This is a genomic window from Neobacillus niacini (assembly GCF_000759675.1).
GTDB lineage: Bacteria > Bacillota > Bacilli > Bacillales > Cytobacillaceae > Neobacillus > Neobacillus niacini_A.
Window position 1 is genome coordinate 1 of record NZ_BAWM01000016.1, and the last position, 87,701, is coordinate 87,701.

Sequence of the window (87,701 nt, forward strand, 5' to 3'; positions counted from 1 at the left end):
GCGTTAATTGCGCAAGCACGGTTCTGGGAGGGGGGAGAACACAATCTACCGTAAGGTAGAGAGGTTCTCTTCTACTCGACTAGTTTAATAATAGATAGCGTTATTACTTATTCAAAATTTAATCTGCTTCCTTAGATGTTTTTAGAATTTAGTTTAATTTTTTCTCTTGACTTGAAATGCATTTCATAAATTAGATTGAAAGTAAGCTAATTTCAACGAAGGGAGAAGAAATATGAACAGAAAAATTAACCTTCAACAAGATGAACATGTACTATCTACCCTTACAGGGTTATTGGAAATCTTTGATGGAACACAATAATGATATTCTTTTGTTTTCTTGGTTACCTTAGTTAACAATGGTTAACCCATTGATATATCTAAATTGGGTATTTTTGCATATACCGAAATGGTTTAATATGAAAATCCCTCCTGAGACGTATAAGCTTCAGGAGAGATTTCGTAGTGATAGTCCCACTGTCTTTAAAATTTTGATCATTATTCTCTATGATTCTCTTCCGTAATCGCGGCCTATTCTGGAATATCATTTTTGTTATAATGTACTATAAAAACGGATTCAGTGAGCAAACTGAGTTAAGAAATGAATACATTCTGATAGTACAAAAAACCGGCAGGCGCCGGCTTTTTGCATCATGACGATCTCAGTTCTTTTGAGCATTCATTGCTTCCCATTCTTCTTTGCTAGGACTATATACACCAGGAACTTTCAATTCAGCTTTATTCTTCCGACCAATCGTTAATTAGAATTTGTGTGTCATGATTTAGTAGTCTCTTAGATTGCTCAGACACAAATTTATCCAAAGCATTATTATTCAAGTGTGCTATGAAATCTTTCAAATGTTTAACAGCTTGCTCTTCTTGACCATTATTTTTGAATTGCTCTGCCTGTTCTAATTTATTACTCAATTGTTTATAAAGTGGAGTTTCCACTTCACCTGTCTCCAGGTAATAGTCCAGCAAATCGCGTATCACTGTAATGCTTACTGCTTGTCCACCATATGAGCCACGGTTTTGACTAATAGGAGATAACGGAGTACCCCAGAAGTCCTGACTCCCACTATTATTTATCAAAGTTCCGCTGCCAATTGCTGGAGAGTCTGCTTGCAACTTATAACCATCTAGAGTGCCGATTCCGTTATCGCCACTCCCCGGATTAACAAATAAAGGATCAGAGGTCATCATATTCTGATCAGGGATGACACTAGTTGTAGGAACATTATTTCCAAAGAACAAATTATGGTCGTAAGTCCAACTTGATTTTTTCGTATATCGGCCAGATCCTAAGTTATAGAAGATATTGTTGCGCAGGGCAACTTCTGTCGCTCCACCTTGCGAAACAAGCATATTAGTCTTCATTCCCTGTGCTACGTAAAATACGTTGTTATAAATTTGTACGTTGTGGACATTACTCCCCCCACAAATAGTAAATGTCTGATATTTATCATTTTGACTGATATTATAACGGAAAACTCCGTCGTAAACTCCCCCCGTTTTTGCACTTCCATCAGCACATACAAGTAACGTACCACCATCATTATCGTGACTATAATTGTATTGGTAAATAATCCCACGTGAGCCATGATCAAAATCAAAAGCATTTCCGTCTCTCGTTGAATATCCGCCCGACACTTCATTGTATTGATAGAGAGTATTATCACCATCCCAAGTCCACATTCCGACATTATAACCGGCGGATGTTTTGTTAAAACCATCAACAACATTTTTTTCAACCAATGCCCCATCTGTCATATGAGGAACGATTCCATCGCCGCCAATGTCCGTAAGTTTGTTACCCCGAATGACAACATTAGTAAGGGGCGTCCAAGGTTTAGACTCGTTATTTCCATAGCCCAGCTGCTCACGGTATTTCCAATCATTCCAAGTGATGATTCCTGACCGTGATACCCGTTCCACTACATTGTTCTCAATCAAAATATCATCAAATGTCGTTCTGCGTTGAACTGACCCCTCGGGGATTGTAACACTGACTTGAATCCCTGCACTTCCAGCAGCATCTTTTTTATCTTCACCGTTTACATCATGCACATACAAGTCGTGGATATAAATGTGGTGCAGTGTTGAAACCTTGCTCAAATCGTTAGCTCCGCCAGCCTCAAAGTTCTCAGCCGCAACATGAACACCTCGCCGGGGAGTTTTGGCAGGAACAGATGAATGGTTGGTAACCTCTAGATACCCAATTTCCCAGTATTGTTGGTTGTATAAATAAACGGTACTCTCGACAGTACCCTCCCCTTGAATTAGAGGTTTCTCCCCATTTCCATACATTCCGATAGTGATCGGCCGATCTTCAGCTCCGGAACCTTTCGGGTGTAGTTGTCCAGACCATTTTCCACCCGCTTTAAATAAAATCTTGTCTCCTGGTAAAAATTTTGTACCGTTAACTTTGTCTAATGATTTCCAAGCTGATTGAGAACTTTCACCATTGTTATCATCGTCTCCATTAACACTATCAATATAATAAGTTGTACTGTCTGCTGACAGAGTGTTTGCCCCAGCAGGTTGGGCTTGTTCTATAAGAAATAGCGGCACCACAAGCCAAATTATTAAACAATTAATTAGGAATCGTTTCAAGTCGTTCACCTCATATATATAATTAGTACTTTCATTTGCAAAAGGCTGTTGGTTTTACAGCCGATTTCTCTTTTTCCAATTCCACTAAGAATAATTGAAATTACTCACATCTTCTTTTCTATTACTACCTTACTTCTGTAATTGTGTAGAACATGTCATGGAAACTTTTTATTAAGAGGTAATGTTGATATGACCAGTTAATGCCTGAAGTGAGAATCTATTAAGCTCTTCATCCCCAGGTTGTAATTTATTTCCATACAAAGCATGTCTTATAAGATTAATAATTTTCCACCTAGATTTCATTTTTGTACTTAGTACAATTTACACATCGGCTGCCTGTTTGTGATGACATTGAGATTGTTCGAATTCACCATTTAAGTTTACATTTTACGGAGTGCGGCGTACGTTAAACGGTAATAATTCCTTACTGTTCACCTCCTTTATAAAAAGCACCATCTTATTTTAAAAATTGTAACTGTATTCATTACTTGTCAAAAATAGAAACCACTCATTAAAAAAATAATGTACTAATCGAAAGAATAAATTATCCTTAGACTCATATTGGTTTAAAACATCGCTTGGATTAATATTTCTTTCAGAAAATTCCTTTAAAAGATTTATCATTAGTTTACTATACAGCTTGTATTAAATTAATAGAGTTTCTTGCTCATTATTAGTACAATATTGCTCTCAATATCCATTCTATATTTGTAACATAATTATTTGATCATATAGAATCATTCACATGGTATTCTTTTAATTCCTCCTATTTACCTATTCTACTTTTTCACAAATAAAGCTCCATTATCGACGTGTTATAATGAAATTGCTCAATGGAATATAGTTGGTTAAATGGGAACATTTAGAGGTGATAGAGTGATTGAAGAAAGATTTTTTTACAAAACGTATACCCATTCTTCGAGTGAAATTGCAAAAAAACTCTGGTTTTTTGTACATTCTGTTGGTTGGTTTGTATGCGAACCAACGTATGATGTACAAAGGGATAGATTATTTGATTTTCAATTAAAGTATGTGGTAAGTGGAAAGGGGAAGATTGAATGGCACGGCCGGACTTTTAACGTAGGCCCTGGCGATATTTTCTTTCTGGATTTAAATCAGCCACATCGCTATTATGCTGACCCTAACGATCCGTTTGAGGTTTTCTGGGTTCACTTCGGCGGTTCACAGGTGGAGGATTACTTTCATTTACTTGACGGCAATAATACACCTGTCTATCAAGTTCATAATCCGGAGGAAACTCAGGAATTATTTTATCAACTTTTTGAAATGTTTAATTTACGGCAAGTTGGCCATGAGGCCAAGGCTTCCGCTGTTATTACACATATACTAACAAATATGATAGTGATGAGAATGAAGGGCGGTTCGTCTCAACCTTCTCTTGAAACACCTGCATATCCGGATTCAATCCAACAAGTGATTTATTATATGGAAAACCATTTTATTGAGCCTTTAAAGCTTGAAGAAATTGCGAATGAAATAATGTTAAGCCCTTACCATTTTTCCCGCTTGTTCAAACGGACGACGGGTTATTCGGTGATGGAGTACCTTCAAAAATTTCGTATTAAGCAGGCAAAATATCTTTTAACAAAAACGGAGAATTCCATCAGCGAAATTGCTGAAAAAACTGGATTCTCGGATCAAAGTTATTTTGGAAAGCTTTTCAAACGCTTTGAAAAACAAACACCGAAGGAATACAGGTTAGCCCATAAAGCGATTACATACCACCCCGAACATATCCCAGCAAAAACTGACAGTAATGCATTTGCACAATCCAAGGATCTTTACTAGAAATTGTAATGTCTACTTTGGAGAGTTGTATTTAACCAATAAAAGAATATATGTAGTAAGCAATAGACTAATAAATGTGGAAGAATCATCTTTCTGGTTTGAAGGAGAAATGAGGGATATTGAACACTCTACACTCATTGTAGGAGAACACAGGATTGCGGTAAGATGGGCATACAATGGAAACCTCCTTTACTTTATAAAAGCTTTTCAGAAATTGAATGTAAATGCGTAGGTTTCCTTGACATCAAGTATATGTGGGAGATATGTGATGACAAATATTAACGATATTGCAAGTATTTGAGTTAACACCATTACCAATCCTTGTAAGTCTTTTAATGCTTGTTTGGTTTATTATGTTAGTGGTTCCATGTGTACTTCTTTTTAAACAGAGGAGAGTTGCTCTTATGAAAGAAAATCGTTTTCCTATATCTTAAGGCAATGTCTAGTTTTTATAAAAAGAACCTTGGGTAATAAGAAATAAAATTACCCAAGGTTCCATTTTTTTAAAACTGAGTAGTAAAAATAAGATAAAATAAATGCTATGGGTTCTATTATTCTCCATTTAGACTTTCCTTAAGATATCTGAAACCGGTTACAAATTTAGGTGTGGGGTTCGAGGGAAAGAAAGCGGTTTTTTACGGAGGTTTTTTTGTGCAAACTCAACGTTTTAAATTTAAATTAAGTACGATTATCACCTTCTTCGTTTGTTTAGTTGTCCTTGTATCATTAATGATTACAGACTTATTAATAAGTAACACAGTCAGTGAAAATATTAGAAAACATCAGGAAGAGAAAGCGAGTATGGTTTCGAGGTCGATTGCAACCTCTCATGTAATTATCGAAGCATTGGAGGACGAACGTAAGACAAACGAGATTCAGGATTATACGATGGATATTCAATCTGCCACCGACATGTTGTTTATTGTCGTCATGGATATGAACGGGATACGGAAGTCGCACCCTAATCCAGACCAAATTGGAAAACACTTTGTGGGTGGGGATGAAAAGGAAGCGCTTAAGGGAAAAGAGTATGTATCAAGCTCCCGTGGGACATTAGGTGAATCTTTAAGAGCCTTTACACCCATCTACAATATGACCGGGGACCAGATTGGTGTCGTTGCTGTCGGCATTTCGCTAGAAAGTGTAGAAGCAGCACTAGGCAAAAGCCATAGAGGTATTCTAACTGTTACAGTATTAGGTTTACTTGTTGGTATCATTGGTGCTGTCTTATTAGCGAGGTATATTAAAAGAATCCTATTTGGACTTGAACCCTTTGCGATTGCCAAGATTTTTGTGGAACGTAGTACCATGCTTCAGTCTGTACATGAGGGGATCATTGCAGTTGATAATGAACAAACCATTACGCTGGTTAATCGATCAGCAAGGCAGATTTTTCAAAAAGCTGGGCTTTCCGAGGATCCGGTTGGGATGAAAATTAATGATTATTTGTCATCAACTAGACTAGACCAAGTTTTGGAAAAAGGAAAACCTGAGCTGGATGAAGAACAAACTATTAACGGTATTTCCATCCTTGTCAATCGAGTTCCGCTTTTTGTAAATGGCGAGGTGGTGGGTGCGATTTCAACCTTTAGGGACAAGACCGAAATTAATCAATTGGCAGAGCAATTAACAGGGGTGAAAACCTATGCGGAAGCACTCCGTGCCCAGTCCCATGAGTTTATGAATCGCCTGCATGTGATCCTTGGGATGGTTCAAATGAAATATTACGATGACCTAACTGATTACATCCGAGCATTAGTGGGTCACCAAAATCAAGAGCTCGGAAACATCGCTCAACATATTAAAGACCCTGCACTGGCTGGATTTCTTATGGGGAAATTAAGCTATGCCAGGGAAGAAAATGTGGAGTTAATGATTGAGGTAAATACTGTGATTCCTGAGCCGGCGAACCCTAAGATTACCCATGAGTTAATCACCATTCTTGGGAATTTAATAGATAATGCCATTGAAGCCATGGCTAATTCTAGCGATAAAACACTAGATGTTACACTGCAATATTCGGAAAACTTTTTAACAATTGAGGTTTTGGATTCAGGACCCGGAATTCCTGATGAGATTCAAAGGAACGTACTTGAAAAAGGATATTCCACAAAAGGGGAAAATCGTGGATATGGCCTTTATCTCGTTACAAAAAGCATTGAAAACTTAGGTGGAGAATGGACCATTGATTCTAAATTATTGTTAGGAACGGAGATTCATATACAAATTCCTTATGAAGTAAAAGGGGGGTAACATGATTAAGGTTCTGATAGTCGAAGATGACCCGATGGTAGCCGAATTTAATAAACGTTATCTTAAAGAAGTCAAAGGATTTAGTTTGTCTGGCATTGTCCATAACGTAAAGGATGCTAGGGAGTTTCTTGAAAGGGAACAGGTTAACCTCATTTTACTTGATGTCTATATGCCAGGAAAGAATGGTCTCAAACTGCTTCATTTTATTAGAGAACAAAATATAGCAGTCGATGTTATTCTCATTACAGCCGCTGCAGACACGGAAAAAATACAAACAGCCCTACGGCTTGGAGCAGTTGATTATTTGATTAAACCTTTTGAGTTTGAAAGGTTTAACCAGGCTTTGGTGCAATATAAAGAAAAATATGCTTTTTTTGAAAAAAAACAAGTTTTTAACCAGGAAGATTTAGATGATCGGATTCTTCATGGTGATCAGAGAACATCGTCAGAGGAAGTAATAAATGCATTGCCTAAAGGTTTGACCAATAGCACCTTGCAGAATATCATACAGGTGATTATTGCAAAAGAAGGCGGGCTTTTTTCAACCGATGATATCGCTGAGAGTACATATATATCTAGAGTGTCAGTCCGAAAATACTTGAAATACCTAACCCATCTCGGAGTACTTGAAGAGTCATTAACTTATGGGATTGGCAGGCCCGTTTACTATTACACGTTAAAAAAGGACAGGCTAAGTCAAGTGTCGATGTATCTTTGAAAAAGTGGCGATTGCCACTTTTTTTAGTTAAATAGATTTTTCAAGAATAGAGGGCTATCCCCACCAATCCAGAAAGTGCAATAACATAGACTGGATTCCAACGGAGTTTAAATAAGGCAAATAAGGATAGGCCAAAGATGATGACTAAGCTAATAGAACGGAACGATATATCTAATGTAATCAGATTATTGGCTAGTGCAAATTTAATGGCAGCATAGATAATTAAACTAGTGACTAAAGGCTTTAAACCATAAAACATTCTTTCAACCACAGGATTATGGTGCAGTTTAATAAAAAAGGCTGCAACCGTGATAACTAAAATTAGGGAGGGAAGTAAAATAGCCATGGCCGATACAACTGCCCCGCTAATGCCTGCGGCAGAATATCCTATTAGAATGGCACTATTGGCCGCGACGGGTCCTGGAGACATTCCAGCAATCGCAATCATATTCGTCATGTGTTCTGCAGACATCCATCCGTATTCCGTTACAGCCTTTTCAATTATGGGCAACATCGCGTAGCCCCCTCCAAAGGAGACAAAGCCCATTAAAAAAAATGTCTGAAAAAGTTCCCACAATATCATTTGGCACACCCCCTAATTCTAAATACCAGCACCCATGTAATAATCAGGGTCAATGGTTGGATCTACTTCCTTATCTTTCTTCAAGTCAATTTGATAGCCTAATTTTGTCTTAATAGATGTTACAACTAATCCTGTAATTGCCCCGAGCAGGATGGCAACAATCGGATGGATGAAAAATAGTACAGGTACTCCAACAACCATAATGAAAAATGTAGTCTTGTCAAAAATGGCTGTTTTTGCAATTTTAATTCCCGCAAACACAATAATTGCTACAATGGTGGCTCTTATTGATATAAAAGCAGCTTCTAACTTTGGATTATCTTGAACATAATAATAGGAAGCTCCTAAAGCAAGAACAATTAAAAAGGTAGGCAGCGAAACACCAATCATAGCAGCTAGAGCTCCGCGTATCCCGCCAATTCTTTGGCCAATAAATGTAGCTGAATTCACCGCAACAGCTCCTGGAACCGTTTGAGATAATGCTATCACATCGGTAATATCATCATTTGTTAACCATTTTCGCTTTTCTACTATTTCTTTTATGATTAAAGGGATCATCGCAAAACCCCCGCCAAACGTTACAGGACTAATCTTAAAAAACGACCAAAAAATTTGAAACAATAATCTATTATGCGCCTTCACCTTCATAAAAATCCTTCTTTCCACAAGATCAAAAGAAAGCAAGCTCTCCATCAACCTATGAATCTAACATCATATATAAAGGTACCAAAAGAGAGAGAATGGGTAAATAGCAACAATTGTAAATTATAATAATTATAGTTTGGTGACAGGCACCACTCGTGGACACTGTCCGCCTGAGGTGGACAGTGTATGATGGAGGAGAGGAATGAAAAAATGTGAGCCGGAGGGGCTCACATTTTTTAGGTTTAGGCTGTGATTTGTTTTTTGTCAGGTACTTCCTGTACTGGGTTGAATTCGCCTTCTGTTTTGGATATGACGACGGTTGCTACGCCGTTTCCGATGAGGTTTGTGATGGCACGTGCTTCTGACATGAATCGGTCAACCCCAAGAATAAGAGCCATTCCTTCCACTGGGATGGAAGGGAAAACTGCTAGAGTCGCTGCGAGTGTAACAAATCCTGATCCTGTTACGCCGGCTGCACCTTTTGATGTAAACATCAATACAGCAAGCAGAGTGATTTGCTGCCAAATACTGAGGTCTACTCCGTATGCCTGCGCGATGAATAATGCAGCCATAGAAAGGTAAATGGAAGTTCCATCAAGGTTAAAGGAATATCCTGTTGGAAGAACCAACCCTACAACGGGCTTAGAACAACCGTACTTTTCAAGCTTTTCCATCATCTTAGGCAGTGCAGCCTCAGAGGATGAAGTTCCGACGACCAAAAGGATCTCTTCTTTTATATAAGCAATGAATTTGAAGATACTGAAACCGAACATCTTAGCAATACCGCCAAGAACTAAAACAATGAATAATGCCATTGTAATATAAACAGAGCCCATTAATTTTCCTAGATACAATAATGATTCAATTCCAAATTCCCCGATTGTGTAAGCCATAGCTCCAAATGCTGCAAATGGAGAGACCTTCATAATGATATTAACGATTCCGAAGAACACCTCAGCTGTTTTTTCAAAAAACTCAATAATAGGTTTTCCCTTTTTACCTAAGTGAGCCAAAGAAATTCCGAATAATACAGCTAAGAGGAGTACTGGTAATAGTTCACCATTAGCAAAGGCACCGATAAAGCTATCAGGAATGATCGATAAGATAAAATCCATAAACCCGTGACTAGTTTCAGCAGCTTTTTCTGTGTATTGGGAGATATCTCCTTTTCCAGCTTCCGCATCAATCCCTTTTCCTGCCTTAATAACATTTGCCACAATAATTCCGATGGCTAGAGCGATGGTGGAGACGATTTCAAAATAGAGCAACGCCTTCCCGCCGATTTTACCAACTTTCTTTAAATCTCCCATACCAGCGATTCCAATTACGATTGTCAGGAATATAATTGGAGCAATCACCATTTTTACTAGTTTGATAAAAATATCTGCAATGACCTTTAGCTGTGAGCCAATCTCAGGAAAAACTAAACCGACTGAAATACCGAGGAGAATACCCAGAATTACTTGGGTAGTGAGACTCTTAAAATTAATTTTCATGATCCATGCCTCCTATTCGAACATTGTTTTGAAAACGATTTCATTTTTATGAATTATTAATATATTACAATTTTGTGAACAACTAAAATAGTTTATATTACTTTATAAATCGTTTTGTAATTAAAGTAAGTGAGGGAAATGGTCAAATTGGTTTTATCTTTCAAAATATTGAGGATTCCATTAGAGGGTCAATTTTTATGTTAATTCCGATTGGATTTGCGAAAAGTGAGTCTGACTGCTTTTTTTGAAAAAGAGTGCGGAGGAGCCAAATGGCCGATAAATTCGATTAAATTTGCTCCGCCAGGGAGTTAGGTGATCAGTTTCATCCCGCTAATTAAAATTGGTCTGCTTACAACTAAATTAAAAATAAGGACAAGGTTGCAGCTTTCTTGAAGTGGGCTTATGATCTGGCTACAGTTGCAGCTGGAAAAACTTATGCTCAAGCCACAAAAATCTTGAATTACATTCAGGCAAACCCTGGTAAGATTGTTGATTGGTTCCTTAAGGGATATTCCGTTTACGACATTATTCGTATCATTCTAGGATAGTAAGTTAATAGCAGAGCTCTTTTGTTGAAAAAGAGTTCTGCTTTTTTTAATTTGCTAAATGAGTGAGTTATTTCGGAAAAGCGCAATTATAGTAAAACGATATTGAATCTACAAATTGGTAGAATTATGATGAATTCAACTAAAGATTTAATTGAAAATAATCCTATCTTTTTGGAATGAGACGATTAGCCTTTAGAAAGAAAAACCATTTGCAGCCTAGATATTCGAGGGGTTCTGTGTTATGATTCCATCCCTTGTTGAAACTAAATACCAATGGTATGATAAAAATTATTATATAAATTTTACCAGTTTTGTAAGGTAGGTGGATGATAAGTTGGAAATTTTATATATGAGAGATATTAAAAAGTATTATGATGGAGAATGTATTATTTCAATAGACTCTCTTTCGATAAAAAAAGGAACAATATGTGGTTATTTAGGGAAAAATGGAGCTGGTAAATCTACCACGATTAAAATGTTAATGGGAATTATCATACCTGATGAGGGTGAAGTTTTTTTTCAGGACGAGATAATAAATTATCACAATCCACATCATAAAGGGCATATTGGCTATTGTCCTGATTATCCTGCTGTGTTTGAAAAACTATCAGTAATCGAACATTTACATTTCATTGCTTTCTTATATGGGAAAACGAATGTTACAGAAATTGAGTCTAAAATAAATAAATATTTAAAGCATTTTGAAATAGAAAAATATAAGAAAACCTTAATTAAAAATCTTTCTAGAGGAAATAAACAAAAAATTGCCATTATTTCTTCCCTAATACATGACCCTTCTCTTTTACTATACGATGAACCTACGCTTGGATTGGATCCATTAAGTATTAAACAGTTCAAGACGTTGTTAAAAGAATATACTTCTAAGGGAGGAACCGTTTTTTTATCATCTCACTCCTTAAATACTATAGAAGAAATCGCGGATACGGTTTCCATTATTAATAATGGAGTGCTCTTAAAGAAGAATATATCTGTAAGCAAGATAAGAGAGACATTGACCAGTGTAGAAGATTACTTAATATCTGTTGTTGAGGGACGAGAATGAATAAAATGAATTTCATTAGGTATTTATCTTTTAAATATAAAATAACAAGGCATAAACCTAGAGGATCGAAAAAAGAGGTTATTGCGGAAGGAGCTGGAATTGTTTTCCTGTTTCTATGTCTTACTGCTATTTTATATTTTATTATTCAATTCCTGCCTCAAACCATCCAATCAAATATGCCTAAATATTTATTAGCTTTATTTGCTTTTTTGTGTTTGATCTCTATCTCCACCTCTATAAAAAAATTTTATAAAGAGTATTTTCATTCGGTTGAACGGGAAATATTACTTGTTGCGCCAATAAACAATTCGCAAGTTATTTTAGCGAGATTTTCCATTGTTGCTATAGAAGTTGCATTTGTTCATTTTATTTTCTTATTTCCGTTTACTTTAGCCAATTACTTTGCCAATCATATTTCGTTAGAAATTGTCCTTGTGACTATTCCTCAGATTGCAGCGGTTTCGATTTTTTTTAGTGTCATGGCCAATGTCCTATTTGGTCTTGCATTTATCCTTACGAAAGGAAAAGGATTAAAAACAGTAGCATATTCTCTTATGACACTTGGTTCTGTTGGGGTAATTGCCGTTATTATCTACTCTCAGAATTATAAGACGTATTTTTTAAATCAAAATGGAATCGTTGAAACCATGTTTTATCTGTTGCTTCAATACCCAAAATATTTATTGGGTGCTCCGATAGATGTAATAGAAGTTGTGTTATTTACTTTGTTTATTACTGTAAACTGTTTATGTTTTATTCCTATTGCTTACTTCATTACTGACTATTGTTATAAACGTGGGTTTTTAACCATATCTTTAAGAGACATAGAGAAGTCATTTTATTCCAATCAGATTTCAATAGTGATTAATAAGTACATAAAGAACTTTTTCATAAGGAAAGATTTATTATTTTTAATTAGATCACCAAAGCTTTTTTCGGTGTATCTCTCTCCCATATTGTTCACAAGTGTAATAGAATACAAAAATCAGTTTGCATCCGGTTATACTCTATCGTTACTAATCAACATATTTGCGTTGATGATTACAACGGTTACAACTAATAACCTTTTTTCAGATGATAAAGAGCATCAAGACCTCTTATTTTCAATTCCCTTTAACTTTCAGGAACTTTTAAAGAAAAGAAGTCTTTTAGTACATTGTCTGTCTTTTATAATTGCTGGGATTTATATAGTTACTATTTGTTTATTAGAATCGGTAGACATTGAATTAATCATGTATGCTCTAATCCAGATCTTCATCCTGACCTTTATAGCTTCCCGGGTATTAATATCACGGATTATGAAAAAGAGTATAAAAGATTCTACAGGATATAGATTTAAGGGTGAAATAGTAAAGCCCCTTTTTTACTTTATATTTGTGTGGAATATTCCACTTCTACTTGTTTTTAGTATCATGCATGTGTATTTTCGGCAATTAATAGACGGGAGTCATGTGTTTTTTGTGCAGGAAAATATTATTCTGATTTTAATTACCGCTATTATAATTGGAATGTTGTATAAAAGTACCAAAGTAAATTTAAATCATGGAGTGAAGAGGAAATGACAAACGAAAATAAAAATGAAAATAAGACAGCTATGCAAAAATTTAGTGCAGGGTTTACGGTTTTTTGTATTCTATTTCTTATTTTGAAATTCACTGGTCTTATTGACCCTATCGTTCAGTTCTTTAAAAACTAGTGATGCGAGAAAGCGGAGGAAGACACCTTTAGTGAATAAAAAACTAATCAAACGTTTGATTAAATCGTTAGAAGCGTTGGTATTTAAGGATTTGAACAACTAATCAAACGTTTGATTTAAAAAGTTTACTGGTTTCCTTTTCCGTTTGACTCCTGAATTGAAACATTCTTCGGCCGTTCAGGATAGGATGCCTTACCTGAATCATCGGGACCTGTTAGCTGATTCCTATGATTAAGCACCTTTCCAGTATATTCAATAGGATTATTTTTTGGCATTTTATACACCTCCAAGTTATAGTATGGTTGAATTACAAATAACAAATTCAAAAAGTATGATTTAAAGACAGAGGGGAGGAGAAAAAATGACAGCACCAAAACATATTGTTTCTGCAGCAGCCATTGTCTTAAATGACAAGAATGAACTATTACTGATTAAAGGTCCACGAAGAGGATGGGAAATGCCTGGCGGTCAGGTGGAAGAAGGGGAATCCTTAGCGGATGCCGTCATTAGGGAAACAAAAGAAGAATCAGGGATAGACATAGAAGTTATAAAGTTTTGTGGAATCTTTCAAAATATCGAGGGCTCTATTTGTAACACATTATTTTTAGGAAAACCAATCGGCGGGAAATTAACAACCAGCCCAGAGAGTCTAGAAGTAGGTTTTTACAAACTAGAAGAAGCATTAGAAATGGTAACCTGGAATAACTTTAGACAAAGAATTGAATATTGTTTAGATGAGAAACTCCATCCTTTTTATATTGGTTTTTAAATTTAGGAAAATACATAGAAAAAAGCGGCTTCCAGTTATGGAGTCGCTTTTTTGCTTAGCGTGGAAGCTATCTCGCCACATTTTCACGATGTATCACTTTATAGACTATCGATGCTAAAATATTGGCGAGGATGAAAAGCATATTCCCCTGCACATTAGCGTGCAATACTTGTTCTTCAAATTCCATATCTTCCATCATCTCACCTTGACTCTTACCCTTTTTCTCATTCTCTATACGCCTCTTTGCCATTTGCTCTACATATCGATATTGAAAAGGAACTAATATTAAAGATAATAGAATGTACCCGCCAACAAATATAATAAATACTTCACTCATCTGGAATTTCTCCTTTTTATTTTGTTTATTACCCACCGAAAAATAAATCAAGGATATTGGAAGCCTTAGATGATTTCTTATTATAAAATTCGGAATAACCACAGTTTTTACAGAAGATAACGATAAACGTGTTGTGTTGAACATCGAATATTTTTGATAATCCCGTTCCAGTCATGGCAACTTCTTTTTGACCTGTATCTCTAGAACCGCATTTCAAACATCCTTTTTCGCTCATTGCAATCCCTCCTGTTTTGAACCTTTCCATTTATTTACGTAATGGATTTCAAAATGTTTCATAATAATCACACATTTTAGCTTGTCGCCTTACGCGAAAAAAGGTAAAATGCAATAAAACTAGAAAAGAGGGATGAAAGTGCCATTTAATGTTTCAATGTTAGGTATGGGTTATTTTAGCCTAGAGGCTGCAGCAGTCGATAAGAGTCCAAGTGAAATGGTGATCACTGACAATAAAGAGGAAACCTACTACATCGTATCACGAGAAGTTTACGAAGATGGTCCCAAGCAAGAAGGATATAAAATCGTCGTTAACGAAGGGGAATAAGCAATTCTCCTATTTATAAAGAGCGTTTTCACAAGAAAATGTAAATAAATATGTACAAATAATTGCACTGCATTTGCGGTGCTTATTGTAAATAAAAAAGCTCAGTTCACATAACTGAGCTATTTCTTATATTTATTTTCAATGTCTTATTAATTCCGCTTTTTATTACATTTTATTATTTTAAAGTGTAAAGGTAGGATATAACTATACACAAAAAAGAATATAGGTAGGCTTAACAGATGGTTCCAATGGGTAAGTTTCATATATCCTACCTTAGCCACTACCCATTCAATTAAAAAAGAAATGACGGTAAATATAATTACTAATTTCCATTTGTTGGATATTTTTAAATAATTTAAATAAATAACTGAAAGTGATGAAGGAACAAAGTTGTAAGTTATAAATTCACCTAATCCTACAATTTTAGGATTACCAAAATCAACTAAATCTAAATATTTGGCAAATATGCTATCAGCAACCCAAGTTGCAAACCCAACTACTCCAATAGTAATATAAAGCTCTCTCCAACTTATCTCCTTCTTAGGCATGAAAAGAGCATACAATAATAATATTATTCCCAATGATACGGGCAGCCAAAGTCCTTTTGCGTTTAAATCTAAATTCTTAATAATCGACTCCATACATAGTCCCCTAACAAAGATTAATATTAATATGGTTTCCAAATTAAAGTAAATTACAAATAGAAAATTTGTCTTGTTGGCTTTATTCTAAAATAGTCTTATTCATATCCTTACAATTTAATATTCCTCCAAAGTAAGAACTAATCAAACGGTTGATTAAAATTTGTAATAAAAGAATAGTCCTCTAGGAAACCCTAAATATAGGGAGGGGATGCGCTGGTGATGTTTTCTTTAAAAGGGGATGCCCATAAAGTTTTTCTGCGTTTGAAAAGAACGTTGCGTAATGGCGATACCATTAAAGAGATGCAAGAATATAAAGAGATTGAAGAGATACAAACTCTTTATCGGTCGCTAGATAGCAGTACGTTGCAACTGATTCATTACCGAATGATAAAGGAATATAACGGATCGGGCATTATTCCAATTTTGGTATCCTCTGCCCCCTGGTTGTTATTGCTTTTTTCAAAGCAGTTATCTACTTTTTTGTTTAAAAACGGAAATTGGCTTTGGGCGGGCTTTTGTATTGTCTATCTACTCGGTCTTGCAATTAGTGTAATTATCCATTTTCGCGAAAAAGCCTGGGCTGCATTTCATATGGAAATTATTCAAGATATATTAAAGGAAAGATAAGGCGAAAATGACAAGGGACATTCCAATCCGTAAGCGCCCTTGTCATTTGCTTCCAGAATTAAACTTTTTTTAATCCTCGAATATCTGATATAGTAGTCTTTGAGAATGATAGGGAAGGATTGAAGACTACACGATGAAATGTTTTTCAATTGACTTAGACGGTACATTATTAAATTCTGAACATGATATATCTGAAGCAAACCTGCAAACCATCAATGAATTGCATGAACAAGGTCATGCAGTTATTTTGAACACTGGCCGGGCTTATGCAGATGTCATTAAAATAAAAGCATTACAAAATTTAGAGATTCCTATATTTTGTGTCAATGGATCTGTTTTATTCTCGGAAACAAGAGAGCTGTTATTTGAAGCGACTGTACCGATTGAAACGTATAAAAAACTTTTTCCGATATTAAAGGGACTAGGTGTTGGGATTTTAGTCTATACCAATTATGGAGGCTTCCCATCTACTTTACCTTCTTTGCATAAAATGAGTAAAGAAGAACTCAATGATCTTTTTGAAGAATTCAATTACAATGAAATTCTTGAAAAAGATCAGTTGAAAATCTATAAATTAATTGCTTTAACACATCATGACCAACTAGAAAAAGTTGAAGAAGTTAAAAAGACTCTTGGGGATAAGTTTGATATTTCAATGGCTTCTTCATTTCCTAATAATGTTGAAATCACTTCAAACGAAGCGCATAAAGGAAAAGCATTATTGCGTTATCAGGAAATGATGAATCTTGAGTTTGATGAAATTATTGCCTTTGGTGATGGCGGTAATGACCTTGCTATGTTCGAGGTAGCAACCACTTCTGTTGCGATGGCTAATGCACCTCTTCATGTACAGCAAAAAGCTGATATCATTACAAAATCTAACAATGAAGATGGATTTGCTCATGCAGTTCGTCATTTGCTAAATCCTCATAAAGAAACAATAGTAAAGTAATAAAAAGCCCAATTTCCAGTTAATAAGGGGAAATTGGGCTTTTAGTTTCTAGAAAGGTTGATGGTTGCTTTGGTTAATAGCTCTATAATTCTCATCATCATTCTCCTCTTTGTTTTGTCATTTCTATTTTTACTTGAGGGAGCAAACCTTCCATTTTTTCGCGTGTGCATAATCCGATTGAAAAGGCAGTTGCACTTCCGGCAGCCACACTAAAACGAAAAGCTTCTTCTTTTTCAATCCTCAGAGCCGTACTTAAATTTCCTAGTAAAACCAAAGCATATTTCATAGTTTAATAATACTAATTGGAAACCATTAGGGAGGTGAACGTATTTCGAACTTTTTAGATTCTTCGCACTTCTGAGAAATAAAACAGATTTAGTTAAAAATATAGATATATTTGAAACCTTATTGAGTATAATACGTATATGTAGAGGTAGCGGAATTGAAAAAAATTTATAGATAGGAAGAATAAATTTGGGCACAAATATTTTAGTAATAGCAAATTATATCTATAATATTTATTATTGGTTAATTTTAATAAATATTTTTGGTTCCTGGTTTCCGCAATTTCAATCAACCAAAATTGGAATGCTGATAGGTAAACTGGTTAACCCTTACTTGTCTGTCTTTAGGAAATTTATCCCGCCACTGGGTATGATTGATTTTTCACCAATCATTGCGATTTTTGCTTACAGCTATATAGGGAGATTTGCTTTAGAGGGTCTTCGCCAATTGTTAATCATGCTGGGTGCATTCTAATTAAAAACGTATTTTATATAGGGCTTTACTTACGTTTCATAGTAAGTAAAGCCCTATTACTGTTATTAAAAATTTTCTATCATGTAGCTAGTGTTGTGAGTATCACTTAATTGGTAAATTGAGGTATTCTAGAGAATAGGATGAATAAAAGGGGAGATTTTTATGAAATCTGCATTAATACTTGGGGGAACTCAATTTGTTGGCAAAAGGCTGGTACAATTGTTAGTAGATGAAGGGGTAGAAGTGACAATTGCTACAAGAGGGTTGACAGCTGATTCCTTTGGTAATCAAGTTACTAGATTGTTTATTAGCCGTGAAGATACAGAATCACTCGTACAAGCTTTTCAAGATAAGAAATGGGATGTTGTATTTGATCAAACCTGCTATTCCTCACAAGAAGCCCTTGATACGCTGAAAGCACTAAATGGAAAAGTTCAAAAGTATATATTTATATCGAGTCAGGCAGTTTATGATTTTGGGTCCAATCATATGGAAGAAAGCTTCAATCCATTAGATTTCGAGCCAATATTAAAAACCAGAAAAGATTACAAAGGCTATATTGGATATCAGGAAGCAAAACGAGCGGCTGAAGCCATCCTTTTTCAGAATGCAGACTTCCCAGTGGTTGCCGTACGCTTTCCGATTATTATTGGAAAAGACGATTATACCAATCGCTTAAAATTCCATGTGGAGCACATAAAAGAAGGTAAACCGATGTTCATTGAACATCCTAACTTTAGATATAGTTTTATCGACTCAGGGGAAGCTGCTTCGTTTTTATTAAGTATGGCGAAGTCCGACTATCATGGTCCGGTTAATCCAGGCTCTGAGGAAGATTGTAGTTTAAGTGAATTAAATACGTTAATTGAAGATCTTATTGGCTCTAAAGCTATTTTAAGTATTGATGGTGATCCATCTCCCTATAATTTGCCTGGAGCATGGTCTGTGAATACTAGTCTTGCTCAGTCAATGGGATTCAGTTTTACATCGTTAGATAGGCTTTTGAAAAATTTAATCCTTCACTATTCATCGTTTTTATAAAGGGGGAATACCATGAATATTCGGAAGGCTACATTAAATGATCTTAATTCTTTAACATCACTATTTGATTCCTACCGAGTGTTTTATCAGCAGGAATCTAATTTTGAAGGTGCAAGATCTTTTTTAAAAGAAAGATTAATAAACGAAGATTCGCTAGTTTTCATTGCCTATGATGAGAATAATCCGGTTGGCTTTGTTCAGCTATATCCAACCTTTTCGTCTGTCAGTATGAAACGCTCCTGGGTCCTTAACGATTTATTTGTAAATTCCTCTGCGCGCAAAAAGGGTATTGGGGAGAAGTTAATTAAAAAGGCGATTGGATTTGCAGGGGAAACAGGTGCAAAAGGGTTATTATTAGAAACAGGTCATGATAATGTAACAGCACAGAGACTATATGAAAAAATAGGCTTTAAAAAAGAGTCCAATTACTTTTACTATTTTTCATTATAAAGGATAGGGTTGTAAATATCGGAATTAACACAAACTACGTCTAGAGGGAAAAATAATCCATCGAAAATGGGAGGTAGTTATAATGAATAGTAATGAACAAAATGCAACCATTATATCTAATGATGCACTGCGCGGTAAACCTTATCTTGATATTGACCGTGTCATTACAGAAGGTAACTCGAATAGCTCCACTCATCATAGAAATGAGCAGGGCATGAAGGAAAAATAATTATTTGGTATTAGAGGCGCTCAGCCTCTTTTTATTTTTAGACGTTTTCTTAGCTATAGTCTATTGTTAAATAATTTAATTGACTTTTGGAAATTAATTGAATAATATAGTGTTAAATTTAATAACTAAAGGCAAAGAAGAGAAAAAGTAAAATGAAATGGTTTTTCCACAGAGAGCTTCGGAAGCTGAAAAGAAGCAAAAACACTCATTTGAACAATGGTCTCTGAGCTTCGTATTGAACATACCTAAGGGTATTAGTAGGCTGCGGCGAGTTTTGACACTCGTTATCAATGTCACGGTATAAGAGTAGATTAATAATACTCCGTACTTGCTAAGGCAAATGGTGTGAGCTATTTGTGAAATAAGGTGGTATCACGTGGAATTCAAACCTCGTCCTTAACTATTACAGTTAAGGGCGGGGTTTTTTTATTTTTAAAAAATAGGAGGATTTACAACATGAGTATTTTTATTGGAGGTGCATGGGCTTATGCGAACGGTTCATTGCATCTTGGTCATATTTCAAGTTTACTGCCAGGGGACATACTGGCGAGATACTACCGTTTAAAAGGGGAACAAGTGCTATATGTTTCAGGTAGCGATTGTAATGGAACTCCTATAACCATTCGCGCTAGACAGGAAGGAGTACCACCTCAAGTTATTACAGATAGATATCACCATGAATTCCTAGATTGTTTTTCAAAATTAGGATTTTCATATGATACCTACACCCGAACTGATACTGAGCATCATCACAAATTGGTTCAAGAGATTTTTTTAGAGCTTCTTGAGAAAGGCCATATCTATAAAAAAGAAATTGAACAAACCTATTGTGAGAACTGTGCCCAATTCTTGCCAGAACGATATGTGGAGGGAATCTGTCCTGTATGTAAAGAACCATCTCGCGGAGATCAATGTGATCATTGCTCCACTATTTTAGAACCTCTCGAATTATTGAATAGCAGGTGCAAAATATGCGGGCATCCACCAACAACAAGATTCACAGAGCATTTCTATTTTTCTTTAAGCTCTTTTCAAGCTCATTTAGAAAACTATGTACAAGAAGCAGAAAAGAATAAGCTTTGGAGGGAGAATGCTATAGCTCTTACCAAAAGGTACTTAAAGGAAGGTTTGCAGGATCGAGCTGTTTCTCGGGATTTGCCTGTAGGAGTAAGTGTGCCGGTAGCTGGGTATGAAGAAAAGAAGATTTATGTTTGGATTGAAGCTGTTTCAGGATACTATACTGCTAGTAAGCTTTGGGCGAAGGAAGCAGGTAAAGATGATTCATCGTTTTGGAAGTCTTCTGTTACATCCTATTACGTTCATGGGAAAGATAATATCCCTTTCCACTCGATTATTTGGCCGGGGATTCTCGCTGGACTCGGAAAAGAACCATTACCTACACATATCGTATCCAATGAGTATTTGACCTTGGAAAAGAAGAAATTGTCCACCAGCAGAAATTGGGCTGTATGGGTTCCTGATATTTTAGAAAGGTATGACCCTGATTCTATCCGATATTTTTTAATCATAAACGCACCGGAGAGCCGGGATGCTGATTTTTCCTGGAAGGAATTTATCTATAGTCACAATAGTGAATTATTAGGGGCATATGGTAACTTTGTAAATAGGACGTTGAAATTTATTAATAAATCATTTGATGGTGTTATTCCAGATAAGGCGATATCTTCTACTATTCAAGAAAAAGTCAATTCTTTGTATGAAGAAACAGGACGATTAATTGAAGAAGCATCCTTTAAACAGTGTTTGGAAAAAGTATTTGAACTGGTGAGGTATTCAAATAAATACTTTGATGAACAAAAACCGTGGAAGCAGATTCATGATAACGAAGAATCTTGCATGCAAACTCTTTCAAATTGCGTTTATTTAATTGCCAACTTAGCCCATATCTTAACACCGTTTCTGCCTTTTTCGAGTGAAAAAGTTAAGAAAATGCTAAATACCTTAGAGTCAAATTGGAAACCCTTTTTGGTTAAACCAACCGTATTATCAAATGTTGAGCCGTTATTTGAACGAATCGACCCAACAAGAATAGCAGAAGAGCTTGAAAGGTTACAAAAACAAACTGATTAAATCATGCCGTGAAGGGTCCATGGTGATCGTAAATCATTTAAAAAGAGAAAAGCAGTCACCATGAACGGTTTCTTAACGAATGACCTCAATATTAAACAATGAATGTTATCGATCATATTGATTAGCAGCCAGGGACAGACGCTATTTTTTATTTTCTATCTTTTTTGAATTTTAGTAATATATTAGATATACCATTTTAAAAGTAAAAGGAGGATGTCCCATGGAAATTAGACAACTAACCTCTTCGGATGCGGAAAAATACTGGGATCTAAGATTAGAAGCCCTAAAGCAAGCACCTGAAGCATTTTTAACTAGTTATGAAGACGCTAAAAAAAGAGAAAATCCGGTTGCTCAGGTTGTAAGTAATCTTAAGACAGAAGGTAATTTTACTTTTGGAGCGTTTGAAGGTGATGAGCTTATTGGTGTGGTAACGCTTGTCCAAGAAAAGGCTGAGAAAATACAGCACAGGGCGAACATTTTTGCGATGTATGTGGCTCCAAAGAAACAAGGAGCAGGTGTGGGAGAAGCATTGCTCACGGAAGCGATTAATAAAGCAAAATCAATAGAAGCAATTGAAAAAATTAATTTATCAGTCGTAGCAAGCAATGAACCAGCTAAGAAGCTATATACAAAACTTGGCTTTAAAGTATATGGACTTGAAGAAAAAGCAATGAAACTGAATGGTGTTTATTTGGATGACGAACATAGGGTGCTGCATTTAAAATGAACAAACTTACCATTAGACAGGCAACCATACATGATTTACCAAGCTTCCTCATGTAGACTGGGAATTTTCTTTGTATGAAGGCGGTGTAGACCCTGGCCTTGGTTTTGAACGATTACCACAATGCGACTTTGAACCAGCAGATGACGGAATCGTTGTAAAAGCATATCGACTAACCTTTGAACGAACCAATAGAAAAGAGAGTTTTTTCTAGTGAAATGCAGATTTTAATTGACAGAATATTAATTATACTACTATAATGTAAATTATATTAATTGAGAAATGAACTTCGTCATATAAATTGAATAATTGGGCTATGAAGGGAACACAAGTAGTGCTTATCTCAATGTTTTTAGAGAGCTGATGGTGGGTGAAAATCAGTACAAAGATAAGGATGAATTTCGGTCCCAGAGCATTTTTTTCGAAATAAAGGGCAGCCTTTATAGAGGAAAAGACGGTCAAAAATGATCGTTAACAAAGTTGAGAGGCAGGCTAAGTCTGCAACTAGGGTGGTACCGCGATATATTCGTCCCTACTGATACAATCAGTAGGGGCTTTTTTATTAGCATGAAACAAAATATAGGAAGTGCAATGAAAGGAATAAAGTAATGCTTATTTTTCTGTTTTTAGAGAGCTGATGGATGGTGCAAATCAGTACAGACTTAAGCGTGAATTTCAATCCCGGAGCAACTTTTTTCGAAATAGGGGGAACCTTTATTGAGGGAAAGTCGGTCGAGAGATCGTTAACAAATTCAAGAGGCAAACTTATGTTTGCAATTAGGGTGGTACCGCGGTGTAAATCGTCCCTGTCGTATATGACAGGGGCGATTTTTTTATTAGTATAGCACGCTTATTCATTCACATTAAAAAAAGGGGAAATTGATTATGGAATTACAAAAAAGTTTATTGCCGCGGCATATCCGTTTGATGGCACTCGGAGGAGCAATCGGCACAGGTATATTCAAAGGGACTTCTGAAACAGTATCAATTGCGGGGCCAGCGGTAATTTTTTCATATCTGTTCGCAGGACTGTTACTTCTTGTTGTGATGAGTGCAATTGCCGAGATGGCCATCGCTTTTCCAGGGGTGAATATGAAAGGGTTTATTCATAAAGCCTTTGGAACCAATGTGTCTTTTGTAATCGGATGGCTGTACTGTTTTATGTGGTTAGTTGTATGTGTAATAGAAGTGATCGCTGCGGGAAGCTTTTTGCAATATTGGTTTCCTTCTATGTCTTTATGGTCATTAAGTTTTATAAGTGCTATTTTCATTGTGGCTATTAATTTTATGAATGTGAAACGTTATGGTGAGTTTGAATTTTGGTTTGCCGGCATAAAAATTACCATGATTGTCTTATTTGTTGTTTTAGGTGCCGGTATTTTATTCGGAATCATCCCGAGTAATGAAACAGACTATTTACGAAATTATGTACAATACGATGGTTTCTTCCCGCATGGCTGGTCTGGTGTATTCTCTGCCTTATTAATCGTCATTTTCTCATACGGCGGTACCGAACTTATTGGATTGACTTTATCAGAAACGAAGGATGCAGAAAAGGTATTGCCTAAAGTGATAAAAGGGGTTATTTGGAGAATTGTAATATTCTATACACTTCCGATTCTTATCATTTGCGGATTAATTCCATGGAATGAAATCGGCAGCCAAGCAAGCCCGTTTGTGCAAGTGTTATCTGCAGTCGGTTTTGATGGATCGGCTCATATCATGAACTTTGTCCTTATTACGGCTGTTTTGTCTGCAGCTAATTCTGGGATATATGGATGTACACGGATGATGTATTCCTTAGCAGCAGAAGGTGAAGCACCGAAATTATTTTCATATGTTTCTAAGAATGGTGTTCCATTATACAGCGTTATCTTAAGCGCTATTATCCTTATTGGAGGGACATTTGTTGCGTATTTTTCACCTGACCGTGTTTTTGGATATTTGATGGCCATTCCGGGTTTTACGGTATCATTAGTGTGGATTAGCATCTGTTTAGCGCAACTGAAGCTTCGCAAAACCTATATAAACCAGCCAAGTTTTAAAGTTTGGGGATTTCCGTATGTTACCTCATTTACTGCGATAGCGTTAAGTGTTAGCTGTGTAGGATTTGCATTCAGCGAACAGAATCGTGCGAGCATGTTTGTTTGTTTAGGTATGCTGATTATCTTAATTGTATGTTCAGTTTTTAGAAAAAAAGCGTGATAGAAATTTATTTTAAAAAACCTTGTCATTTGTAAATGGCAAGGTTTTTGTCTATGTTTTTGAAGTTACTTCACGTACTGTTTTTATTTTATAGATGAAGTAATAATATTTATAAAAAACAATCAATACGAGAATGCCTCTGACCAAAAAGCTTTCTAGGATAAAGAAGGGAATGGCTATCATCACATCTGCAAACAACAATATCGTGAGTTTTTGTTTTAATGTCATTGCCCTCTTTTTTACAAAAGTCTCTAAATGACGTTTATAAAGAGATGTCCCCTTAAACCAGATCTCAAATCGTTCAGAACCTTTCACAAAACAGTAGGAGGCTAAAAGAAGTAAAGGAGTTGTCGGTAATACTGGTAAAATTAGACCCAAAACGCCTAAACCTAGTGCAATAAAACCGATAATAATATATAGAAATTTAATAATGTTTCTCATTTCGATTGCCACCTTGTGCCATGCCATAAGTCATTCATTCATCTTTATTATATCATTTAAAAAAAGGAAGTTTTATGACGAAATAAGTACTTAGAGACAGTTTCAACCTCCATTATGTTAAAATAGTGAAGTCTAGAGAATGGGGGTTGACTGATAATATGATTACATTCTATAAAATTATAGTAGTTTTACATATTTTCTCGGCGATCATGGGAATGGGACCAGGGTTTATCCTTACGACCGTTGTAAAGTCGGGAAAAACAATGACCGAATTAAGGCACTCCTATGCCATTAGGCATAAACTGCATATCTTTGTGATGGTGGGAGGTACGCTTTTACTCATTACAGGGTTAATGATGGGCTTTATGAATCCAAGTCTATTTCGAATGGGTTGGTATGTAACTAGTCTCGTTCTTTTTTTAGCAGCACTAGCAATCGGTCCGCTTGTCTTATCACCTAGATCTAAACCAGTTAAGGCTTTGTTAGCATCTCATAAGGGTGAGGAGATCCCTGATGAATATTTTCGTTTATCAAAAATTCTGTTCCGCTATGAACACTTAGAAAATGCTATATTCATCGTCATTATTGCATTAATGATATTAAAACCATTTTAATTTTTAGAAAAAGGTATGAACTTCATAAAAAGGCACTGAAAATCCTTGTTGATAAGTGATTTTAATAGGTTTAGGCCGTACATACTACTCTATTAGTGCAATAATAACAGGCTGGTGAGATCGATTTGTCTCACCAGCCTGCGGGATTTGTGATTATCCCTTTAAAGAATCAATTAACCCTACCATCTTCTACATCTTCTGTCGTCATCTCTTCTGTCGTCATCTCTTCTTCTGTCTTCATCGCCAACAATTCTTACTCTATCAGCACGGATAATAACTTCTTCTGCATCAATAAAGACTCTTCTGACTTCTCTGCGTTCATCATCACGACGTCTTCTTTCATTAGACATTCCATATCCCCCCTTTCAAGCTTGTACTATAAATTATGCTTATACAAATTTAAGTGATTGGACGAATTGATTTTTTCTGTAAAATTTATCCACATACATTGATAAGAAGGAGATTTGTTATATCATGTGGAAATAAGGTAAAAATAAAGGATTGTGAGATGTAAATGGATAGGAGGGTGATCAAAAATGGATGTAGTTGAAAAGGCACTGCAGACAGCAAGTAGAAGTCATGAAGGACAATATCGTAAGAACACTGATATTCCTTATATTATCCACCCTGTTGCTGTTGGGATGATGTTAATGAAAGCTGGGTACAGTGATGAAATCGTTGCAGCGGGCATCCTGCATGATACGGTTGAGGATACGCCACTTATACTTGAAGATATAAAAGAGGAATTCGGAGCAAAAATTGCTGAAATCGTCGAAGGCAGTTCTGAACCTGATAAAACTCTTCCATGGAAGGATAGGAAGGAGCATACCATTGAATTCTTAAAAACAGCTTCGGAGGAAATTCGTGCTGTTGTTTGTGCAGATAAACTACATAATATTCGTTCCATCATTAGAGATTATGAAGATGTTGGGGAGGAAGTTTGGAGTAGATTTAATGCAGGTAAAGAACAACAAAAGTGGTACTACACAAATGTTGTAGAAAGTTTAGGGATCCAATCTACTTTTGATTTACTAATAGAATTACGTTATGAAGTAGATAAACTTTTTGGGAGATGATATGGGATGAAGGATTTTAAGGTTGACACATATGATGAGGCGATAGATGTAATAAAAGAAATTGGATTTCTTCCATTGGCAAAGCTTATCCCTAATTACCCTTCGCTCGACAGTATTACTCCGAAAGAACATTGGTATACCGGTTCGGAGTTCGATCCATGGATGTGGCGTGCAAAATTTCCGGGGGATGGAGCAGCCGCATATGGGAAGTTTGTGAAAAAGAAATCAGTATTAATATCTACTGAACTCTTACCATTGGTTCGTGCTATTTTGGGGTCCTCTTTTTCCGTAAGAGATCGATTTCGGGATGGGCTAATGTCAAGAGAAGCTGTAGAGCTATATACGCTGATTAGTGAGAATGAAGGAATAGACACAAGGGTATTGAGAGTAGAAGCAGGAATGAAGGATAAAGAAAAGAAGAAGCCGTTTGATCATGCCTTGCTGGAATTACAAGGTTCCATGGACATTGTTGTTTCAGGGACGAAGGCGAAAACAAACGAAGCTGGGGAGAAAAATGGCTGGAGTAGTACCTCTTTTGAAACAATGAATTTTTGGGCAAAGAATCATAGAGTTGATGAAAGTTCGATTGAAAAGGAAGACGCGAAAATGATGTTAAGAGATCATTTTGCTTCGATTTGCAGTCCGGAGGCAATGAAAGCCTTCAATAAAATATTTGGGCTTTAGAGGAAATCGTGACGATTTCCTTTTTTTGTTGTGTCCATTTGAAAGGAACGTAAACCCTAGCACTCCATTATTTCAACTAGCCGTGATACTAGCATGTCCCCACTGTCCTACTACTTCATATTTTATATAAAAGGAGATGAAAAAATATGAGTTGTAGAAAAAATGTGTTTCCGCTCTGTATTTTTCCAGGGTATAGATGGTGCGGACCTGGTTGCAGCGGTCCTGGAGCACCTATCAATGATGTAGATTCCTGCTGTTACAAACATGACCTCTGTCTTGAGCGTGGAAACTCCCCATGTTACTGCGATAAACGATTTATGGAATGCCTTCATTTCAAAAGAAATCCACATACAAAAAAAGGAAGACAGGCAAATGTCATGTATAAATTCATGAAACTAAAAACCAGTTTCACATGTGGCCATCATAAAAGATGTTAGACAAATGCTAACTGCATTCCTTTTTACAAGCCTTTTTTTCCAAATTACAAATCCATTTATAGAATCCTAATAAGATAAGTAGAAGAAAGGGGTCAAGGATAGCCGCATGCCGCAGTTTCCACCAGCCATAATGAAAATATCCCCAAGGCTCAGGAAGCAGGGTAATAACTTCGTAGGATAAAATGGCAATAACAAAACAAGTTAAATAAATTAGTTTTTTGACACATCCCTTTTTATGAGGGTACCAATTTAAGAAAAACATATTTACTGGCGGAATTAGGAACACATGCGGGAGTATTCCTCGCAAATCTAAACCTGGGTCAAAGTACCAGTAAGCATGATATTTGAATTCAACAAAAATGTCGAAAAGCACTTGGAAGGCAATCGTAAATAACCAAATATGAACAATTTGATTCCCAGTTAGTAATTTATTTGTTTTAAAACCCAAAACATTAAAGATTACAATTGCGATCAAAAGCCCTATCATAAAATTTCCCTTTTTTATTTTTTAATGTGCCCAGCAATGAATGGACTATGCATAGGACTTGGTAATTCAAAAAATTGTAAACATAAATTTTTTACAAATAATACTAAATAGTTTTCCTAATAATATGTCTGATATAATAGTTGATAGAAGTAGTGTCCTTTGTAAGGCCACTGCTTTTTCGTAAATGTGAATATTTGTAGAAGCTTCATAAAAGTAAAGGCATAAAACGAAAGGGGATAAGCGCACAGCTGTGAATAAATCAGTCAGTTAACATGCATGGCTAATCGATTTAGATTAGTTGGGAGATGAAATAATCTTATGTTAAAGCGATTTGCATCACTTAATGAGCTTAAGATACGCATCTATTTATGGGGTGTACCTTGTATTGTCATTTCTCTCATTTCTAATACATTTTTACAAAATATTGATGGCGTAAATAAATTCAATTTTACCATTAATAACACTCTCTCAATTTGGTTTATTATTAGTTGGTTTTTATTATACAAAAGACTTTTTGTTCAATTTACAGAATACTCAAATTTGGCATTAGTCAGTTTTTATCATGTTACGACTTTTTTTGATGCTGTTCGTAACTATATGGTTGTAGATGGAGGGTCTCTTGGAGATTTTATCATCTGGATGCCGATTACTACCTTGTTCTTTTTTTTAACTCTAGGAACAAAGCGAGGGTTATACTACTCCATTGTCATATTTTTAACAACTTTTATAACGGGAATCATTTATATAAATAGTCTCTACTCTGAATCAATTGATTCGCTAGGTCAGTTTTATTTTGCTAATCTTGTTTACATCATTGTTCTCTACTATGCTCAGCATGTGTTTAAGACTTATGCTGATCTTGAAATGTTTAAAAAGCACGCCTACTATGATTCATTAACGAGAATTGCTAATCGTCTGCAGATTGATGAATGGCTTGAAAAGAAGCTCAAGTTGTTCGAGGAGAAGAAAGAAGGCTTCTCAATCATTTTCTTTGATATTGATCATTTTAAGTCAGTAAATGATAGCTATGGGCATAAAGTTGGTGATGAAGTCCTTGTAGAGTTAGCAGAACTCATCGAGCACCATATTTCCAATCGAGAGCTTTTTGGACGTTGGGGTGGGGAAGAGTTCATTATCATCTCTAGTAAAGTAAGTGAAGATACCGTAAAGCTTGCAGAACATCTAAGGAAAGTAGTTGCTGAACATCATTTTAAAGGGGCAGGTAACCTTACAGCGAGTTTCGGCGTTACCAATTCTAAAGCAGGTGACAGCATAGATTCTTTATTGAATCGGGCTGATAAGGGTTTATATCAGTGTAAGAACTGCGGAAGAAACCAAGTAAGTTATATTAAGTAAGGGTTAGTGACACAGGCACTAACCCTTTATTTAGAACCATCCTTTATTGTTTAAATGGAAATTCTACACTCTCTGTTATAATCCTTCCGTTTCTTACATCTAAATTGCCCTCTGTTTTTCCATCCTTAGAAATTACATGCACAATATAAATTCCTTCACCAGGATAGTAGGCAACGTTTGTAATCTTAAAAGATTCTTCAGGGTAGTTTTCCTTAAGATAGGTGGTCACGATCTCTCTGCTCTTACCCTTTTCGGCGGGGTTACCATTAAGGAAGAAATAAATAAAACCAGACATGAGCAGCACAAGTACAAGAATAGATAATAAAATAGCTTTTCCCTTCATCGAGTACATACACCCCTTTTATTAACTTAATACTATTGTATTTATATTTTAGTGTAAAATTATACTATTTGGTGCTATTTCGCTTTAACAATAAGAAAAAGGGCAAAAAAGGAGCTTGGTACATGTGTACCAAGCTAAATTATGGGAAGTTTAAGAATAAGGTTCCTTAAACCTTAAGACTCAATTAAGTTATCTTTATAATAAGATAAACATTTGTAGAAGTTATAGAGAAGTTATGTGGAAATTGTGAAGATGACAAGTTTAATAATAATAGGCAAAAAAAAGGATTGGTACACGGGTACCAATCAAATTATGGGAAGTTTTTAAGAATAAGGTTCCTAAAAACCTAAGTCTTAAATAAGTTATCTTTATAATAGGATAAACATTTGTAGAAGTTATAGAGAAGTTATGTGGAAATTATGAAGATGAAAAAATTATTTTTTCATTGAGTGAAAATGGACAAAAAATCTAATAATAAGTTTGCCAGATTCAATTTATTATTAGGAGATGATTTTTTGAACAAATTTTTACCCAAATTCATGCTGTTGTTTCTTTCCTTTGCATTAATATTCCCAGCATTCACAAATGCGGAAGAGACCAAACAGGTCGAGCGGCAAACACAGCCGTTAAGTCAGAAAGCTTGCCAACTTAGGGTTGATTTGAGGCATCTTTGGAATGAACACGCTTTTTGGACAGAAAAGTTTGTAGTAAGTTCCATTGCAGGGCTAGAGGACCAAAAACAGGTGCTGGCTAGATTATTGAAAAACCAGGACGATTTTGGGAATGCAATTAAGCCCTATTACGGAGAGGAAGCAGGCAACAAGCTTGCACAATTGTTAAGAGGGCATATTCTGATTGCCGGCAAGGTTGTGGCTGCAGCAAAAAGCGGGAATCAGGCTGACCTCAAAAAATACAATACTGAATGGTTTAAAAATGCAGATGATATTACAAACTTTTTAACTGCTGCAAATCCTAACTACAATAAAAAAGAATTAAATGAAATGATGTATACGCATTTAAAACTGATTACAGATGGTGTGGTTGCCAAACTTAAAAAGGATTGGAATGCGAATATTACGGCCTTAGACAATAATCAAGAACATCTAATGCATATGTCAGATTTCCTTACAGATGGAATTATCAAGCAGTTCCCTAATAAGGTTTAAAAAAAATGGAGCCCAACTTAGTGGTTGGGACTCCATTTTTTAATGTGGTAAGAATGCAAGCTGATAAAAGAACAATACTGCGAATACATAAAGAAGGGGGTGAACCTCACGCCATTTTCCTTTGGCTATCTTCAGAAGCGGATAGCTGATGAAACCAAGTGCAATTCCAGTGGCAATGCTGGATGTTAGTGGCATACTCAGAATCACAAGGAATGCCGGAAAAGCTTCATCTAATTCGTCCCATTTAATATTTGCAATGCTTCCCATCATCATACTGCCGACAATGATAAGAGCAGGAGCCGTAATCGCAGAAATCCCTGAAACGGCACTGACAAGAGGTCCAAAAAATGCGGACATAATAAACAAAGCCGCAACCGTAAGGGAAGTTAATCCTGTCCGTCCGCCAGCCGCAACCCCAGAAGTGGATTCAATATAAGCAGTTGTTGGGCTTGTACCAAACATCGCTCCGATGGATGTTGCAACAGAGTCGGAGAGCAATGCTTGACGGGCGCGTGGTAATTTTCCATTTTTCATTAAACCTGCCTGATTTGCAACACCAATCATAGTTCCGGTGGTGTCAAAGATTGTTACTAGAATGAATGAAAATACAACTGCATAAAGACTGTGCTGAATGACATCACTTAAAGCTGAAATAGGGTTTCCTATAATTAAGCCCTCAGGAAGAGAAGGAAGTGAAACAAATCCTTGATCAAAAGAAAGTTGGTTGGTAAAAAAGGCAATTAGCCCAGTAATGATCATTCCCAAAAATAATGCTCCATTGATTCGCAGCGCCATTAGAATTAATGTAATGGCTAGTCCCACTATTGCTAACAGGGCTGAAGGAGATTGCAGGTCACCCAATCCGACAAGATTGGTAGGATGAGCAGTAATGATGTGAGTAAGTCTCAAACCAATAAAAGCAATAAATAAACCAATACCTGCTGTAATCCCGTGTTTGAGGTTATCTGGAATTGCATCAATTAATTTTTCTCTAAAGGGTGTTAATGACAAGATAACAAAAATAATACCGGCAATAAAAACGGCTGCAAAGGCTGTTTCATAGTTAATATTTTGCCCGCCGCCAACGACTGAATAGGCGAAGTATGCGTTAAGCCCCATTCCAGGTGCAATGGCGATTGGATAATTTGCGAATAATGCCATCCAAAGTGTCCCAACAACTGCAGAGATAATAGTTGCTGTGAATACTTGTTCAAATGGTACACCTGCGTCTGCGAGAATGACAGGGTTCACAACAACGATGTAAACCATTGTAAAGAAGGTTGTAATTCCCGCAAGTAGTTCTGTTTTTGTATTTGTTTGATTTTCTTTAAGTTTAAACATAGACTTCCTCCAAAAAGCGAACATTTTTTAACAACCTTTATATAATATTCGTTTCCAATGAGGATTTCAATCTTTCTTATTTTATCCCCAAACTTCATCGAGAGTTTCTCGAAATAACTGATTTAAAAGTTCGGTGGGGTTAGTATTATCGATTGATAATTCCTTTACGTATTGTTCTAAATGCCCAATCTCCCTATCCAGGAATTGATTAATGTTCTCAGTTCTAGGATTAGGATCAAGAATTTCACCAGCTATTTTTTGTTTGATAATGTCGTCGATTATATTTCTTATCTCACCGGTTGGAAGGATATCATGGACGAGCTGAGTAAATTTAATAGGCGGAAATTCTTTATGCTTTTCAATCCATTTAGCCGCCAATAGCGGGCGAAATATGTTGAAGTATCTTTTAATTTTTACTTCCTCACGATTTAAATAATCACGGTAATTTCCTTTTGCCATTTTTAAATAGTGATGGATGCCAGATATGGGAGAAAAAATATGGCTTTCTAACATTATCATTTTATTGATGCCAGAATACTCCTGGTAATAAATAATATCGGAGTGGAGCCATTCTAGCAGAGGTGGATTCGATTTGCGAAATAATCGTAATGCTTTGGTTAGTTCCCAGCCATTTAGGTCTAGTAGTTTGTCCACTTGAATTGAAAGCTTATCATGCTTCGGAACCTCTAGCACGTCTCGCCTTTGATCAATTGAGAGATACCATTCCTTTTTATGAACATAAATAAAGCGAATATCGTAGTCACTTTCCTTCGAAGGGAAGCCCCATGCTCTGCTCCCCGATTCACAGGCATAAAGGATTTTAACATCATACTCTATTTCAATTTGCTTAAGTACCTCTAAAATGTGTTCTCTCAACCTTAAAACCCCATTTATCAAATTTCTTAATTAACTTGATTCGTAAGCATAAATAATTCATTTTTACCTAGATTATCATGATTAATGCCATTTTGCACTTTGGCAGCAATTCAACAACAGCAAACAAGGCTTTGGGAATAACGCACTTCTTGTTGAATATATAAACAATAGGGCATTATTCCTTATTTAAGTTATTGAACAGGGGGAGATGAGATGTTATCAAGACAATTAATTATCTATTTTCTGCTTTGTTTAATTGCAATTTTGATGGTGAAGGAATTTTCTTTTAGTCCTGAGTCCTTTTCTGGTAACGGTAATCCCGTCATTCTAATTTATCCATTTGTGCTGCTGACGTTTACACTTTTTGGGTATGAGTTATTTTTAAAACTAAAGGGTGCTTCATTTAAAGGTTCTACTTGGCGAAATGTGGTCGTTTGTTCCTTTATCATCCTACTTGCAGCAAGTGTGTTAGAATTTGCCTATATTAACGAGTTAATTCAGAAATTAGGCGGTCCGCCCACAAATGAAGAATCACGAATTTATCGATTTCCTTGGTTAAATCAATACACGAATACGATCTTCGTTAATTTTTATACGTTCCTCATTTATGCTTCTACATTGACTTTCTTCACATCATTATTTCGCTGGAGGAGAAATACCCCATAATTGTAACAGTTTTCAAACAAGCCTCTTGTTTTTAACAGTCATTCTGGATAAATAGTTTCTTCCTAATAACATAATGTTTTTTGTTGTTGTTTCCATAAAATTTGCAATATAATAGGATTATAGATGTTCACATAATTGACAAATATCTTCAAAATATTGGAAATAAGTTAAACATAATGGGTAGATATGGAGGGATCTGAAATGATTAGAATGGCTGTGGCGGGTGTGTTGGGTTTTGTTCTAATTTTTATAGAATCCATGATTGTGATGAAACTAAAGGGTTATCATGGAATTGAGTTTGGCGGTTTAACACCATTTATTAACGTGTGGGCGATGAATTTCTTTTTAGTATTTGCTATACTCACCCAAATAACAAATTGGTATCAAGATCGAGTAGGTTTTGAAAGTGGAGAAGAAGATAATATCTATTAATAAATAAACGCCTCAATCAAATGATTGAGGCGACTTTTTTGTTACGGTTACGCATGTTGTTTTGCTGTTTCTTTCCCTTTCAAAACAGTTTTACGGATGAATGGAACCACCCAGCGGTCAAGACCAATGCGGCCAGCATTGTAACCAGCTGTTAAGATGATGAAGCCTAAGAATATGTCAGTCGGATTATGAGATACAGTACCTGCTAGGAAGAAAGAGAAGTTCATTACTAAACCAAAGAACATTGCTGCTGTTGTGAAGCATCCTAATAGAAGTCCTAAACCGATTAATGTTTCGCCCCAAGGAACGATGAAGTTAAACACGTCAATGTTTGGTAAAGCAAAGCTTTCTAAGAAGTTAACGTACCAGCCGTAAACCATGTTGCCATCTGGACCTTTTACGGGATTCTTTACTGCATTTCCTAGAAATCCAGAAGCGTCGAAGCCGCCTCCTGTTAATTTTCCTAAACCAGCTGTGAACCATGAGTATCCAAGATATAAACGAATGACAGTTAAAATAGCTGCAGAGATTTTGTTTTCTCTTAAAAATTTGTTAAACATAAAGCATTCCGCCCTTCAAAAATTAGTTTGTATTTGATAGTTTCACTATATAAGATTTTTGTAGTTAACGACATGACCATAGTGATAAGTTCACACTTTGTTAAAATTGTTTTGTCAGAATCTTGAACAACTTAGTTTATAAAACTTTGTATTTGTTAGGCAGCTGCATTTGCTTTGTGTTTGTTGCCTTCTGTTTTCATTGTTTTACGAAGGAATGGAATTACCCAGCGATCAAGACCGAAACGACCAGCATTATATCCAGCTGTTAAGATGATGAAGCCTAAGAATATGTCTGTTGGGTTATGAGAAACTGTTCCTGCTAAGAAGAAAGAGAAGTTCATCACTAGACCAAAAACAATAGCTGCAGTTGTGAAGCATCCTAATAGAAGTCCTAAGCCGATTAATGTTTCGCCCCAAGGAACGATGAAGTTGAACACATCAATGTTTGGTAAAGCAAAGCTTTCTAAAAAGTTAACATACCAACCGTAAACCATGTTGCCATCTGGACCTTTGACTGGATTAGCAATTGCTCCTTTTAAGAAACCAGAAGCATCGAAGCCGCCGCTTGTTAATTTTCCTAAACCTGCTGTGAACCAAGAATATCCAAGATATAAACGTAAGACTGTCAATATTCCAGCCGCGATTTTGTTTTCTCTTAATAAGTTCATAAACATTTTAAAGCCATCTCCTTGTTAAATATGTTTTAAATATTTACTACACTACTAATATAACAAATTAATCTCGAATTAAGGGTAAAATGCTCACTAATTCACATATTTGTAAAAAAGATATGAACAAATTGTAAACTCCTAAGTTTCTGTTGAATCTTGAAGATATGATTTATTTCTGAGCGAGGCCAAAAGAATGCACAAAATGTCATTTTGTCATGTGTGTCTAGGGCTAAGTCTGAGAAATTGGTATTAATCATTTGATTGCAAAAAAGACTCCCCCTTATTAATCCTGTAAGGGGAGTCTTATTACGCTTAACCTAAATATTTTTCTAATGGGTTCCAATAGTTCTCGCTCCAGCCAGTTGCAAGGTGTTCTACATCACTTTCAGGAAAACCGATGTGGTCAAAAATAAGAAGTGTTTTTGAGTCTTGCTCTTTAAGCTCGAACTTGGCAATGGAATAAATACCCTCTTCCCAGTTAGCTACACGCCAAGCTTGTACGATTCTCTTACCTGGTACCAATTCAATGTTTCTTCCAAAAATCATTCCTCCAAAACAGGAAAATGAACCGCCAGCTTCAGAACTAATTTCAGTGGGAGCTCCACCGGTAACCTCGCCGAATTGTTTAGAATCTGTCAGTGCTTCATAAATACGTAATGGACTTGCATTAAAAACTACTTCTTGATGAATTGCTTTAGTCATTTTTTTTCCTCCAATATCTATTGAGCAGTAGATAACTGCTTGTCTTTATCTTTTAACCATTCCACCAGCAATTCCACTGTCATGCTTTTTAACATATCAGAATGATTGTGAATTGCATGGTGCCACATAGTAGCCTCTACTTTACAACTGTCAGCAATTATATTTTTATAAATTAATGCATTGCTGCCAATGACCAAGGATCTACACCTGGATCTTTGCCTTCTGCAAAATCCTTTATCCTTGGCATGTAATGTGACCACCCTTGTTGGTGTGACGGAATTTCTTCAACAGGTAAATCGTAATGGGTTAAAATTAAATTTGTTCCCTTTTCATTGGGAATCAGTTTGAACTCAACCTTACTTGAGCCAGGAGGGACAACCTTCGATTTTTCCCATCCCCACGTCATCAAAATCTTTTCATAAGGGACAATTTCAAGATACTCTCCCATTGCGATATCACTTCCATTGACATCGATTCGGTATTTACCACCAATCCTTGGCTCAAGTAGAATATGTCTGCCCATCCATTTAACCATTTTGTCAGGGTCGGTAAAGAACGAAAATAATGTTTCAGGACGACATTCAATAAAGATTTCTTTTATTATTTTTTCACTATTCATTTGATTCATTTTTTCTCCTTTCTTCTTCTTCTGCAGCTTCTTTCAATAGAAGTAAACTATCATCCCAAAAACGGTCAATATACTGTTTAATTTCTGAAAAACCTTCCCTTCTGATTGAATAATACCGTTTCGTTCCCGCTCTCCGTACAACCACTACACCGGATTCTTCAAGAACTTTGAGATGCTGTGAAATTGCAGGTGCTGATATTTCAAAATGCGAAGCAATGGCACTAGAGGTAAGTTCTTTGTCTCTAACAAGATTAAGAATTTCCCTCCTTCTAGGTTCTGCGATAGCATGAATAACTTTTTCAATCATGAGTTTAATTTAGCATGCACTTAATTAAGTGTCAACTTAATTAATGGAATTTAATACATAGATATCATTTGGAAAAATAAAAGAATATATCACTAAAGTTGAATTTGAGAAAAGAATTTATAAAAAGTGATTTTATCTCTTGATAAAACTAATATTATTAGTTAAAATAAAACTAATAATATTAGTTAAGGAGGTTGGGTATTGTGAGAATGCTCAAAAAGGGATTTTTATTTCAAGTAACATTTATGGCCAATGTGTTTCCGGTAAATTGTTATTTGGTTGAGGAAGAGGAGAGCTTAACATTGATTGATGCAGCATTGCCTTATAGTATGAAGGGGATATTAAAGGCAGCCGAAACGATAGGCAAGCCAATTACAAAAATTATTTTGACGCATGCGCATGAGGATCATGTCGGTGCGCTTGATAAGATAAAAGAGGCACTACCAGATGTGCCTGTGTATATTTCGGTAAGAGATAACAGAATAATGCATGGTGACACATCGCTTGACGAGCATGAGCACCAAACCCCGATTAAGGGCGGCGTACCGAAAAAGCTGAAGACGAGGGCGAATGTATTATTGAAAGAAGGAGATCTTGTAGGATCATTAGCGGCTATCGAAACCCCTGGACATACACCGGGCTCAATGTCTTTCATGGATACTCGCACGAAGGCACTGATCGCTGGGGACGCTTACCAAACAAGAGGCGGGATTGCCGTAGCGGGAGACATAATGCGATGGTTTCCATTTCCCGCCTTTGGTACATGGAGTAAAGAAACTTCATTAGCTAGTGCAAAGAAATTAGTGAGCTATGAACCTAAGCTTCTTGCAGTCGGACACGGTGAAATCTTGGAGAATCCGATTGGAGAAATGGAACAGGCAATTAAGCGTTTTGAGCAGAAATTGAACTAAAGGAGGTGTCATGATGTCACCAAGACCAAAGGTTGGACTTGAATTAACAGAGATTCTGGAAGCAGCAGCGGAGTTAGCTGACCAATTTGGGATGCAGGAAGTTACCCTGGCAAATCTAGCGAAAAAATTAGGAATCCGTCCTCCGTCTTTATATAACCATTTTGATGGGCTGGGCGGGTTAAGAAAGAAAATGGCGATTTATGGGATAGACCGGCTATATGAGGTATTAGCCCAAGCGGCTATTGGAGTGTCAGGAGATGAAGCCATGCTAACTATTAGTAAAGCCTATGTTGATTTTGCACGGAAGCATCCCGGGGTTTATGAGGCAACTTTGATGGCACCGGATATGGAAGATGAGGATGTTCAGCATGCAGGTTCTAAGGTTGTCGATCTCATTGTTCGTGTTTTACAGGCTTATCGATTAGAAGGTGACACCGCCATACATGCAGTAAGAGGACTCCGAAGCATATTGCACGGCTTTTCTTCCTTGGAGCAGAGTGGCGGATTTAAAATGGCGGTAGATCTAAATGAAAGCTTGGAAATCATTATAAAAGCATTTACTCATGGTATGCGCGAAAACTAGTTTTTGATGAGAAAATCATTATCGAGATATCGTGATATAGACAAATCTAAAATGGACCAAAAGTTACCAAAACTGCGAAAACCATTGAAAACAATACGTTTTCGCTAAACTCAACAGGCTTGCCAAATGGCAAGTCTTCTTTTTTAAATAAGATGTTATAATGTAGGTAATATCTTGATCAAAGGAATGAGAATTATGCGCAAACTTGAGAGGTTAGGTTTAGTAGTGGACGTTGAAACAACCGGGTTAGGACCGACTACGGATGAAGTAATAGAACTAGCATTGAAATTGTTTTCTTATCGCACAGATACAGGGGAGGTCCAAGAAATTATTGAAGAAGATTCCTTTTTAAGAGAACCGCTTTCCAATTCTGCTAGAAGGAACTATGACCGTGCTTACCAAATCCACGGGATTCCCTATGAATTAGTAGAAGGGAAGAGTTTCACTGATGTAAAGATTAAAACGTATTTTCATCGTGCCGACTCAGTCTTTGCTCACAATGCTTCCTTTGACCGAAGCTTTCTCTATCATATGTACCCAGAAGTAAATGATTTAAAATGGTATTGTACAATGCGGGGGGTTAAGTGGAAAAACTATGGCTTTCCCAATGGTAAACTCCTAACGTTATTACAAGCCCACCAAATTACAAACCACCAAACACATAGAGCACTCGATGATATTACATACCTCTTGGACCTGCTCAAAAAAACAAGTCCAAATGGAAATCTCTATCTTCAAGAAGTACTCGAAAATGGTCCAATGAGAAAATATCAGCCCGCAGCTACTCGTACGAAAATGGGATAACTGCACACAAAACCAAAAGCAACAGACCAAACCCACTAAGATTTGGTCTGTTTTTTTATGAACTTTTTTGACTGTCCGCCTGAGGTGGACAGTGTCCACGAGCGGTGACAGGCACCGTTGGTACTATTATAAATATCTTTCCTCTACGATTTTGCAGTGGTGGATTTGGTGGCCAGCGATGATGTAGGCGATGGCTCTGGTGGTGATTTCCATTCCGTTGGCGTTGCCTTTGTTTGCCCATGCTTCGGCAGGGATGTTTTGGATTAGGTTGATGGTGGCGTTTCTAGTTGCTGTGAAGTCTTGAAGGATGTTTTCCATTGGTAATCTGTTGATTTGTGCACCCTCCACGTAATCGTTTTCGTTAAATCCTGCTAAAGGTGTTTGATCGCCGCGGCCTACACGCAAAAGGCGGTAGCTCATGATTCTTTCGGTATCGGTTATGTGTCCAAGCACTTCTTTAATACTCCATTTACCTGAAGCATAACGATATAAACCGACTTCTTCAGAGATGCCTTCAAAAAGTGAAACTGTCTTTTGAAGATTCTCTTTCAACAGCTGTAGTAAATCGCCTTCAGGAACTAGGTCTAAATACGGTACATAATAATCTGGATACTCATTTTTTGCTGGACGCTGAATCATTTGATTCTCTCCTTCCATTTTTTAGTCCACTTAGCAAGCCTATCATACTATTCATAATTATTAAATAATGCAGTAGATCAGACCACAATTTAATTTATCTGATAGTTTCTAAAAAAGAAAATATTTATTTTATAACCGCTTACAAAATATTATTGACGAATATTGTCGAGGGTGATATTCTAAGTATACAGTTAATTTGTTAGTTCATTAAACAAATTAATCAGAAGGTTCATCCATTCTCGAGAAGTCAAAATTAGTACTTGTGTAATTATGTAAAGGCATTCATAAAATAAGCTTCAATGCATCATAGCAATAATTTAAAGGGTTTTCATTCATTATTTAGAACGTTTTAATAGGAGGGTTAATAATGGCTAGAGCAATGCAAAAGAAAGTTGAAACCCCACAAACAGAGGGTCAGGCAGTACGTCCATTCGGCATGAAAGATAAGTTAGGTTATTTATTCGGTGATTTTGGAAACGATTTCTTCTTTATTCTAGTTGCAGCATTCCTTATGGTTTTTTATACTGATGTATTCCATCTAAATCCGGCTGCAGTTGGTGGGCTATTCTTCCTTGCACGTGTGTGGGATGCAGTAGCTGACATTACATGGGGCCGCTTCATCGATACAAGAAAAGCAACTAAAAATGGAAAGTTCAGACCATGGATTTTAAGAATGTCTGTTCCGCTTGTTGTTTCAGGTGTGCTGATGTTTGTTCATATCCCTGGTATGTCTGATGGGTTTTACCTTGCTTATGCATATGTAACGTATATTATTTGGGGAACATTATATTCTACTGTTAATATTCCTTACGGCTCAATGGCTTCTGTAATCACAGCTGATCCTGTAGAACGTACTGCATTATCTAGCTGGAGAACATTAGGCGCAAACTTAGCTGGTTTAATCATTAATGTTGTTGGACCAATGATTTTGTTTGTTGACAATAAAGCAGATGCTAATCGATTCATATTAGGTGCAATCATTTTCGGTGGTCTGGCAATCGCTTGTTATATTGCTTGCTATAAATTATCCGTTGAACGTATTGTGATGGATGAAACAAATAAACCAAAAGCGAACCTAGGCAAAACAATTAAAGGTCTTGGTAAAAACAAACCACTCATTTGGTTCCTTATTTCTTCTTTATTGTTCATGATCTGTTTTATGTTAATTAGTACTGTAAACGTTTATTTATTTAAAGATTACTTTGGAAACGCTAAAGCATTAAGTATGGTTGGTCTTCTTCAATCGGTTGCAGTATTTGTAGCTTTGCCAATGATCAAACCATTAGTTGCGAAATTTGGTAAAAAAGAAGTAGCTTCAGCCGGGTTATTACTTGCAGCACTTGTATACGCTGTTTTATATTTCCTTCCTAATCTAACATCAACACAATTTATCGGAATCTTAACAGTTGCTATGTTTGGATATGGTATTTTCAACCTTGTTATCTGGGCTTTCGTTACAGACATCATTGATTACCATGAGTATTTAACTGGTCTGCGTGAGGATGGAACCGTTTACTCAATCTACTCAATGGCTCGTAAAATCGGACAAGCTGTTGCCGGCGGTGTCGGCGGTGCAGCGATTGCAGCAGTAGGTTACAATTCAACTCTCAAAGCACAAACAGGTGAAACTTTACAAGGAATTCATACCCTAGGAACTTTAGTACCTGCAATTACACTTCTTGCAGTAGTCCTGCTAATTGTATTCTTATATCCATTGAACAAAAAGCGTACTGAACAACTTACAATTGATTTAGCTGAAAGAAGAAAAGCTTAATATTTTATATGAGGTAAGGTTGTTATGTCTGGTGCATAACAACCTTATCTTTTGCCTTAATAAAAAATCCCCTTTCAGAAAGTTGAAAGGGGATTTTTTGATAGTAATAGAAAACTATAAGTTAGATGTTAACGTTTGCAATTTCAGTGGTTTCAATATCATATTTTAAATTCAGCATCTGAACATCTAAGAAATGCTTGATCGCAAGGGCGCAAGCTCCTAATACCGCAGAGTTTCTGCCAATTGAAGAAATCTGTAGTGCACGGTAATGGCTAATGGAGGAATTCAAATTTCCTCTTATTTTATCAAGAGAATTCGGGTACAGGCGAAGAAGCTCACTATCAAGCACAAGCACATCAGGATTGTACATGTTAATCATATTATTTAGACCAATCGAGAGGTAGTAAAGAAATTGTTCCATCAATTGGTGTACTTCTTCATCGCCTTCAGCCAGCCATTTTTGAATATGATCATATGAGATACCTTTGATTTGTCTTTTTTCTGATAAATAATTGAAAATACTATTTTCAGAAGCATATTTTTCCCAGCAGCCTTTATTGCCACAATTACATTGAATTCCATTTGGAACAACAATCATGTGGCCAATCTCACCTGCAAATCCGTCATGCCCGCGAAAAAATTCGTTGTTCATCATCATTCCTAGACCAATACCAGAATAAAGAGTGGCAGATAACAAGTTATCTGTTTCATGGTGCACATATACGCGCTCAGCAAAAGCACTTAAATTCGCATTATTTTCTAGATAGACGTTATTGCCGATTTGCTTTTCTAGATCCGTTTTAAGGGAAATGTTATTCCAACCAAGGCGTGGTACATAGTGAATGATTTCATCTTTTCCAACAAGTCCATGAATCGCAATGACAATTCCGATAATTCCATACCGGCTGTCTGCATATGTAGCATTGTATTTTTTTATCTGGGTAACTAAGAGATTTAATAATTCTCCATAGTCTGTAGTATTAGTATCAATCCTATGTGAGCTGACCGGACTTCCCATAAGATCAGTAACAGTAAAAGATATGTGGTCATAATCAAGGTCAATGCCAAGAGCATAGCCTGCTTCATTGTTTAAAGACAGCATGATTGGCTTTCTTCCAACTGTATAGTGCTCTAGTTGTGTTTCTACAATAAGACCTTCTTCTATAATATCAGCTACCTGTGCCGAGATGGTCGCCCGAGTTAGAGCTGTAACTTTAGATAAGTCTGCTCTTGAAATTAAACCTTCTTTGACAATTTCTCTGAGAATAATCGAGCGATTTATTTTTTTTATATATGCCGCATCACCGGTAATCATTTATATCCTCCATTTCGAGCAGCTTTTTTACTATAGCCATATTATAACAGGTTATTTCAATAAGGTCTCATTGTGTTATATGTTTTTTAATAATACATAAACTGTTAATTGACGAAACAAAATAAAAATGATAAATTAGTAATGTAATTAATTTGTTTACTAAACAAATTAAGAAGAAGTTTTTATATAATTTTTTAATATATTTGTAAGGGTTTACAGAAAATATGGTAATTCAGGAGGAAATCGAATGAAAAACTTTTTAGAAAATGACTTCTTGCTAGGTACAGAAACATCCATAAAATTATATGAAAATGCAGCACAAGGATTACCGATTTTTGACTTCCACTGCCACCTTGATCCACAAGAGGTTTGGGAAAATAAGTCATATGAAAATATTACCCAATTATGGCTTGGTGGAGATCATTACAAATGGCGTACGATGCGTATGAACGGAATTGGTGAAAGATACATTACTGGCGACGCAACAGATTGGGAAAAATTCGCTGCATGGGCAGAGACCGTACCAAACCTAATTGGTAACCCTCTTTATCATTGGACCCACATGGAATTGAAAATGTTTTTTGGAATTGAAAAATTACTAAGCCCATCCACAGCTCGTGAAATATACGATGAATGTAATGAAAAGCTAAAAACTTCAGATTTCACAGCTAGAGCATTTATTGAAAAATCAAATGTAAAGTTTATTGGGACAACAGATGATCCTAATTCTACATTAGAATACCATCGATTATTGAAGAACGACGAAACCTTTGCACCAATTATTGCACCAACATTCCGTCCAGACGGAGCTCTTTTCATTGAGCGTCCTACATTTGGCAGCTGGATTGAGAAATTAGAAGAGGTTTCTGGAATTAAGGTAGATTCGGTTGAAGGTTTCTTGAATGCACTACAGCAACGTGTGGATTTCTTCCATGAAAATGGAGGCCGCGCATCTGATCATGATATTCAGAAGATGGAATATGTAGAAACAACACAGGAAGCGATTGAAGTTATTTTCAAAAAGAGATTGAGTGGAGAACAACTTTCCAACGATGAACTACTTTCTTACCGTTGTTTCTTATTAACTGAGCTTGGAAAAATGTATGCTGGAAAACAGTGGGTAATGCAGCTTCATATGGGGGCAATTAGAAATAACAATACAAAAATGAAAGAGCTTATTGGTACAGACACTGGCTTTGATTCAGTTGGTGAATCTAATTTTGCTGAAGGCTTGTCTCGATTCCTTGACGCCTTGGAGCAACAAGATGCTTTACCAAGAACCGTATTGTTTAACCTAAACCCTAAAGATAACCCAGTACTTGCAGGTATGATGGGTAACTTCTATGAAGAAGGCATTCCAGGTAAAATTCAGTTTGGATCTGGCTGGTGGTTTAACGACCATATCGATGGAATGGAAAAACAAATGAAAGATCTTGCAAACGTAGGTCTGTTGAGCCACTTTATTGGTATGCTAACAGATTCTCGCAGTTTCCTTTCATATGCTCGTCATGAATACTTCCGTCGTATTCTTTGCAACATTTTAGGTGAATGGGTAGATAAAGGACTTGCACCGAATGATATGGATTTCCTTGAGAAAATGGTTAGGAATATTGGCTACAAAAACGCAGAGAAGTATTTCTTAGTGCGTTAATTTAGATACAGTTGCTGGACTTCATGAAGTAGAATTGTTATGTTTATAATGAATATTATGTCGAATATCATCTAGCAAAATCATAAAGTGTTTGACAAAACTGCGAGTGAACATTGCTAAATAGGATTAAGAAAGAAAGAGGGATAAACATGTCTAAACAACAAATTGGTGTAGTTGGTTTGGCCGTTATGGGTAAAAACCTTGCTTTAAATATTGAAAGCCGTGGTAATTCTGTCGCTGTTTTCAACCGTTCTTATGACAAAACGGAAGAATTTTTAAAGAACGAGGCTGAAGGAAAGAACTTTGTAGGTGCACGTACTGTTGAAGAATTCGTAAATTCTTTAGAAAAGCCTCGCAAAATTTTATTAATGGTTAAAGCAGGTACTGCAACTGATGCAACTATTGACTCTTTAAAGCCATTTCTTGAAGAAGGCGATATCCTGATTGACGGTGGAAATACTTTCTTCCAGGATACAATCAGACGTAATAAGGAATTAGAATCAGCGGGCTTCCATTTTATTGGTACAGGTGTTTCCGGCGGGGAAGAGGGAGCGCTTAAAGGTCCTTCTATCATGCCTGGCGGTAAAGAAGAAGCTTATAATCTTGTAAGACCAATTTTAGAGGCAATCTCTGCAAAAGTAGAAGGCGACCCTTGCTGTACGTATATTGGTCCAAATGGTGCAGGTCACTATGTGAAAATGGTTCATAACGGAATTGAATATGGTGATATGCAATTAATTTGTGAAGCCTATTTTATTTTGAAAAATGTCCTTGGTTTAGATGCAAATGAGCTTCACGAGGTATTTGCTGAATGGAATAAAGGCGAGTTAGACAGTTATCTGATTGAAATTACGGCAGATATCTTTACAAAAGTGGATGAAGAAACTGGTAAACCAATGGTTGACTTAATCCTCGATACTGCTGGTCAAAAGGGTACTGGTAAATGGACAAGCCAAAATGCTTTAGACTTAGGCGTCCCACTTCCTATTATTACTGAATCAGTATTTGCCCGCTTTATTTCAGCAATGAAGGATGAGCGTATTAAGGCAAGCAAGGTTCTAACTGGACCTGAAGTTCGCGCTTTTGAAGGAAATAAAGAAGAGCTAATTGAAGCAGTTCGTAAAGCTTTATATATGAGTAAAATTGTATCTTATGCCCAAGGCTTTGCACAAATGCGTGCCGCTTCGGAAGAATACGATTGGAATCTTCGTTACGGTGATATTGCGATGATTTTCCGTGGAGGATGTATCATTCGTGCGCAATTCTTACAAAAAATTAAAGATGCTTATGATCGTGATCCTGAATTAAGAAATCTATTATTAGATCCTTACTTTAAAGAAATTGTTGAGAACTATCAGCAGCCATTACGTCAAGTGCTTGCTGTGGCAATTGAGCGTGGAATCCCTGTTCCATCATTTGCAAGTGCAATTGCTTATTATGACAGCTACCGTACAGAAACGCTTCCAGCAAATCTATTACAAGCACAACGTGACTATTTTGGTGCACATACGTATCAACGTATTGATAAAGAAGGAGTATTCCATACAAATTGGATGGAATAATGTATCCATAAAAAAATATTTATGAACCAACTGCAAAAGGAGACAAAAACTAGCCCTAAACGCTGTGATTGTCTCCTTTTCGTTTGTCTAAAAATCATAGTAAAAAAGCAATATAAGTCAAATAATAAATGTTATTGCGCAGTTTTAGAGAATGATTTTTGTTTCTAGCTGCAATATAATATAAATATGTTCAGTTAGTAAACTTAATATGTTAACGCTTACTTCTAAGGGTGTGAATGCAATGGAAAAGTTAGGTAGCTCTTCATTCAGAAAAAGAATAATGGATGAGTGGATATACGGTTTATACCGAATTCAGGGTGTTGACTTTTACAATTTTAATTTTCACTCCCATCAAGAATATGAGATCTATTTTTTTCACTCGGGTGATTGTAAGTATTTAATTAACAATCGGATTTACGAGTTGCAGCCTGGTGATATCATCCTATTGGACGGCATGACTTTGCATAAAGCTAATCCGGGAACAGACAGTACGTATACAAGAAGTATGCTTCATTTTTCACCTAAATGGCTGCAGGAATCATTAATTGGACTTGGTATCCCTAATTTGTTAGATCCGTTTAAAAAACTTAATAATGTCTTGCTTCGTACAGGTTACGATGAATTTGGACAATTTGTTGATGGGCGGATAAAGGAAATTGCTAGCTCTCTTACTCACATTGATGAAGAAATGCAGCGGACAGGTAAGAAAAATGAGCTTCTAGAAGCTGAAGTAAAACTTGAGTTGATTCAATTATTGATGGGAATTTACAAAATGAGTCAAAAAGAATTATCTCAAGTAACGAGTAAAAGGTCGGAAAAAGAACTTCATGCCGAGTCAATCGCATCTTGGATTAATGACCATTATACAGAAAAAGTTAGTTTAGACAGAATTGCGGCAGAGTTAAATCTGAGTAAGTATTATGCTTCACATGTTTTTAAAGAAGTCACTGGCTTTACGGTGATGGAATATGTGATGGCTTGCCGGCTTAACCAGGTAAAGTATTTGTTAGAAATGGAGCCTAATCAATCACTTACAGATGTGTCTCGTGCAACAGGCTTTGAGAGTGTTGCCCATTTCAGCCGTTTTTTTAAAGAGAAGGTCGGCGCCACTCCTTCACAGTATCGTAAAAAGAAACGAAGGTAGCCATATTCCTGGGAATAAGGAGGAAAAGAATAAATGAATGAAGATTTACTGATTTCAGGATTTTCAGATGAAATATCATCTGATTTTGATACCCAGCTTGAAGTTGTATCTAATTTAGGGATGAAATATATTTCATTACGTGGAATTGACGGGAAAAATATTGGTGATTTTACTGTAGATGATATTAAAGAAAATGTTCAGCCAAGGCTTCAAAAAGCTGGAATTAGCGTTTCATCTATCGGCTCACCAATTGGAAAGGTCTTCATCAATGATGAAGAAGGCTTCGCTAAACAAAAGTCAATGTTGGACACGCTTTGCCATATTAGTAACTTGCTTGATTGTAAATATATTCGTATCTTCAGCTTCTATATTCCAAAGGGTGTGGATGCGGATCAATATCGTAATGAAGTAGTAATTAAGCTTAAGGAATATGCTGCGATTGCGGAAAAATATAATGTTATTTTACTGCATGAAAATGAAAAGGATATCTTTGGTGATATTGCAAGACGCTGTCATGAGATTTTGACAGAAGTGGGTTCACCTTACTTTAAAGGGATTTTCGACTTCGCTAATTTCGTGCAGTGTGGTGAAGACACTCATAAGTGTTACAATCTCTTAAAGGATGAGATTGTTTATATACACATAAAAGATGCTGTAACACAGAATAGCCAAAACGTTGTCTGTGGAACTGGTGAGGGTAAAATTCCAGAACTCTTAACTCAGTTTATTGAGAGCGGATACAAGGGCTTTTTAACTCTTGAGCCACATCTCGTACTCTTTGATTCTCTTAAGGATTTAGAACTTGAGGATGCGACAGAGATTATTAAGGACAACAAAGGGCTGGATGGTGCAGGCGGCTACAAGCTTCAATATGAAGCACTTCTAGAAATTCTTAAAAAAATAGAAAGCGAGGAGAAATCACTATGAAAAATGTAAGATTAGGAATTGTTGGTCTTGGAGCACAAGGTGGAGCATACGCTGGATTCATAGCAGAAGGAAGAGTTAAAAACATGGTAATTGGAGCAATTTGTGACAATGACCCAGATAAAAAGGCAGTAGCAGCAGAAAAATATCCTGAAGTTCCTTTTTATGACAACTATACTGAAATGCTTGAGAGCGGTGACGTTGATGCAGTCGTGACATGTGTACCGCATTTCCTGCACCCAGAGATGGGAATCGAAGCGCTCGGCAAAAACATCCATGCATTAGTTGAAAAACCAGCAGGTGTTTATACAAAACAAGTAAAAGAACTAAATGAATTTGCGGCAACAAAGCCAGAGTTAACATATGCGATTATGTTTAACCAAAGAACAAACCCACTTTATCAAAAACTGAAAGAACTAATTGATAGTGGTGAAATTGGTAATATCCGCCGTACGAACTGGATGATTACTACATGGTGGAGACCACAAGGTTATTACAACCAAAGCGAATGGAGAGCAACATGGGGCGGCGAAGGCGGTGGTGTCCTTGTAAACCAAGCACCACACCAAATCGATTTACTTCAATGGATTTGCGGCATGCCTAAAAAGGTTTCTTCGACTGTTAAATATGGCTACCAACGTGATATCGCAGTAGAAGATGAAGTAACTGCTGTATTTGAATATGAAAACGGTGCAACTGGTGTATTTGTAACTTGTACACATGATGTTCTTGGAACAGACCGCTTTGAAATTTTAGGAGACAATGGAAAAATCGTTGTGGATGACAGCAAGAAAATTACCATCAAACGTCTAAATAAGCCTGAACCAGAAATGAATGCAACCATGGACATGAGAGATGTCATGAGCATTTTCATGGGTGGCGATACTTCCGATATATATAGTACAGAAGAGATTGTATTCGAAAGTGTATGGGGCGGACAACATATTGCTGTATTGGAGAACTTCGCGGCAAATATCGTAGAGGGCACACCATTAGTTGCACCTGGAAGCGATGGTATCAATGGGGTTGCCTTGGCAAACGCGATCCACTTATCAAGCTGGTTAGGTAAAGAAGTGGAGCTTCCATTTGACGAAGAACTGTTCCTAGCAGAATTAAACAAAAAAATTAAGGAAGAAAATAAGTTTCCTGAAAGACAATAGTCAATAAAACTATTAGAAATAAATAAATCAAACGAACTCATCGCAGCTCTTGCCATGGGTTTGTTTGTGAAGGGGATAGGCTGATGCTAAAAGTAGCAGTAATAGGACTTGGAGATATTTCTAAAATTCATATTCCAGCCATACAAGCTAACCCAAATGCTGAGTTAGTAGCAGTTTGTGATCTTGATGAATCATTAAAAGATACCGTGCCTGGGGTAAATTTTTATACTGATTATAACGAAATGCTTGAAAATGAAAACCTTGATTGTGTCCATAATTGTCTGCCTCACTATCTACACTACCCTGTAACAAAAGTTTGTGTAGAAAAAGGAGTTCATGTTTTTCAAGAAAAGCCGCTGGGCTTGAACACTGAAGAGGGACAGGCACTCGTAAAACTAGAGCAAGAAAATAGTGATGTTAAAATCGGTGTGTGTTTACAAAATCGGTATAATGAGTCGTTTGAAATGCTTAAAGAGATTGTCGAGAGCGGCGAATATGGCAAGGTCACAGGGGTAAAAGGTTTGGTGGCTTGGTATAGACAAAAGGCTTATTATGATGTGAAACCATGGCGGGGAAAAATGGAGTATGCCGGTGGCGGTTCAATGATCAATCAATCCCTTCATACCCTAGATTTAATGCAGCTTGTTGGCGGAAAAATCGACTCGATCAGAGGCTCAGTTGACCAATTGTTGGATTATGGGATTGAAGTAGAAGACACAGCATCTGCCCATATTCACTTTGAAAATGGAGCAAAGGGGTTATTTTTTGCGACTAACGCTAATGCAGTGAATTCCAGTGTTGAGCTCGAGGTAATCTTTGAAAAAGGAATATTCACTATTAAAGACAGCATTCTTATGAGGGTAAATGAAGACGGTAAGAAGGAAGAATTGGTAGAAGACGCTAAGCTGCCTGGTTCAAAATTCTATTATGGTGCCAGTCATACGAAAACGATTAATCAATTCTATAACTGTATTTTACAGGGCACTCATAATTATGTTCATGCAAAGGATGCTCTCGTATCCATACAAATGATTGATGCCATTCGACTTTCTTCAGAGACAAAACAAACGATTAAGATGGAGGGATAACCATGAAAAAAGGTAAAATCGGCGTTCAAATGATGATGCTAAAAGGTAAAGTAGAAGAACTTGGAGTTTATGAGACTTTGAGACAAGTGAGAGAGCTTGGCTATGGGGCTGTAGAAGTATCACAAATTCCAATGACAGCTGAAAATGTTGCGGAGTTAAAACGAGCAAGTGAAGATTTTGATATCAAGGTTGCTGCTCTTTCTGCAGCGCTTGAGCCAATGATGCCTGGTATGCCTGGCGAGACCTTGTCTAACGATTTTGATAAAATTGTAAGCGATTGTAAGACGTTAAACTGTAATTTCCTACGTATCGGTATGCTGCCTTTAACAACGATTGGACATAAAGATAAGATCATGGAATTTGTTCTGAAGGCTGATGCAGTGGCAGAAAAATTAGCAGAGCATGGCATTGAATTGTACTACCATAACCATCATATTGAGTTCCAAAAATATGATGGGGAGTACCTATTAGATATCATCAAGAACAATACTTCTAAAATTGGTTTTGAAATGGATGTCCACTGGATCCATCGCGGCGGTCTAAATCCTGTTGAAGTATTAAAGAATTATGCTGGCCGTGTATCTTTATTACACTTAAAAGACTACCGTATTGGGCAAATTGATTTGAGTGTTTTAGAGGGCGGATTCGACATGGGCAAATTTATGAATGCATTCACCAATGTGGTTCAATTTGCTGAACTTGGCGAAGGCAGCCTTGATATTAAAGCGATTATTGAAGCTGGTCTTGAAAGCGGCTCACAGTATTTCTTAGTAGAACAGGATGATTTGTATGGACGCGATCCATTTGATTGTCTAAAAGACTCTGCTAATCACTTAAGAGAATTAGGGTATGCTGACTGGTTTTAATATATTAAATAAATAACACCCTGGCGAATGCTGGGGTTTTATTGCATAAAAAAACCAATTCACATTTTATTTTTGTGAATTGGTTACGATTGGTTCGTGTAAATCAAATGGTAAGTAATCGCCGTTTTTCTCAAACTTCTCAATTAATGTTACCAAAATCTTTTTCATGTGTTTAACCCCCAGTGATTTGATACCTTTATTATCAAGGATTTGGGGGTTAATCACAATGCCACTGAAAACGGAAACAAAGGCAATGAAAACGAGAACAATGTTGATGAAAGCGAGTGTCATCATCGATTTCCTTATTATTTCTCCATTTTTCTTGATTTTTCAATAGTTTTCAAGTTTCTAAAGCATTGCCAGAGAAAAAGCCATCATTTCTGAGGGCTAAACTCTTTTTTAACTTATGTTTTCAGTCGGATTTTTGGATTCATCAAAAGCTAAACTTAACTCTTTGACTTCTAAAAAGTTCTTAATTGCTAAGGCACAAGCTCCCAGACTGCATGCTTTTTTGCCAAAATCAGAAATCAACAGTTTACGGTATTGACCAACAGTAGATGTTAAATGTGCTTTGATTTCTGCTAATGCGTTCGGATACAATCGGAGCAGTTCACTATTAATCACCAAAATTTCAGGATTATAAAGGTTGATAATATTATTAAGCCCATATGATAGAAACTTAATATAATCTTTCATTAACTTACACGTAACGGGGTCATCCTCCATGAATAAATGATAAGTTTCTTCATAGGTTACATTTACTTTTTTATGACTTGTAGATAATTGTTTTATAAAGCTTGATTCCGACGCATATTGTTCCCAACAGCCTAAATTCCCGCATCTGCAGGGAAGACCATCAGGAACGATAATCATATGACCAATTTCGCCGGCATAGCCATCGCACCCTTTTAGTAATTTACTATTTACCATAATTCCAAGCCCGATACCTGAATACAAACTAACAGATAATAGGTTTTCACTTTGATAATGTTTATAGACGATCTCAGCAAATGAACATAGGTTAGCGTTATTTTCTATATAGATATTGACACCGGTTACATTTTTTAGATCAGACTTTAAATTTTTATTATGCCATTGATGGTGTGGTACAAAATAAATCGTTTCATCGTTATTAACGATTCCATGAATTCCAATTACTACTCCGATAAGTCCATAGGGTGCTTGAGAAAATCTCTGTTTATAATCTGTAATTTGTTTAGCTAACAATTCTAAAATTACATCGTAATCTGAAGTGTCCGTTTCAATTGAATGTGTGTTGAGCGACGTACCACTTAAATCTGATAAGCTGAATGTTATCACACTCTTATCTAAGTCTATTCCCAAAGCATATCCTGCTTGATGGTTAATCGAAAGCATAATGGGTCTTCTGCCTAGATTTTTATGCTCTTGCTGGGTTTCTATTATTAAATCTTCTGCTAATAATTCTGCTGCCTGCACTGAAATAGTAGCTTTGTTTAGTCCTGTAATCTTCGCTAAGTCGGCTCGGGATATCATGCCATGTTCAATTATTTTACTAATAATTAGTGATCGATTTATCTTTTTAATATATGAAGCATCTCCAGTGACCATATAAGGCACCTCCTTGTAAAATTCTATTTAAAAAAATATAAATTATGGGGAAGCAGGGTTGCATATTAATTGACGTAAACAATCCATAATGATATTATACAGATAATTAGTTTGTTTGGTAAACAAATTAAGTAATTTTTATATTTATTTTTTAAAAAAGGTGATTTTGAAAGGGATTACAATTGGATATTCAAACTCGATTTGGTGCATTTCCATACATGGAATATAATTCCTTGAGGAACACTTAAAATATAAAAAGGAGTGGGAATTGTAATGGGTATTCTTCAAGACTTATTGAAAGACATTCCAGTACCAAAGATAGCAAAAGTCAAAGTGAAGTTTGATAATAAAAAAATTGATGATTTAGAGCCAGTTTTGATGGAAAAGTTACAGCAAGAACACATAAAATCAACAATTAAACCTGGGATGGAAATTGCTGTTGCAGTTGGAAGCCGGGGTCTTGACCGCCTTGTAGAATTAACTGCAGTAACAGTTAAGTTTTTACAAGATTTAGGAGCAAAACCATTTATAGTACCGAGTATGGGAAGTCATGGCGGCGCAACTGCAGAAGGGCAGCGGGAAGTACTAGCACATCTTGGAGTAACAGAAGAGAGTGCCGGCTGTGAAATTCGCTCTTCGATGGAAGTAGTGAAAATTGGAGAGTTACCAAATGGTTTACCTGTTTATGTTGATAAATATGCTTCTGAAGCAGAGGGTATAGTGGTGATCAATCGTGTGAAACCACATACTGCTTTTAGGGGTCCTGTTGAAAGTGGAATTATGAAAATGATAAGTATTGGCTTAGGTAAGCAAAGAGGGGCAGAGGCTTGTCATCAATTGGGGTTTAAGTATATGGCAGAAAACGTGCCTGCGATGGCTAAAATGATTATGGAGAAAAAGCCATTTCTTTTTGGAGTGGCAACAATAGAAAATGCCTTCGATAAAGTGGCTGTCGTTGACGTTCTTTCTCCTGAAGAGATTATCGAAAGAGAAGCAGACTTGCAGGCGATGGCGAAAGAATTATTACCGAAGCTTTACTTTGAACAATTAGAAGTTCTTGTCATTGATCAGATTGGTAAGAATATTTCTGGTGATGGGATGGACCCGAATATTACTGGTCGGTATCCTACTCCATATGCACATGGTGGACCAGATGTGAACAAAATGGTCGTTCTCGGTTTAACTCCACAAACAGAGGGAAATGCCAATGGGGTTGGAACAGCTGATTTTACAACCCAGCGTTTAGTTGACAGAATGGACCTAGAGGTAACCTATGCTAATGGGTTAACTTCAACAGTTGTAGCACCAACAAAAATTGCTACAACTTTACCAAATGATCGTGAAGCGATACAAGCGGCCGTTAAAACAAGTAATATTTTAGATTTTTCTAAAGTAAAAATGGTGCGTATTAAAAATACATTAGAGTTAAGTGAAATTGAAGTATCAGAAGCTTTAGTTGAATATGTGAAACAACATCCAAATATGGAGTTGATTTCAGAACTTTATGACTTACCATTTGACGAAAAAGGAAACATATTTTAAAAACTAGGGAGAGTTGAAACATGACAAATTTATTCGATTTAGCAGGTAAAACAGCGGTAGCAGTTGGCGGAAATGGAGTTTTAGGTTCTGCAATGGCAAAAGGTTTAGCTGATCACGGTGCGAAAGTAGCGATTGTTGGCCGTAATTTGGAAACAGCGGAAGCAGTTGTGAAAGAAATTATTGAAAATGGCGGAGAAGCAAAGGCATTCCAAGCAGATGTTAGTTCAAAGGATTCTTTAGTCCAAGTCGCAAATGAAATTGAACAATGGTCCGGCGGCTGGGATATTCTTTTAAATGCACCAGGCACCAACAGTCCAACACCGTTTTTTGATTTAGACATGGACGAGTACGATAAAATTATGGATATTAATTTAAAAGGTATTGTGATGACCTGTCAGATTTTTGCTAAGAGAATGATTGAACAGGAGAGAAAAGGAAGTATTATTAACATTTCGTCTGTTTCTTCTACAACTCCGTTATCAAGAGTATTTACGTATTCTGTTTCAAAAGCTGGACTTAATAGTGTAACTCAGTTCTTAGCTCGTGAATTTGCTACTAACGGAATTCGTGTAAATGCAATTATTCCAGGATTCTTCCCAGCAGAACAAAATCGAAAAATTTTAGACAAAGAAAGAATTGAATCCATCATGAGCCATACACCTATGAAACGTTTTGGGGAAGCAGAAGAACTTCAAGGTGCAACAGTGTGGCTTGCATCTGATAAAGCATCAAGCTTTGTAACCGGCGCACTTATTCGCGTAGATGGCGGATTTGGAGCAATGACAATTTAAATCTTGGACATATGACAGATGTCCATTTAATATGTTAAATAGTGGAAAGATATAGAAGTACGTGGGGAGATGGGACCATTGCTAACAGAGAAGTATAATAAATTACAGTCTATTCTCCGTGACATGGAATCAGTCGTTGTAGCATTCTCAGGTGGTGTGGATAGTACATTCTTACTAAAGGCAGCTGTCGACACATTAGGAACAGATCATGTCTTAGCCGTCACAGCAGATTCAGAAACATATCCTTCTAGTGAGCTTGAAGAGGCAAGAGTACTCGCAAAAAAAATTGGGGTTAAGCACCAAGTAATTGAAACATCTGAATTAGCGATTCCTGGTTATGCAGAGAATAACAAAAACCGTTGTTACTTTTGTAAAAGCAGCCTATTCGATCATCTACTTCCAGTAATGGAAGAAAAGGGATTCCAAAATGTGGTTTATGGAGTTATTGCCGATGATATGAATGAACATCGCCCAGGCATGCAAGCGGCTAAGGAGAAGGGAATCCGAGGTCCACTTCTAGAGGCAAATTTGTTTAAGCAGGAAATCAGAGAGCTTTCACAACAGTTTGATTTACCAACATGGGATAAACCATCCTTTGCCTGTTTATCTTCAAGGATTGCATACGGTGAATATATTACAAAAGAAAAGCTAACAAAGGTTGAGCGGGCAGAAAGCTTTTTAAAAAGTCTCCGTATTCGCCAAGTACGAGTACGGACTCATGATGAAATCGCTAGAATTGAAGTAGAACCGAATGATATGAAAACCGTTCTTGAAAATCATGATTCAATAGTTCGGGAGCTCCAAGAGTATGGATATAAATATATTACTTTAGATTTGCTAGGATATCAGAGCGGCAGTATGAACAAGGTGTTATCGTAATAAAAGAAGAAGGCTTTGGAAATTTCCAAAGCCTTTTCTAACATAAATGACAACATAGATGTTGAAAAGGAAGATGAATAGTATGTCAAGAGAGTTCGTAATGGGACTAGATATCGGAACCACTAGTGTAAAGGCTTGTGTATTTGATATTAAAGGAAAACTAATAGCGGAAGCTGAGAAAATGAACAGCTTTCATTATCCAGAGCCAGGCTGGTCTGAACAAGACCCCGTTGAAATAGAACGGTCTGCTGTGCTGGCAATAAAGGAAGCAATTGAAAAAGCTGCCATTAGTAAGGATGAGTTAATTGCACTGGGGTTTTCAGCTGCCATGCATTCACTTCTTTGTGTGAATGAAGAAGGAAGCTCGATTTCCCCTGCGCTCATTTGGGCAGATGGAAGAAGTTTTGCGCAGGCAGAAGCTGTAAAAGGAACGATCGGCAAGAGTGTTTATTCAAAAACAGGAACACCCATTCATCCTATGACTCCTCTTAATAAACTTTTATGGATGAAAGAAACAAACTATGAACCCTATAAAAAAGCTGCGTATTTTATGTCTATTAAGGAATATTTAATACAATGCTGGTTTGGTAAAAGAGTGATCGATTTTTCGATGGCATCTGCTACAGGATTATTTAATCCTGCTACGCTTGATTGGGAACCTGAATTATTAGAGATGACAGGGATTACAAGGGAACAGCTTTCGGAAATTGTCCCCCCTACAAAAGTGTTATCGGGTCTTAAAAGAGAAATTGCTGATGAAATGGGAATCAATCTGGAAATGCCATTTGTGATGGGTGCGGCAGACGGTCAATTGGCAAACTTAGGAATTGGCGCAATTTTACCTGGAGAAGTGGCCGTTTCCGTTGGGACAAGCGGTGCTATCAGGCAAATTAACAAGGGAGTAAAAATTGATGAAAATCAAGAAACCTTTTGTTACTCCTTTACAGCGGATTCAACTATTGTGGGTGGACCAACAAACAATGGCGGTATAGTTCTACAATGGCTAAAAGATCTTCTAAACGACCAAAGGAGTTTTACCGATTTTCTAGCAGACGCTGAAAAGGTTGCTCCAGGTGCAGAGGGCATTCTTTTCCTGCCTTATTTAAATGGAGAAAGAGCACCGATTTGGAATCAAAAGGCAAAAGGCAATTTTTATGGAGTTTCGATTACACATAAAAAAGAACATTTTATCCGTGCTGTGCTTGAAGGTATTACTTTTAATCTCTATCAAATCGGCAAAGCGCTGGAACGGTTAGCGGGAGAACCGGAAAAAATCTTCGTTAATGGTGGATTAGCGAGGTCACCACTATGGCTGCAAATGATGGCTGACATCTTTGAAGCGGAAATTTATGTATCCGAAAGCCATCACAGTGCCGCATGGGGAGCTGCTTGGACCGCTTTAGTGGGCATTGGCAAAGTAGATTCTTTTGAAGAAATCAAAAAGAATATACCGATGGGTGTGGCAGTGCTGCCTAATAAGGAAAACAGTAAAGTATATAAAGCTCTTTATGAAAACTATGAAAAGCTTGCAAAAGAAATGGTGAAATTCTTTTAAAAAAGGTAATCAATATAAGATAAGGTTATAAGTGACCGAAATTTAGAAAAAATCGAAAAAGTGGTAACTAATAGAGGCTATAAGTGACCAAAAATGAGAAAAAATCGAAAAAGTGGTAACTAATAGAGACTATAAGTGACCGGAAATGAGAAAAAATCGAAAAAGTGGTAACTAATAGAGACTATAAGTTACCGAAAACGATGAAAAATCGGAAAAATGGTAACTAATAGAGACTATAAGTGACCGAAAATGAGAAAAAATCGAAAAAGTGGTAACTAATAGAGGCTATAAGTGACCAAAAATGAGAAAAAATCGAAAAAGTGGTAACTAATAGAGGCTATAAGTGACCGAAAATGAGAAAAAATCGAAAAAGTGGTAACTAATAGAGGCTATAGGTGACCGAAAACGAGAAAAAATCGAAAAAGTGGTAACTAATAGAGACTATAAGTGACCGAAAACGATGAAAAATCGAAAAAGTGGTAACTAATAGAGGCTATAGGTGACCGAAAATGAGAAAAAATCGAAAAAGTGGTAACTAATAGAGGCTATAAGTGACCGAAAACGAGAAAAAATCGAAAAAGTGGTAACTAATAGAGACTATTAGTTACCGAAAACGATGAAAAATCGAAAAAGTGGTAACTAATAGATTCGACAGTAATCGGAAACGAGAATAAGCATGAAAAGTCATCAAGATTAGAATAATTTTTAAAGGGGGGAATGCTGTGCTCGAAGAGATCCTAGAACAAGTTCAAAAGGGAACCCTCAGTATTGCCGAAGCCAAAGATCAATTAGCCACGTTTGAAAATTTGGGTTTTGCTAAAATCGACCACCACCGGAAAAAACGTCAGGGCTTTCCGGAAGTGGTCTATGGCGAAGGGAAAACGGCTGAACAAATTATCTCGATTATTGAAGCATTAAGAGCGAGAAACAATCAAGTAATGGTAACGAGAATTTCAGAAGAGAAAGCAGCAATTGTGCAACAAGCTTGTCCTGAATTTACCTATCATGAAATCGCTCAGATTCTTTTTTGGAAGGACCAAAAGAATTCGACAGAAAATTCTCATGGCTATATAGCTGTCGTTGCCGCAGGAACCTCTGATATACGGGTGGCAGAAGAAGCAGCGGTTACCGCAGAAATACTAGGAAGTAACGTCCATCGGATTTATGATGTTGGCGTAGCTGGCATTCATCGTCTATTAAATCATGCCGAGGAAATTCAAAAGGCAACGGTATCAGTAGTGGTAGCCGGTATGGAAGGGGCACTTCCGAGTGTTGTTGGAGGACTTGTTTCCCATCCTGTAATTGCCGTCCCGACAAGTGTTGGCTATGGGGCTAACTTTAACGGGTTATCTGCTTTGCTGACGATGCTGAATTCATGTGCTTCTGGAATTAGTGTTGTCAATATTGATAATGGTTTTGGCGGAGGATATAACGCCGTATTAATTCATCAACTTGCACAAAAAGGGGTAAGAAATGAAGACACTTTATTTTGATTGTTTTTCAGGAGTAAGCGGGGATATGGTCATCGGAGCACTCATAGACGCAGGTGCTGACCCGAACAAATTAGTAGAAGAATTAAAGAAGTTAAATATTGAAGATGAATATGAATTGACATGGAAAAAGGTTGTCAAAAATGGAATTACTAGTACAAAGTTTGATGTGCTGCTAGATAAACATGACCACCATCATGATCATGAACACACACATACGCATGAACACGATCACGAGCATGAACACGATCATAGCCATGACCACCATCATGATCATGAACACACACATACGCATGACCACGATCACGAGTATGAAAACGTACACGTACATACCCATGATCACCAACATGACCATGAACATACACACGATCATGATCACCACCATCATGACCACAGATCATATAAAGATATTGTACGATTAATTGAAGAAGCTGATTTTTCTCAACAGGTAAAAGATACAGCTTTAAGGATATTTAAAAAAATTGCTGAAGCAGAAGGGCTCATTCATGGAGTTCCTTTGGATAATGTTCACTTCCATGAGGTGGGAGCTGTAGATTCGATTATTGATATTATTGGGACAGCCATCCTAATCGATCAATTAGAAATATCCGTAATTAAATCATCCCCAATTCCTGTAGGAACAGGGAAAATTCGTATCGACCATGGTATCTATCCAGTACCTGCACCGGCTACACTTGAGATATTAAAAGGAATCCCGATTGAACATTCAGAAGTGAGAGCAGAGCTTGCCACACCAACTGGAGCAGCAATTGTCTCGGTTCTGGCGGAGGAATTTTGTTCTATACCTTCCATGAAAGTCAGCTCCATTGGCTATGGTGCAGGAACGAAGACCTTTAAAGACCATCCTAATGTTGTGCGTGTTATCATTGGCGAATAGAAGGAACTAAATCCAACGAGGTTTGCTTTAACGCAGATATATTTCAATAACGCATATATTTATTGCTGCAATAAATCACTTATCAAAATGGTCAAGATATCTGGACATAAACTCGAAATCTGTGTCTAGAGTTTCAATATTTCGAAGAAAACAGCAAAATAAATTGGGATTTCCCACCTTTTAGTAAGAGGAGTATACGAAATGAATTCTCACCCTCCTAATTATGAACACCTTGACGATCAGATGATCAAAATGGAAGTTAACTTAGATAATATTCCTGGAGAATGGCTAGGTTACGTAATGGATCTGCTTTTTGAAGCGGGGGCAAATGATGTTTTTTATACCCCGATATATATGAAAAAGAACAGACCTGGAATCTTGCTTCAGCTACTCTGCTCTGTTGATAGTCTAAATAAAATGAAGGAAATACTTTTTAAAGAAACCACAACATTAGGTGTGCGTTATTATCCGTTAACCGTTCACCGGTTAGAAAGAGTATTCAAAAAAGCGGAAACAGAGTGGGGAACCGTGACCGTAAAAGAAGGGATCCTGAATGGTCAAGTCGTGCAACATGCACCGGAGTATGAGGAATGTAAGAGCCTTGCACGACTCCACGATATTCCTTTAAAAAAGGTATATGAACAGGTTTGGAAGGCTATAGATAACAAAGCGTAAAATAACATTTTAACAAAAAAATAAGAGACTGTGCGAAAATCTCATTTAAAAAATGGATTTTCGGACAGTCTTTTTTGATTGTGAAGTACTCAATTCCATGCTACCAGTATGCTATATTGACGATAACGAAAGTGAATGCTACACTGAATTTTAATAATTAGTTTATTAAACAAACAAAATAACAATTTATCAAATCAATCATGTAACGGTAGTATTACTTAAATAAAAGGGTTTCGAAATATTCCTAAACCTAAAAAAATCACAAATTTTTCTAAAAAAACAACATTTTAAATTATCTTCCCGATTCGTAAAATGATAAGTAAGTAAACGGTTTCAATAATGGGGGGGTTCACTTGGATTATATCAAAAAGGTGTTTAAAGCTATCGACTCTATTTTCGAAAAATTCACATTACTATTTTTGGTAGCATTAATTTTTGTTGTAACAACACAGGTCATGACACGGAAATTATTTAATTTTGTATTCTTTTGGTCCGAAGAAATTACACTGTTACTGCTTGCTTGGTTCGCCTTTATGGCCATTGCGATAGGCTTTCGGGAATATATTCATTTAGGTATTGATTCCTTTACCAACCTATTTCCTAAATCATTTAATAAAGTCTTAGATAAAATCATTAGTGCTTCTATTTTTGCTTTTGGTTTTTACCTCGTAGTCCAGGGGTGGGAGTTTACATTGTTGACGGCGGAATCAACTCTTCCAGCAACAAAACTTCCTAGTAGTATCACATATGTAGCGATGCCAATCACAGGTGTTATGATTTGCGGTTACTCGCTCCTGCAATTCTTCAATATTAACACAACAAGACATAAGGATTTGGAGGAGGGTATGTAAAATGGACACGAACACAATCGGAATTATTATCTTACTTTCAAGCTTTGTTATTCTAGTCCTGCTTCGTTTTCCGATTGCTCTTACGCTTGTGGCATCGTCCTTGCTAACAGTAATCTATATGAAAATTCCGCTTCCGGTTATTGGCCAACAAATGGTTCAAGGAATGAACTCCTTTTCCCTGCTAGCCATCCCATTCTTTATCCTGACAGGACAAATAATGAGTGAAGGGGGACTAGCAACAAGGATCGTAAATTTTGCGAGTTTACTAGTAGGAAGAATACGCGGTGGACTTGCAATGGTAAATAGTGTGGCTGCCTTGTTTTTTGGGAACATCTCAGGGTCTGCAGTCGCAGATGTTTCATCCGTTGGGTCTGTTATGATTCCAATGATGAAAAAGAAAGGATACGAAGCAGATTATGCGGTTGGTGTTACCATTGCTTCGGCTATCCAAGGTGTAGTAGTACCACCAAGTCATAACCTTGTCCTTTACTCGTTAGCAGCTGGGGGAGTATCAATCGCCAGCCTATTTATGGCAGGTATTGTACCTGGATTCATTATGTTAATTTCTCTTATGATTACAGGCTATATAATTGCTAGAAAACGAGGATATCAGAAAGCGGACCCAGTGCCCAAATCACAAATCGGAGGTATTATCCTTCACGGTCTTTTATCCTTAAGTCCCGCAGTCATTATACTAGGCGGAATTATGAGTGGCTGGTTTACGGCCACTGAGTCAGGTGCGTTAGCGTGCTTATATTCTTTTATTCTAGCATTTGTCATTTATAGAGAAGCACCAATCTCAAGTATTTGGAAAATACTCACAAGAACAATGAGAACGGTTTCGATGGTATTTTTCTTAATTGCAGCATCTGCATCCTTTGGATGGATACTCGCCTATTTGCAAATTCCTGCTATGGTAACCGACCTGTTCTTAAGTATTTCTGATAATCCACTTATCATTTTATTGATTATCAATATTTTATTGCTCCTGCTTGGTGCGCCAATGGACATGGCACCAATGATATTAATAATGACACCGATCCTTCTTCCAGTTGTAACGAGCTTTGGTATGGACCCTGTCCATTTCGGGATTGTCCTAATTTTAAATGCTGGAATCGGCTTATTGACACCACCAGTTGGAACCGTTTTATTTGTCGGATGTGCGATAGGAAAGGTCTCTATCCAGCAAGGTACAAAAGCCATGATGCCATTTTTCTATGCTTTACTAGTTGTTCTGTTAATTATCACCTATATTCCAGAGGTTGTAATGTGGCTTCCAAATATGTTAGTCAAGTAGCCTAGGAAAAATGGTGAAGATTATATAAAAAAATTAAAAGGGGTGTAGATTTTGATAAGTAAAAAGGTTACAGGTATTTTAGCCGCAACACTTTTAATGGGCACGATCCTTGCTGCATGCGGCGGGAAAGAAACAACGAACACAAATAGCGAGGGGAACAAAGAAGAAGAAAAACCATCCTATACGTTCCGCTTAGCCGACAATCAGCCGCCAGAATATCCGACTGTCCTTGGTGACAAAAAGTTTGCTGAATTAGTAGAGGAAAGATCAGATGGACGTATCAAAATTGAAGTCTATCCATCTGCGCAATTAGGCGATGAAAAATCAGTACTTGAACAGGTTCAACTTGGAGCCATTGAGTTTACTCGAATCAATTCTAGTCCACTTGCTGAATTCAATAATCAGTTTACTCCGCTAGGACTTCCTTATGTATTTGAGAGTGAAGATCATCTTTGGAACTTCTTAAATGGAGAAATGGGAACAAAATTATTAGATGGTCTTGAGCAATCTAAGATGAAAGGATTAGCCTATTATGATTCTGGATCACGTAGTTTTTACTCAACTAAACCTCTTGAAAATGTAGAGGATTTAAAAGGTCAAAAGATTCGTGTTCAACAAAGTAAAATCAATATTGATTTTATGGCTGCCTTAGGAGCTAGTGCTACTCCAATGCCATATGGAGAAGTATTCAGTGCCCTGCAAACAGGAATTATTGATGGGGCAGAAAATAACCTGCCAAGTTTAGATTCATCTAACCATTATCAAGAGGCTAAAAACTTGATTCTTGATCATCACCAACGTATTCCTGAAGTTCTTTTGATTAGTAAAGTAGCTTGGGATAAGCTTTCTGAAGAAGATCAAAAGATCATTAAACAAGCAGCTCTTGATTCTGTTGAAACACAAAGAGCAGAGTGGGATAAATATGAAGAACGTTCAGAAAAGAAGTTAAAAGACGCTGGTGTTACATTTACTGAAGTTAAAGATCTTGAACCTTGGACAAATGCTGTAAAGCCTATGGTTAATGAATATACAAAAGAGTATAAAGAAGTAATGGATGCTATTGATGAAGCACGTCCATAACCTGTAGCAACAAAAAACACCTAGCTGGTAAGTTTTCCTATTTATCAGCTGGGTCTTTTCTGTTTTGTAATAGGTAAGAATCAGAAAACTTATTAGGAAGTGGAAGAATGCAGCAGCGATGGAGAAAAGCAGAAGAATTTATTGCACGATATATTCTCTTAAAGAATCAATCACTAATGATGAAGCTTTGCATTTTTTCCAGCTTTCTCGTTATAATTCCTTTGCTTTCAGTGGGAATTATATCCTATAACCGCTCTTCCGTAGAATTGGAAAATGAGCTCCGCCTACATAGTGGACAGGTTATTGATCAAGTAGAATCACATATTGAATATTATTTACAAGAGTTTGAGATTACAAGCTTAAAAATTATCAACTCCCCTGAATTATCCAGCCTTTTTAAAAATGAGAAAAGTGAACATGTAGTGGAATCGGCCAGGAAAACACTAAGATATGCGGCTTATTCTCGCGCTGATATTTCCAATATAACGGTGTTGATGGATGATGATATTGTCATTGATACTTTGGGGCTGCAGAATTACTATCCTTCGACCAAAATAAAAGAAGAATATTGGTATTCATCAGTACCATTAAACGGAATGACAATGCTAGTAACGAGAACTCTTAAACTTAAAAATAAAGAGCAGCCGGTTATATCACTTGTCAGGAGGTTATACAATCCTGATACTCTTCGGCCTGTAGGAATGCTCATTATAGATATAAATTTCAGAAGGATTGAGGAAATCTCAAATAAAGTAACAGTTAGTAGAAATGGCTATTTTTTCATTTTAGATTCAAAAGGGCATTATGTATATCATCCCGATTATTCAAAGCTTGGAAAAGAGGTAGAATTTAGCCAGCTTTCACAACTCCAAAATAACGAAAGCAGTACACAAATTTTACAGAATGATCGGAAGGATTTTGTAACCTATACCTATTCCCCGAGTATAGGCTGGAGTTTTTTTACAGCCGTGCCCTTTAAAGATTTAACGGGGGGCATTATTCAAATCGGAAGAACGATTGTCTTGACGATAATCTTCTCGTTAATGATTGCCTATACGGTAGGGTTCGGATTTGCAACAAATTTGATCCGCCCGATTCGGCGCCTGAAGAAGTTTATGAAGGAAGTTGAAATCGGAGATCTTAGTGGCAGGGTACCAGTGGAATCGAACGATGAAATTGGTCAGCTTTCGGCTGGATTTAACAAGACAGTTGAAAAACTATCCAATTTACTGGAAGAAGTTTATGTCTCTAAATTAAAAGAAACAGAAATGTCCCTAAAACAGAAAGAGATTGAAATAAAGATGCTTCAATCTCAGATGAACCCACATTTTTTATACAACTCGCTTGAGACGATTAGAGGGATGGCATTAGAAGAAGGTCAGGAAAATATTGCAACCATGTCCTATTCTCTAGGAATGCTGCTCCGCTACAATCTTAAAAATGATTCATCCACGGTTAGTCTAGGAGAAGAAATCAAGTTTTGTGATACGTATCTTCAGATTCAGAAATTTCGTTTTGAAGAACGTTTTGAGTATGAGATTGATATTCCACCTTGGGCAATGGAACAAGAGGTAGTCAAGTTTTCACTTCAGCCAATAGTTGAAAATTGCTTTGTTCATGCCTTTGGTCGAAGCTTTCAAAAGTTCAGAATTACTATATCAGTAGTTTCCCAATCCGGATCTTCGTTTGCAATTCGAATAGAAGATTCAGGCGCAGGGATTCCGAATCACATTTTAGACGAACTTAGAGGAAAGCTTGAACAGAAAACAACAAACTCAGATGGAAAACATATCGGATTATTAAATGTTCAACAAAGGATTCATTATGTGTTTGGCTCTGAGTATGGACTTGCAATTAGAAGTCAGTTGGGAGCCGGGACAGTGGTCGAGATGCAGCTGCCAATGAAGGAAAATACAGAGGAAAGGGAGATTAAATGAAAAAGGTCTTGTTAGTTGACGATGAGAGATGGGTACGAACCGCTCTTAAGTGGACAATAAACAAATTGAATCTTCCCTTGCAGGTTGTTCATGAATCCCAAAATGGATTAGAAGCATTAGATTGGATTAAGATGAATGATGTGGACCTGGTTTTAACGGATGTCCGAATGCCGATTATGGACGGTCTTGCTTTGGTAAAGGAACTTAATAGTTTAAACGGGGCATATGACGTAATTGTTATCTCTGTCCATGATGAGTTTCAATTTATTCAGCAAGCAATGCGAAATGGTGTCACGGATTATCTTCTTAAACCGATTGAGGAGAAAGAAATAAAAGTCTGTCTAGAGAAATGGTTAAATAAAAAAAGTAACGAAGTAAATACCCGAAAGCAGACACTGCTTAAGAAAGAGAATATTCCGTTATCTACGATTGAACGAGTATTGGACTATATAAATAAAACACCTCTCGATCAAATAACGTTAAAAGAGGCGGCAGAGAGTATACACATAAATCCGAGTTATCTCAGTCAATTGTTCAAACAACAGCTCAATAAGAAATTTGTTGATTATATAACAGAGCTGAGAATTGAGGAAAGTAAACGTTTATTGCACAATACAACATTAAGAATGTCGGAAATTGCTGAAAGGGTCGGTTATTCTGATTTAGCCTACTTTAGTAATAATTTTAAGAAAATAGTGGGTTTATCACCGTCGGAGTATCGAAATATCCAAGCATAAAAGAATTATAAAAAAGAAGCGATGCAGAATGGTTAACCACTAAGTCAATTATTCAAACAACAGCTTAACAAAAAGTTTGTTGAATATTTAACAGAACTAAGAATAGAAGAGGGTAAACGCTTATTATTACACACGACGTTAAGGATGTCAGAGATTGCAGAAAAAGTTGGTTATTTGGATTTAGCCTATTTTAGTAATAACTTTAAGAAAATTACTGGGAGAACGCCATCAGAATTTCGTAAATCCTTAGTTCAAAAAACATAATGGTTAAAAGCAGGAGCAGAACATTACATTGGTGTTCTGTTTTTTTTTATTTTTATATGATTATCTGAATAACTAAAATAATTACAAATTTTCCTAAAAAAACTCGCTGATTGATAAATTATTCCGAATTGTATAATTAAAATTGGAAACGCTTTCCGGGAGAGAAGTTAACTGGCTAGTGTGACACCTTTTTAAAAAGAATTCCTTTAGGAGGTTGATAGAATTGTAGTTCTGAAAATGTATCCAAGCTTTCGTTTTAAACCATCTTTTTTTTACAGTAAATTGAAAACGCATTCAAAAATCTTATTAATCAATTATTAGCATAATTACTAAACATTCATTTTAAAAAAGGGGAGAGAGAAAAATGGCTTCATTATCAAAACAGATTAAAAAATCTTCAAAACTAAGAAAGAAACTTCTTGCGACCGCACTTACTCTATCATTAGTTGCCCCAGTTATCGGACCACAGGCAAGTTTTGCACAGGATGACCAAGGATACACAGGTGAAGAAGGAGAAGCTACTCCTTATTCTGGACGAGGTGCAATTACAACTTATAAAATTGCAAAAGCTGCAGGCCAGCCAGAAATTGAAGTGGCAACTCAAGATAGAATTCTTGAAATTGACGGCAAATATTTTAGAGATGCCAATGGCAATAAAAGATTAGATGGATACGAAGACTGGACAAAGCCAGTTTCAACACGTGTAGCGGATTTGATTAGTAAAATGACACTTGAACAAAAAGCTGGATTGATGTACATAAATACTCATACTCCAGAAGCTGATCCGGCAGATGGGAGATTTGTAACTGCTAATAACAGCAAAATTGTTACTGATAAAAAATTGCGCCACGTTATATACCGTCTATCTCAAAACTTAGGCGATATTGCCAATTATAATAACCAAATGCAACAATTAGCAGAGGGTCTAGAATTAGGTATTCCGGTTGTGATTACTTCAAATCCAAGAAACTCTGCCTCAACAGATTATACAAATATTACAAATGTTCAGGACCAACATACCTTCTGGCCAGGAACATTAGGTTTAGCAGCAGCTAGGGATGTGGAAGCTGTAGCTGAATTTGCGGATATTGCCCGTCAGGAATGGAGAGCTGCTGGTATTCGTAAGGTTTATGGATATATGGCTGACGTTGCAACAGATCCACTTTGGGCACGAATTGAGGAGACATTCGGCGAAGATCCAAAATTAGTTGGCGACATGAATTATGAAATCATTAGAGGGTTCCAAACTGAAAAACTTGGCAATGATAGTGTAGCAATTACTGTAAAACACTTCCCTGGCGGTGGTGCTCGTGATGATGGACAAGATCCTCACTTTGCAAACGGCAGCTTTAACATTTATCCTACTGAAGGAAGTTTGGAAAAGTATCATATTCCTCCTTTCCAGAGAGCGATCGAAGCGGGTGTAGCATCCGTAATGCCTTATTACGCATACCCAAGTAATGATAGTGCTGATCAAGGTTTAGAACCATATAGTGAAACTAAGCAATTTGAAGAAGTTGGTATGACTTTAAATAAAGGAATCATAGATTACTTGCGTGAAGGTCTTGGGTTCAAAGGATATATTAACTCTGACTCAGGTGCAGTTGCGGGCAGTGCATGGGGTTACCTAGTTGATGAAAATGGAAAACCAATTTCAGGTGCACAAAAAGTGGCCAAAGCATTAAATGCAGGAACCAATATTATTTCAGGTGGTGCAACACCAGAGTTGGTAATTGAGGCAGTTAACACTGGTTTAGTAGATGTATCAAAAGTTAACGAATCCATTTCCTATACCCTATCAGAAATGATGACATTAGGTCTATTTGAAGACCCATATGTAAATCCTGCTGAAGCTATTACTGCTGCAAACAATGAAGAACACAGAGCATTAGCTTATGAAGCACATCAAAAGTCAGTCGTTTTAATGCGTAATGATAAAACCAAAGGTGAAAAACTATTACCGTTAACGGAAGAAAAGTTAGAAGATGTTAAGCTTTATGTTGAAGGATTTATTGGGGTTGCTCCAGGAAGAAATAATCCAAATCCTCAAAAAACTATTAATGAAGAATCAGCAAAACAAACTGCTGCATTTAATGCAGACTTAAAGAATATGCTCAAAGAAAAATTCCCTAACATTATGTTAGTAGATAGTGTTGATCAAGCAACTCATGCATATTTATATATTAAACCAACTCAATCTAACTGGGATAATAACCCACGTATTGATGTTAATGAAACAACAGGTATTCTTGAATTAGATCGAATCATTGAAATTCAAAAAGCTGTTCCAACAATTACTGCGGTAAACTTTACGAACCAATGGCTAATAAACAAGCTTGAACCAAATGCTGCTGCATTAATCGGTACTTTCGGTACGCTTCAAGAGGCAGTATTCGATGTGATCACTGGAGAATTCAATCCTGTTGGAAAACTTCCATTCGCTATTCCAGCTAGTGCGGAAGCAGTAGAAAGAGAAGTCGGGGATGTTCCAAGCTTTGCTCCTGAAGAATATAAACATTTCACTTATAAGAATAAAAATGGTGACAAGTACGAATACGGATTTGGTCTTTCTTACAAAGACAACAATGGAAAAGCGGTTGGAAAACCTGATCATGCTGGTGAAACAGGAAAACCTGCTCATGCAAGCGAAACAGGAAAACCTGCTCATGCCGGAAAATCCTCGAAAGAATAAAAATTAGCACAATTTAAGATTGATATAAAAAGAGATGCTACTTTCCCCAAGTAGCATCTCTTTTATCTATACTCTTTTTTCGAAATTAACTCGTTTGTTAATCAAATAAATAATCGGCATACCTACTGCCATCACGACAAATTCTCCTATTGCCACTGTTAACCAAGTAAATAAGAATGGCAATTCGAATGCTAGGTTTAATTCCCAAGCAATCAAGAACATAGTGAAGGTGAAGACAACGGTATTTACAATCATACGAGCCCAGATTCCTTTAATGAAACGTGCAGATACTATTGTAATCGACAAGGCTAATAATGATTGACCAACACCAAAAATGAGGTCATAGGCAACGATTGGCGAAAAGAATAGGTTGGCGAAAAATACTCCTAAAATAATTCCGAATATATACTTCTTATTAAAAACAATAAGATGGTTAAACATTTCTGAAACACGGAATTGTATATTTGTAAAACCAAAAGGAGCGATTAAGCCTGATACAGCAATGTATAAAGCCGCTAATATCGCGTTTACGACAAGTGTATTTATTTTCATATATAGTTCTCTCCTTAGTTTTTTTACGTGGGAGGTTCTCGAACCACGTTTTACTGACAAAATAACATGGTAATATAAATGAGTTTACTAGTCAATATCAAGTGTGTACCATCTGGTTCAGCAAAGTTTAATATATGTTTATATATTGGATAATATTTCCCTTTTTGTACATTCTAATAGTAAAAAAACATTTATGAGTTCCACTCCCAACCTAAATTAATGCTTCAGGATATCCCCTTTTAAAACTTCATGCTATTATATTTCTTGTGAATCATTTGCTATGGTTGAATAATATTCAGAATATTAATAAAATAAAGAGAGGGGGGACTAGATGGAACCCATTATTGCTTTAGAAAACGTATCATTTTCATACAAAATCAATGAGACCAGTTCAGTGTCAGTTCTTAAAGATGTCTCCTTTTCCATTTTTCCAGGTGAATATGTTGCGATTATTGGACATAATGGTTCGGGGAAGTCAACACTATCAAAACATCTTAATGGGCTCTTAACGCCTGGGTCTGGGGATGTTTGGGTGCATGGTCACAATACAAAGGACGATACCAGGAAGCTAGACATCCGAAAAGCGGTTGGAATGGTCTTTCAGCATCCTGATAATCAAATTGTTGCGACCATTGTCGAAGAGGACGTGGCATTTGGGTTAGAGAATATCGGCGTTTCGAGAGAAGAAATGAAACAAAGAATCGATGAGGCTTTAGAGGTCGTGAAAATGTCTGAGTTTCGGAAAAGACCGCCACACCATTTATCAGGAGGACAAAAACAAAGAGTTGCAATTGCTGGAGTGCTTGCCATGCAGCCAGACTGTATCGTATTCGATGAGTCTACCAGCATGCTTGATACTTTTGGCAGAAATGAAGTCCTTCAGGTCATGAGAAAAATGAATGGGATGGGAATGACCATCATTACGGTTACCCATCGCATGTCTGAAGCAGCAGAAGCAGACCGCATTATTGTGGTTGAAGACGGGAAAATTGTTATGGATGGAAACCCGCAAGAAATTTTTAAGCATAAAGAGATTTTAATGGAGCTCCAATTAGATGTCCCAGCGGTAAGTCAGATGGCTGAAATGGTCCATAATCAAATTCCGATTTTTTCTAATGAATTAATCCAAGAGGAAGAACTAATTAATGAAGTAAAGAGAGTTTCAAATGCAAGGAGCGGGGAGGTGGTCTAAGTGCCTGAGAAGCCGATCATCGAAATAGAAAACTTATTTCATACATATATGAAACGAACCCCTATGGAGCATAAAGCCTTAATGGGGACAAGCATGGTGGTCAATGAGGGAGAATGTATTGCGATTATTGGGCACACTGGGTCAGGGAAGTCCACCCTTATCCAGCATTTTAATGGTCTGATTCGACCCGATTCAGGGAAAGTTATCATCGATGGAGTAGATCTATCGAAAAAACGAATTGATATAAAAGCTTTGAGGAGAAAGGTTGGACTTGTTTTTCAAAACCCTGAAGATCAAATCTTTGAAAAATTAATTGGCGATGATATTGCCTATGGTCCTTTTAAACTTGGGCTGCCACTGAAGGAAGTAAGAGAACGGGTTAAATGGGCAATGGACATGGTGGGTTTAAACTTTGAAGAAATGAAGGACCGGCAGACATTTGCCTTAAGCGGCGGACAGAAACGTAAAGTTGCACTTGCTGGCATTCTAGCATTAAAGCCGAAGATATTAGTTCTTGATGAACCAACTGCAGGGCTTGATCCGAGGTCACGAAATGAGTTGCTTGATAAGATAAAATTCTTAAATAAAATGGAAAATTTAACGGTTATTTTCGTTTCTCACAATATGGAAGAAGTTGCTTATTTAGCGGATAGAGTCTATGTAATGGCAAATGGTACAGATGTGTTATCAGGTACTCCAGAAGATATTTTTACTGACAAGGATAAACTGCAGCGCTACCAAATTGGAACGCCTGAAACGGTACAGGTTCTATACCGGCTAAATGACCTTGGATACAATGTAAATACTTCTGCTTTTGCGGTTTCTGAGGCAGCAAATGAAATCATAAAGGTCCTTAACGATGGAGAGGGGGAGAATCATGGCTAGTGAATTTGAACTGTCAAGGAATATTACGATTGGTCAATACGTACCGACTGGTTCCTATATTCACCGGCTCGACCCGAGGATAAAGCTGTTAGTGTTCACTATACTTGTTTTAGCCATAGCCCTCAATACTAGTTATTTAGGAAATGCTCTTGGTCTGCTATTATCTATTTATTTATTCTGGGCATCCAAAATACCTATCAGTTATGGGTTATCGGGAATAAAACCTGCTATTCCCTTTATCATTATTTTAGCTGTGCTTCAGCTTATCTTCCAAGGTAATGTCTTTTCTGGCGGGACTTTATTTTTTGAGTATGGATTCATCTTGATCACGAGCGAGAGTATTCGACTCGTAATCGTTTCGGCGGTACGATTTGTGGAAATAATTTTATTAAGCAGTGTTCTGACACTATCTACATCAACAACTGAATTAACTCATGCGATTCAAAGTCTTTTAAGCCCTTTGAAAAAAATAAAATTTCCTGTCCATGAACTTTCTTTAATTATTACCATTGCCATTCGCTTTGTACCAACCTTTGCGATTGAAATGGAGAAAATGATGAAAGCACAGGCATCAAGAGGGGCAGATTTCGGATCGGGAGAATGGTGGAGAATCATTCAAAGGACGAAGGATATGCTCCCAATTATTATCCCCTTATTTAATATCGCCTTATCTAGAGCAGAGGATCTAATACTAGCGATGGAATCTCGCTGTTATACTCCTGGAAATGATAGGAGTGCCTATTCGGTTTATAAGGCACTTGGTCGTGATTACTTAGTATTATTTATTGGGCTATTATTATCGTTTCTATTATTTTTTTATCCGTTTCCATATTAGATGATAAATAAAAGGGGGAGAAATAGAATGAAGGGTTCATTAACGGTTCGAAATATTGTTATTGCCGGAGTGCTTGGTGCGGTTGCGATTCTATTAGGTGTAACTCGGTTAGGATATATTCCCGTACCTACAGCAGCGGGAAATGCAACAATCATGCATATTCCTGCGATTATTGGGGGGATTATGCAGGGACCGATTGTAGGAGCAATCGTCGGAATAATCTTTGGTGTTTCATCTTTCTTAAATGCTACAGTTCCTCTATTTAAAGATCCATTAGTGGCGATCCTGCCTAGACTTTTTATTGGAGTTGTCGCTTGGCTTGTGTATGTTGGGATTCGCAGGAAAAGTGAATATCTGGCTATTGGTACTGCAGCATTCTTAGGTACCTTGACTAATACTGTCCTTGTATTAACCATGGCAGTCGTTAGAGGTTACATGGGTGCTGAAGTCGCTTGGACAGTTGCTATAACGAGCGGTATTCCGGAAGCAGTCGTAGGTACGATTGTGACACTTGCTGTAGTTTTAGCCTGGAAGCAAATAGGTAAAGGTAAAAAATCTAGGATATCAGAGGATTTATAATCTTATAAAAAAAAATTAACCCATTGTGGCTTAGGCACCAATGGGTTTCTTAATAAAATTGGGGAGTTGAGTGATGTGAAACTTGTTAATTTTGAACAATCCATCGACAATCGGATTCTAAAGCGCGGACTTGATTATTTTGAACAGGGACATGTCGTAAGTCTTGAAACAAAGGATAAAAAAAGATACAAGGCCAGGGTAGAGGGATCAGAAGTTTATCGAGTAGAGATATCATTAGATATAAACGATGTAATAGTAGAATCGTATTGTGATTGCCCATATGACTTAGGTGAGTTTTGCAAGCATGAGGCAGCCGTTCTATATGCATTGAGGAATGAAAAAACTGGTCGGGAACCCGCAGTTATGGTAGAAAATGATTTGAAAAAGGTTTTAGAAGAACAAAACAAAGATGAATTAGTTCGCATTATACTGGAAATTTCAGACGATTTTCCGGATATTGAAAAACGTTTGCTTTTTAAGTTTGCGAACAATGAAGATGAAATTGCTGCAAGTAAGAAGCTTATCAGAGAATATATTAATAACGCCAAAAGAAACGGTTTTATTGATTGGCGTCATGTTGATTATGCGCTGCAAGGTGCAGAGATGACGCTGAAAAAAGCACATGAGAAGATTGAAATGGGTGATAGTGAGACAGCAGTTTTACTAGCACTAGCAGTTTTGTCACCCGTTATCAAAATGCTCCAATATAGCGATGACTCCAATGGAGGCGTTGGATTTATAATGAATCGAGCTATTTCTACCGTTGAACAAGCAGTAATGACAGATATGGAGCATTTAGATGAAAAAGAGCAAAAGAAACTTTTTGAGATAATTTTAAAAGAAGCAATGAAAAAACAATACGATGGCTGGAGCGATTGGCGCTTTGGTCTATTAAATGTTTGTACGATCTTTTCTCCTAAGAAGGATTTGCGAAAAAAGTTAGAAAAGCAGTTGGTAGTGCTAGAGCAAAGTGCTGGTACATCGTGGAGTGCAAATCATGATAAGAAAGAGATAAAGCTTCTCCAGTTTGAAATAATAGAAAGATGTGATGGAACGGAAGCAGCAGAGCAGTTTATTTTTGAGAATATTAATTTAAGCGATTTCCGTGAAAAAGCCATTACGATAGCATTGGAAAAAGGCGATTATGAGAAAGTTCTCGAGCTTGGTATTTCCGGAGAAGAAGTAGATAAAAGCTTCCGCGGACTTGTGCATAAGTGGAGGGAGTACTGTTACCAAGCGTATGAAGGTTTGGATGATGTAGAAAATCAACGGAAATTGGCATATGAGTTTCTTTTTAAAAATGAATATTCTTATTATGCGAAATTGAAAGAGTTATATAAGCAAGATGAATGGGCAGAGGTTTTAGGTCAGATAATTGAAACTTTTGAAAAAGAGAGATACCAATCAACTGTATACACTGAAATCCTGAAAGAAGAAAAACTAGCGAAACAAATGATAGAATATTGTAAAAAGCATAAACCCTTAATCATGGATTTGTATCCATATTTAATGGAGAGCCATTTTGAAGAAGCAAATGGTCTGTATATTAACTACATTGAACTGTCTGCAGAGGGGACCTCAGACAGAAGAGGTTACAAAAATGTTTGTAAGTTGATAAAAACCTACAAAAAAGCATTTGGTACTATTCATTCACACAAATTAATCGGAGAATTGAAACAAAAATATCAAAAGCGCCCAGCCTTTTTGGATGAATTAGGGGAAATTAGATAATAAAAGGAAGATGTATAAATGAGTAATAGTAAATGGGGAATAGAATGCTGCACCATTTAGAGATATATGTTTCAGACCTTGATAAAAGTGTTGGATTTTGGGGCTGGCTGTTAACTGAATTAGGATACGAACAGTATCAAAAATGGGAATCAGGGATTAGTTGGAAACATCAAGAAACCTATCTCGTGTTTGTCCAAGCTGATGAAAGGTTTTTAGATGTTCCTTACCATCGCTGCAGAGTAGGGCTAAATCATCTTGCCTTTCATGCAAAGTCAAGGGAACATGTTGATGAAATGACCGAGGCATTAATTGAGAAAGGTATCCCAATCCTATACCAAAACAAGCACCCGTACGCGGGAGGAAATGAATATTACGCTGTCTATTTTGAAGATCCAGATCGTATAAAAGTAGAACTAGTCGCACCTAGCATAAAGAAAGGTAATTTTTAAAAGTGTGATTTAAATCACGAAAAACCATTACTTTTATCTTTATAATCGAAAGAAAGTAAAGGGGTGTGGATATGGAGTATAAATTTAAAACACTTTTTAGTGAAATTGGCGGTCAGGAAACGATTGATAAGCTGGTTGCTGCTTTTTATCCAAGAGTTTATGCAGATCCTGAATTAAGACCGCTGTTTGAAGGGGATATGGAGGAAATTATGAGGAAACAAAGAATGTTCCTTCCACAATTCTTAGGTGGTCCTGCTCTTTATAGTCAGGAATTTGGACCACCTGCGATGAGAGAGCGGCATCTTCCTTTTGAAGTGACACCAAGGAGAGCGCAGTGCTGGCTTCGCTGTATGAAGGAAGCCTTTCAAGAGATTGGTCTCTATGATCAACCTGCTGGTCTCGCATTTTATGATCGTTTAACACAAGTAGCTGGTATTATGGTAAACAGTCCGGATAAAGAAATCTAAAAAGTCTCCTCCTCCACTTGCTGGGATGAGGAGTTTTTTTATGTTATAGTATTTTTATTTATTAGCTAGGAGGGTTTGAATTGACAATAAAAGATAATTGGTGGAAGAAGAGCGTAGTTTATCAAATATATCCTCGAAGCTTTATGGACTCAAATGAAGATGGTATTGGCGATATCCAGGGAATCATCAAAAAACTGGATTATCTAAAATTATTAGGTGTTGATGTAATTTGGCTAAGCCCAGTTTATGACTCGCCTAATGATGATAATGGCTATGACATTCGTGATTATCAAGCAATTATGAATGAGTTTGGGACAATGGCTGATTTTGATCACATGCTTGAAGAGGTACATAAACGAGATATGAAACTTATAATGGATTTGGTGGTTAACCATACATCTGATGAACACGATTGGTTTGTACAATCGAAAAGTTCGAAGGACACTCCATATAGAGATTACTATATCTGGAGGTCACATCCGAATAATTGGGGTTCTGTTTTTAGCGGTCCAGCCTGGGAGAATGATACCACGACAAATGAATACTATTTACATATTTTCTCTAAAAAACAGCCTGACCTAAATTGGGAAAATCCAAAGCTCCGGCAGGAAGTTTATCAAATGATGGGTTTTTGGCTTAATAAAGGAATAGATGGCTTTCGAATGGATGTTATTAATTTTATTTCCAAACATCCAGAACTTCCGGATGGTGCGAAAGATGAGGAACAACAATATGGAGATGGCAGCCCTTACTTTATGAACGGACCAAGGATTCATGAATTTTTGCATGAGATGAACCAGGAAGTTTTATCTAAGTATCCGGTAATGACCGTTGGAGAAATGCCTGGAGCTTCACCTGATGATGCCATCCTGTACACAGACACTAAAAGGCAAGAAGTAAACATGATTTTTACTTTTGAACATATGGATCTAGATAGCGCACCAGGTGGTAAGTGGAATTTAAAGCCACTGTATTTACCAGATTTAAAGGAAAACTTGGCAAAGTGGCAGACAGCTTTACATAATAAGGGCTGGAACAGCTTGTATTGGAACAATCATGACCAGCCGCGTATTGTTTCTCGTTTTGGAGATGATCAAAACTATCGCGTGGAATCAGCGAAAATGCTGGCAACTTGTCTTCATTTCATGCAGGGAACACCGTATATTTATCAAGGTGAAGAAATAGGAATGACAAATGTGAAGTTTGATTCCCTTGAGGATTATCGGGATATTGAGACTATCAATATGTATCATGAGAGAAAATCTTTAGGATATTCTCATGAAGAAATCATGACTTCTATTTACACAAAAGGAAGAGATAATGCAAGAACGCCAATGCAATGGGATGATTCAGAAAATGGAGGATTTACATCCGGTACTCCATGGATTAAAGTGAATCAACGCTATAAAGAAATTAATGTGAAAGCTGCCCTAGAAGATCCAAATTCGATCTTTTACTTCTACCAAAGATTAATTTCCTTACGCAAAGAAATGGACATTATTGTCGAAGGAAGTTTCGAACTGCTATTAAAAGACAACACTGAAATATTTGCTTACGAAAGAAAATGGAATGATGACCACCTAATCGTGTTGTGTAATTTTAGTCATTCAGAAGTTTTAATAGAAGAGGAAGTGCTGCTGAAAAAAATGCAGGAATATCAAGTGGTTATTTCCAATTATGAGCCACTAAATACGGGGATTCTACGCCCTTACGAGACAATTGTCTTAAGAAAATAAAAACGAAGAAGGTGCTTTTTATTTGAGCCCCTTCTTCGTTCTTTTTAATATTCCAAGATAACAAATCCATTTCTAGGAATATGAGTTGTCCAGGTTTCAGCTGAAACCTTCGTTTCTTGTCCATTCCATAGATTTTTAATCGTTTTCCCGCTTACATTATAGGGAATACGATATTCAACTTTGCTTTTGTTTGTATTTAGGATGATTAGGATGGTTTTTTCATCATTTGTCTTCGTGTAAGCTAGACAATCCAGGTGCTCAGAGTCAACAAAGGAAAAATCACCCTCATTTCGAAGTAAAGGATGTTTCTTTCGTAATTGGATTAGTTTTTGAACATGGCTATATAGGTCTGTATTTTGGTTCTCTGTATCCCACTCCATACATTTACGGCAGCCAGGATCTTGGGAACCTGTCATACCAATTTCATCACCGTAATAAATACAAGGGGTTCCTATATAGGTCAACAACATCGTAAATACTTGCTTCACCCGGTCGATATCATCGCCGCACTCCGTCAATATCCTTGGAGTATCATGGCTGCCGACAAGATTAAAAGCTGCCTCATTCACATTTTTAGGATACATATGAATAACACTAGTCATATTCTCCACAAACTCTTTCGCTGAAATGCTTTGCTTTGCAAATAAGTTTAAAATATTCGTCGTAAAAGGATAATTCATAACTGCGTCAAATTGATCACCTCGTAGCCATGGCATGGAGTCGTGCCAAATTTCCCCTAATATATATAAATCTTGCTTAATTGCTTTTACTTCCGAACGGAAATCTCTCCAAAAAGCGTGATCCACTTCATTTGCAACATCCAATCTCCAGCCATCGATATCAAATTCCCTTACCCAATAGCGACCGACTTCTAATAAATATTCCTTTACTTCAGGATTTTCGGTATTGAGCTTCGGCATAAAAGGAGTAAAGGCAAATGTATCATAGTTTGGTGTTGGTTCAGTTATTATAGGGAATTCATGGATATGAAACCAATTTTTAAATCGAGAATTTTCCCCTTTTTCAAGGACATCCTGAAACTGAGGGAAGAGAAAACCGCTATGGTTGAACACAGCATCGAGCATAATTTTAATCCCATTTTGATGACAGGTTTCTACCAAATCTTTAAAGGTCTCCTTTGTTCCAAACTGTGGATCGATCTCCATATAGTCAATCGTATCGTACTTATGGTTGGAGAATGCTTTAAATATGGGGGTGAAGTAAATTCCGGATACCCCAAGTTTTTTTAAGTAAGGTATGTTCTGTATGACCCCTTCAATATCTCCGCCAAAAAAGTTTGTCGGTGCAGGGTCTTCGCTGCCCCATGGAACCACACCCTCAGGGTTACTTTCTTTATTTCCATTCGCAAAACGTTCAGGGAAAATTTGATACCAAACAGTATCTTTGACCCAATCTGGAGCTTTAAAAACATCGATCGTATTCATAAATGGGAAACAAAAATAATAGGCAGTATCATCTAATGGTGGCTCTGGATAGTACCCTTTCTCTGTTAAACAGGTTTTTTCCGAACCGTCATCTAAAATGAAACCATAGCGTATTCTTCTGAAAGGAGGAACCACAGTCACATACCAATAATCAAATAATTGATCGGAGCCGCTCTTTTTTAAAGGAACCGTACTTGTTTGCCATTGATTTTCTTTCCAATCATATGGATCACCATATACAAGTGTTACCTTATTTAAATCATTCTTTTTTGTTCGTATTTGGATATTTAATTTACCGTTTGCGCAAACGTATGCATAATTATCTTTGGGTCGATGATAAATGGCTTCTTTTAACAATAGAGTCATCTCCTTATCAATACAATTTATTTAAGGGTTATTGTAACCTAAAAACCTTGATAATACTACGGTTTATTATAAAAACGATATCATGATAAAATAAGGAAATGAGATTTTCCAAAAAAAGTTGTTGTATTATTTTAAAACGGGCATATAATTAGAATTAAGTTGTGCAACCGTTTTCGCAATTGTAAGCGCTGTTTTAATTGTTTGCATTTTGAAGGTGTTTGTACACTGCAAATCATTCCTAATAATATACAGGAGGAGAAAAAATGAAAAAAGCAATTTCAATTTTCATGCTTGTTGTTTTAGTGTTTGGTGTACTTTCAGCTTGTGGGCCAAAAAGAGAAGAAACATCGGGCACAAAAGACACAGACAAAACGGAAGAAGCAGCTAAGCCAGAAAAATTAGTAGTTTGGGAAGATAAAGATAAATCAGGCTGGCTTGAAAAAGTAGCAGCTGATTTTGAAAAAGAATATGGAATTAAAATTGAGTATAAAGAAGTAGAAATGGCTACAAAAATGCGTGACCAGCTTCGTCTTGACGGTCCTGCAGGGACAGGTCCAGATATCGTAACATTACCACATGACCAAATTGGCCAAGTTGTAACAGAAGGGCTTCTTGCTGAACTTAAATTAGATAAAGAAGTTACTGATAAATTCTCGCAATCATCTATTGATGCGCAATCGTATGATGGTAAAGTTTACGGACTTCCAAAGTCTTCTGAAACACCAGTATTGGTTTACAATAAAGATTTAATGGCAGACGCTCCAAAGACAATGGACGAGCTTTACACGTTCTCAAAAGATTTCACAAAAGATGGGAAATTTGGTTTCTTAGCACTTTGGGATAACTTCTATTTCGCTCATGGTATTATCGGCGGTATGGGAGGATATGTTTTCAAAAACGAAAATGGAAAACTTGACTCTGCAGACATCGGCTTAAATAACAAAGGTGCGGTTGAAGGTACGGAATACATTCAAAAATGGTACACAGAAGGGTTATTCCCTAATGGTATCATTGGTGAAAATGGCGGCTCAGCAATGGATGGCCTTTTCACAGAAGGTAAAGTTGCTGCAGTTATGAACGGTCCTTGGTCATTCCAGCCATATAAAGATGCTGGGATTAATATTGGTGTTGCAGCACTCCCAACACTTCCAAATGGTGAACATGTAAAAACATTCATGGGTGTAAAAGGTTGGCATGTATCTGCTTACTCTAAGAACCAAGAATGGGCGGCTAAATTCTTAGAATTTATTACAAATGATGAAAATGCGAAATACCGTTTCGAACAAACTGCTGAGGTTCCAACAAACGTAGCTTTAGTTGATGATCCAGCAATCAAGGAAAATGAAGGTGCAAAAGCCGTTGCTGAGCAATCACAATATGCGGTTCCAATGCCAAACATCCCAGAAATGGGTCAAGTTTGGGATCCAATGGCTAAATCTTTACAAACAGTTGTAACGGGTAAAACAGAACCTAAAGCAGCGCTTGATTCTGCCGTTGAACAAATTAAAGCAAGTATCGCTTCAACGAAATAATAACAAAGTCAGCAGTACCTCAATCCTCGGGGTGCTGCTGACAATTAATAACTAGTTTTGCTGCTTTATGAAGGAAAAATCGATCTTTTCCTTGATAAAGCATTGAAGCTAGACAGTTCTCAAAGTTAAAGAGAAATAATAAAAGTATATATTAGAAAGGGGAGTTTAGGATGTCTAAAGATTTATCCTTTGCAACCAGTCACCGTAAGAATGCATTGATTCTTTCCATTATCCCTGGGTTAGGTCAGCTTTATAACAAACAGTTATTAAAGGGAGCCTCCTTTCTCATTATGAGTGCTGCTTTTTTCTACGTTTTTTATGATTTATTAAACATAGGATTATGGGGTTTAGTTACTTTGGGGGAAATTCCATTTACAGATCATTCTATCTTTTTATTAGTGTACGGGATTCTAGCACTAATAGTTTTAGTATTTGGTATTGGTTTTTATTTGTTTAACCTGCGTGACGCCTATAAAGTCGGGTTAAGCCGCGACAATCATGAACCTATTAGTACAGTAAAAGAACAATATAGAAATCTGATTGATAATGGTTTTCCATATTTGATTATGTCTCCTGGATTTTTATTGTTAGTATTTGTTGTTGTTTTTCCAATTCTTTTCGTATTATTACTAGCATTTACGAACTACGACCTTTATCATTCTCCTCCAGCAAAGCTTGTGGATTGGGTGTTGTTTAAGAACTTTGTTGATATCTTTAAAGTAGATATGTGGCGTCAAACCTTCTTCTCCGTATTATCTTGGACATTGGTTTGGACATTTGTTGCGACAACCTTCCAGGTTGCTTTGGGAATTTTCTTAGCGATTATCGTTAATCAAAAAGATGTAAAAGGTAAAGCAATCATCCGTACCGTTTTTATTCTTCCTTGGGCAGTTCCAGCGTTTGTATCGATTCTTGTTTTTGCTGGAATGTTCAATGAATCTTTCGGAGCTATTAACCGAGACATTCTTGGATTCTTCGGTATGGAAGGTCTTCCTTGGATGACCGAACCTATATTCACAAGGATTGCCTTAATATTTATGCAAACATGGCTTGGTTTTCCGTTTATTTTCGCAATGACAACTGGTGTCCTGCAATCTATTTCACAGGATTTATACGAAGCGGCGACTGTTGACGGTGCATCTAACTTTCAAAAGTTTAAAAATATTACATTACCGCTTGTACTTTATGCAATTGCACCGGTTTTAATTACACAATATACCTTCAATTTTAATAACTTTAACATCATTTATTTATTTAATGGCGGTGGACCAGCTATATCTGGTCAAAACGCCGGTGGAACAGATATCCTAATTTCTTGGATTTACCGCCTGACAATGACTTCAGCGCAATACTCCAAGGCAGCAACGTTAACAATGTTGTTATCAATAATTGTAGTAGCCGTTGCTATCTGGCAGTTTAAAAGAACAAAATCATTCCAAGAAGAGGATATGATGTAAAATGAAAAAACAAAATTTTGGTAGACTCACCCTAACGTATTTAGTTGTCCTAATCATGTTTGTAATTATTTTATATCCACTTGCATGGATTATCGGTTCATCGTTTAACCCAGGGCAAAGCTTGTCAGGATCGAGTATTATTCCAGAGAATGCAACACTAGCCCACTATAAAGAGCTATTTGATACAAGTAAAAGTAATTATGTTTTTTGGTATATCAATTCTCTAAAGGTTAGTATTTTAACCATGCTTTTTACCGTAATTTTAGTAAGCTTTACTGCGTACTCATTCTCACGGTATCGATTTGTCGGGCGTAAAAATGGCTTGATGACTTTTTTAATACTGCAAATGATTCCAAACTTTGCAGCATTAATTGCCATTTATATTTTAGCGACGCTAACTAAATTAATTGATACTCATTTAGGTTTAATTCTTGTATATGTTGGCGGACAAATTCCGATGAACACCTGGTTGATGAAGGGTTATTTAGATACTATTCCAAAAGAACTCGATGAATCAGCAAAAATAGATGGAGCAGGACATTTACGAATCTTCTTCCAAATTGTCATGCCGCTAGCTACTCCAATTATTGCGGTAGTTGCACTATTCTCTTTCATAGCACCTTTTGCTGATTTCATTGTTGCGAGTATCTTACTAAGGACAGAAAAAAATTATACCCTTGCAGTTGGTCTTTACGAACTTGTAGCAAAACAATTTGGCGCAGAATTTACGACATTTGCAGCTGGTGCCGTATTGATTGCCGTACCAATCGCAATCCTGTTCTTGTCTTTCCAACGCTTCTTCGTATCTGGTTTAACAGCAGGTGGAACGAAAGGTTAAAATTGAATTGACTAGGTGGAAAATGTTTACCTCTAGATTATAATAAAAACAAAAACCCTTTGAGAGGGATGTAGAATATGGCAGTTACAATTAAGGATGTTGCAGCACTTGCAAATGTAGCGCCTTCAACGGTTTCACGAGTGATAGCAGACAGCCCGAGAATCAGTGAAGAAACGAAGCAAAAAGTAAAGAAAGCAATGGAGCAGCTTGGCTACCATCCAAACTTAAATGCAAGAAACCTAGCAAGCCAATCAACACAAGTGTTAGGTCTTGTCATGCCAAGCTCAAAAGATGTTGGCTTTCAAAACCCCTTTTTTCCAGCCGTTTTACAAGGTATTAGCGAAGGGGCACGAGAGAAAAATTACGCTTTACAAATGTCAACGGGAAAATCAGAAAGAGAAGTTCTTGATGCTGTGATACAGATGGTTCAGGGAAAAAGAGTCGATGGAGTTATACTGCTCTATTCTAATGTAGATGATCAGGTTATATCCTATTTAAAGGAGCAGAAATTTCCTTTTGTTTTAATTGGGAAGCCTTATATAGATATTGAGGAAATTACACATGTTGATAATGATAATGTTCGTGCGGCAAAAGATGCGACTGACTATTTAATAGGCTATGGACACGAGAAAATTGGTTTTATCGGCGGGAGTGCAGAGCTTATGGTAACAGTTGATCGTGTATCTGGTTATAAACAAGCCTTAATAAATGCCGGTCTGGAAATCACCAATGAATACATGATACATGAGGAGTTTTTAAGAGAAGGCGGTCAAGAAGCAGTTCGTGAATTAATGGCACTTGAGCATCCTCCTACTGCCCTTGTTGTGGCAGATGACTTTATGGCTTTGGGAGTTCTCAATACGCTGGATGAGCTTGGAATTAGAGTGCCAGATGACTTATCGATTGTTAGCTTTAATAATGTACTGCTTGCAGAAATGGCAAGGCCGCCATTAACCTCCGTTGATATTAACATATTTGAACTTGGCTATCAGGCATCGAAGAACTTAATTGTTATGGTGGAAAATAGGAATGAACCTACTAAGCGCCTAATCATTTCTCACCAAATCATTGAACGTTTATCGTGCAGTAAGCCAAATCCATAGGATTGGAAAGGATTTAACATGAAAAAATTATGGTGGAAAGAAGCAGTTGCCTATCAAATTTATCCCCGCAGCTTTATGGATTCAAACGGGGATGGAATTGGTGATATTCAAGGCATCATTTCTAAATTAGATTATTTGAAAGAATTGGGAATTGATGTGATTTGGATTTGTCCAATGTATCAATCACCAAATGATGATAATGGGTATGACATAAGTGATTATCAGGAAGTAATGAATGAATTCGGGACAATGGCTGATTTTGACCAGCTATTACATGAAACGCACCAACGTGGTATGAAGCTGATCCTCGATTTAGTTATTAATCACACAAGTGATGAGCACCCGTGGTTTATTGAATCCCGTTCCTCAAAAGAAAGTCCTAAGCGAGACTGGTATATTTGGAAGGACGGTAAAGATGGGAAAGAGCCGAATAATTGGGAAAGTATATTTGGCGGCTCTGCTTGGGAATATGATGAACAAACAGACCAATACTTTTTGCATATATTTTCGAAAAAACAGCCTGACATTAATTGGGAGAATAAAGAGGTAAGACAATCTCTATATGACATGGTTAATTGGTGGCTGGAAAAAGGAATTGATGGATTCCGTGTTGATGCCATCAGCCATATTAAAAAAGAAGATGGATTAAAAGACATGCCAAATCCTAAGGGATTAAATTATGTTCCTTGCTTTGAAAAAATGATGAATGTCGACGGGATTCATACATTTTTAAAAGAGCTTAAGGATGAAACGTTTTCTAAGTATGACATCATGACAGTAGGCGAAGCAAATGGAGTAACGGTTGATGATGAAGCTGACTTAGAACAGTGGGTAGGAGAAAAACAAGGGAAATTCAATATGGTTTTTCAATTTGAGCACCTTAATCTTTGGGACGCTGAAGTGAAAAAAGAACTTAATATTATCGAATTAAAAGATGTCTTAACCCGCTGGCAAAAAGGGCTTGAAGGTAAAGGATGGAATGCCCTGTTTATTGAAAACCATGATAAAGCACGTGTGGTTTCAACTTGGGGTAATGACCAAAAGTTTTGGCGGGAAAGTGCAACAGCATTTGGAGTCATTTATTTCTTCATGCAGGGGACACCGTTTATTTATCAAGGACAAGAAATTGGAATGACAAATGTTAAATTTGATTCCATAGATGACTATAATGATGTATCTGCAAAAAATATGTACCGATTGAAGAAAGCAGAAGGCGTTTCCCACGAAGAAATTATGGAAGTAATCTGGGCTTCTGGCCGAGATAACTCTCGCACTCCAATGCAGTGGTCAGATGAAAAAAATGCTGGGTTTTCTACAGGAACACCATGGCTCAAGGTAAACCCAAATTACAAGAAAATTAATGTTGTTTCGCAGAAAAAAGATGAGGCATCTATACTGAATTTTTACCAAAAGATGATTCATCTTAAGAAGGAAAATGAAGTGTTTACTTATGGCACTTATGATTTGCTGCTGACTGAACATCCTCAGATTTACGCCTATACAAGGACACTGAAAAAGGAAAAGGTGCTAGTTATTGCGAACCTTTCCGACCGCCCTGCTGAAATGAATGAAGTTCCAATGGAAAATCGTATCTTGTTATTAAATAATTACGATGGGGCAGAGGTAGAGCAAGCTTCAACGCTAAATTTAATGCCATACGAGACAAGAGTGTATAGAATTTAAGTTCAATAAAAAAGAGGAATAAGCAGAGATGGGGAGCTCCCAGTCACTGCTTATTTTTTTATTACGATCTTTTCTGGTTATTTCCGCACAAACTGCTTATAGCGCTTTAAGCAAAAATTTCAGATAATTAAAGTTGATGGGTTGACAGGTTATTAAGCGTGATGTATATTCAAATTAATTAGAATTCTTTGTATAAATTAGACAATTAAATTAAAACCAACGGTGGTAATTCAATTTTTTAACTTGTACCTACAACCTGATAATATAAATGAAACTTATCTATAAAAAGTTGGAATTACACTAAAAATATAATTATTATTTTCTTTCTATTTTTGATGTACTAGTAAAGAAAGATCATGTTAATACATAAGAGGAGATTTACTAGTGATTAGACTTAAAGATATTGCAGAATATGTTGGTGTTTCTATTTCTACAGTTTCTAGAGTGATTCAAAATGATCCAACCCGAAATGTGAAACCGGAAACGAAAAGAAAGATCTGGGAAGCAGTAAAAGAGCTGGGGTACGTACCGAATCAGGATGCTAGAAATTTAGT

Annotated in this window: 88 protein-coding genes, 1 pseudogene, 1 riboswitch and 3 other annotated features; of the genes and pseudogenes, 64 read left to right on the forward strand and 25 right to left on the reverse strand. The window is 36.7% G+C overall.

Annotated features, from left to right (window positions below; genetic code table 11):
• Positions 1-735: 735 nt before the first annotated feature.
• Complete coding sequence (locus tag TR08_RS06920; protein WP_045516885.1) at positions 736-2,610, reverse strand: FIMAH domain-containing protein; 1,875 nt, start codon at positions 2,608-2,610, stop codon at positions 736-738.
• Positions 2,611-3,486: 876 nt separating this feature from the next.
• Here TR08_RS06920 and TR08_RS30200 point away from each other — a divergent pair.
• From TR08_RS30200 to TR08_RS06935, 3 genes are all read left to right on the forward strand, one after another.
• On the forward strand, positions 3,487-4,419 hold the full coding sequence (locus TR08_RS30200) for an AraC family transcriptional regulator (RefSeq protein ID WP_052427368.1): 933 nt from the start codon (positions 3,487-3,489) through the stop codon (positions 4,417-4,419).
• A gap of 651 nt (positions 4,420-5,070) precedes the next feature.
• Entirely contained in the window at positions 5,071-6,672 is a 1,602-nt protein-coding gene (gene dcuS / locus TR08_RS06930; RefSeq protein ID WP_081954385.1) for a DcuS/MalK family sensor histidine kinase, read from the forward strand.
• A gap of 1 nt (position 6,673) precedes the next feature.
• Positions 6,674-7,390: a response regulator gene (locus tag TR08_RS06935; RefSeq protein WP_045516887.1), complete on the forward strand. Its 717-nt coding sequence runs from the start codon at positions 6,674-6,676 to the stop codon at positions 7,388-7,390.
• Positions 7,391-7,430: 40 nt separating this feature from the next.
• On the opposite strand, the gene TR08_RS06940 is transcribed toward TR08_RS06935, so the two are convergent.
• From TR08_RS06940 to TR08_RS06950, 3 genes are all read right to left on the reverse strand, one after another.
• Complete coding sequence (locus TR08_RS06940) at positions 7,431-7,973, reverse strand: chromate transporter (protein ID WP_045516889.1); 543 nt, start codon at positions 7,971-7,973, stop codon at positions 7,431-7,433.
• Positions 7,974-7,991: 18 nt separating this feature from the next.
• The gene (locus tag TR08_RS06945) at positions 7,992-8,621 is read right to left on the reverse strand and encodes a chromate transporter (protein ID WP_045516891.1); all 630 of its coding nucleotides are present in this window, start codon (positions 8,619-8,621) and stop codon (positions 7,992-7,994) included.
• A 239-nt stretch (positions 8,622-8,860) separates the two neighbouring features.
• A complete protein-coding gene (locus TR08_RS06950) occupies positions 8,861-10,114 on the reverse strand; it encodes a dicarboxylate/amino acid:cation symporter (protein WP_045516893.1) in 1,254 nt (417 codons plus the stop codon).
• Positions 10,115-10,473: 359 nt separating this feature from the next.
• On the opposite strand from TR08_RS06950, the gene TR08_RS32410 reads away from it, so the two are divergent.
• From TR08_RS32410 to TR08_RS06960, 3 genes are all read left to right on the forward strand, one after another.
• Complete coding sequence (locus TR08_RS32410) at positions 10,474-10,662, forward strand: AMEP412 family response elicitor (RefSeq protein WP_274520998.1); 189 nt, start codon at positions 10,474-10,476, stop codon at positions 10,660-10,662.
• Positions 10,663-10,996: 334 nt separating this feature from the next.
• On the forward strand, positions 10,997-11,725 hold the full coding sequence (locus tag TR08_RS06955; protein WP_052427369.1) for an ABC transporter ATP-binding protein: 729 nt from the start codon (positions 10,997-10,999) through the stop codon (positions 11,723-11,725).
• The gene (locus TR08_RS06960; RefSeq protein WP_045516894.1) at positions 11,722-13,287 is read left to right on the forward strand and encodes an elicitor-associated permease-like protein; all 1,566 of its coding nucleotides are present in this window, start codon (positions 11,722-11,724) and stop codon (positions 13,285-13,287) included. Before TR08_RS06955 ends, TR08_RS06960 begins: the two co-directional genes overlap by 4 nt.
• Positions 13,288-13,546: 259 nt before the next feature.
• Here TR08_RS06960 and TR08_RS32415 read toward each other — a convergent pair whose 3' ends face one another.
• Entirely contained in the window at positions 13,547-13,696 is a 150-nt protein-coding gene (locus TR08_RS32415) for a hypothetical protein (protein WP_193747694.1), read from the reverse strand.
• Positions 13,697-13,782: 86 nt separating this feature from the next.
• Here TR08_RS32415 and TR08_RS06965 point away from each other — a divergent pair, with 86 nt between their 5' ends.
• On the forward strand, positions 13,783-14,190 hold the full coding sequence (locus TR08_RS06965) for an NUDIX hydrolase (RefSeq protein WP_045516895.1): 408 nt from the start codon (positions 13,783-13,785) through the stop codon (positions 14,188-14,190).
• A gap of 67 nt (positions 14,191-14,257) precedes the next feature.
• Here TR08_RS06965 and TR08_RS06970 read toward each other — a convergent pair whose 3' ends face one another.
• Both TR08_RS06970 and TR08_RS06975 read right to left on the reverse strand, forming a co-directional pair.
• On the reverse strand, positions 14,258-14,527 hold the full coding sequence (locus TR08_RS06970) for a DUF3949 domain-containing protein (RefSeq protein WP_045516896.1): 270 nt from the start codon (positions 14,525-14,527) through the stop codon (positions 14,258-14,260).
• 28 nt (positions 14,528-14,555) lie between these two features.
• Positions 14,556-14,762, reverse strand: coding sequence for a zinc ribbon domain-containing protein (locus tag TR08_RS06975; protein WP_045516897.1), 207 nt, complete (start codon positions 14,760-14,762; stop codon positions 14,556-14,558).
• Positions 14,763-14,900: 138 nt separating this feature from the next.
• Between TR08_RS06975 and TR08_RS06980 the strand changes: the two genes are divergently transcribed.
• Entirely contained in the window at positions 14,901-15,089 is a 189-nt protein-coding gene (locus TR08_RS06980) for a hypothetical protein (RefSeq protein WP_045516898.1), read from the forward strand.
• A 149-nt stretch (positions 15,090-15,238) separates the two neighbouring features.
• On the opposite strand, the gene TR08_RS06985 is transcribed toward TR08_RS06980, so the two are convergent.
• Positions 15,239-15,730 (reverse strand): hypothetical protein, encoded by a 492-nt coding sequence (locus TR08_RS06985; protein ID WP_045516899.1) that lies wholly within the window; start codon positions 15,728-15,730, stop codon positions 15,239-15,241.
• A gap of 222 nt (positions 15,731-15,952) precedes the next feature.
• On the opposite strand from TR08_RS06985, the gene TR08_RS06990 reads away from it, so the two are divergent.
• Positions 15,953-16,360 (forward strand): hypothetical protein, encoded by a 408-nt coding sequence (locus TR08_RS06990; RefSeq protein ID WP_045516900.1) that lies wholly within the window; start codon positions 15,953-15,955, stop codon positions 16,358-16,360.
• A 133-nt stretch (positions 16,361-16,493) separates the two neighbouring features.
• A complete protein-coding gene (locus TR08_RS06995; RefSeq protein ID WP_045516904.1) occupies positions 16,494-17,312 on the forward strand; it encodes an HAD family hydrolase in 819 nt (272 codons plus the stop codon).
• A 97-nt stretch (positions 17,313-17,409) separates the two neighbouring features.
• Here TR08_RS06995 and TR08_RS07000 read toward each other — a convergent pair whose 3' ends face one another.
• Entirely contained in the window at positions 17,410-17,598 is a 189-nt protein-coding gene (locus tag TR08_RS07000; protein WP_045516905.1) for a hypothetical protein, read from the reverse strand.
• Positions 17,599-17,786: 188 nt separating this feature from the next.
• On the opposite strand from TR08_RS07000, the gene TR08_RS07005 reads away from it, so the two are divergent.
• The 8 genes from TR08_RS07005 (at position 17,787) to TR08_RS07030 (ending at position 24,811) form a co-directional block, all read left to right on the forward strand.
• Positions 17,787-18,071, forward strand: a complete 285-nt coding sequence (locus TR08_RS07005; RefSeq protein WP_045516907.1) for a YggT family protein — start codon at positions 17,787-17,789, stop codon at positions 18,069-18,071.
• A gap of 162 nt (positions 18,072-18,233) precedes the next feature.
• Positions 18,234-19,112, forward strand: a complete 879-nt coding sequence (locus TR08_RS07010; protein ID WP_045516909.1) for an NAD-dependent epimerase/dehydratase family protein — start codon at positions 18,234-18,236, stop codon at positions 19,110-19,112.
• A gap of 12 nt (positions 19,113-19,124) precedes the next feature.
• The gene (locus TR08_RS07015; RefSeq protein ID WP_045516915.1) at positions 19,125-19,562 is read left to right on the forward strand and encodes a GNAT family N-acetyltransferase; all 438 of its coding nucleotides are present in this window, start codon (positions 19,125-19,127) and stop codon (positions 19,560-19,562) included.
• 82 nt (positions 19,563-19,644) lie between these two features.
• Positions 19,645-19,791: a hypothetical protein gene (locus TR08_RS32420; protein ID WP_193747695.1), complete on the forward strand. Its 147-nt coding sequence runs from the start codon at positions 19,645-19,647 to the stop codon at positions 19,789-19,791.
• 125 nt (positions 19,792-19,916) lie between these two features.
• Positions 19,917-20,192 (forward strand) — a binding site (T-box leader).
• Positions 20,193-20,247: 55 nt separating this feature from the next.
• The gene (gene metG / locus TR08_RS07020; protein WP_045516916.1) at positions 20,248-21,882 is read left to right on the forward strand and encodes a methionine--tRNA ligase; all 1,635 of its coding nucleotides are present in this window, start codon (positions 20,248-20,250) and stop codon (positions 21,880-21,882) included.
• 220 nt (positions 21,883-22,102) lie between these two features.
• Positions 22,103-22,609, forward strand: coding sequence for a GNAT family N-acetyltransferase (locus TR08_RS07025; protein WP_045516917.1), 507 nt, complete (start codon positions 22,103-22,105; stop codon positions 22,607-22,609).
• Positions 22,610-22,679: 70 nt separating this feature from the next.
• Positions 22,680-22,820: a hypothetical protein gene (locus TR08_RS32425; protein WP_193747696.1), complete on the forward strand. Its 141-nt coding sequence runs from the start codon at positions 22,680-22,682 to the stop codon at positions 22,818-22,820.
• A gap of 93 nt (positions 22,821-22,913) precedes the next feature.
• Positions 22,914-23,143: a binding site (T-box leader), on the forward strand.
• Positions 23,144-23,188: 45 nt separating this feature from the next.
• Positions 23,189-23,417, forward strand: a binding site (T-box leader).
• Positions 23,418-23,491: 74 nt separating this feature from the next.
• Positions 23,492-24,811 (forward strand): amino acid permease, encoded by a 1,320-nt coding sequence (locus TR08_RS07030; RefSeq protein ID WP_045516918.1) that lies wholly within the window; start codon positions 23,492-23,494, stop codon positions 24,809-24,811.
• Positions 24,812-24,862: 51 nt separating this feature from the next.
• Here TR08_RS07030 and TR08_RS07035 read toward each other — a convergent pair whose 3' ends face one another.
• Positions 24,863-25,252 (reverse strand): DUF454 family protein, encoded by a 390-nt coding sequence (locus TR08_RS07035; protein ID WP_045516920.1) that lies wholly within the window; start codon positions 25,250-25,252, stop codon positions 24,863-24,865.
• A gap of 158 nt (positions 25,253-25,410) precedes the next feature.
• On the opposite strand from TR08_RS07035, the gene TR08_RS07040 reads away from it, so the two are divergent.
• The gene (locus tag TR08_RS07040; protein ID WP_045516921.1) at positions 25,411-25,866 is read left to right on the forward strand and encodes a DUF2269 family protein; all 456 of its coding nucleotides are present in this window, start codon (positions 25,411-25,413) and stop codon (positions 25,864-25,866) included.
• A 179-nt stretch (positions 25,867-26,045) separates the two neighbouring features.
• Here TR08_RS07040 and TR08_RS32430 read toward each other — a convergent pair whose 3' ends face one another.
• Entirely contained in the window at positions 26,046-26,216 is a 171-nt protein-coding gene (locus TR08_RS32430; protein ID WP_193747697.1) for a hypothetical protein, read from the reverse strand.
• A 186-nt stretch (positions 26,217-26,402) separates the two neighbouring features.
• Between TR08_RS32430 and TR08_RS07045 the strand changes: the two genes are divergently transcribed.
• On the forward strand, positions 26,403-26,942 hold the full coding sequence (locus tag TR08_RS07045; protein WP_045516922.1) for an HD domain-containing protein: 540 nt from the start codon (positions 26,403-26,405) through the stop codon (positions 26,940-26,942).
• Positions 26,943-26,948: 6 nt separating this feature from the next.
• Positions 26,949-27,626, forward strand: a complete 678-nt coding sequence (locus tag TR08_RS07050) for an AlkZ-related protein (RefSeq protein ID WP_045516923.1) — start codon at positions 26,949-26,951, stop codon at positions 27,624-27,626.
• A 444-nt stretch (positions 27,627-28,070) separates the two neighbouring features.
• Here TR08_RS07050 and TR08_RS07055 read toward each other — a convergent pair whose 3' ends face one another.
• The gene (locus TR08_RS07055) at positions 28,071-28,550 is read right to left on the reverse strand and encodes a hypothetical protein (RefSeq protein WP_045516925.1); all 480 of its coding nucleotides are present in this window, start codon (positions 28,548-28,550) and stop codon (positions 28,071-28,073) included.
• A 318-nt stretch (positions 28,551-28,868) separates the two neighbouring features.
• On the opposite strand from TR08_RS07055, the gene TR08_RS30205 reads away from it, so the two are divergent.
• Positions 28,869-29,906, forward strand: a complete 1,038-nt coding sequence (locus TR08_RS30205; protein ID WP_052427370.1) for a GGDEF domain-containing protein — start codon at positions 28,869-28,871, stop codon at positions 29,904-29,906.
• A gap of 43 nt (positions 29,907-29,949) precedes the next feature.
• Here the strand turns inward: TR08_RS30205 and TR08_RS07065 are convergent, their stop codons facing one another.
• Complete coding sequence (locus TR08_RS07065) at positions 29,950-30,249, reverse strand: YfjL-like protein (RefSeq protein ID WP_045516927.1); 300 nt, start codon at positions 30,247-30,249, stop codon at positions 29,950-29,952.
• A 539-nt stretch (positions 30,250-30,788) separates the two neighbouring features.
• On the opposite strand from TR08_RS07065, the gene TR08_RS07070 reads away from it, so the two are divergent.
• Entirely contained in the window at positions 30,789-31,415 is a 627-nt protein-coding gene (locus tag TR08_RS07070; RefSeq protein ID WP_045517161.1) for a hypothetical protein, read from the forward strand.
• A gap of 39 nt (positions 31,416-31,454) precedes the next feature.
• Here the strand turns inward: TR08_RS07070 and TR08_RS07075 are convergent, their stop codons facing one another.
• Positions 31,455-32,756 (reverse strand): NCS2 family permease, encoded by a 1,302-nt coding sequence (locus TR08_RS07075; protein ID WP_045516929.1) that lies wholly within the window; start codon positions 32,754-32,756, stop codon positions 31,455-31,457.
• An 81-nt stretch (positions 32,757-32,837) separates the two neighbouring features.
• Positions 32,838-33,632 carry a nucleotidyltransferase domain-containing protein gene (locus tag TR08_RS07080; protein ID WP_045516931.1) on the reverse strand — a complete coding sequence of 265 codons (795 nt, stop codon included), beginning with the start codon at positions 33,630-33,632 and terminating at the stop codon, positions 32,838-32,840.
• 213 nt (positions 33,633-33,845) lie between these two features.
• Here TR08_RS07080 and TR08_RS07085 point away from each other — a divergent pair, with 213 nt between their 5' ends.
• Both TR08_RS07085 and TR08_RS07090 read left to right on the forward strand, forming a co-directional pair.
• On the forward strand, positions 33,846-34,298 hold the full coding sequence (locus TR08_RS07085) for a hypothetical protein (protein ID WP_045516932.1): 453 nt from the start codon (positions 33,846-33,848) through the stop codon (positions 34,296-34,298).
• A 201-nt stretch (positions 34,299-34,499) separates the two neighbouring features.
• A complete protein-coding gene (locus TR08_RS07090) occupies positions 34,500-34,730 on the forward strand; it encodes a hypothetical protein (RefSeq protein WP_045516934.1) in 231 nt (76 codons plus the stop codon).
• Positions 34,731-34,777: 47 nt separating this feature from the next.
• On the opposite strand, the gene TR08_RS07095 is transcribed toward TR08_RS07090, so the two are convergent.
• The 5 genes from TR08_RS07095 to TR08_RS07120 all read right to left on the reverse strand — a co-directional run bounded on the left by TR08_RS07095 (position 34,778) and on the right by TR08_RS07120 (position 37,598).
• Positions 34,778-35,290, reverse strand: coding sequence for a DoxX family membrane protein (locus TR08_RS07095; protein WP_045516935.1), 513 nt, complete (start codon positions 35,288-35,290; stop codon positions 34,778-34,780).
• Between the two features lie 155 nt (positions 35,291-35,445).
• Positions 35,446-35,964: a DoxX family membrane protein gene (locus tag TR08_RS07100; RefSeq protein WP_045516937.1), complete on the reverse strand. Its 519-nt coding sequence runs from the start codon at positions 35,962-35,964 to the stop codon at positions 35,446-35,448.
• Between the two features lie 309 nt (positions 35,965-36,273).
• Positions 36,274-36,663: an SRPBCC domain-containing protein gene (locus tag TR08_RS07105; RefSeq protein ID WP_045516939.1), complete on the reverse strand. Its 390-nt coding sequence runs from the start codon at positions 36,661-36,663 to the stop codon at positions 36,274-36,276.
• Positions 36,664-36,835: 172 nt separating this feature from the next.
• On the reverse strand, positions 36,836-37,291 hold the full coding sequence (locus TR08_RS07115) for an SRPBCC family protein (RefSeq protein WP_052427371.1): 456 nt from the start codon (positions 37,289-37,291) through the stop codon (positions 36,836-36,838).
• Positions 37,275-37,598 carry an ArsR/SmtB family transcription factor gene (locus tag TR08_RS07120; protein WP_045516943.1) on the reverse strand — a complete coding sequence of 108 codons (324 nt, stop codon included), beginning with the start codon at positions 37,596-37,598 and terminating at the stop codon, positions 37,275-37,277. The genes TR08_RS07115 and TR08_RS07120 overlap by 17 nt, the downstream gene beginning before the upstream one ends.
• Positions 37,599-37,801: 203 nt before the next feature.
• On the opposite strand from TR08_RS07120, the gene TR08_RS07125 reads away from it, so the two are divergent.
• From TR08_RS07125 to TR08_RS07135, 3 genes are all read left to right on the forward strand, one after another.
• Positions 37,802-38,509: an MBL fold metallo-hydrolase gene (locus TR08_RS07125; RefSeq protein WP_045516946.1), complete on the forward strand. Its 708-nt coding sequence runs from the start codon at positions 37,802-37,804 to the stop codon at positions 38,507-38,509.
• Positions 38,510-38,522: 13 nt separating this feature from the next.
• Complete coding sequence (locus TR08_RS07130) at positions 38,523-39,092, forward strand: TetR/AcrR family transcriptional regulator (protein ID WP_045516948.1); 570 nt, start codon at positions 38,523-38,525, stop codon at positions 39,090-39,092.
• Between the two features lie 195 nt (positions 39,093-39,287).
• A complete protein-coding gene (locus tag TR08_RS07135) occupies positions 39,288-39,896 on the forward strand; it encodes an exonuclease domain-containing protein (RefSeq protein WP_045516949.1) in 609 nt (202 codons plus the stop codon).
• Positions 39,897-40,022: 126 nt separating this feature from the next.
• On the opposite strand, the gene TR08_RS07140 is transcribed toward TR08_RS07135, so the two are convergent.
• Positions 40,023-40,535, reverse strand: a complete 513-nt coding sequence (locus TR08_RS07140) for a DinB family protein (protein ID WP_045517166.1) — start codon at positions 40,533-40,535, stop codon at positions 40,023-40,025.
• A gap of 367 nt (positions 40,536-40,902) precedes the next feature.
• Here TR08_RS07140 and TR08_RS07145 point away from each other — a divergent pair, with 367 nt between their 5' ends.
• Complete coding sequence (locus TR08_RS07145; protein ID WP_045516950.1) at positions 40,903-42,309, forward strand: MFS transporter; 1,407 nt, start codon at positions 40,903-40,905, stop codon at positions 42,307-42,309.
• A gap of 121 nt (positions 42,310-42,430) precedes the next feature.
• Here the strand turns inward: TR08_RS07145 and TR08_RS07150 are convergent, their stop codons facing one another.
• Positions 42,431-43,624 carry an ROK family transcriptional regulator gene (locus TR08_RS07150; RefSeq protein ID WP_045516951.1) on the reverse strand — a complete coding sequence of 398 codons (1,194 nt, stop codon included), beginning with the start codon at positions 43,622-43,624 and terminating at the stop codon, positions 42,431-42,433.
• A gap of 247 nt (positions 43,625-43,871) precedes the next feature.
• On the opposite strand from TR08_RS07150, the gene uxaC reads away from it, so the two are divergent.
• The 7 genes from uxaC (at position 43,872) to TR08_RS07185 (ending at position 52,019) form a co-directional block, all read left to right on the forward strand.
• Positions 43,872-45,275, forward strand: coding sequence for a glucuronate isomerase (gene uxaC, locus TR08_RS07155; RefSeq protein ID WP_045516953.1), 1,404 nt, complete (start codon positions 43,872-43,874; stop codon positions 45,273-45,275).
• Between the two features lie 149 nt (positions 45,276-45,424).
• Positions 45,425-46,837 (forward strand): NADP-dependent phosphogluconate dehydrogenase, encoded by a 1,413-nt coding sequence (gene gndA / locus TR08_RS07160; RefSeq protein WP_045516954.1) that lies wholly within the window; start codon positions 45,425-45,427, stop codon positions 46,835-46,837.
• 241 nt (positions 46,838-47,078) lie between these two features.
• Entirely contained in the window at positions 47,079-47,981 is a 903-nt protein-coding gene (locus TR08_RS07165; RefSeq protein WP_052427372.1) for an AraC family transcriptional regulator, read from the forward strand.
• Positions 47,982-48,014: 33 nt separating this feature from the next.
• Entirely contained in the window at positions 48,015-48,908 is an 894-nt protein-coding gene (locus tag TR08_RS07170; protein WP_045516956.1) for a sugar phosphate isomerase/epimerase family protein, read from the forward strand.
• Positions 48,905-50,065, forward strand: a complete 1,161-nt coding sequence (locus tag TR08_RS07175) for a Gfo/Idh/MocA family protein (protein ID WP_045516958.1) — start codon at positions 48,905-48,907, stop codon at positions 50,063-50,065. Before TR08_RS07170 ends, TR08_RS07175 begins: the two co-directional genes overlap by 4 nt.
• An 83-nt stretch (positions 50,066-50,148) precedes the next feature.
• Positions 50,149-51,153, forward strand: a complete 1,005-nt coding sequence (locus tag TR08_RS07180) for a Gfo/Idh/MocA family protein (RefSeq protein WP_045516960.1) — start codon at positions 50,149-50,151, stop codon at positions 51,151-51,153.
• Between the two features lie 2 nt (positions 51,154-51,155).
• Positions 51,156-52,019 (forward strand): sugar phosphate isomerase/epimerase family protein, encoded by an 864-nt coding sequence (locus tag TR08_RS07185; RefSeq protein WP_045516961.1) that lies wholly within the window; start codon positions 51,156-51,158, stop codon positions 52,017-52,019.
• A 399-nt stretch (positions 52,020-52,418) separates the two neighbouring features.
• Here TR08_RS07185 and TR08_RS07190 read toward each other — a convergent pair whose 3' ends face one another.
• Entirely contained in the window at positions 52,419-53,609 is a 1,191-nt protein-coding gene (locus TR08_RS07190; protein WP_045516962.1) for an ROK family transcriptional regulator, read from the reverse strand.
• A 273-nt stretch (positions 53,610-53,882) separates the two neighbouring features.
• Here TR08_RS07190 and TR08_RS07195 point away from each other — a divergent pair, with 273 nt between their 5' ends.
• The 14 genes and pseudogenes from TR08_RS07195 to TR08_RS07255 all read left to right on the forward strand — a co-directional run bounded on the left by TR08_RS07195 (position 53,883) and on the right by TR08_RS07255 (position 70,297).
• Positions 53,883-55,151, forward strand: a complete 1,269-nt coding sequence (locus TR08_RS07195; RefSeq protein ID WP_045516963.1) for a lactate racemase domain-containing protein — start codon at positions 53,883-53,885, stop codon at positions 55,149-55,151.
• A gap of 20 nt (positions 55,152-55,171) precedes the next feature.
• Positions 55,172-55,942: an SDR family oxidoreductase gene (locus TR08_RS07200; protein ID WP_045516965.1), complete on the forward strand. Its 771-nt coding sequence runs from the start codon at positions 55,172-55,174 to the stop codon at positions 55,940-55,942.
• Positions 55,943-56,020: 78 nt separating this feature from the next.
• On the forward strand, positions 56,021-56,821 hold the full coding sequence (gene larE, locus TR08_RS07205; protein WP_045516966.1) for an ATP-dependent sacrificial sulfur transferase LarE: 801 nt from the start codon (positions 56,021-56,023) through the stop codon (positions 56,819-56,821).
• An 82-nt stretch (positions 56,822-56,903) separates the two neighbouring features.
• On the forward strand, positions 56,904-58,376 hold the full coding sequence (locus TR08_RS07210; RefSeq protein WP_045516968.1) for a gluconokinase: 1,473 nt from the start codon (positions 56,904-56,906) through the stop codon (positions 58,374-58,376).
• Positions 58,377-59,098: 722 nt separating this feature from the next.
• Positions 59,099-59,869 (forward strand): nickel pincer cofactor biosynthesis protein LarB, encoded by a 771-nt coding sequence (larB, locus tag TR08_RS07215; protein ID WP_045516970.1) that lies wholly within the window; start codon positions 59,099-59,101, stop codon positions 59,867-59,869.
• The gene (locus TR08_RS07220; RefSeq protein ID WP_045516977.1) at positions 59,850-60,764 is read left to right on the forward strand and encodes a LarC family nickel insertion protein; all 915 of its coding nucleotides are present in this window, start codon (positions 59,850-59,852) and stop codon (positions 60,762-60,764) included. The genes larB and TR08_RS07220 overlap by 20 nt, the downstream gene beginning before the upstream one ends.
• 201 nt (positions 60,765-60,965) lie before the next feature.
• Positions 60,966-61,439: a nickel insertion protein gene (gene larC / locus TR08_RS07225; protein WP_045516979.1), complete on the forward strand. Its 474-nt coding sequence runs from the start codon at positions 60,966-60,968 to the stop codon at positions 61,437-61,439.
• Between the two features lie 353 nt (positions 61,440-61,792).
• The gene (locus TR08_RS07230) at positions 61,793-62,290 is read left to right on the forward strand and encodes a TRAP transporter small permease (protein WP_045516980.1); all 498 of its coding nucleotides are present in this window, start codon (positions 61,793-61,795) and stop codon (positions 62,288-62,290) included.
• A 1-nt stretch (position 62,291) separates the two neighbouring features.
• Positions 62,292-63,587, forward strand: a complete 1,296-nt coding sequence (locus TR08_RS07235) for a TRAP transporter large permease (RefSeq protein WP_045516982.1) — start codon at positions 62,292-62,294, stop codon at positions 63,585-63,587.
• 51 nt (positions 63,588-63,638) lie between these two features.
• Complete coding sequence (locus TR08_RS07240; protein WP_238579098.1) at positions 63,639-64,667, forward strand: TRAP transporter substrate-binding protein; 1,029 nt, start codon at positions 63,639-63,641, stop codon at positions 64,665-64,667.
• Between the two features lie 107 nt (positions 64,668-64,774).
• Positions 64,775-66,604, forward strand: a complete 1,830-nt coding sequence (locus TR08_RS07245; RefSeq protein WP_045516983.1) for a sensor histidine kinase — start codon at positions 64,775-64,777, stop codon at positions 66,602-66,604.
• Positions 66,601-67,341: a response regulator transcription factor gene (locus TR08_RS07250; RefSeq protein WP_045516984.1), complete on the forward strand. Its 741-nt coding sequence runs from the start codon at positions 66,601-66,603 to the stop codon at positions 67,339-67,341. The genes TR08_RS07245 and TR08_RS07250 overlap by 4 nt, the downstream gene beginning before the upstream one ends.
• 51 nt (positions 67,342-67,392) lie before the next feature.
• Positions 67,393-67,605 (forward strand): annotated as a pseudogene (locus tag TR08_RS31825) (helix-turn-helix domain-containing protein); the annotation flags it as partial.
• Positions 67,606-67,969: 364 nt separating this feature from the next.
• Positions 67,970-70,297, forward strand: coding sequence for a glycoside hydrolase family 3 protein (locus TR08_RS07255; RefSeq protein ID WP_045516986.1), 2,328 nt, complete (start codon positions 67,970-67,972; stop codon positions 70,295-70,297).
• 66 nt (positions 70,298-70,363) lie between these two features.
• Here TR08_RS07255 and TR08_RS07260 read toward each other — a convergent pair whose 3' ends face one another.
• Positions 70,364-70,849, reverse strand: coding sequence for a QueT transporter family protein (locus TR08_RS07260; protein ID WP_045516988.1), 486 nt, complete (start codon positions 70,847-70,849; stop codon positions 70,364-70,366).
• A gap of 8 nt (positions 70,850-70,857) precedes the next feature.
• Positions 70,858-70,902: riboswitch (PreQ1 riboswitch) on the reverse strand.
• A gap of 278 nt (positions 70,903-71,180) precedes the next feature.
• On the opposite strand from TR08_RS07260, the gene TR08_RS07265 reads away from it, so the two are divergent.
• The 8 genes from TR08_RS07265 (at position 71,181) to TR08_RS07300 (ending at position 78,723) form a co-directional block, all read left to right on the forward strand.
• Positions 71,181-72,041, forward strand: coding sequence for an energy-coupling factor transporter ATPase (locus TR08_RS07265; protein ID WP_045516990.1), 861 nt, complete (start codon positions 71,181-71,183; stop codon positions 72,039-72,041).
• The gene (locus tag TR08_RS07270) at positions 72,042-72,926 is read left to right on the forward strand and encodes an energy-coupling factor transporter ATPase (protein ID WP_238579099.1); all 885 of its coding nucleotides are present in this window, start codon (positions 72,042-72,044) and stop codon (positions 72,924-72,926) included.
• On the forward strand, positions 72,919-73,761 hold the full coding sequence (locus TR08_RS07275) for an energy-coupling factor transporter transmembrane component T family protein (RefSeq protein WP_045516992.1): 843 nt from the start codon (positions 72,919-72,921) through the stop codon (positions 73,759-73,761). Before TR08_RS07270 ends, TR08_RS07275 begins: the two co-directional genes overlap by 8 nt.
• Before the next feature lie 27 nt (positions 73,762-73,788).
• A complete protein-coding gene (locus TR08_RS07280; RefSeq protein WP_045516993.1) occupies positions 73,789-74,340 on the forward strand; it encodes an ECF transporter S component in 552 nt (183 codons plus the stop codon).
• A 75-nt stretch (positions 74,341-74,415) separates the two neighbouring features.
• Positions 74,416-76,071, forward strand: coding sequence for an SWIM zinc finger family protein (locus TR08_RS07285; RefSeq protein WP_045516995.1), 1,656 nt, complete (start codon positions 74,416-74,418; stop codon positions 76,069-76,071).
• A gap of 32 nt (positions 76,072-76,103) precedes the next feature.
• Entirely contained in the window at positions 76,104-76,520 is a 417-nt protein-coding gene (locus tag TR08_RS07290) for a VOC family protein (protein ID WP_045516997.1), read from the forward strand.
• 71 nt (positions 76,521-76,591) lie between these two features.
• On the forward strand, positions 76,592-76,987 hold the full coding sequence (locus tag TR08_RS07295; protein ID WP_045516999.1) for a globin domain-containing protein: 396 nt from the start codon (positions 76,592-76,594) through the stop codon (positions 76,985-76,987).
• Positions 76,988-77,073: 86 nt separating this feature from the next.
• On the forward strand, positions 77,074-78,723 hold the full coding sequence (locus TR08_RS07300; RefSeq protein WP_045517171.1) for a glycoside hydrolase family 13 protein: 1,650 nt from the start codon (positions 77,074-77,076) through the stop codon (positions 78,721-78,723).
• 44 nt (positions 78,724-78,767) lie between these two features.
• Here the strand turns inward: TR08_RS07300 and TR08_RS07305 are convergent, their stop codons facing one another.
• Entirely contained in the window at positions 78,768-80,525 is a 1,758-nt protein-coding gene (locus TR08_RS07305) for an alpha-glycosidase (protein ID WP_045517000.1), read from the reverse strand.
• A gap of 272 nt (positions 80,526-80,797) precedes the next feature.
• On the opposite strand from TR08_RS07305, the gene TR08_RS07310 reads away from it, so the two are divergent.
• From TR08_RS07310 to TR08_RS34160, 6 genes are all read left to right on the forward strand, one after another.
• On the forward strand, positions 80,798-82,066 hold the full coding sequence (locus tag TR08_RS07310) for an extracellular solute-binding protein (protein WP_045517001.1): 1,269 nt from the start codon (positions 80,798-80,800) through the stop codon (positions 82,064-82,066).
• Positions 82,067-82,236: 170 nt separating this feature from the next.
• Positions 82,237-83,523, forward strand: coding sequence for a carbohydrate ABC transporter permease (locus TR08_RS07315; protein WP_045517003.1), 1,287 nt, complete (start codon positions 82,237-82,239; stop codon positions 83,521-83,523).
• A 1-nt stretch (position 83,524) separates the two neighbouring features.
• Positions 83,525-84,361 (forward strand): sugar ABC transporter permease, encoded by an 837-nt coding sequence (locus TR08_RS07320; protein WP_045517012.1) that lies wholly within the window; start codon positions 83,525-83,527, stop codon positions 84,359-84,361.
• Positions 84,362-84,438: 77 nt separating this feature from the next.
• Complete coding sequence (locus tag TR08_RS07325) at positions 84,439-85,464, forward strand: LacI family DNA-binding transcriptional regulator (RefSeq protein ID WP_045517014.1); 1,026 nt, start codon at positions 84,439-84,441, stop codon at positions 85,462-85,464.
• Between the two features lie 18 nt (positions 85,465-85,482).
• Positions 85,483-87,147, forward strand: a complete 1,665-nt coding sequence (locus TR08_RS07330; protein WP_045517016.1) for a glycoside hydrolase family 13 protein — start codon at positions 85,483-85,485, stop codon at positions 87,145-87,147.
• Between the two features lie 384 nt (positions 87,148-87,531).
• Positions 87,532-87,701, forward strand: a 170-nt coding sequence (locus tag TR08_RS34160) for a LacI family DNA-binding transcriptional regulator (protein WP_045517018.1), incomplete at its 3' end; no start/stop codon positions are given.

Bases quoted from the DNA above. Each gene is read 5' to 3' on its own strand.
- TR08_RS06990 (WP_045516900.1), top strand. From the start codon at position 15,953: ATGTTTTCTTTAAAAGGGGATGCCCATAAAGTTTTTCTGCGTTTGAAA.
- TR08_RS06945 (WP_045516891.1), bottom strand. From the start codon at position 8,621: ATGAAGGTGAAGGCGCATAATAGATTATTGTTTCAAATTTTTTGGTCG.
- TR08_RS07085 (WP_045516932.1), top strand. From the start codon at position 33,846: ATGTTATCAAGACAATTAATTATCTATTTTCTGCTTTGTTTAATTGCA.
- TR08_RS06985 (WP_045516899.1), bottom strand. From the start codon at position 15,730: ATGGAGTCGATTATTAAGAATTTAGATTTAAACGCAAAAGGACTTTGG.
- TR08_RS07025 (WP_045516917.1), top strand. From the start codon at position 22,103: ATGGAAATTAGACAACTAACCTCTTCGGATGCGGAAAAATACTGGGAT.
- uxaC (WP_045516953.1), top strand. From the start codon at position 43,872: ATGAAAAACTTTTTAGAAAATGACTTCTTGCTAGGTACAGAAACATCC.
- TR08_RS06995 (WP_045516904.1), top strand. From the start codon at position 16,494: ATGAAATGTTTTTCAATTGACTTAGACGGTACATTATTAAATTCTGAA.
- TR08_RS32430 (WP_193747697.1), bottom strand. From the start codon at position 26,216: ATGTCTAATGAAAGAAGACGTCGTGATGATGAACGCAGAGAAGTCAGA.
- TR08_RS07200 (WP_045516965.1), top strand. From the start codon at position 55,172: ATGACAAATTTATTCGATTTAGCAGGTAAAACAGCGGTAGCAGTTGGC.
- TR08_RS07290 (WP_045516997.1), top strand. From the start codon at position 76,104: ATGGGGAATAGAATGCTGCACCATTTAGAGATATATGTTTCAGACCTT.
- TR08_RS07195 (WP_045516963.1), top strand. From the start codon at position 53,883: ATGGGTATTCTTCAAGACTTATTGAAAGACATTCCAGTACCAAAGATA.
- larC (WP_045516979.1), top strand. From the start codon at position 60,966: ATGAATTCTCACCCTCCTAATTATGAACACCTTGACGATCAGATGATC.
- TR08_RS07075 (WP_045516929.1), bottom strand. From the start codon at position 32,756: ATGTTTAAACTTAAAGAAAATCAAACAAATACAAAAACAGAACTACTT.
- TR08_RS07260 (WP_045516988.1), bottom strand. From the start codon at position 70,849: ATGAAAATAAATACACTTGTCGTAAACGCGATATTAGCGGCTTTATAC.
- TR08_RS30205 (WP_052427370.1), top strand. From the start codon at position 28,869: ATGTTAAAGCGATTTGCATCACTTAATGAGCTTAAGATACGCATCTAT.
- TR08_RS07255 (WP_045516986.1), top strand. From the start codon at position 67,970: ATGGCTTCATTATCAAAACAGATTAAAAAATCTTCAAAACTAAGAAAG.
- TR08_RS07105 (WP_045516939.1), bottom strand. From the start codon at position 36,663: ATGACTAAAGCAATTCATCAAGAAGTAGTTTTTAATGCAAGTCCATTA.
- TR08_RS07065 (WP_045516927.1), bottom strand. From the start codon at position 30,249: ATGAAGGGAAAAGCTATTTTATTATCTATTCTTGTACTTGTGCTGCTC.
- TR08_RS07040 (WP_045516921.1), top strand. From the start codon at position 25,411: ATGATTACATTCTATAAAATTATAGTAGTTTTACATATTTTCTCGGCG.
- TR08_RS06940 (WP_045516889.1), bottom strand. From the start codon at position 7,973: ATGATATTGTGGGAACTTTTTCAGACATTTTTTTTAATGGGCTTTGTC.
- TR08_RS07115 (WP_052427371.1), bottom strand. From the start codon at position 37,291: ATGAATCAAATGAATAGTGAAAAAATAATAAAAGAAATCTTTATTGAA.
- TR08_RS32420 (WP_193747695.1), top strand. From the start codon at position 19,645: ATGAATAGTAATGAACAAAATGCAACCATTATATCTAATGATGCACTG.
- TR08_RS07130 (WP_045516948.1), top strand. From the start codon at position 38,523: ATGTCACCAAGACCAAAGGTTGGACTTGAATTAACAGAGATTCTGGAA.
- TR08_RS07250 (WP_045516984.1), top strand. From the start codon at position 66,601: ATGAAAAAGGTCTTGTTAGTTGACGATGAGAGATGGGTACGAACCGCT.
- TR08_RS07165 (WP_052427372.1), top strand. From the start codon at position 47,079: ATGGAAAAGTTAGGTAGCTCTTCATTCAGAAAAAGAATAATGGATGAG.
- TR08_RS07235 (WP_045516982.1), top strand. From the start codon at position 62,292: ATGGACACGAACACAATCGGAATTATTATCTTACTTTCAAGCTTTGTT.
- TR08_RS06950 (WP_045516893.1), bottom strand. From the start codon at position 10,114: ATGAAAATTAATTTTAAGAGTCTCACTACCCAAGTAATTCTGGGTATT.
- TR08_RS07050 (WP_045516923.1), top strand. From the start codon at position 26,949: ATGAAGGATTTTAAGGTTGACACATATGATGAGGCGATAGATGTAATA.
- TR08_RS07185 (WP_045516961.1), top strand. From the start codon at position 51,156: ATGAAAAAAGGTAAAATCGGCGTTCAAATGATGATGCTAAAAGGTAAA.
- TR08_RS07210 (WP_045516968.1), top strand. From the start codon at position 56,904: ATGTCAAGAGAGTTCGTAATGGGACTAGATATCGGAACCACTAGTGTA.
- TR08_RS07035 (WP_045516920.1), bottom strand. From the start codon at position 25,252: ATGAGAAACATTATTAAATTTCTATATATTATTATCGGTTTTATTGCA.
- TR08_RS07000 (WP_045516905.1), bottom strand. From the start codon at position 17,598: ATGAAATATGCTTTGGTTTTACTAGGAAATTTAAGTACGGCTCTGAGG.
- TR08_RS07245 (WP_045516983.1), top strand. From the start codon at position 64,775: ATGCAGCAGCGATGGAGAAAAGCAGAAGAATTTATTGCACGATATATT.
- TR08_RS07150 (WP_045516951.1), bottom strand. From the start codon at position 43,624: ATGATTACCGGTGATGCGGCATATATAAAAAAAATAAATCGCTCGATT.
- TR08_RS07030 (WP_045516918.1), top strand. From the start codon at position 23,492: ATGGAATTACAAAAAAGTTTATTGCCGCGGCATATCCGTTTGATGGCA.
- TR08_RS07175 (WP_045516958.1), top strand. From the start codon at position 48,905: ATGAAAAATGTAAGATTAGGAATTGTTGGTCTTGGAGCACAAGGTGGA.
- TR08_RS07330 (WP_045517016.1), top strand. From the start codon at position 85,483: ATGAAAAAATTATGGTGGAAAGAAGCAGTTGCCTATCAAATTTATCCC.
- TR08_RS07120 (WP_045516943.1), bottom strand. From the start codon at position 37,598: ATGATTGAAAAAGTTATTCATGCTATCGCAGAACCTAGAAGGAGGGAA.
- TR08_RS07280 (WP_045516993.1), top strand. From the start codon at position 73,789: ATGAAGGGTTCATTAACGGTTCGAAATATTGTTATTGCCGGAGTGCTT.
- TR08_RS32415 (WP_193747694.1), bottom strand. From the start codon at position 13,696: ATGCCAAAAAATAATCCTATTGAATATACTGGAAAGGTGCTTAATCAT.
- TR08_RS06965 (WP_045516895.1), top strand. From the start codon at position 13,783: ATGACAGCACCAAAACATATTGTTTCTGCAGCAGCCATTGTCTTAAAT.
- TR08_RS07015 (WP_045516915.1), top strand. From the start codon at position 19,125: ATGAATATTCGGAAGGCTACATTAAATGATCTTAATTCTTTAACATCA.
- TR08_RS07275 (WP_045516992.1), top strand. From the start codon at position 72,919: ATGGCTAGTGAATTTGAACTGTCAAGGAATATTACGATTGGTCAATAC.
- TR08_RS07220 (WP_045516977.1), top strand. From the start codon at position 59,850: ATGAAGACACTTTATTTTGATTGTTTTTCAGGAGTAAGCGGGGATATG.
- TR08_RS07320 (WP_045517012.1), top strand. From the start codon at position 83,525: ATGAAAAAACAAAATTTTGGTAGACTCACCCTAACGTATTTAGTTGTC.
- TR08_RS07265 (WP_045516990.1), top strand. From the start codon at position 71,181: ATGGAACCCATTATTGCTTTAGAAAACGTATCATTTTCATACAAAATC.
- TR08_RS07100 (WP_045516937.1), bottom strand. From the start codon at position 35,964: ATGTTTATGAACTTATTAAGAGAAAACAAAATCGCGGCTGGAATATTG.
- TR08_RS07170 (WP_045516956.1), top strand. From the start codon at position 48,015: ATGAATGAAGATTTACTGATTTCAGGATTTTCAGATGAAATATCATCT.
- TR08_RS07190 (WP_045516962.1), bottom strand. From the start codon at position 53,609: ATGGTCACTGGAGATGCTTCATATATTAAAAAGATAAATCGATCACTA.
- TR08_RS07295 (WP_045516999.1), top strand. From the start codon at position 76,592: ATGGAGTATAAATTTAAAACACTTTTTAGTGAAATTGGCGGTCAGGAA.
- TR08_RS07140 (WP_045517166.1), bottom strand. From the start codon at position 40,535: ATGATTCAGCGTCCAGCAAAAAATGAGTATCCAGATTATTATGTACCG.
- metG (WP_045516916.1), top strand. From the start codon at position 20,248: ATGAGTATTTTTATTGGAGGTGCATGGGCTTATGCGAACGGTTCATTG.
- TR08_RS07310 (WP_045517001.1), top strand. From the start codon at position 80,798: ATGAAAAAAGCAATTTCAATTTTCATGCTTGTTGTTTTAGTGTTTGGT.
- TR08_RS07010 (WP_045516909.1), top strand. From the start codon at position 18,234: ATGAAATCTGCATTAATACTTGGGGGAACTCAATTTGTTGGCAAAAGG.
- TR08_RS06935 (WP_045516887.1), top strand. From the start codon at position 6,674: ATGATTAAGGTTCTGATAGTCGAAGATGACCCGATGGTAGCCGAATTT.
- TR08_RS07055 (WP_045516925.1), bottom strand. From the start codon at position 28,550: ATGATAGGGCTTTTGATCGCAATTGTAATCTTTAATGTTTTGGGTTTT.
- TR08_RS07070 (WP_045517161.1), top strand. From the start codon at position 30,789: ATGCTGTTGTTTCTTTCCTTTGCATTAATATTCCCAGCATTCACAAAT.
- TR08_RS07135 (WP_045516949.1), top strand. From the start codon at position 39,288: ATGCGCAAACTTGAGAGGTTAGGTTTAGTAGTGGACGTTGAAACAACC.
- TR08_RS07045 (WP_045516922.1), top strand. From the start codon at position 26,403: ATGGATGTAGTTGAAAAGGCACTGCAGACAGCAAGTAGAAGTCATGAA.
- TR08_RS07145 (WP_045516950.1), top strand. From the start codon at position 40,903: ATGGCTAGAGCAATGCAAAAGAAAGTTGAAACCCCACAAACAGAGGGT.
- gndA (WP_045516954.1), top strand. From the start codon at position 45,425: ATGTCTAAACAACAAATTGGTGTAGTTGGTTTGGCCGTTATGGGTAAA.
- TR08_RS07325 (WP_045517014.1), top strand. From the start codon at position 84,439: ATGGCAGTTACAATTAAGGATGTTGCAGCACTTGCAAATGTAGCGCCT.
- TR08_RS07095 (WP_045516935.1), bottom strand. From the start codon at position 35,290: ATGTTTAACAAATTTTTAAGAGAAAACAAAATCTCTGCAGCTATTTTA.
- TR08_RS07315 (WP_045517003.1), top strand. From the start codon at position 82,237: ATGTCTAAAGATTTATCCTTTGCAACCAGTCACCGTAAGAATGCATTG.
- TR08_RS06975 (WP_045516897.1), bottom strand. From the start codon at position 14,762: ATGAGCGAAAAAGGATGTTTGAAATGCGGTTCTAGAGATACAGGTCAA.
- TR08_RS07180 (WP_045516960.1), top strand. From the start codon at position 50,149: ATGCTAAAAGTAGCAGTAATAGGACTTGGAGATATTTCTAAAATTCAT.
- TR08_RS06970 (WP_045516896.1), bottom strand. From the start codon at position 14,527: ATGAGTGAAGTATTTATTATATTTGTTGGCGGGTACATTCTATTATCT.
- TR08_RS07090 (WP_045516934.1), top strand. From the start codon at position 34,500: ATGATTAGAATGGCTGTGGCGGGTGTGTTGGGTTTTGTTCTAATTTTT.
- TR08_RS06960 (WP_045516894.1), top strand. From the start codon at position 11,722: ATGAATAAAATGAATTTCATTAGGTATTTATCTTTTAAATATAAAATA.